Origin of the sequence: Halosolutus amylolyticus, assembly GCF_023566055.1 — an archaeon.
Taxonomy (GTDB): domain Archaea; phylum Halobacteriota; class Halobacteria; order Halobacteriales; family Natrialbaceae; genus Halosolutus; species Halosolutus amylolyticus.
In genome coordinates, this window is sequence record NZ_JALIQP010000002.1 from 166,863 (window position 1) to 279,572 (window position 112,710).

The window sequence follows — 112,710 nt, forward strand, 5'->3', positions numbered from 1 at the left end:
CAGTCCCGGCCCCAGCACGACGGGGTTGTCGTACTGCTTTGCCGTTTCGAGGAGGTCCTCGGCCCGATCGGAAGTGAGGATCTCCTCCTCGTAGGGCTGAACGATGAGGTCCTCGGCGTAGCCCTGGATCTCGGCGGCGACCGTCTTGGGTGCCGCGACGAAGGACAGTTCCGCACCGGCACGAAGCGCGGCCTGGGCGGCGAGTGCTGGTGCACCCGTGTAGGGACCGCCGCCGATGACGTACGGTCGTCCTTCGCGGTCGTCCGGCCGCGCGAGCGAGATATCCCCGGGGCCGACGAACCGTTCGGCCGCGGCGGGGATGCCGATGTCCGCGACGGTCACCTCGGCCGCGAGGTCCTCGAGTCCGGGCTTCGTGTCGTGGAAGGTGACCACGCGGTCGGCCTCGACCCGATTCTCGGCGTGGTCGCCACCGTCGGCGTCGAATCCGGAGGGAACGTCGACGGCGACGACCGTCGCGTCGGCACCGTCGATCGCCTCGGCCGCGGTCGCGACGGGTTCCCGGAGATCGCCGCTGATTCCCGTCCCGAGCATCGCGTCGACGACCACGTCCGCGTCGGGGAGGTCGAACTGGCTCGAGTCTTTGATCTCTCGCGTCTCATAGTCTGCCTGCTCGAGGGCGTCCCAGTTCTCCCGGGCGATCTCGGTGCCGATGTTCGTGGCGTGACCGAGCAGGAGGATGGTGACGTCGTATTCGTCCAGAAAGCGAGCGGCGACGAACGCGTCCCCGCCGTTGTTCCCGCGCCCGGCAACGATCGCCACGCTCGATCCCGGCTCGGTGACGTCCCGGACCGTGCGGGCGACTGCGTTCCCGCTCGACTCCATAAGCTGCTTGCGCGGCACGCCCAGCGCCGCGGCGTTCTCGTCGACGGCGGCCATTCGCCTGCCTGTGATCATACCGAGTCGTTCGACCGGCCAACCGTTCAAGATTGCGGACGACACGCTCATGCCCTGCGCCCGGCTATGGCTGACGTGAACGTCTTCTGGCTCGACGACGATTCTCGCCTCGCCGCTCACTATCACTGCGATCAGCACGTCAACAAGATGCTGCTCGAGGCCGCACAGGTGCTCTGTACGGCGGCCCGCGAGAACGGGTACGACGCCGAGTTTCTCTACGGCTCGACCCACGTCGGCCACCCGGTCACCCGCTGGGCAGCCGAATCGCGGGCCAACTGGCTGCGTCTGCGCGAGCACGCCGAGGCGCTCAACGCGGAGTTCGTCGAGCGCTACGACAAGGACGGCGACCACGCGAGTTGGCACGTAATCGAGCGGATCGAGTCCGACGAGATCACGTTCCCGACCGACGAACCGACGCCGCGGCCGCAGGCCATGCCCGACGAGTACAAGCGACCCGGCGATCCAGTCGCGGCCTACCGGGCCTACTACGCCGGCGAAAAGGCCGAATGGGCCGAGTGGAACTACATCGAGGAACCACCGTGGCTCGAGGACTATCGATCGAGATTTGACCCGGACGTGAAGACGACCTGAGCGCGGCTCGCTTGCGTGTCCGCGTCCGAAGTGTACTTTGCGATGCGTGCTCACTAGCCACACATGCGAGACGCTGTCATCGTCGACGCAGTTCGAACACCGTTCGGGGCGCGCGACGGGGCCTTCGCCGGGGTACACCCGCAGGACCTCGCCGCGGAGCCGTTGCTCGCGCTCGAGGAGCGACTGGGATTCGACCCGCAGCGGACGATCGAGGACGTCATCTACGGCTGCGTGAGCCCGATCGACGAACAGGGCGGTAACGTCGGGCGGCTCGCCCCGCTGGTCGCCGGCTGGGGCGACGACGTGCCGGGCGTTCAGTTGAACCGGATGTGTGGCTCCGGCCAGCAGGCGATCAACTTCGCCGCGGGCGCGATCGCGACGGGGGCACACGACGCGATCGTCGCCGGCGGCGTCGAACACATGACCCGCGTCCCGATGGGGAGCGACCTCGGCGGCGTGACGGAGACCTACTTCGAGCACTACGACGAACTCGTCCAGCAGGGCGAGAGCGCGGAACGGATCGCCGAGCAGTGGGGGTTCGATCGGCGCGAACTCGACGACCTCGCGGTCGACTCCCAGCGGCGCTGGAAGGCGGCCTGGGACGACGGCCGGTACGAGTCCCAGATCGCCCCCGTCCGCGTCGGGGCGGAGGGCGAGACGCGCGTCGTCGACACGGACGAACACCCGCGGCCGGAATCGACGGTCGAGGATCTCGGAAGTCTGCCGCTCGCGTTCCGTCAGGAGGGCGACGGCGTGATCCACGCCGGCAACTCCTCGGGGATCGTCGACGGCGCGAGCGCGGTCCTCGTCACCAGTCGCGAGGCGGCAGAGGAACACGGCTGGGAGCCGATGGCCCGGATCGTCCAGACCGAGGTGGTCGGCGTCGACCCGGTCACGATGCTCACCGGCCCCATCCCCGCGACCGACGGCGTCCTCGAGAAGACCGACGTCACGATCGACGACGTCGACCTATTCGAGGTCAACGAGGCGTTCGCCTCGGTCGTCGCGGCGTGGCTCGACGAGATGGACGCACCGCGGGAGGACCTCTGGGAGCGGACGAACGTCAACGGCGGTGCGATCGCCCACGGCCACCCGCTCGGCGCGACCGGTTCAGCCCTACTCACGAAACTCGTCCACGAACTGGAGCGGACCGGCGGGGACGTCGGCCTCTCGACGATGTGTATCGGCTTCGGGCAAGGGATCGCGACGATCGTCGAACGCATCTGAGGGGCCATCTATCGCGTTCCGAGACGACGTTTTCAGCACCGATCGCGAGTAGTTCGCAGGACCCGCAAACACCACGAAAGCCCCTGGCGGCTCCGGTCGATGGACTCGCTGTGCGCTTCGCTCACTTCGTTCGCTGTAGTGCTTGCGTCGTCCGTCTTCCCGGAGCCGCCAGCCCCTTTCATTCCCCCCCGTGACGGCTGGTCGGACAGGCCACCGCGGGTGGGAATGAAAGGGGCTGACCCGATCGATCCTTCCCAGGCGAAGTAAGCACCGAACGAAGTGAGGCGCGCAGCGAGCCTCGGGAGGTCGATCGGGTCAGGGGCTTTCGTGGTGTTCGTAAGCAATTCAAGACTGACCTGCCCTATCCGATCGCGAGTATCAGTTCACGCCGAGTTGATCGGCGATCGTGTTCAACTGGATCTCGTCGGTGCCCTCGACGATCCGGAGGATCCGGGCCATGAGCAGGTGGTCGACGTAGGGGTTCTCCTCCGCGAGGCCGCTGCTGCCGTGGACCTGGACGACGTCGTCGGCGACGTCCCAGCAGACGTTCGTCGCGAACCACTTGGCGATCGACGCCGCTTCGATCGCGGATCCGGTTCGCTCGAGGTCCCACGCGGCGCGCAGGCCCGCCGCGTCGGCCGCGTACGATCGCGCCCGGCCGCGGGCGAGTTTGTGCGAGATGCCCTGGAAGGAGCCGATCGAGCGGCCGAACGCCTCGCGCTGGTTGGCGTACTCGACCCCGCGATCGAGCAGGTGTTCGGCGAAGCCGACTGCCTCGGCTGCCAGTTCCAGCCGACCCAGCGAGAGGAACTCCATGGCGGTGTAGAAGGCGGCGTCGACCTCGCCGAGGACGCGATCGGCGGGGAGGCGCACGTCGTCGAAGACGAGTTCGGCCTGCATCCCCTCCATCCCAACCGCGTTGTTGATCGCGCCCAACTCGTACTCGTCGGCCTCGACGAGGAAGCAGGTGATGCCGCCGTACCGGCCCGCCTCGGACTGGGGCATCGTCCGGGCGAACACCTGCACGAAGTCCGCGTAGGGGGCGTTGGTGATCCACTGCTTGCGCCCGTTCAGGACCCACTCGTCGCCATCGCGTTCGGCCGACGTGTCCATATCCGGCGCGTCAGACCCCACGCCGGGTTCGGTCAGCGCGAACGCGGTCGACTTCTCGCCGGCGATCGCCGGTTCCAGGTAGCGATCGACCTGATCCCCCTCGGCGTCCGCGAGCAGGGGTTTCGGCCCCTCCGGGCCGGCGAGGACGAACTCGGTGAGTCCCGTGCCGTGGCTGGCGACGTGGCGCTTGGCGCGGTACCACGTCACGGTCGAGACGCCCTCGCCGCCGACCTCCTCGGGGAGGTTCATCGCGTAGAACCCCGCGTCGGCGCTCCGTCTACGGATCCGATCGATCGCGTCGACCACCTCCTCGACGTAGCGCCCGTCCGGCCGGTGGCGGAGCCGGGGGTTCGACCACGTCTCGCCCAGTTCCGACTCGATCGGGTCGACCTCCCGGGCGACGAACTCGTCGAGGCTGTCGAGTACGAGTCGCGTCTCCTCGTCGACGCCGAAGCTGACGCCGGACACCTGGTCCTGTGTCACCATACCACGGTGAACCCCCGGATCGCGCATCAATCCACCGGTCGGACGGGGCTCGGAAACGCGACCGGCTACCGAAACCGGTTCACTAACTGTTAACACACACCACCACGAACGTCATCGGGTATGGAGTTCGGACTCGACGGGAGAACCGCCCTCGTGACCGGGGGCGCGGGACGAATCGGGAGCGCTGACTGTCACGTACTCGCGGCGGAGGGAGCCAAAGTGGTCGTCCTCGACGTCGACGGGGACGGCGCGCAGGACGTCGCCGACGAGATCGAGGCCGACGGCGGGGACGCCATGGCCGTCGCATGCGACCTGACCGATCGCGACGAGGTCGCCGCGGCCGTCGATCGCGTCCGCGAGGAGACCGGCGGGGTCGACGTCCTCGTCAACAACGCGGGGATGGTCGACGCCGTCGGCCGGACTGGCGACCTCGATACCGACCTCTGGGATCGCGACCTCGAGATCAACCTCACTGGAACGTACAACATCACCGAACGGGTCTTCCCGGCGATGTGCGATCGCGGCTGGGGGCGCGTGATCTCGATGTCCTCCGTCGCCGGGACCCACGGCGGCTTCGGCCAACTGTCCTATTCGACGACGAAGTCGGGACTCGTCGGCTTCGGCAAGACGCTCGCGCTCGAGGGAGCCCCCGAGGGCGTCACGTCGAACGTCATCGCGCCCTCGATCGTCGTCGGCCAGCTCGCCGATATGGACCCCGAGGAGATCGAGAACGTCAACCCACACTGGGCGGACATCGCCCGCGCGACGCCGGCGGGCCACCTCGGTCGGGAGGAGGACGTCGCGAACCTCGTCGCCTACCTCGCCAGCGAACAGGCGAGTTTCGTCACGGGCCAGGTCGTCGGCGTCACTGGCGGCGTCGATCTGTTCACATACTGACGCGGGCGATCGGGTTTCTCGGCGGCGCGGGAGGCCCCTGTTTTCGGCAGCGAGATCGTGCCGGACGTGAGCGCGCCGATCAGTACCGGATTTCGAACCCGTCCTCTCCCTGCGGTTCCTCGTACTCGACCGTCACGTCGTCGACCTCGGCCGCGGGACTACCATCGTGGCAGAACTCGATCATCGACTCGACGGCGTCCTCGGGCCCCTCGAAGACGGCCTCGACGCGACCGTCGTCCAGGTTCTTCACCCAGCCGTCGACGCCGTGCTCGCGGGCCGTGTCGCGCGTCGTCGCCCGGTAGTAGACGCCCTGTACCGTCCCCGAGACGAAGACGTGAGCGCGGGTTCGATCGGTCATGTGCGGGCCATCGACCGCGATCGGCAAAAAGCATGGTCGTCGATCGCGATCGGCGTGTACCGACCGAACAGCGGTCGCCCCGTGTCACTCGAGTTGTTTCCACTCCATTCCGACCGGGTCTTCGGGCGGTTCGAGCGGACTCCCGCGCAGTTCCGTTCTGACGTCCGGTTCGTTGTACGATCGCGGCGCGACGTCGTTCGGGCCGTCGGGGTAAAACAGCGACGCGAGCAACTGGATGTGGCCGCGGCCGACGCAGAGTTCGAACTGGCCGCCGCCGTACATGCCGATCTCGCGGTCCTCGCAGTACTCGATCGTCTCGAACAGCGATCGGACGGTTCCGAACCGCGACGGTTTGACGGTACACCAGGCCGGTTCGAACGGGCGCTCGCGAAGGTCGACGACGCCGTGGATCGGTGCGTCCCACGAGAGACGATCCGCGTTCGCCGCGAGAAGGTCCCGGACGTCGTCGGTGACCGCCGGGTCCTCCACGACGGCGTCGGGAAACGAGTCGAAGACTCGCCGGTAGAGCGCGGGATCCGGCGGCTGGTCCGGCTCCGCACCCTCGTACTGCCCCTTGAGGTCGAGCACCCGGACCGCGTCGGTCGCGGCGAGCGTCGCGAACGTCCCCGCGGTCCACTCAGCGGACGGATCGAGTTTGAACTCGCAGTCGGGGTTGGCCGCGAGCGTCTCCTCGATGCGCGCGGGATCGCCGTCCGCCAGTCCGGCGCTGGCGACGAACCGGACCGGTGATCGGTCGCGATCGAGCAGCGACGCGAGCGTCTCGTCGTTCTGTTTGAGCGCCAGGTCGAGCGCGGCGCTCTCGATCGCCCAGCGCCGGTAGTTCCGCGACACCTCGCGCTCGGGTTCCTTCGTCGGGAAGAGGTCCACGTCGTCCAGCGATCGGGAGAACTCGTCGAACGTGTACTCGCCCGCGAAGTCGAACACCGGCGGCTCGGGCAACGCCTCGTGGTCGACGGCCTCGCGGGTGACGTCCTCGCCGGCGCCGAACTCGTCCCCCGAAAGCAGGACGAAGGTCGACGTGACGCGGGTGGATCCGTCCGAGATCTCCCGCCGACGGCTGGTCCGCTCCTCGGTCGCGACCGTCAGCGGCAGGTCCGCGACGCGATCGTACAGTGTCATTGCGTGTACCGTCGGACGAGGCAGCGGACAGTTGCCGGAACGGCTACGGCGCTGTCGGGACGATCGAACCCGGGCGAGAAGGGACGTGACGGGCGACGGGGCTGCAGGTGACGTTCCATCGGGCAATAGTATGGTGCGAACAGTACATAGCTATTGGGTTATTCGAATCCCTCTCCTCCCGTAGATGCCTAATCGGGCAGTACTCTCGCAGACAACCCCGTTGTGTGTTTGTATAGTAATGGGAATAATTCTCACAAACGATTGCCCGGTACGGCAAGCGGTTAGCACGGCGTCGATGCCGAATGCCACGGTCCGAAGGACGAAGGAAACGACAACCCGACGGTGTTCCAGCCCCTACCCCCTGCAGTGACCGTACGCCACCGGGACGGCATCCACTTCGAGTTCGCGGGCGGCGGCGAGGCGAGCGTCGTCGCGGATGCGCGAAGCGCCGTCGGCGAGATCAACGTCGTCAGCCACGCCCACGCCGATCACACGTTCCGATCGACACCAGACACCGTCGTCTGTTCGGCCGAGACGGCGGCGATCGCGACGGCCCGGACCGGCACCGAGTTCGACTTCGTCGAGGACGCGCCGGGGATCGATCTCGTCCCAGCGGGCCACGTCGTCGGCTCCCGTGCGGCCCTGCTTTCGGACGCGGACGGCCGTCGCTACTGCTACACCGGCGACGTCTCGACGCGGGATCGGTGCTACCTCGAGGGGTTCGATCCCGCGGCCGTCGACGCCGACGTGCTCGTGATCGAGACCACCTACGGCAGCCCCGCGTACCGGTTTCCCGCCCAGTCGGAACTCGAGGGGGCGATCGCGGACTGGCTCCAGGACACCGACGGTCGGCCGCTGTTCCTCTTCGGGTACTCGCTGGGACGCGCCCAGAAACTCCAGTGGATCGCGGGGAACGCGACCGACCGCGAGATCCTCGTCTCGGACGCGATCCACGACGTCACGCGCGCGATCGAGTCGGCGACCGACCTCGCGTTCGCCGGCCGACCGTACGACTCCCTGCGGGGACTCGCCGACGAGATCGTGATCCTGCCGTCGAACCAGGCCCGATCGGAGTGGGTCGAGCGGGCGGTCGATCGCGAGAACGGGCTGAAGGCCGGCTTTTCGGGCTGGGCGGTCGACGACTCCTTCCTGTATCGCGGCAACTACGACGTCACCTTCCCGCTGACCGACCACTGCGACTTCGACGAACTCGTCGCGACGGTTCGCGAGATCGACCCCGAGGTCGTCTACACGCACCACGGCTTCGACGAGGCGTTCGCGGACCACCTGGCGACGGAGTACGGCTATCGCGCACGACCGCTGAAACGCGATCAGCGAACGCTGGAGGAGTTTTCCTGATGGGGATCATCGATCGCCTCGAGGAGGAGTTCCTCGACGTCTCTGGCCGGCGTGCGACGCTCCGGGAACTGGTCGAGTTGCTGGTCGGGTCGATCGCGTTCCTGCTCGTCGCGGGCGGACTCGCGTACTACCTGCTCGGCGAATCGGTCGCGATCGGCGTCGCCGCCGTCCTCGCGGTCGTGTTCGCGGTGACGATCGCGTCACAGGCCTACTGGGCGGTGACCGGCCGCGAGGACTACGACGAGTAGCGTGAACCGGGCAGGCGATGCCGACCGATCGCAAGCGTGGTGAGAGAACAGCCGATGGTATCGACGCGGGGTCGTCGTCTCACCGGCCCGCGAGGCTCACTCACTCGCCGGTCCGGAGGTGATGAAAGACGTACGTCTGGGCGTAGCCCGCGTACTCGCCGCCCAGCCGATCGCGTATCGCTCGCGACGTCGCCGCGTACGAGCCCCGATCGCAGCCGGGGTAGTACTCCTCGATCGCCGACCTGATCCACGTGTCGAGTGGCACGGCCTCGTCGAAGCCGAGCGAGAACAGCAGGACGCAGTCGGCCACCTTGTCGCCGACGCCAACGAACTGCGTCAGGTACTCCCTGGCGGCCTCGTACTCGAGCGTCCTGGCCTCGGCGGGGTGGGCCTCGCCGTCGGCGACCATCTCGGCCGTCCGCACGACGTAGGGGGCGCGATAGCCGAGTCCGAGGTCCCGGAGCTCCGCCTCGGTCGCGGTCGCGAGCTGGTCCGGCGTCGGAAAGGCGTGGTACGTTTCGCCGTCGAACTCGATCGGGTCGCCGTACTCGCGGGCCAGCGTCGAGACCATCGAGTGAATGCGGCTCACGCGCATCTGGGCCGAACAGATAAAGGAGATCAGCGTCCCGAAGGGAGGATCCTCGACCAGTCGCATGCCCTGGTGGGCGTCGTAGGCCTCCCGGACGAGCGGATCGTCGGGCGCCGCCGCGGCGATCGCATCCAGGTCGTCGTCCAGCCGGAGGAGCCGGCCCAGGAGCGGTTCGGCGTCGATCGACGACTGCCACTCCAGCCTGCCGTCTCGCAGTCGGGCGCGGATGACGGCGCCGGAATCCGGTTCGACGTGCGAGCCACCGCTGGCTCGACTCGCGACGGCCCCATCGACGACGGTGTAGTACCACGCTCCGGGTGCCGGCTCTCCGGTGTACATCTCGCCGTCCGATCGACGCCAGAGGTAGCTCTGCCCGCTCTCGAGGGTTCGGTACAGGTCGAGCCCACCAGCGAGGTCGGCGACAGGGATCGCACCCGATTGCATTCGCCGGAGAGTTGGCGAGGGACGGCTTGGGCCTTTCGAAGCGGCACCCGGCCTGGTGGACGCGGACGCCCCCGTTTCGACCCGCTGGCTCTGCGGATTGCTGTACCGGTGTACCGGCGCAAGCGCAGCCGGGTCGCGGTTGCGCCGGAACTGACGTACAGCGGGCCGTATCGTCGTTGCCGCCTGATCCTCGGTCACACGAGGCGAACCTTCATACCGGATGCGATACAATATCCTGGTATGGACTGCAGGGTTGTCGTCGAAGCTGCCGTGCCGGTATTCGACGTTGAGACGGAGGACGAGGCGATTCGGATCGCCATCTCGAAGACGGGCGAGATGCTGAACCCTGACCTGAACTACGTCGAGATCAACATGGGCGAGCGGACCTCCCCATCGGGGGAGGAACTCCCGCCCGCGTTCATCGCCGCCGACGAGGCGCTCGTCGCCCTCGAACTCGAGATGACCGTCTTCAACGTCGAGCGCGAGGAACACGCCTCGCGCATCGCACGCAAGGAGATCGGTCAGCGACTCGAAAACATCCCGCTCGAGGTGACCCGCGTCGACGTCCTGGAGGACGAGGACGGCGAAGACGGAGAGACCGAGGAGACGTCGTCATCAGCCGACGCCGACTCGTCCGACACCACTGACACCGACTCCGAGAACGACGAGACGGCGTCGACCGACGAGGACGACGAAATCCTGCCCGAGTTCGAGGACCTCGTCGAGTAATCGCCCGGTTCCGTCGAAACGACCTCCCTCGAAACCCCGTTCGTGCGGGCCTGCAATGTCGTACTCGCGATCAGTATTCGATTCGTGTCGCTGGCAATCGCTCCAGTGACACCGCCGTGCTCGATGACGCCGCTGGTGCCGTCGCTGGAGCACGCCCGTCGACGGGCGACGGGTCGGTAATCGGTGGCAGGTCGAGAGCCGGTCGCTGGCAGGAGCAAGTCGGAGTGGAACGCGGAATCGAGAGCCGGCAGAAACAGAATCGAGAGTCAGCAGGGAGAGAGTCGATCGGCGACGGGATCGAGTTCGACCGAGAGAGACAGGTCTCGACGATCGGTGTCGGGTCGGAGGATACGACGGTAGACTCAGTCTGCGGTGGCGGCGACGGCTTCCTGTTCCCCCTCTCGCATGTTCGTCGTGATTCCCCCCGCGAGCGCAAAAACAGCAGCTTTGTGGTCGGTTTTCGATTTGTGGATCGATGTCGGTCGAATACCGCGCGACTCGTACTCTTCGAGGTCGATCTGACAGTCGTTCCACTCTGCGCACTGGTTCGATACCTCCGCGAGAAGGCCGTGAAGGTGAATGAGCTCCTGCTTCTTCATAACCATCCAATCCTACCCACTGCAGGGTTATATTATTATCTTGAGTCGCGTTAACACGCACCCGGTGTTCGTTTACTGGTGTGTCACTATTCGAGAGCGAGAGAAAGCACTCCCTACCCGGACCGATCGACCACCACATCGCGGCGATAGTCCAGTATTACTCAGGTAAGGGTGGATTACTCTGCAGTTTCTGACACTGGACGGTCGGAGAGTTAAACCGTCGCTACCGTGGGAACGACAGCGAAACGAGAGAGTCGTCGACTGCGGAGCTAGCCCAGCTGTTTCAGCGTCTGGAGATCGCGGTCCGTCCGCATGAACTCGGACGTCCGACGCGAAGCGTGACAGTTCGGACAGTGAAACATGTCCGCGGGAGTGGGGAGGTCGTCCGGAGAGGCCTGCCAGTCCTTCGTGCATTCTGGACACAAGAGTTGAATAGTCGTTTCGTCCATGGTAATTACGTGCACACGAGGCGGCAAAAACTTTGTCGCGCAGTCGCACGTGATGGGAGTCCCCCGATCGGCTGACAGTCGACCGCCTGCACCGGGCGACCCGGTTAGGCCGGAGCGGCGGTATCCGACGCCTCGAGCAGTTCCTTGTACCGGTTGCGGATGGTCACTTCGGAGATGCTCGCGACTTCGCTGACGTCGTTCTGGGTGACCTTCTCGTTCGTCAGGAGGGCCGCGGCGTAGACTGCCGCCGCGGCGAGGCCGACCGGCGACTTGCCGCTGTGGACGCCCTTCTGTCGGGCCGACTCGAGCAGTTCGCGGGCCATCCGCTCGGTCTCGTCCGAGAGATCGAGGTCGCTGACGAACCGGGGCACGTAGTGTTCCGGATCGGCCGGCTTGACCTCGAGGCCGAGTTCGCGGATGATGTACCGGTACGTGCGGGTCAGTTCCATCTTGTCGACCCGGCTCACCGCCGAAATCTCGTCGAGGCTTCGCGGCGTGCCGGCCTGGCGAGCGGCGGCGTACAGCGAGGCCGTCGCGACGCCCTCGATCGATCGGCCCGGGAGGAGGTCCTCCTCGAGCGCGCGGCGGTAGATGACGCTGGCGGTCTCGCGGACGTTCTCGGGGAGACCCAGGGCCGAGGCCATCCGGTCGATCTCACCGAGCGCCTGCTTGAGGTTGCGCTCCTTCGAGTCGCGCGTGCGGAACCGCTCGTTCCAGGTTCGGAGCCGCTGCATCTTCTGGCGCTGGCGGCTCGAGAGCGCGCGGCCGTAGGCGTCCTTGTCCTGCCAGCCGATGTTCGTCGAGAGCCCCTGGTCGTGCATCATGTTCGTCGTGGGGGCCCCCACGCGACTCTTCTCGTCTTTCTCCGCGGCGTCGAACGCGCGCCACTCCGGTCCGCGATCGATCTCGTCCTCCTCGACGACGAGGCCACAGTCCTCACAGACCGTCTCGGCGTGCTCCGAGTCCGAGATCAGTCGACCGCCACACTCCGGACACTGTTCGCGCTCGTCCGATCGCGTCGTGGTCTCTTCGGTTTCCTCCTCGTCCCGTTCGTCCGTATAGGTTCTGATGGTCGTATCTGTCATTGTGTATCGGGTGGGTTACTCGGGGCTCCCGGGTGGGATAACCAGAAGAAACCCGGTCGCCTCAGCTAACATATCGTAAGGCCGTAAACCATATAAAGGTTTCGCCTACTTTATAAGCTAATCGCCACAACTGGTATATATGTTTTGGTTATATTGGTATTAATCGTGTAGGATTGTGGGCCGGCGAGTCAGGTCGAGTCGTCCACCGTGAACAGGTGGCCCTCCGTCGGCACGTCGAACAGGCCGACGCGTGCGCCGGCGTCGAGCCAGGCGTGGCCGTAGGAGAACGACGCCAGCGCGTTGACGAGATCGCCGTTCTCCCGGAAGTGCGTTCCGTCGGACAGGTACGACTCGGCCATCTCCCGACAGTCGGCGGCCGCCGCCGCCATCGGCGTCCCCTCGGGCGGGGCGATCGACGCCTCCTCGAGCGCCTCCGCGAGCAGTCGGCCGTAGCGATCCGTCTTCTCCTCTATGTCCGCGGCCATGGTCGATACTCGTCGGTCGGGCCCGTAAGTGCGTCGTCGAGACCTGGGGAATCGTCACCCGTAATCGCTGGATCGGGTTTAGTCGCCGGATAGGTTTCACCCGTGTCGTCGAATCGATCGTGAATGCGATTGATCCAGGTACTCGTTCCGGACGCCAGACGGGACGATGCACTCCGGGCACTGGAGCGCGAAGACATCGACTACGTCCGGACGAACGAGCACAGCGACGACGTCGACGCCGAACTCGTCACGTTCCCGGTCCCGACGCAGGCGGTCGAACACGTCCTGACGTCGCTTCGCGAGGCCGGCATCGACGACGACTTCGTGATCGTCTCCTCGATCGAGACCGCTCGAACGCCGGGGATCGAGACGCTCGAAGAGCGGTACGTCAACGGGACGGAAGCGGACGACAGCATCGCGCCCGAGGAGATCCGCTCGCGCGCGATGAACATGACGCCCGGTCGAGCCACCTACTACGCGATGACGCTTCTGAGCGCGTTCGTCGCGACCGCCGGCCTGTTGCTCGACTCGCCCGCGGTCGTCGTGGGGTCGATGGTGATCGCCCCGCAGGTCAGCGCCGCACTGACCGGGACCGTCGGTCTCGTCCTGAACGATCGGCGGATGTTCCTCGACGGCCTCACCTCGCTGGTCGTCGGCCTCGTCGTCGCCGTCTGCGGGGCCTTCGCGTTCTCGTGGCTGATCCGCTCGGGCGGTATCGTCCCCGTGACGATCGACATCACGGCCATCACCCAGGTTCAACAGCGGATCTCGCCGGGGGTGCTCTCGCTGCTCGTCGGCGTTGCCGCCGGTGCCGCGGGTGCGTTCGGACTCGCGACGGCGATTCCCGTGTCGCTGGTCGGCGTGATGATCGCGGTCGCGCTGATCCCCGCCGCGGCCGCAGTCGGGATCGGACTGGCGTGGGGCGACGCCGGCGTGGCGATGGGGGCGTTCGTCCTGCTCGCGGTCAACGCGACGTCGATCCTCCTGTCGGGGCTCGCCGTCTTCTGGTATCTCGGCTACCGACCGAAGGGGTGGACCGGCGGCAACCTTCGGGCGAACCTCTCGCCCCAGCGGGTCGGGACGCTCGCGATCGTTCTCCTCGTCGGGGCCGTCGTTCTCCTCGGCGGTGGACTCGTCCTCGGACAGCACGTCGCCTTCGAGAACGCCGCCAACGACGAGGTCCGAACCGTCGTCGACGGGGACGAGTACAGCGACCTCGCACTCGTCGAACTCCGGACGGAGTTCCACGACGGCGGGGCGGTGAGCGACGAGACCGAGGTCACAGTCGTCGTTCGACGGCCCGCGGACGCACCGTACCCGTCGCTCCCGATGGACCTCGAACTGGCGCTCGAGGATCGAACCGGCCACCCCGTCACGATCGTCGTCGAGTACGTCGAGGGGACGACGGCTCCGGACGGGGATCCCGCCCCGTCGTAGCAATCGGGAGTCGTTGCTGAGAACGCAAGCGGTTTAGGCCCAGTTTCCCAATGCATGGGCATGAGCGACCAGCCCCGCGTAGAGATCTATACCAAGGACAACTGTCCCTATTGTGACAAGGCGAAGAACCTCTTCGACAGCAAGGGCGTAGAGTACGAGGAGTACAACGTCACCGGCGACGACGAACGCTTCGAGGAGATGGTCGAACGGGCTGATGGGCGAAAGACCGCCCCCGAAGTGTTCATCGACGACGAACTGATCGGCGGCTGGGACGACACCTGCGAACTCGAGGAACGCGGCGAACTCGACGAGAAACTGGGCATTACGGACGGGGACGACGACGCGATCGAACACCGCAAACTGATCATCGCCGGCACGGGCATCGCCGGCCTCACCGCCGCGATATACGCGGGCCGGGCGAACAACGAACCGCTGGTCATCGAAGGCGACGAACCCGGCGGCCAGCTCACCCTCACGACCGACGTCGCGAACTACCCGGGCTTTCCCGAGGGAATCAGCGGTCCCGACCTCGTGAACAACATGAAAGAGCAGGCCAGGCAGTTCGGCGCCGAACTCGAGAACGGCATCGTCGAGTCGGTCGACGACACGTGCCGGCCGTTCCGCGTCGAGTTGACCAACGGCGACGTCTACACCGCCGACGCCGTCATCGCCGCCTCGGGCGCGAGCGCACGGACGCTCGGCGTCCCCGGCGAGGACGAACTCATGGGCTACGGCCTCTCGACGTGTGCGACCTGTGACGGCGCGTTCTTCCGCGACGAGGACATGCTCGTCGTCGGCGGCGGCGACGCCGCCATGGAAGAGGCGACCTTCCTCACCAAGTTCGCCGACACCGTCTACATCGCCCACCGCCGCGAGGAGTTCCGCGCCGAGGACTACTGGGTCGATCGCGTCCAGGAGAAAGTCGAAGACGGCGAGATCGAGATCATGAAGAATACGGAACTGATCGAGATCCACGGCTCTCAAGAGGCGGGCGTCGACCACGTCACCCTCGTCGAGAACGAACAGGGCCACCCGACCGATCGCCTCGACGATCCCGAGACGAACGAGTTCGAGTTCGACGTCGGTGCCGTCTTCTACGCGATCGGCCACACGCCGAACACGGACTATCTCGAGGGGACCGGCGTCGAGACGGACGCTGAGGGCTACCTCCACACGCAGGGCGGCGACGGGGGCGGCCAGACCGAGACCGACGTGCCCGGCATCTTCGGGGCTGGCGACGTCGTCGACTACCACTACCAGCAGGCGGTGACCGCCGCGGGCATGGGGAGCAAGGCCGCACTCGACGCCGACGAGTACCTAGAGGACCTCGAACGGGCGAGTTCGAGCGGCGAGGCCGAACCCGCCGCCGCGGACGACTGATACGGATTGTTGTACCGAGTTACCGGCGCAACCGCGATCATCCTGCGGTCGCACCCGAGCTGACGGACAGGTGTCCGTACGAGGACTACTCCTCGCTCCAGCGATCGGCGAGCAGCGCCGCGATCACGACGCCGAAGGTCAGGGCGGACGACGCCCCGAGAAACAGGTCTTCGAACGCGAGCACGAACGCCACACCGATCAGCGCCCCGATCGGCAACCCGATCGCGAGCGCCTTGACGGTTCGCTCGGACGACTCGTTCATCGTTCCACCCCCTCGGTCCGTCCAGTCGCCAGCACGGACGTCCCTGCGACGGCCCGCGGCTTCAGTGTGCTGGTCGCGATTTGGATACTGGTACGCCCGGTGCGATCGGCCGCCCCTGCGTGGGACGGCCTATCGGCGTGCGATCGCGACGGCAGCCAGCAGCGCGACGAGGGCCGTAGCCGCGCCGAAGCCCGGCAATCCGTCGTCCTCGCCCTCGTCGGGTTCGTCGGCGTCCGCCTCGTCGTCGCCGTCGTCGTCGCTTTCCGTCGCCGCCATCGTCACGTCACCGTCGACCGTCTCGTTCTCGGCGACCTCGATCGTCGACTCGATCCCCTCGTGGTCGTCGGCCTCGACCGTCAGCGTGTACGACCCCTCGCGCAACTCGAGTTCGTACGTGCCGTCGGCTCCGGTCGTCGTCGACTCCACCGACCCCTCGACGGCAATCTCCGCGCCGTCGACCGGTTCACCGTCGTCGTTCGTCACGGTGCCTTCGACGACCCCCGTGGGCGGATCGGCGAGTTCGGTCGCCGCCGCGGTCAGGTTCTCCCGGATCGCCTCGACCCGATCGGCGTTCTGCCAGAGCGAGTCGGCCGCCGTCTGGGCGTCCTCATCGATGTGAACGTACGTGTCCTCGATGTTCTGGGCCTCCGTCCGCGCCTCTTCGGGCGTCGAGACGGAGTCGTCGGCGATGTCCCGACCGATCTTCTCCTGTGAGCGGTAGTTGATCTCGGCGACGACCTGGGTGAGGACGGCTTCCTCGAGCCGATCGGCCTCGTCCCACAGCCGTTCGGCTTCCGCCTCGGCCTCGGCGTCCGTCTCGGCCTCGACCGGATCGACGCCCTCGACCGCCGAGACGTTGCCCAGTCCCGCGTTGACTTCCTCGACCATCTCGTTGACCGTCGCGATCTCGTCGTCGTTGACCTCGTCGACGACGTCGTCGTCGATTTCCTCCGCCGTCGCGGAGCCGGAGAGTCCGGCGATCGCCAGCGACGCCACGAGAAGCAGTGTCAACAGAAACGTTCCAGCCTGCCGTTCATTCATGCTGTGTGACGTTTGGAACCGGTTCGCATATAGCTTACGCAGTCCGCAGAACTGGGACTGTGCCGGTCACACGCCTCCGTTCGCGGCTACAGCCTCGTCACCGATCGGGCCGTCGACGCAGGACCGCGATGGTGGCCGCGAGCAACGAACCGACGGCGACGGCAGGCCCGAAGCCGGACGTCGCGTCGTCGCCGCTTCCGTCCTCGCCGGATTCGACGGCGTCGTCGATCGCGTCGGACGCCGTCCCGTTCTCGTCGGCGTCGGTTCCACCGGTGTCATTATCGGTCTCGTCCGCCCCGTCGCCCCCACCGGTCCCGTCGTCGCTCCCGTCGGAGCCGCCGTCCTCGGTCGGTTCGTCGCCTTCCGCAGGTGCGGCCTCGACGACGTCACCCACGAGTGTCGCCTCGAGGTCCGTGTAGACGGCGTCCGTCGCGGTGAGTTCGTACTCGGCCCCGGGGGACTGGTCGCCGAGGTCGTACGTCGGTTCGACGTACCGGTAGCCGTCGTCCCGCGACTCGACCGTGGCGGCCGCCGTGTCGAACCCGTCGTGGGTCCGCAGCGACGTCTCGATCGTCGTCCCCGGTGCGACATTCGTCCAGGCGCGAGGACTCGCCCCGGCGGTGGTCCCGAGGGTTTCGGCCCCCTCACTCCACTCGAGATCCCGCTCGACGAACTCGAATTCGGCCGTCTGCTCGAGTTCGAGATCGGGATCGTCGATGTAGCTGCTCTCGGGGGTCACTTTGAACCGGACCTCGTAGGATTCGAACGGAGAGAGGTCGAGGTCGTCGTACTCGATCGCGCCGACGAGGTCGCCCCGGTAGTGCTCGACGTTCGCGGCACGGACCGCGAGGTCGTCGCTCGAGTTCCAGACGGTCGCCTCCTCGTTCGGCCCGGGTTCTAACTCGACGACTTCGAGATAGATTCCCTCACTCGCGATGAGGGGGCTGACGTCCGTCCCGTCGCTCTCGCCCCGTTCGCCGATCCCCTCGGCGAGCCTGCTGACCAGGTCGACGGCACCGCCGGCCCCAAAGTCATCGACCCGCACGAGGAGGTGATCGTGGCGGGCGATCCGCCCCTCGTCCGCGTCCGTGATCGTCGCCGCCTGGAGACTCTCGAGACCCACGACCTCGTCCTCGGCCGGCGCGGTGTACACCGAGAACGTCCCGGGCGGCGTTCGCCGATCGATCGACAGCGACGATCGATCCTCGACCGTCCCGATCCCCTCGCCCGCCCGGCGGTCGCCGAGCACCAGCGGGTAGTCGCCGGCCTCGATCGGCGTCTCGAAGGGGTCGTCGGGATAGACCGTCTCGGCGTCGATCTCGACGTCGCCCTCGACGACGCCCCAGCCGTCCTCGTCGTACTGGGCCTGCGGCTCGCTGCCGGCCACGTGGGTGTTCAACAGGAGCGTGATCTCGTCGCGATCGCCCTCGACGTCAAACTCGACGATCGACTCGAAGCCGACCGTTTCTCTGTCGCCCAGCCGGACCGCCCCCTCGTCGACGTACTCGAGTTCGATCGGCACCTCGACGATCGACCCGCGTTCGCCGGCGACCGGTGCGTCGGCGAACGCCCGCTCCGGGTCCTCGTCGACGACCTCGATCGTGGCCGTCGCCGTCGCGTTCGTATCGGTGACGGCGAACTCGAACGCGTACGTGCCGGGGTCGACGTCGGACGGGTCGAGCGCGAGCGTGTCGTCACCGCCCACCGACCCGAGCGTCAGGGATCCTTCCTCGTCGTCGGTCGCGGCGTGGCTCGAAAATACGTCCGCCAGGTCGCCAGCGGAGAGCCCGTCCGCCGTGACCTCGACGTTCTGCGCGTCGCGATCGGATTCGAACGTCAGCGCGACGGATTCCGCCTCCCGGGTCACGACGTCGGTCTCGAACGCGGCGTCGAGATCCTCGCGTTCGAACCGGAACGTCGCCTCCGCGGCGCCGGGCGCGCTCTCGTTCTGCGGGACGATCGTGTACGCCCGGCCCGTCTCCAGGTCGGCCGTCTCGAAGACGACGCCGTCCGGGGCGGCCTCGTGATCCCCCGCGAAAACGGTGGCGACGACCTCGCCGTCGTCGTCGAACCCCTCGTGAATCTGTGCGTCGCTCCCGTAGGTCTCGACGACGACCGTCTGGCCGAGCCAGATCGGGTCGGCCTCCGCGAGCGCCGCTCCGTCGTCGAACGATGCGTCTTCCGTCGCCGGGGACCCGTACTCCGCGCTCGCCGCGCCGGCGAACGCGACGCTCCCGGCGAGAACCGCCCCGAACACGATGAACGTCACGACGATCGGGCGGTGAGTGTCTGCGTCCAGTCGATTTCGAATCATGGTATGTGGCTGGTACTCGACGCCAGGTCGCACCGCGACCCGACCAGCCCATACGCTCCCCTCCCCGCGACGATCGCGAGGATCTATCAGAACAAATCTGTAACGATAAATAAACCTTCTGTTTATCGTGGTCGCGGTCGATCGATCGAGTGGGGCTTTCTGGTGGCGGCGGGTGCGAAAATTGCCTGCCAGCGTAGGAATCGTGACGTATGGCGATCAGTACCGACACAAAATCACTTCCGTGTCAGCGATTCGTCGGATGAAGACCGTCTACGGCCAGTAATCCGCAAGAACAGCGCGGAGAACAGTGCTATCGCTACGCGGTGTAGCGCTCAATAAAAAGAATGTGCCGCAAGAACCGGAGTGAATCCGGTAGTTAGGCTACGTTAGTTCTGGCGGCGGAGTGCCAGCATCGCGGCTGCGAGGAGTGCGACGGCGGCGACAGCGGCACCGAAGCCGGGCGTGTCGTCCGACTCGTCGCCGTTCTCGTCACCGTTCTCGTCGCCGTTCTTCTCTTCGTCGCCGTTCTCGTCGCCGTTCTCGTCGCCGTTCTTCTCGTCGCCGTTCTCGTCGCCGTTCTTCTCGTCGCCGTTCTCGCCCTCTTCTTCAACGGTCAGCGTGCCGGAGGCGTCATCGTCGTCGGTGGAGACCGACCAGCTGATGTCGCCTGCTTCGCTGGTGTCGAAGTCGTAGGACTTGTCGACGGAGTCGCCAGCGGCGAGCGTGAGTTCGTCACTGTCGACTTCCTCACCGTTGATCTCGACCGTGAAGTTGGTCGTCGCCTCTTCGTCACCGTCGTTCGTGACGGTCACGTCGAGCGAGGCGTCCGCATCGACCTTGACCGAGGAAGGTGCGTCAGCGCTGACGCTGACTCCACCATCGTCCGAGGGCTCGCCCTCGACGAGGACGGAGTCGACCGAGTCACTGGTGCCGTGCGGACCGGTGGCCGAGAGTTCGAACTCGGTGCCGGCACTGTATTCACTGAAGTCGAACTGGGCCGCGAAGTGGCGGTCGCCATCGACTTCAACGGTTGCGGGCATCACGAAGTTACCCGTCGAACGAGCGCGGGTGTCGATCTCCGAGCCGGGTGCGATGTTGGTCTCACCCGTCAGTTCGGATTCAGCCGTAGCCGGGGCTTCTGCAGCGCTGTCATCCCACTCGACGTACGGCTTTTCGAGATCGAATGCGGTCGTCGCAGTCTCGCCCTCTTCGTCGTCGGTGGCGAAGTCGTTAGTCGCGTCGACGTTGAAGCGGACGTCGTAGCTCTGACCCTCTTCGAGGCTGTCACCGAAGGAGTCGTAGTCAACCTTGAGGATGACCTGACCTTCGGACTGGTTAGCGTCAACGATCGAGACGTGAGCGCCGATGTCTTCGTCAGCAGTAGCACCAACGTCGGTGCTGTTGGTGGTCCACACCAGCGGGTCAGCGTTCAGCGAAGAGTCCTGCTCTTCGATCTCGAGATAGACATCCTCAAGCGAATCGAGGTCGGTCTCGCCGTCGAAGTATGCATGGAGACTCTCGGTGTCGACGGTGACGAGCAGTTCGTCATCGTTCGCGATCTGGTCCGTCTCGGTGACGGTGGTATCCTCGAAGTCTTCGAGGTCACTGACGCTATCAGGTGCCGTGTGCGTCGCAACGGCGTCCTCAGCGAGCGCTTCACGGGGGTTAAGCGTCAGGTATGCAGTGTCCCGCTCGTCGTTGAACTGGGCGTCGAGCGCGATCGACAGTTCGTAGTCACCGGCGGCAAGCGGGTTGTTGAGGTCGCCAGTCGTAACCGATTGGAGACTGACAGTGTCGTCGCCAGCAGCGGTAACTTCTTCATTATTGATGCTGGTGTCACCGGATGCGAGTTTGTGGACGTTCGTCGTGTCGACGTACAGGGTGACTTCGCCGTCTTCGTCGACGTCGGTCACACTCAGGTTAATTTCGTAGTTGGCTTCGACTTCGTCACCGATCTGGACGTACGCTTTGTCCGTGTTATCGAGTTCGACGGTGACTTCGGCGATGTTACTGCGCTGTTCGACGAACGTCGACTCGGCGAACTGAGCAGTAATCTCGTCGTCGATGACTTCGATCTCGGCGGTGTCTTCAGCGGTCGTGTCGCTGACGGACGCCGTGAAGTTGTACGTGCCCGCCTCGATGGTGCTGAAGTTCGCCTCGAAGCTCTGGCGACCCTCGAGGACGATTTCGTCGTTGTCCTCGTCAACGAACAGGATGCTGTGATCGTCCTGGAGCTCCGCGGCGGATAGTCCATCATCAGTGGTGTTACCGTCGGCGAAGATCTTCATGAGGTCGTCGGCATCGAGTCCGTCAGCGCTCACGTTTGTGTGGATGCCAGAGCGTTCGGAACTGATGTCGAACGAGGTTACGGACGAATCGGTGCCCACGATGTTGTTCACCGTTTCGTCAGCGAAGTCAGCTTCGACGCCGTGGGTACGGACATCGAAGGTGAATTTGCCACTGTCAGCGACCTCGGTGACGTTGTACGTGCCCGTCTCGAGTTCCGAGGTATCGATCGCGATGTACTGGTCTCCGTTGTCGTACTCTTTGACGTCAAGGTCACGGAGCCAGTTGCCGTCCTCGTCTTCGAGTTCGACGATATCGCCACTGACATCGACGGTAGCGCCCGTCGAAGTATTGTCAATAACACCGGTCTGTCCCTGGAAGATCCGGCCATCATCATTGATGACCTGCTCTCCATCGTTTACCTTCGATTGGTCACCGGCCGCGGCCGCCCCGCCCGCAAACGCTGCGGACATGGCGAACACGGACAGAACCATAAGTGCGGCCAGGAACACTGCACGTCCCTTTTCGCGATAATTTGTTTCGTTTGTCATGTATCGTGTGTATTGTCTGATTACTTGGCGCGCGATTCTCCTGGAGAGCGAGCCAACCACCGAGACTGCCGACGTGATGGTTAGCCCGCACCGGGTAGGGGTATCAGGAACATTATCCAAGCCCGTAATAAGCTTTCTGTTCACAGGTTGGATTCTCTATAGTACGCAATGCAGTATTACCGCACGACGGGAGCCCGATCGCCGACCAAATCGCAGTTTTTCACCACCTGTCGGACTTATATTCCATCGTGAGTGTATGCACACGCGCCCGATAGTAGTCTTACATGATCGTGAATATTGACACGCAGTAACCGCAAATTACCGATCGGCGCGGACCTGCCGCGATCGGACCGTCGACCGCGATCGGGTCTCCGTCTCGGCGATCTGGGACGACGAGACGGAGGTCGGTCCCCGATCGCGAACGGACCACGGAGGCGGTAGGCACCCGGCGAGTGCCATCGGTGCGGCGACGATCACGGAAACCGATACGACTATGCGCGTGACCTTTCAAACCTTGCGGACATGAAACTCGATCGGCGGAACCTCCTCGAACTCGCTGGCGCGAGTGCAGTGGCGACGATGGGCGGGATGGCCGGCTGTCTCGACACGGTCGGACTCGGTGACGACGACGGCTCCGGGACGCCGGCCTACGCCCAGTGGGTGTCGTGGGACGACGACGCCGACGGAACGTTCTACGCGTACGTGGACTGGAAGGCGCTCTCGGAGTTCGACGACCTCGAGTCCGAACCGGACCTGAACGAGTCCTTCGGCGACGAGGGGGACGGCGACGGAGACCTGGACGACTTCGGGTACGACGACCCGATGCTCGCACTGCCGTCCGTGAGCATCCTGCTCGTCGCCCTCGGGGGCGGCTTCGGGCTCATGGGCACCGGCCTGTCCGGAATCCTCACCCCGGCCGACGAGACCGACGACGAGGAGGAGACCGACGACGAAACCGAGTTCGGAACCGGCGAGACCGCCGACGCCTCCGACTTCGAAACGGACGTCGACGTCTTCCTCATGGTCAACGACGCGTTCGTCCTGGCCGGCGACGTCGACACCGACGAGATCGACGAGACGCTGACCGAACCGCCCGAGAGCGAGTGGGGATTCAAAACGGAGTACGAACAGACCGAGGAGATCAGCGGGTTCAGCGTCTACGAACCCGCCGGAGCCGACGAGGACGACACCTCGTTCGGCATGGAACAGGACGACGCGATCGCCGTCAGCGACGACGCGATCGTCTTTACCGCTGGCTCCGACGACGCCGAGGCGATCGAGAAGATCCGTGGCCCGATCGAGGCCGCTTCCGGAGACGGCACGCGGGCCGCCGACGAGAACGACGACTTCGCGTGGCTGCTCGAGACGGCCGGCCACGGTCACGTCGCGTTCGGCGGCTACGGCGATCTCGAGGACGACGAGGGCAACGAGACGCAAGACGAGATGGACGTCGATCCCGACGAGGCCGACGAACTCGAGGAACTCGACGACGCCGTCGGGGTCGTCGCGTCGCTCACGATCGAGGGCGAGTCGGAGTCGACCGGCCGTCTCGCGGCCGTCTTCGAGGAGCTGGACGACGACGCGGAAGCCACGATCGAGGACGAACTCGGTGCCTCCGCCGAGGAGGTCTCACACGACGTCGAGGGCGATCGGGTGACCGTCTCGGCGACCTGGACCGAAGACGTGCTCTCCGAAGAGCCGTAGCTGCCCCCTCTGGTTCTCGGGTGCGGACGCGATCGGCACGGGTAGATGACGCGAGCGGTGACAGTAGACGGCGCGACCTACCGGTAGACGGCGCGATCGGAGACGAGACCTTGTGGAGGGATTTTCGACGCGCCGATCAGAACGGGAACAGCGAGTCGGCGTCCGGATCGCGTTCGAGCAGTTCGATCTCGTGGCCGTCCTGGTCCGTCGTGAACGCGTACATGTTGTCGTTGCTCTCGGGATCGCGGTAGTCCGGGGCCTCGCGCTCGACGAGCTGGTCCCAGTCGTCTTCGAGGTCGTCGACGCGGACGCAGAGGTGGCCCCAGGCGTCGCCCGCGTCGTAGCTCCGGCCGTCGTAGTTGTAGGTGAGTTCGAGCGACATCTCCTCGGGCGCGGCGTCGCGGGGTTCGACGAAGTAGTTCGCGAAGGTGTCGGCCTCCCAGCGGCCGACCTCGTCGTACTCGAACTTCCGGGTCCAGAAGCCCAGCGCCTCGTCGGCGTCCTCGACCCGGATCATCGTGTGATCGAGCGACCAGAGCGCGCCCTCGTCGGGGTCGCGCTGGACGATCTCGATCTCGTGGCCGTCGGGATCCTTGACGAACGCGTAGCGGCCGCCGCAGGACTCGGGGTCGCGGTAGTCCTCGACGCCCTCGTCCATGAGCTGCTGGTAGTAGTCCTCGAGTTCCCCCTCGGGAACGCGGACCGCAACGTGCCCCCAGGCGTCGCCCACTTCGGGTTCCTCGCCCTCGTTGTGGGTGATCTCGAGCATCGCGCCGTCCTCGTGCATGTCCTCGGGGCCGAGGTAGACGATCGTAAAGCCGTCGCCCTCGTGGCGGTCTTTCTCCTCGTACTCGAGGTGAGTCCCGTACCAGTCGAGCGACTCCTCCAGATCCGCGACGCGGATCATCGTGTGATCGAGCGTTCCGTCCATACCCGGAACCTCTCCTGCGCGGGGCAAAAACGTGGCGGAGCCGGCGGTCTAGTCGACCTCTTCGGAGGGGGAGCCGGGCTCCGTTTCCGCCCCGCGGCCGGCGAACTCCGCCTCGATCGAAGAGGCCCTGGGGGAGACGCCCTTGCGGCGGGCGTCGAACTCCGAGAGGCCGTAGACGAGGCCGACGAGCAGGACGACGCCCAGCGGGAGGAAGACGACGGGCGGCACGGAGAGGAAGCCGTAGAGCGCGTAGCAGACGATCACGACGGACAGGACGGTGCCGGCGTAGTACAGCTGCGTGCGGATGTGATCGATGAGATCGGCCCCGGTGAACGTCGAGGAGAGCACGGAGGTGTCCGAGATCGGCGACGTGTGGTCGCCGAAGATCGCCCCCGAGAACACCGCACCGACCATCACCGGCATGAGGTCGAACGTCCCGGTCAGTTCGTAGGCGACGCGGATCGCGATCGGCGTCACGATCCCCATCGTCGCCCACGAGGAGCCCATGGTGAACGCGACGAACGCGGAGACGAGCAGGACGACGATCGGGAGGACGGCCGGCGAGACGACGCCCTCCGCCGCGCCGGCGACGTAGGCCCCCGTGCCGAGTTCCTCGGCGACCGCGCTGATCGACCAGGCCAGCACCAGGATCGTCACCGCGGTCAGCATGAGGCTGAACCCGTCGAGCACCGTCTCGACGCCGTCGCCGAGATCGAAGAGGCTGTAAGCCAGCCCGATCGCGATCAGCGTCGCGACCATCGCGAACGAGCCCCAGACGAGCGCGGCCGCGAAGTCGCCGGCGCCGACGACGTCCACCAGCACCTGCACGACGCCGTCCTCGCCCATGGCCGTCCCGATCGACGTCGTCGCTCCCGCGTCGGCCTGCTCGCCGAGCCACGACTCGTAGCCGGTCCAGAACGCGCCGGCCAGCGTGACCGCGATCAGGACGACGATCGGAACGAAGAACGTCCGGAGCATCGGCCGGTCCTCGATCGGCGCCCCCAGGTCCTTCTCGACCTCCTGGAGCGGCTGCGCGTCGTCGCGGGTCACGTTCCCCGTCTGCCACGCGCGGTGTTCGGCGTCCAGCATCTCGCCGAAGTCCCGCCGCGACAGGACGATGACCCCCACCATGACGATCGCGAGCAGCGAGTAGGTGTTGAACGGGATCGAGCCGACGAACGTCTCGAAGATCCCGGGCGTGTCGGCCGCGGCGACGTCGTAGTCCTCGCTCTCGACGAGCGCGGTGTATCCCTCGTCGATCATCGACAGCTGGAACGCGACCCAGCTCGAGAGGGCGATCGTCGCCACGGGCGCGGCCGTCGAGTCGACGATGTAGGAGAGTTTCTCCCGGGAGATGCGCATCTGGTCGGTAATCTCGCGCATCGTACTCCCGACGATGGCCGTGTTGGCGTAGTCGTCGAAAAACAGGAGGATGCCCAGGATCCACGTCGCCACGCCGGCGTTGCGCTGTGTCTCGAGTCGCGTCGTCGCCCAGTTGCGGACGGCGGCCGCCCCGCCGAGGCGCCAGATGAGCGCGACGCCCGATCCCAGCAGGAGCGTGAAGATGAGGATCTGGGCGTGGAACACGTCGGCCATCGATTCGGCGATCCAGTCGAACGTCTTCCCGATGCCGATACTGCCGGTCGCGATGACACCGCCCGACCAGATCCCGACGAACAGCGACAGGATCGGCCGGCGCGTCCAGATCGCGAGCGCGATCGCCAGCAGCGGCGGCACGAGCGAGAGAGCTCCGTACTCGGCCATACCGCACTACACACCGGACGGACAGATAATATTATTGTCCGTGATATTCACGTATCGTATCCACTGGTTTCGACGATTATTCGTCGGACCCGGAGGCCACGCGAGCGCGATCGACGGTCGACCTATCGCCGCAGGATCAGTTTGAGCACGTCCTCGTCCTCGAGGACGTGATCCTTGCCGACCTGTTGCTGGTCGTGGGTGGCGCTCGGTCCCGTGACCCGGGCGAACCGGAACCGTTCTTCCATCTCGCCGCCGAGTTTCTCGATCGCCTCGCCGACGGTGGTTCCCGCCTCGACGACGAGGGGTTCCTCCCAGTCGACGCCGCGGCCGGGTTTGTCCATGTAGACGCGGATGAGGCCGAGGTTCTCCCAGATCCGATCCTTGAGGACGTCGAGGCCCTTCTCCGCCTCCGCGCTGATGAAGGTCACCTCCTCGGGGTCGAGGTCCCGTTCTCGCAACTGCTCGTCGACCGTTTCCTTGTAGTCGGGATCGATCAGGTCGACCTTGTTCACGCAGGTGATCGAGGGGATGTACTCGCGGTTCTCCATCAGGCCGTCGACCAGCCGATCGATGGTCACGTTCTCCTGGAGGTTCAGATCGGCGTTGACGTAGCCCTGATCGCGGAGGACCTCCTTGATCGTGTCCTCGTCCAGGTCCTGGTCGGTGCTCGAGGTGACCTTGATGCCGTCTTTGATTTTCGGGCGAACGGTGACCCGCGGGGGCTCCTGGTCGACGCGGATGTTGATGTCGTACAGTTCCTCCTGCAGGCGATCGTACTGGTCGATCTCGAACACCGAGAGAACGAAGACGATCAGGTCGGCGTTCCGGACGACCGCCAGCACCTGCTGGCCGTCGCCCTTGCCCGAGGCCGCGCCCTCGATCAGCCCGGGAACGTCCAGCATCTGGATGTTGGCCCCGCGATGGTTCAACATCCCGGGGTTGACGTCGAGCGTCGTGAACTCGTAGGACCCCGTCTCGCTCTCGGCGTTCGTCAGCGAGTTGAGCAGCGACGACTTGCCGACGCTCGGGAACCCGACGAGCGCGACGGTCGCGTCGCCGTGTTTCTCCACGGAGTACCCGCCGCCACCGCCGGAGCCCGACTGCTGGGTTTCGAGCTTCTCTTTCTTCTCCGCGAGCTTCGACTTCAGCCGGCCGATGTGGGCCTCCGTCGACTTGTTGTAGGGCGTGTTGGCGATTTCGTCTTCGATCTCCTCGATCTCCTCCTCAAGCCCCATTTGACTGTATCCAACCGGTCGGGCCGAAAAACCCTTTCGAGAATCGCACGCCGACGTCCCGCCTCTGATCGGCGATCGCTTCGGGTGAAAACGGGCGGAACCGGTGGCGGTGACGGCTCCACCGACTGGACGATGGACGCGTCTCGAAACGATAGGTGACTGATTGCCGCTTTCGTCCAGCCTACTCCCGGTAGAGTGTTTCGAATGTCGTGACAGTCGGCCATTCGTGAGTGAAAATGAGGACGTATTCTAGGGATATTAGGGAGGTATTCAAATAGTCGACGTCCATCGCCGGGAGATATGCGACCAAGTGAACAGCGGTCCGAACCCGGCCTGTACGAGTGCTTCGAGTGCGGCAAACGGGTCCGGGAGGGCGAATCTCGTGTCTGCTCGTGTGGCGGGTCACTGCGGCACCGCCGGCCTGAAGAGCAGTAATCGGTGTCGATTTCGAGTCACCACGGTACTGCCACCGGACAGTACGGACACGATCGCGAGCAGGGACTCGCGGTACCCCGCGCCGGATCGAGACGCAGTCTTCCCGACCGGAAATCGACGGGCAGCCCTCTCGTGCACCCTCATCCGCGGTCGATCGCGGGGGTACGCGAACGACGACGACCGGGACGACGTCCTACCGTTCCGGATGCGTCGGCGCGTCGAACCCGCCGCGAACGAGGGGTTTCGCGATGTGTCGGCGCGCACACGGCGGGACCTCGTACCAGCCGCGCTCGAGGTCCCGATCGATCGCGACCGTCGCTTTCCCGGCGGCGCGGGTCCCGCAGTCCCGACACCGGTACCCCTGGTTCCGACCGGCGCTCTCCATCGTCCGATCGCACTCCGGGCAGGTCGGTGTCGCGCGCCCGGTCGTGACGAGGTCCCGAACCGCGAACTTCTCCAGTTTCAGCGTTCCCCGGGAGACCTCTCCGCAGACCGTGAGACGGTCGCCGACCCGGAGCGACCGGACCCGATCGCGGAAGCGCTTCGTCGGCTCGAACGCGGCGCACTTGAGGCGCGGGTCGGTCCCGCCATCGTCGTCGGTGGAACGCGCGTCGGGTCGTCCATCCGCCAGCTCGAAGAACACGTGCCCGCCGCGGCGCGTCTCGGGGTCGCTCGCGACGCGTCCGTCGACGCGATAGGCGTGGCCGTTTGCGACTACGTCGAGGGTCGCGTCCCGCAGGTGGGCGTCGGTCCCCTGGTTCGTGACGAAAAGCTGGCTCGCGCGGACGGGTTCGCCCTCGATCCGATCGGCGACGGCGCGCACGGTATCGGGGTCGTCGCCGCGAATCCCGTGGAGGATCGGCCCCGGCGTGTGTGGCACGCAGACCGTCTCGTCCTCGCCGCGATCGACGGTGTCCCAGACGTCGGGATAGCCCCACTCCGCCGCGGCGAAGGCGCTCTCGCGGTCGACCTCGCGCTCGGTACCCCACCGATCGGGCTCGCGGTAGGAGATGTACTCGTGGGTCCACTCGTCGAGGGCGGCCCAGCTTCCGACGGCCGCCAGCGCGCCGACGCGGCCGCGCCCGTTTCCGGCACCCCACGATCGATAGCCGTGGCGATCGATCAGGGCCGTCGCGTCCGGGATCGAAAGCTGGTCTCGGATCGCCCGCCACGTAAACTCGCGCACGTCGTCGGGCACCGCGTCGGGGCTCCCGTCGGCCACGACGAGGCCCGGGTTCGTCCGCCCGTCCGCCGTCTCCGCCAGCGCGGCGAGCCGATCGCGGGCGAGTTCGAACGCCCGATCGGGATCGCAGTCGGTGTGGACGGCGAGCGCGGCGTTGCCCCGCGTTTTGTACTCGACGGCGGGATTGAGTCGAACGAGGAGCAGTCGGGAGACCGCATCGCCGTCCGTGTTCCCTCCCTCGCGGCGCAGTCGCTCTGCGACCTGCGTCGCGACGTAGGTCGTACACATTCCCCGCTCACGGGAGTCCGTATCGTCGATCCCGACGACGGTCATCGGCGGTGGTTGGAACCCGGCGGAGTAACGCCTTTCGGGACGGTGTCTACGGATTGCTGTACCGATGTACCGGCGCAACCGCGATCCGGGCGGCGGTTGCGCCGGAAATGACGTACAGTAAACCGTATCGGCGGCGTGAAGAATCATGAACCGATATATAAGAATGGTGCCGGAACGATCGTGGAATCGCGTGCCAGCACCACGGTCTGAGCAGGGTAACCTTCTTATACGAGGAATAGCTTACATCCCCGTATGTCCCGCTCCGCACTGGTCGGCAACGTGACCGCGATGTTAGCAGACGCGGGATTCGTGGTCAGCGACCGGTGTGCGATCCGACCGAAGAGTTTCGACATCGCAGCACGGCGCGGTGAGGACCTGTTGCTGGTCAAGATCCTCGGCAACATCGACGCGTTCACCGAGGCGACCGGCCACGAGATGCGTCGACTGGGGAACTACCTCCACGCGACGCCGCTCGTGATCGGACTCCGGAGTCGCGACGAGGATCTCAAACCGGACGTCGTCTACTTCCGTCACGGCGTCCCGGTGTTCAGTCCCGACACCGCGTACAACCTGTTCATCGAGGACGTGCCGCCGCTGATCTACGCCGCACCCGGTGGCCTCTACGTCAACATCGACGGTGACCTGCTGGCCGACGAACGCGAGGACAGGGACTGGAGTCTCGGCCAACTCGCGAACGAACTCGGCGTCTCCAGACGAACCGTCTCCAAGTACGAGGACGGCATGAACGCCTCCGTCGAGGTCGCGATGGCCCTAGAAGAGATGTTCGACTCGGAACTGACGAGCCCCGTCGACGTCCTCGAGGGGGCCGACGACGTCCACGAACCCGAGTCGACGCCCGACGACCCACAGGCCGACCCCGACGACGAACAGGTCGTCGCCGTCCTCACGCGGGCCGGCTACCAGGTCCACCCAACGGTCCGATCGCCGTTCAAGGCCGTCAGCGAGGACGAGGACGACAGCGACGTCGTCCTCACCGGCCACTCGAAGTTCACGAAGGCCGCCGAGAAACGCGCCCGCATCATGAGTTCGATCGGTCGCGTCACCCGGACCCGATCGGTCTACGTGGTCGATCGGGCCAAACAGGAGTCAGTCGACGGCACGGCGCTCGTCGAACGCAACGAACTCGAGGACCTGCGCGACGCGGACGACCTCCGGGACGTCATCCGGGAGCGGTCCGAACGCGAAGAAGCGGCCTGATCGGCGACCCGACCGGTTTCTGGTGACGTGAGACGTTAGCGCCCCGTCTCTTCCGAGTCCGTTCTCATACGGTTTACTGTACGTCAGTTCCACCGCAACCGCGATCCGGGCGGCGGTTGGGCCGGTACGTCGGTACAGCAATCCGTATCAGGCGTAGGTCTCTTCCAGGTACTCGACGATGTCGTCGCTCTCGGCCATCCCCTCGACGCCGTTTGCCTCGTCGGTGATGACCGGGACGCCGGTCTGGCCGCTGACGGTTTCGACCTCGGTCCGTTCGGCGTGCGATCGCGGGACCTCGATCGTGTCGTACTCGAGGTCCAGTTCCTCGAGTTTGGTGCGGACTTTCGCGCAGAACGGGCACCCAGGCAGTTCGTAGAAGGTGATGTCGGCCATGATCGATCGTTGCCACGGAAGCCCTATGAGGCCACCGATCGGCCGTCCCGTTGCCGGTACCTGAGACGGGGACGGCGCGACTCGATCTAGAAGGCGAGCATGCCGGCCGTGGCCGCGAAGTAGGCCGCGAAGTAGACCACGAAGGCGATCGCCAGCACCCACTGGCCGAGCGAGACGTCCTTGGCTTCGCCCATCGACGCCTTGATCAGCGGATAGCTCATGATCCCGGCGGCGAGGCCGTTCGCGATCGAGGTGGTCAGGGGCATGACGGTGATCGTCAGGCCGCTGGAGATCGCCCACGCGGGGTCGCTCCAGTCGATGTCAGCGACGCCCTGGAGCATGATGATCCCGACGACGACGAGCGCGATGTAGGTCGCGTACTGCGGAATCGCGGCCATCAGCGGGACGATCAGCAACGACAGCGCGAACAGCACGCCGACGACGAGTGCGGTGAAGCCGGTGCGGCCGCCCTCCTCGACCCCGGTCGAGGATTCGATGTAGGTGGTGACCGTCGACGTCCCGATCATCGCGCCGACCGTGGTGCCGACCGCGTCGGCCATCAGCGGCCTCTCGATCTCGGGGAGGTCACCCTCCTCGTCGAGGAAGCCGGCGATCTGGGAGACGCCGATGAGCGTCCCCGCGGTGTCGAAGAAGTCCACGAAGAAGAACGTGAACACGACGAGCACGAAGACGAGCGGGTCCTCGGTGATCTGTCCGAGGCCGTCGATGAACCCGGCGATCAGCGGCGTAAAGTCGTACTGGACGCTCGCGATCATCCCGGTGAGTCCGTCCTGGGTGACCTGTTCGTAGCTGTTCCCCGGCGTGAGCACGCCCGGCGCGACCACGCCGGCAAGCGTCAGGATCCAGCCAGCGAGCGCGGTCGTGACGATCCCGATGACGATCGACCCGCGGACGCCGCGGGCCCAGAGCACCAGCGTCAGGGCGAGGCCGGCGAGCGACAGCGCGGCGATCGAACTGGTCGCCACGTTGCCGAGCGTCACCATCGTCGCCTCGTCGGTGACGACGACCTCCATCTCCTGGAGGCCGAGGAAGAGCAGGAAGACGCCGATACCGGCCCCGACGGCGAACTTGACCGGTTCGGGGAAGAGTTCGATGACGTACCGCCGGGCGCCGATCGCCGTCAGGAGGATGAAGATCACACCCTCGACGAAGACGGCCGCGAGCGCCACCTCCCAGGGGACGCCGAGACCGAGGACGACGGTGAACGCGAAGAAGGCGTTCAGCCCCATCCCCGGCGCGAGGCCGAACGGCCGGTTGGCCCAGAACGCCATCACCAGGATCGCCACGACCGACGAGAGGATCGTGGCCACGGCGATCATCTGGAACACCTCCTGGCCGGAGTAGCCCTCGATCTGGATCGCCTCGCTCAGGATCGCCGGGTTGACCACGATGACGTACGACATCGCGAGGAACGTCGTCAGGCCGGCGAGCAGTTCTGTCTCGAGATCGGTCCCGTACTCGTCGAATCCGAAGTACTCTGCGACCCCCATATTGGATGGTCAAGCATACCGATAGCGCTCAGTTAAGTGTTTTCCTCTCAATCCGAACCCGAGTATGCACGTGGGTGGATAGTGTGTGAGTATCACGCTGGGGTCCGAGGCCGAACGAACGTATTTGACCCCGGAGCGTGTACCACGATACCATGAGGTTTGTCATCGTGGGATACGGCCGGGTCGGCTCGCGAACGGCGCGCATTCTCACCGAGGAGGGCCACGACGTCGTCGTCGTCGACGACGACCCGGACCGGATCGAGCGGGCCAGCGAGGCGGGGTTCGACACGGTCCAGGGCGACGGTGCCGACGAGTCGGTCCTCGTCGACGCGGGGATCGAGGACGCGGACGCGATCGGTGCGTTCACGCCGGATCTCAACGCCAACTTCGCGGCCTGCATGGTCGGCACCCACCACGGCTGTCGAACCGTCCTCCGGATCGACGAGGACTACCGCGAGGACATCTACCAGAAGTACGCCGAGGACGTCGACGAGATCGTCTACCCGGAACGGCTCGGCGCGGCCGGTGCCAAGACCGCTATGCTCGGCGGCGACTTCAACGTCGTCGCCGACCTCGCGACGAACCTCCAGTTGACCGTCCTCGAGATCCGCGAGGGGTCGCCCGCCGTCGGCAAGCGGATCAGCGAACTCGACCTGCCCGAAGCCGCGCGGATCTACGCTCACGGGCGCGCACGCGAGTCACTGACGATCCCGCTCCCCGGAACGGAACTCGCGGCCGGCGACGAGGTCGCCATCATCGTCGAGACGGACGAAGCCGAGGCCGTCCGATCGGCACTGTTGCCGGCGAGCGCGTAACTATCGATCGACGTCGACGACCGGTGAGAGGTCCACTGTCCCGTTTCGGTCCGGGTGCCAGGGTCGCCCCGAACGGGGCGGCCCCGGGGACCGAAACGGGCGAGGAAGGGGATGGGAGCAGTTTGGGGGTAGGCGCGCGGACGGGGGGATGAGAGGGTCCGACAGCGCGCCTATCTTCCACTCGCTATGCCAGTAAGTTAAAACTGCGTCAGACGATCGGATGACAGAGGTCAGAGAACACACACGTCGAACGGTTCTCATACGAACTGCTGTAGTCAATTACCGCCGATCGCCGACCCCGTCCTGGTGATCGGCGGTAAATAGTTACAGCAATCCGTATCAGTCGCCGTCGTGGTCCTCGAGTCGGAACACCAGCACGTTCTGGTGGACCATCGAGGGGACGAACGAGAACGGGTAGCCGTAGACGTGGAGATCCTTGGTCGGGTCGTACCAGACGAGGTTCGCCGCGAGGGAAAGCGGCGCGGACGACTCGATCGCCCGTGCGAGGTCCGCCGAGAGGAACTCGTAGGACTGGTCGCGGTACATGTCGCCGATGAAGACCACGACGTGGCCGTCCGGGGCGACCGCGTCGGTGAACCGATCGAACTTGGCCGCCATGTCCGCGAGCCACTCGGCTTTCGTCGCCCCGGTCGACGCCTCGTCGGCCGCGTCGTGATCGAGGCCGGTACCGTCGCCGTCGCCGTCGTCGTCTCCGTCGAACGACCCGAGTTTGCTCTCGCGGGTCCGCCGTTCGTTCCGCGTCTGCTCGAGTTCGTCCATGTGCCAGTAGGGGACGTCCGTGAGCAGGAGGTCGATCGAGTCGTCGGGCACGTCCGCGATCAGGTCGGCACAGTCGCCGTGGCGCATGTCTTGCGGGGCGAGGGGTGACTCCCCGCGGGCGCGACGCTCCTCGTTCTCCCGCTCGACGACGTCCTCGTAGATCTCGACCCAGCGCTCCGTGCGCTCGAACCCGATCGCCTCCCGGAGTCCCGTCCCCTCGTGCTCGCAGAAACTCGCCCCCAGGAGGGTGCCGCCGACGCCCGCGAAGGGGTCGAGGACGGTGTCCCCGGCCTTGCTGAATCGGCCGATGAGGTCGGCACAGAGCCGCGGGGGCTTCTGGCCGCCGTGCTCGCTCCGGAGGTCGTGCTGGACGTCCGGCGGGTAGCCCTCGGCGATCACGGACTTCGTCGCGTACTTCCACTCTTTGCCCGTGAGGTCGTTGACCCGGTTGCGCTCGTCGTAGATGCCCCGGCCCTCGACGTACCGCTGGTGGTCCGCGAGGGCGTCGGTGTCGACGACCTCGCCGTCCTCGACCGGGAGCGACTCGTCTCGCGCCCGATCGGCGTCGAAGGTCCCGTCCTCGTCGGTGAACAGCCGACTCTGTCGATGGCGATCCCCGTCGTCTGCCATACCGGGAGTGGTTACCCCGACCCCGTAAAAACTGGCCGCTTTTCGCCGGTCGCCGGGTCGATCGGCGCGGGGATCCCCTCAGACGAACCAGCCGAGGTCGACCGTTCCCTCGTCGAGGACGTCCTTGCGATCGTCGGTCTGGCCGACGTCGGCGTAGGAGATCTCACTCTCGACCTGCTCGGCTTCCGGTCCGGGTTCGTTGCCGACGTAGACGACGTTCGGATTGGTGCCGATGTCCTCGAGCAGCCTGAACGTCGAATCGCCGGACCCGGCTTCGGCCTGGATGATTCCCCGAGCCTCGCGCTCGGTCATCCCGTCGCCGTCTTCGTCCTCGGCTGGTTCCGTTTCGCCCGTGACGACGTCGATCGCTTCCTGCACCTCCTCGTCGGGTGAGTTCATGGACTGCACGCGAGCCAGCGCGGGATCGTCGAGATACTGCCGCGGGTCGCTCTCGGGATCGTTCATGTCGCCGAACTGGATCGCTTCCGGGGGACAGGCGTCTTCGCAGGCGGTGCGTCCGATCAACTCCTCGCCTTTGCTTCCGTCCTGACGCGTGGCGCAGAACGTACACTTCTGCATGGCGCCCCGCGGGCCGCGACTGCCGACCCACCGATCGCGCGCGTCGAACATGTGATCTTCCTCGAGTTCCTCGGCCGGCACGTCCGGTTCGTCCCACTGGAAGTAATTGACCCCGTACGGACAGGCGACCTGACAGTACCGACAGCCGATGCAGACGTTGTAGTCGGTCAGGACGAGTCCGTCCGAATCCCGGGTGTGACGTGCGGTCGTCGGGCAAACCTTCTCGCACGGTGCGTCCGTACAGTGCTGACAGGGACGAATGAGGCGGTTTCGACCGCCGGGCGTGGTGTCCTCGTAGTCCAGCACGTACATCCAGTTCGCGCCCTGATCCCAGTTGTGTTCTTCCGCACACGAGACCACGCAGGCGAGACAGGCGTCACACTGTTCGAGATCGAGCGCCATGCCCCACTGGGTCCCCTCGCCGTCTCCGTACTCGACGCCTTCCTCTTCGTCCTCCTGGGTGGCCGCGACTGCGGATTCGCCGTCCGATTCCGCGGTTCCCCAGGCCCCCAGCCCGACCGCACCGGCGCCGGCTCCCATCTTCTTCATCACGTCGCGACGCGACTCTTCGTCGACTCCGATCCGCGAGAGCGCCTGCTCGACCCGTCCCTCGCCACCGGACTCGATCGGGCGCTCGTCTTCGCCGAATTCGGCCAGTACGTCCTCGTGATAGCGGTCGTGGAACTCCGCTTCCGACAGCTCACCCTTCGTGACCTTCATCGCGTCCTCGGCCATCTCCAGGCCGAGATCCGTGTCGTACTCGGTCTCCTCGAGGGACGCCTCGAGTTCGTCCTGCCACGCCTCCCCGAGCGGGTGGAACGACTCCCCCGAGTCGTCTTCGCTCGACGTCATGATACTTCCCCACTGTCGGTTGCGTCGAGTACGATCATTGATATCGTGTACCACAAAACTGACCAGCCCCGATCGAATAAACGACCGCCATGCACCTGCCGGGATCGGAAACCCCGGTCGATCGAAAAACGCCATTTCCGTCGTTCAGCTTACACACCCGGGATTTTTGGCGTGTTGGGTCGTACCATGGTGCATGAGTGACGACGACTCGCGGGAACCGCGTCGACGATTCCTTCGCATCGCCGGGACCAGCCCGGTACTCGTGCTCGCGGGTTGTCTCAGCGACGACGAGGGCGTCGAAACCGACGACGATCGACCGGACGACTATTGTTTCGACCAGCTGGAAGGTTCCGTCCCGGCGGTCGAACGGAACGCGGTGAGTATCGACGGCGTCGAGCGGAAAGACGAGAGCGAATTGCTGTCGAAAGAGGACGCCGCCTACCAGTGTGGCCCACAGGACGGGCAGCTGTGTGGCAACTGCACGTTCTACATCGACGACAAGGACGGCGACGGGATCGGCGCGTGTACCGAGGTCGAAGGGATGATTCGGTCGGTCGACTGGTGTGGCATCTGGGCGGCGAGAGAAAAGGCACCGCAGGAGTGAGCCGCCGACGTCGACCTCCTGTGGGAGCCGCAGGCTTTAGCCTCGTCCCATCGAACCGGCTGTCGCAGGAATGAGTTCGATCGTCGACGCCGCGTTCGTCCTGGGCGGGGTGCTCGCGCTGTGGCTCGGCGCCCGCTGGCTCGTAACGGCAGCGGCGACGCTCGCGCGCACGGCGGGCGTCTCCGCGCTCGTCGTCGGACTCACCGTCGTGGCGTTCGGAACGTCCGCGCCGGAACTCGTCGTCTCGATCGGCGCGGCACTCGAGGGGCGGGCGGACGTGGCGGCCGGAAACGTCGTCGGCTCGAACGTCTTCAACCTCGCGTTCACCCTCGGGGTCGTCGCGGTCGTGCGGCCGTTTCGCGTCACGGAGAAGCTGGTCCGACGAGACACCGTCGCGATGGCGGCCGCGACCGTCGTCGGGATCGCCGTCCTCGCGAACCTGACCGTCTCCAGCCGCGAGGGCGGCCTGTTGCTCGCGCTGTTCGCGGCGTATCTCGGCTGGATCTGGCACACTGCGACCCGATCGACCGAGTCGGACGATGGCGCTCCCGAGTCGAGTCGGTCGGACGGGCCGAATCCGTACGGCACCGACGGGGTGAAACTACTGCTCGGGCTCGTGCTGGTTCTCGTCGGCGGTCGACTGCTCGTCGACGGCGCGACCGGGATTGCCCTCTCGTTCGGCGTCTCGGAGTGGGCCGTCGGCGTCACCATCGTCGCCGGCGGGACGTCGCTGCCGGAACTGGTGACCTCGATCGTCGCGGCGCGCCACGAGAACCTCGGGATCGCGGCCGGAAACGTCGTCGGCTCGAACGTCTTCAACCTCCTCGTCGCCCTCGGAGCCGCCGCGCTCGTGCGGCCGCTGTCGGTCGACGCGGCCGTCCTGCCGGGGCTAGCGTGGCTCGCGGTCGTCACCGCAATCGCCGCGGTCGTCCTCGCGACCGGTCGGCGGCTGACCCGGCTCGAGGGGGTCGTCCTGCTCGCGGTCGGAGCGAGTTACTGGGCGTGGACGATCGTCTGATACGGTTTACTGTACGTCAGTTCCGGCGCAACCGCGATCCGGGCGGCGGTTGCGCCGGGAAATCGGTACAGCAATCCGTCTGACCCGATCGGCGGGACCGAACCGGGCGAGATACTCGTCTCGCGTCCGCGCGGAGAGCGGACGCCGAGAGCGTCGCGACTCGCGATCCGCCCGGTAACACCGATGTCCGCGAAACGATACCCGTATCCGAGACCTACCTGGGGACACCATGGCACCGACGACACCCGGTCTCCACCACGTGACGGCGATCGCCGGCGATCCACAGGCCAACGCGGAGTTCTACGTCGGGACGCTCGGCCTGCGGTTCGTCAAGAAAACCGTCAACCACGACGACACCGGTACGTACCACTTCTACTTCGGCGACGAGGAGGGGACGCCGGGGACGAACGTTACGTTCTTCCCGTGGTCCGACCGCGGCCATCCGGGCCAGTTCGGGGCCGGCCAGACCCGGGACACGGCCTACCTGATCCGCCCTGACTCCGTCGACTACTGGGCCGATCGACTCGCGTCCGCCGGGATCGAGGTCGATCGCGCCGAGCGATTCGGCGAGCCGGTGCTCGGGTTCGACGATCCGGACGGGATCGGGCTCGAACTGGTCGCCAGCGAGGACGCCGCGGCCGCCGACGCGAAACCGTGGGCCGATAGCCCGGTTCCCGCCGACCACCAGCTTCGCGGCTTTCACAGCGTGACCCTCGCGGTCGACGCGTTCGACCCGACCGCGGACGTGCTCACGGATCTCCTCGGCTACGAACTCGAGGACGAGGACGACGGTCGCCGCCGGTACCGGACGCCGGCGGGCGGCCCGGGATCGATCGTCGACCTCGTCGAGACCGACGCGGACCGCGGCCGGATGGGCGTTGGCACGGTCCACCACGTTGCGTTCGCGGCCGCGGACGTCGACGAGCAGGAGCGGTGGCGCGACGCGTTCCAGGAGTACGGGCTGAACGTGACGCAGGTCATCGATCGCACGTACTTCCGGTCGATCTACTCGCGGGAACCCGGCGGCGTGCTCTTCGAGGTCACGACGACCGGACCCGGCTTCACCGTCGACGAGGACGTCGACGAACTCGGCACCTCGCTCGCCCTCCCGGAGTGGCTCGAGGACGAACGCGAGCGCATCGAGGCCCAGTTGCCCGAATTCGACGGGCCGACCGTCGAGACCGGAGGCGAGTGAGATGGATCGAACGGGCGAGTTCCGGTTCGAGTACGATCCCGGCGTCCTGCGATTCGGGTCGGTCGCCGACCTCGGGGACGAACTCGAGCGGCAGGGGTTCGAGCGAGCGCTCGTCGTCTGTGGCTCGACGGTCGGCACCACCCCCGAGGTGATCGATCCGGTCACGGAGGGGTTGGGCGATCGGCTGGCGGGCGTCTTCGCGGAGACGACGCCCGCGAAACGGCTCGCGACGGCATTCGACGGCCTCGAGGCGATGCGCAAGCACGACGCGGACGTCCTCGTCGCCCTCGGCGGCGGGAGCAGCCTCGACGTCGCGAAAGTCATGGGCGTGCTCGCGGGAGCCGATCGCGACCCCGCGGCGATCGGACGAGAGTTCGAGGAACACGGAACGATCTCGGTCCCGGCGGGATCGATGCCGCCGATCGTGGCGGTGCCGACGACGCTCGCGGGGGCCGACCTCTCGACCGTGGCCGGCGTGACGGCTTCGCCGGAGTCGGGACTGGTCGACGCGCCGACGAGCGGCGGCGTCGGTGACCCGCGACTGATGCCCAGCGCGATCGTCTACGACCCCGCGCTCGTCGCGACCACCCCGAAATCGATCCTCGCAGCTTCCGCGATGAACGGGTTCGACAAGGGGATCGAGACGCTCTACGCCCGCAACGCCACGCCGGTGACGGACGCGACGGCGATGCGCGGCCTCGAACTCCTCCGGGACGGCCTCCGCCGACTCGGCGACGAGGGACCGACCGCGGACGTGCTCGACCCGGTTCTCGAGGGGACGATGCTCGTCCAGTACGGCATCGCCCGCCCCGGCGAGACCACGCTCTCGATAATTCACGCCTTCGGTCACGGCCTGACCCGATCGTACGACGTCCAGCAGGGGGCCGCCCACGGCGTCGTCGCGCCGCACGTCCTCCGGTACCTCTTCGCGGAAGTCGACGGCCGGCGCGATCTACTCGCGGACGCGCTGGGCGTCGGTGACGCGGACGATCGCGCCGCGGCGATCGTCGAGGCCGTCGCGGACGTCCGCGACGCGCTGGATCTGCCGACGCGGCTCCGGGACGTCGACGGCCCCGAACCGGCGGAGTTCCCGTCGGTTGCCGAGGCGATTCTGGCCGACTCGTTCGTGGCGAACGCGCCGACCGGGCTGGAGCCGACGCAGGACGCGATCGAGGGCGTCCTCGAAGACGCGTACTGACGGCGACGCCGGAAGCGCCAGAATCTCGGGTGCTCGCCCGGATCCGATCGGGACGAAACGAGGTCTCTACGAACCGGGTAATCTACAGTCCGACGTTCACCGCGTACGCCCACGGTTCGCCGAGCGCGAGGACGAGAAAGACGAGCGCACCGGCGAACAGTTCGACGTTCTTGATGAAGGCGGTCTGCTCGGACTGCCGCTGGTCCTCCGGCGCCGCCCAGAAGTCGTGCATGATCGGCGTGACGACGAGCAAGAATCCCGCGAGCAGGCCCGCTGCGATCGCCGGGAAGACGCCGAGCGCGATCCCCAGTCCGCCGGCGACGAGGACTGCACCCGAGCCGAGGACGCCAAGCCGTGGCGCGGGGAGCCCGTTCGCCTCCGCGTAGCCGGTCATCGCGTCGGCGCTCGTGAAGTGGTTGAACCCCTGAAAGGCGAGGAGTCCGCCGAAGAGTACCCTGGCGAGCAGGAACGCGATCGCGCCGACGCCGCCGTCGACGACCATCAGGACCACCCCGCCGTGCCGGCCGCGTCGTCCGTAGATCGGTGCGTGTTCGGTGTGTCGGTGTTCGGTATCACGACGTTACCTAGTTCGTTTTCGAACCTACATATACGTTATCTGATACCAGAGTTACCAGCTATCACGCGTGTTACCGACGGCGCGCGTGTCGTTCTCGGCAGGAGCCACGGGTCGCTCTCCCTGTCGACGCGGGCCGATAGCCACGGAGGGGCTCTCGACGGCGGTAACACGCGTGTTAGCGAGCGCATATTTTTCTCCAGTTCGTACCTGGGGGCATGAACATGCTCGTCGACGGCGAGTGGCGTACCGACGCGTACGAATCGACCAGCGACGATGGATCGTTCGAGCGCCAGGAGACGACGTTCCGAAACTGGATCCGCGACGACTCCGACGCGGAGTTCCAGCCCGAAGCGGACCGATACCACCTCTACGTCTCCCTTGCCTGCCCGTGGGCCCACCGGACCCTGATCACCCGCGCCCTGAAGGGTCTCGAAGACGCCATCTCCGTCTCGATCGTCGATCCCTATCGCGACGAGGACGGCTGGCAGTTCACCCCCGAGAAAGAGGGGTGTACCCGCGATCACGTCCACGACGCCGACTTCCTCCGGGAACGCTACGTTCGGGCCGATCCCGACGCCACCTGCCGGGTGACCGTACCCGTCCTCTGGGATACGGAGCGGGACACGATCGTCAACAACGAGTCGAAGGAGATCATGCGGATGCTGGATACCGAGTTCGACGCCCTCGCGACGCGGGACGTCGACCTCTATCCGGAGGGCTACCGGGACGAAATCGACCGGATCCTCGACGCCATCTACGAACCGATCAACAACGGCGTCTACCGGGCCGGCTTCGCGACCGAACAGGACCCCTACGACGAGGCGATCGACGACCTGTTCGCTGCGCTGGATCACTGGGACGACGTCCTTGTGGACCGCCGCTACCTGGCGGGCGATCGGCTCACGGAGGCCGACATCGCGATGTTCACGACGCTCGTCCGGTTCGACAGCGTCTATCACACCCACTTCATGTGTAACGTCCAGTATATTCGGGAGTACGACAACCTCTGGCCGTATCTCCGCGATCTCTATCAGACGCCCGGCATCGGCCGGACGGTGTCGATGGACCACATCAAGGACCACTACTACACGACGCACCCGGAGGTCAACCCGCACGGGATCGTCGCCCGGGGGCCCGACCTCGCGTTCGACGCGCCCCACGATCGGGACGAACTGTCGGGCAGTCCGCCGGCGGCGCTCGCGGCAGCGAGTGCCGACGACTGAGAGACGGACAGAAGACGAACGTCGGTCGAAACTCCCGTGTTACGATCCGCTCGGTGGCCGCTGGGCCCCTTTCCGCCACGACTCGAAGCTGTCCTCGTTCTCCTCGTCCGATCGGACCGCGCGCCAGACGAGCCACGCTACCACGAACACCGGGAGCAGCGGGAGCAACAGGATGGCGAGAAGCGCCGCCATGATGTAGCCGAAGGCGGACATCTGGAAGTTCTCGGTGTAGCCCGTCGACTCCGACACCTTGGTTGACATGTGAAAGGGTAGGACCGTTCCGATATTCCGTCTTTCGGTCTCGAAAACGGTGGCCGAAACCGATCGCGGCACCGACTGTCGGGGCCGATCGATTCCCGCCCCGACCGCCCGACGAACGCGTCTCCGAATTCCGTCACGTCGTCGACAATCCGTCCCGACCGTCGTCCGCGTCGTCGAGCACCGCTGCCGCGTCGTCCTGCGGGTGATAGTCGAATTCGAGCATCGTCTCCGTCAGCGAGAGGAACCGTTCGGAATTCCGGGAGATGCCGTGGGCGACCGTCGGCGTCTTCGACAGCGATCGGGTCGCGACCGCCCGCATCAGTCGCCGACAGTCGCCCGGACTGAGCCACATCGCGCGGGCGTAGCGCTCCCCGGCGGCGTCGCGGTCCGCGACCTCCTCGCGGAGTTCGTCCCGGGAGAGGAGCCAGCCGATTCGCAGGTTGACCACGTCCATGCCGGTCCGGTGCGCGTAGTACGATCCCATCGCCTCGCCGAAGACCTTCGTCACGCCGTAGTAGGTGTCCGGATCCGGCGGGTCGTCGGGTCGCACGACACCCGGCGACCCGATCGTCGACTCCGGACGGATCGAGGAGACCGCGTTCCCCATGTTGACCGCGTGGTTCGAACTCGCGAAGACGACGCGCTCGAGGCCGTGTTCCGCGGCCGCCTCGTAGGCGTTGTAGACGCCGTCGACGTTCGGCCCCGACACCGCGTCCCACTCGGCCCGCGGATCGGGAGTGGCCGCGAGGTGAATCAGGACGTCCTGGTCCCCCAGCGCGTCGACGAACGCGTCCCTGTCGGCGATTTCGATCGTCGTCGTCTCCAGGTCCTCGGTCTCGCTGTGCGAAAAGAGCGTCAGGGTCTCGTCCGACAGCGCCTCGATCGCTTCCCTCCCGACCCGGCCGGACGCGCCGGTGATCGCGATGTCGGTCATAGCGAGTCGACACCGACCCGACGGAAATAGGTCGGCCCAGCGCGTTCCGGCCGCTCGGTTACGGCGAGAGGGGATCGATCCGTCCGCCTCGATCGAGCGGTCGCGCCGCGATCACTCCTCCAGGTGCTCGACCCGGGCGTACCGTCCGGCTCGCCAGCCGGTGACCAGCGCGACCAGCGTCCCGACGCCGACGGCGAGGAGGAAGCCGACGGCGTAGACCTCGTGGGACGTCCGCAGGAGCCGGTCGAATCCCACGACCGAGGCCGCGAGCCGGTTCAGGCCGGCCGCGATCGGCGGTGTCGCCGCAATCCCGACGAGTCCGCCGAGCACGCCGACGAACAGGCCCTGGACGCCGATCGTGCCGGCCAGGAGCGGGCGAGAGAGCCCGATCGCCCGGAGCGCGGCGAGCTGTTCGCGTTGCTGGGCGGTCACGAGGACGAACAGGTTGGCCGTGAGCACGACCCCGCCGACGACCGCGAGGCCGACCAGCGTGAACCCGCTCGCGAGCACGATCGGCCGCTCCTCGATCATCGCCTCGATCTGTTCGTCGCTGGTCCGGACGTCGTAGGCCGGGTACGCCGCCGCGAGGTCGTCGCGGACGGCGTCCCGATCGGCGTCCTCGGCCACGTCGGCGGTGACGAACGTCGCGCGATCGGTTCCCGCCGTTCCGGTGACGACCTGCAGATCGACCAGCGGGATCGTCACCGAGGGCGTTCCCAGGTACTGCGAGTGGTGCCCGGAGATGCCGACGACCGTGAACTCCTTCGCTCCCTCCCCCTCGCGACTCGCGCCGACGTAGATCGTGTCGCCGACGCCGACGTCGTGTGCCTCGGCGATCCGCGGATCGATCACGATCTCGCCGGTCGGGGGTTCGTCGGGAGGTGCCCCCTCCTCGGCCACCACGTCCTCCCGGTCGAGGTTGAACCCGCCGCCAGCCTGGAAATCGAACCCGTCGTGGGTCTCGTGGATGCCGACCGCGGATCGCCGTTCCAGGTCCGAGGGCTCCGTCCCGACGTAGATAGCGTGCATCGCGATCGGGGTCGCGGACTGGACGTCGTCCCGGGCGCTGACCTCCCGTGTGACGCCGTGGGCGTCGGCGATCGGGTTCTCGGTCCCGCTGGCGGCCGGATCGACCGGTTCGCTCGCGATCCAGATGTCGCGATCCGCGCTGTCGAGTCCGTCCTCCCCCGTCTCGACGACGCCGATACCCAGCCCGGCGAGCAACGTCACCGAAAGCACCGCCAGCGTGACTGCCAGCACGGTGAGCGCGGTCCGGCCGGGTGCCCGCCGGAGCTGTGCGAACCCGATCCCCGCGACGGCGCACGTCCGTACGACCAGCCCGCTTATACTCATCGGCTCACCTCCTCGAGGACGGTCGTCCGGCCGGCGACCGCCAGCGGGTAGGGGACGGCTACCAGTCCGGACAGCAGTGCGACGGCGAGCGCGTACGGCACGAACAGCGGCGTGACGATCGCGACCGTGCCCGTGGCGAGGGTCGCACTCGCGATCGCGTTCACGGCAGCGATCCCGAGGACACCGAGACCGAGTCCCAGGACTGCACCACAGAGCGTCGTGAGTCCCGTCGTCAGCGCGACGACCGCGAGTCGGCTCCGGGTGGGAAAGCCGACCGCCTCGAGGACGGCGAGCGTCCGGCGATCCCGATCGACGGTCATCCCCATCGTCGTCGCGACGAACGCCGCACAGATCGACACGCCGACGACGAGCGCGAGCAGGCTCGTCGCGAGCGCCAGCCCGTCGCCCAGCAGCGTCGACGGATCGCCACCGTTCGTCGACTCGATCGTCGCGTGCGGATACGCCTCCTCGGCGGCCGACGCCGCCGCGTCGGACTCGCCCCACACCAGGAGCTGGGTGGCGAGCTGGCCCTCGTCGGCACCCGCGAACGTCTGCAGGTCCGACAGTCTGACGAGCGCGACGGGAACGTCCGTCTCCGCGTCCGCACTCGACTCCTCGACCGAACCGACGGTGAGCGACGGCGAGCTAGATCCCGCGTAGACGCTCGAGACGGCGACCTCGTCGCCCGCGGACGCATCGAGGCGGTCACTCGCCGCGTCCGAGAGGACGATCGCCGAATTCGGCGGTCGGCCGTCGGTCCCACCGTCGGATCCCGAATCCGCCGACGCGAGTTCGCTCGTCGAGAGTCCCGCGACGGTCCGCGGCTCGTCGTCGGGGGCGACGCCGACCAGGAGAATCGTCCGGGGCTCGCCGTCGGTCGACTCGAGCCGAACCGTCTCGAGCAGGACCGGAGACGCGTGGTCGACCCCCGACTGCGAGCGGATCTCGGTGGTCCGGTCGTTGGCCATCCCGAGTCGTGGCCCCTCCAGGCCGTCGACGGTCGAGAGCGTCCCGCCCTCTTCCGGCGTGATCCGGACGTCCGCGTCCGTCTCGGAGGCGACTCCTCCCTCGGCGAGCGCCAGCGCGACGCCCGTGATGACGAGCAGGAACGCGATCGTCAGCGCGACCGCGACGATCGTCGAGACGATCCGGCCCGTGACGGTTCGAGTCGCCCGCTTCCAGAGCCGGGTCGCCGTCAGCCCGACGAGCCCGGTCCACCGCGTCCGTCGCCGGCCGTCGATCGCGTCGCGATCCGGGTCGGCGGTGTCATCGGCCATCCTCGATCACCCTCCCGTCACGGAGCGTGACCACCCGATCGGCGACGGCCAGCGTCGAATTGTCGTGCGAGGCGACCACGACCGCCCGATCCCGGCCGATGTCGGTCAGCAACTCGAGCACGTCCGTTCCGGTTTCCGTGTCCAGTTCGCCGGTCGGCTCGTCCGCGACGAGGACGTCCGGATCCGTCGACAGCGCCCTGGCGATCGCGACGCGCTGGCGTTCGCCGCCGCTGAGTTCGCCGGGGAGGTGCGTGACCCGGTCCTCGAGTCCGACCCGCTCGAGTAGCGTCGTCGCCCGTTCTCGCCGGTGCGATCGGGGAACGCCCTCCTGGACGAGCGGCAGGGCGACGTTCGCCCGGGCCGAGAGCGACGGCAGGAGGTGAAAGCGCTGGAAGACGATTCCCACGTGCCGACGGCGCAACCGGGTCCGTTCGCCGCCCGAAACCGCCGCGAGATCGGTGCCACACAGTTCGACGCTGCCCTCGGTCGGCACCAGGAGGCCGGTGATCGCGTGCAGGATCGTCGACTTGCCGCTCCCGCTCGGTCCCCGGAGGCCGACGACTTCGCCCTCCCGGACGGTAACCGAGACGTCGCGGAGCGCGGTCACCGATCGATCCCGACGGGATCGAAGTCCCCGGCCAGTCGACCCGTACACGTGCGAGACGTTCTCGAGACGGACGATCGCCGACGCGTCGCGGTCGTCGACCAGTTCAGTCGCGTCCGTCCGTGCGTTCCGGTTGGATACTGTCACGGGGAGTCTCGTCTCGACGAACGTCCCGATGTGCTATTGTTTCGGTCCGGCTTCCCGCAAACAGGCGACTGTTTATCGACTGTACAGAATCACAAACTGAATTTTGCCGATCTTACACCCGATAAGACGAAGTGGCGAGACCGTGGCCGCTTACCGGTGGAGTCGTACACACGATGCTGTAGCCTCCCGTGAACCGTCTGGATCCAGAAGCGGCCGGTTCGACACGTCATAGACCGTGAAAGACAGCAGTCAGGAATAGTCACACTGACTGCAATCGGCCCCGATCGACGTGAGGATACACGAGAACCAGATTCGGAACCCTCGAGAACCGGAGTCGGCACCCGGTCACTCCGGCTGCGGCGTCGGTAACGCCCGATGTTGCCGCGGCGGGACCAGATAGTTCGCCCGCCTGGTGACCGAGATGTACTGGAGAATGCCGTTGTTGTTGACCGGACCGACCGCACCGTCCGTGAGGTCGCTCCCGGTCATCGCCTCCCGGGTTTTCACGAAGTCGGCGATCGATCGCTGGTGGGCGAGGAAGTGGAGGCCGGCCCGATCGTCGTCGGTCGAGTTGAAGTCCCGGCGGAGGATGATCGGGTCGCCGTCCTCGCGTGCCCGGCCCGCCTTCTGTGCGTGCCCGACGATACCCGTGGTCCGGGCGTCGTCCTCGGCGTCGTCGATACAGTCCTCGACCCCGCTTGCGGTGCCGAGGTTGTGGCCGGCACCCTCGACGCGGTCCTCGGACGCGTGGGCTGGACAGAACATCTTGGCGACGCGCTGGTCGCGACTGTCCTGTTCGTACCACTGCTGGAGTCGCAGTTCGATCTTCGAGAGGTGAGTCGTCGTGCCGCCCGCGAAGGGGCCCTCCGCGATCGTCACGCGGTCCTCGCTCGCCTGGTTGCGATCGAACCCGCTCTTGAATCCCATGAACATCGGGGAGTCTTCCGGGACGGGTTCGGTGTCCGGGATGCCGGTGACGCCCGCCTGCTTCTCGGCGGGCAGTCCCTCCCCGAAGAACCCGGGTCGGCGATCGGCCACCTCGAAGATCCCCTCGACCGTCGCCTCGACGTCGACGTCGTTGACCGCGTCGAGTTCGCCGGTGAGCGCTTCCTCGGCGCTCAGGACGACCTGCCCGTGATCGCTGGCGAGGTGAACGAGCGCGTCGAACGCGTCCAGTTCCGGGTCTTCGATCCGGGTCAGCGGTTCGGGTTCCGGGAGGTCGACCGACTCGGGGAGGTCCTCGTCGAACCGATCGAAGTAGGCGGGCCCGTAGCCGACCGTCAGCACGAGGCCGTCGTTGCCGTACCGGTAGGCGCGTTCGAGGCTCTCGAGGGCGTCGGCGAACTGGGCGCGCTCCTCGTCGGTCGGCCCGTCGCTCACGTACTCGAGGCCGAGCAGGAGGTGGTGTTCGGGCGGGCGGACGTTCCCATGGTCGTCGGTCGAGAGGAACTCGTTCCACGCGTGCTGGCGATCGGGGCGCTCCTCGGGGGCGAGATCGGCCTGTGGCACGTCGACCTCCTCGCGCCCGAGACACGCCGAGAGCGCGCTCGCACCGCCGATCGCCACGGCCGTCCGGACGAACGCCCGGCGGGAGAGACCCCGGGCTGGACCGGATCGGGGACCGGACCCTGTCATAGTCGCTCCTCGGGGGCGAGCGATAAAGGGGGTTTTGGTGCGATCGGGCGTGCCTCGACGTCGCCGGACCGGTCACGATCGACAGTGCCATATCCGTTGGTACTGTAGGGTGCTAGCATGAATCAGGTCGAGGTGTTCGAGGAGATCGACGCCCCACCAGACGTCGTCTGGGACGTGCTCCTCGATTTCGAGGCCTACCCCTCGTGGAACCCGTTCATCCGATCGATCGAGGGGGAGCCGGTGCCCGGCGAACAGCTCCGGGTCCGGATCGATCCGCCGGAGTCGCGGGCGTTCACGTTCAAACCCGAAGTGATCTTCGTCGAAGAGAACCGTCGACTCGTCTGGCTGGGCCGACTGGGGGTCCCGTTCGCCTTCGACGGCTACCACGAGTTTCACCTCGAACCGATCGGCGGCGGTGAGTCGAGCGGCGCGAGGCAAACGTCGGAAGACCGCGGGTCGTCCGGAAGCGAGTACTCGTGGTCGGAGCGGGACTCCGACGGGGCCACGAGAACGCGACTCCTCCAGCGCGAAACCGTTCGCGGCGCGCTCGTTCCGCTGCTGTTCGACAGGGACGAGATCGCACGCGGCTTCCGGGCGATGAACGAGGCGCTCAAAGAGCGCGCCGAAGCGCGGGTCGTGGCCTGATACGGATTGCTGTACCGATGTACCGGCGCAACTGCGATCCGGGCGGCGGTTGCGCCGGAAATGACGTACAGTAACCCGTATGAGGGCAGATCGATCGGCGGCAACCGGCCGGCGACTACGACGACGTGGCGAGGTCGGTGATCGCCTCCAGGGAGTCGATTTCGTGGTCGGGCTCGGCCGACGTCCACTCCTCGTACCCCCTCGCGTGATCGCGCCAGAGGTAGGCCGAATCGATGCCGGCCGCATCGGCGGCCGCGACGTCGACCCAGCTATCCCCCACGTACAGCGGGTTCGTCGCGTCCAGGTCCTCGAGCGCCAGTTCGAGGTAGTACGGCGTCGGCTTCTTGCGATCGATCCCCGACAGCGTCGGCTCGCGGCCGTACCAGACCTCGACCCCGAGGTCGAAGTGCTCGAGGATGTTCCCGATCGTCTCGTGCTGGTTGTTGCTGACGATCGCGTTCGTCGACGCGAGCGAGTCGACCGCGTCGACGTCGTCGTACAGGCGTTTCCGGCCGGCCCGGAGCTCCTCGAGTTGGGTCTCGATCGCTGCACGTTCGCGGGCGGTCCAGAGGTCGTGCGGATCGACGTCGTACTCGCCGGCCAGCCGACGGAGCGAGTCCACGTCCGGCCCCAGCAACGTCTCGACGTGCCCGTCCGACGGCTCGGCGACGCCGACCCGCTCGAAGGCGTCGTGGATCGCATCGACGAGCGCGTCGCGATCCGTCGGCGTCGTCAGCACGCCGTCGTTGTCGAAGACGATCGCGTCGTATCGCGTCTGCATACTCGGTGGTGAGCCTAGGAACTGGAGACGTATCGTCGTTGTGCTCGCCAGGAGGCCACACGTCGACCGGAGGTTCAAGTAGGGAACCGCGGCCAGTAGCCCCGATGCAGCGACTGCCCGCGCGAGTCGGTTCGGGACGCGATCGGGACGCGATCGGCAACCGGAGGGACGATGGGCCATAGAGCGCTCGTCGCCTACCGGCGACCCGACCACCTCTACGACCTGCGGTACAGCCACTGGGGCGGCGAGGACCTCTCGCTCGCCGGCGCGATCACCGCCGAGTCGCCGCTTGCCGACGGCGCGGTCGCGCCCGACCTGCTCGCGGACGGGATCGCCCGCGATCGGATCCTCGCCGCACACCTCGATCCCTGCGTCCACGAGGCGCTGTACGTCGTCGCGCCCGCGGCCGACTACGCGGTGACCCCCTACCGCGTCTGCTGGCTCGAGTGGGGCGACGGCCGCGACGGCGGCCGGGGCGCGATCGTCGACGTCGACCCGGGACCGGCCGATCGCGACCTCCGGACCTGGTTTCGCGCGACCAAGACCGTTCTCGGGGACGTCGTCGAGATGGGGGCGCTCTCGAGACGCGCCGCGCTGGCGTACCTCGAGGCCCGGATCTGCGAAGAACGGGGCGGGACGGTCTACAGCTACGGCGGGTCGATCGACGCGACCGAGACCGGCGGCGATTCCCGACCGGACCACTGGCCGGACGACGGGCGTCGGTGACGGGTCGCGATCGCACCGGTCGATCGGTCCAGCGGGCCGTCTCACTCGGTCCAGCGGGCGTCGGCCAGCGTCCGCTGGACGACGTCGTTGCCGACCGCCTCGGCCAGCGTCTCGAAGCCCGCGCGTTCGCCCCGATCGGCCGCGTTCGCGACCAGTCGCGAGACGATGAACTCCGGGGTCGACCGCCCGACGGTGTCGAACCGCGGCTGGTAGTCGACCAGCAGTTCGAGGTCCGGGTTCAGCCCCTCCGCGAAGATGCCGTCGACCCGCGCCTCGGGCGGGAGTGGCTCCAGATCGTCCGCGAGGTGCGTGACGAAGACGCCGAGCGCGTCTCGATCGACCGACAGCGTGACCAGTCCGTGGAGCAGATCCGCCGCGCTCCCGGGTTCCGTGATCGCCTCGAACTCGTCGACGAGCATCAGGGTGCGCCCGCCGGTCGAGAGCGGCGGGACGATCGACCGGAGCGTCGACTCGAGCACGCCCGCGTTGAAACTCGCGTGCCGACGGTGGAAGACCAGCGAGTCGACGGGGGTCACTTCGGCGCGGTCGGCCGGCACCGGCAGCCCCATCGTCGCGAGCAGGACGACCTGGCACAGCGTCTCGAGCAGGGTCGTCTTCCCGCCGCTGTTCGCACCCGTCAGGACCGCGACGCGCTCCTCGCCGGGGGGTGCCTCGATGCTCTCGGGAACCGACGAGACGCCGTGGTCGCCGAGGCCGTAGGTGACGGGCTGGACGGACTCCTCGTCGCGCGCGGCGAGTGTGAGATTGCGCGCGTTGACGACGGAGACGGCCGCTTCGTCCCCCTCGACGAAGGCGGGTCGCGTGCAGTCGTACTCGAGCGCGAACCGGGCGAGCGAGAGGTGGAGCGCGATGTCGTCGACGGCCTCGACCGCCCGATCGACGGCGTCGCGGGCCGCCTCGAGCGTCTCCTCGAACTCGCTCGCGACCGTCTCCTCGCGCTCGTCGATCGCCGCGGTGAGGTCCGAGCGGAGCGTCCGCAGGGTTCCGCCGACGAAGTCCGTCGCGTCGGCCGCGTCGGTCGGCATCGCCGCCCTGACCCGATCGATCGTCACGTCGGCCTCGCTCAGGAGGTGGTCCTCGAACGCCTCGCGGAACCCCTCGACGTCGCGGACTCCCTCCGATCGAAGGTCCTCGATGAGTTCGAGGGCGTTCGCGTCGATGTCCTCGACCGTGCCGAGCGCGTCGCGGAGTCGGTCGAGTTCGTCGTCCGCGCCCTCGCGCACCCGGCCGCGATCGGCGTCGAGTGCAGCGAGCGCGTCCGCGGCCTCGGCGAGGGTCTCCCGTTCCAGGTCGGCGATCGCCGAAAACGGACCGGAATCGACCCCGGCGTCGAGCAACGCGAGCGCGGCCTCGACGGCGGCGCGTTCGCTCCCGTCGCGCTCGTCGTAGCGGCCGTAGGCCGCGAGGACGGTCTCCCGGTCGGCGTCGTCGAGGGACGCCCACGCGTCGCGGGCGGCGAGGACGTCGTCGAGTCGCCGTTCCATCTCCTCGCGGCTGGTGAGCGGCGTGAGGACCCGGATCCGGTCGGCGGCCCGCTGGGTGACGGCGTGGTCGACCGCCAGGTCCAGCAGGTCCTTGTAGGCCGATCGGGCGTCGCTCGTCGCCAACACCTCCATCCCGTCGCCGCCGGTCGCGCGGCGGAGGATTCGCGTCGCCCGCCCGCGAGCGAGGCCGGCGTCCGAGAGGGTCCGGACGTCGCCGCTCTCGATGGCCTCGATCGCTCGTTCGCGGCCGAGTTCCTCGACCAGCCGTTCCCGCGTCTTCGGGCCGACCCCCCAGTACTCCTCGAGTCGCATACCCGGGAATTCGCGTCGATCGTCTTGAAACCGTGTCATCGCGCGGCCCGGGCCGTGGACGTGCTCGATCGTCACCGGGCTGGCGAGCCCGTCCGTATAAAGACACGGTGGAACTAGTCGATACGGTTTTTTCGACAGCCTGCCAAGAACGTGATATGAGCACAGATAGCACGCGATCGACGCTGGATCACGATCGCCGATCGTTCCGGTACTACCGCAACGCCGTCGAGCGCCACTGGGACCCGCACGAGATCGATCTCGAGCCCGACCGGGAGGCGATCGAGGACGTGCCCGAGGTGGGCTTCGACGGCCTCCGCGAGACGCTCGCACTGTTCGGGGCCGGCGAGGAAGCCGTCACGGAGGACCTCTCTCCGCTCGCGGTCGTCCTGGACGACGTCGCTGACCAGCTGTTCGTCACGACCCAGCTCTACGAGGAGGCCAAACACGCCGACTTCTTCGATCGGTACTGGCGGACCGTGATCAACCCAGAAGAGGAACGGCGCGGTCTCGAGCGATCGTCGCCGACCGAGGACCGGTGGTTCAGCGAGCCCTACGACGAACTGTTCGAGCGCAACGAGGCGGCGATGCACCGGTTGCTGGTCGAGGATACGCCGGAGAATCGCGCGCTCGCGTACTGTCACTACCACATGACGATCGAGGGAATCCTCGCCCAGACGGGCTACTACGGGGTGCAGGGGAACTTCAGCGGCGACTACGAGGAGCTTCCCCGGCTCCCCGGGCTCGTCGAGGGCTTCTCGAGCATTCGGAGCGACGAAGGTCGCCACGTCGGCTTCGGAATGTGGAAATTAAAGACCCTGGTCCAGGACGAGGAGGTCGATCCCGAACTCGTCACGAGCACCGTGGGCGAACTCGCCCAACTTACCCAGCAAATCGTGGGCAACACCACGGGCGACGACGACGTCGGCATCGAAGAGGCCGAACTCGTGAGCTACGCCGCCGAGAAGCACGGCCAGCGGATGGAACAGATCACCGACACCAGCGCGGCGATGCCCGAAGTCGACGAACTCGTCGAACTGGAACGGTAACGGCGATCGTCCTCACACGCCGCATCCGTCCTGCCCCGTCTCCCGCGCGGGCGAGTGCCACTCGCCGACGCCGCCACCCATATGCACAAACGTGGATATATTTCGGCACGAATCACTCCCGGGGAAGCACAAACACGGGGATTTTTATCCGCTCGGCGTCCTACGGACGACCATGACTGATGGGCGGGGCGAGACCCCCCGGCGAACAGGGATGACCGAAAAGTGCGGCGTCGTCGGCGTCTCACTGGCCGGTCGAGACGCGGCACGTCCGTTGTACTACGCGCTCTACGCGCTCCAGCACCGCGGCCAGGAATCCGCGGGCATCGTCACCCACGACGGCTTCCAGCAGCACAGTCACGTCGAGATGGGGCTCGTGGGCGACGTCTTCGACGAGGGCGACCTCGACGTCCTCAACGGGGCGACGGGGATCGGCCACGTCCGGTATCCGACGGCCGGCTCCGTCGACTCCTCCTGTGCCCAGCCGTTCTCCGTCTCCTTCAAGAGCGGCTCGCTCGGGCTCTCGCACAACGGGAACCTCGTCAACGCCGACGAGATCCGCGAGGAACTCGCCGCCGCGGGCCACGCCTTCACCAGCGACGGCGACACCGAGGTCATCGCCCACGACCTCGCGCGAAACCTCCTCGAAGAGGACCTCGTCCGGGCCGTCAAGCGCACGATGGGGCGCATTCACGGCTCCTACGCGCTGACGATCAGCCACGACGATACGGTCCTCGGCGTCCGCGACCCGCAGGGCAATCGCCCGCTCTGTATCGGGAAACTCGACGACGGCTACATCCTCGCCTCCGAATCGGCCGCGATCGACACCCTCGACGGGGAACTCGTCCGGGACGTTCGACCGGGCGAACTGGTCGTCCTGCAGGAGGACGGCCAGGGATTCGACTCCTACCAACTGGTCGAGAACGAGCACACGGCCCACTGCTTCTTCGAACACGTCTACTTCGCCCGCCCGGACAGCGTCATCGACGAGACGCTCGTCTACGAGGCGCGCCGAAACCTCGGGCGCAAGCTCTGGGAGGAAAGCGGCGTCGAGACCGACGTCGTGATGCCGGTCCCCGACTCCGGGCGCGCGTTCGCCTCGGGCTACGCCGACGCCGCCGGGGAGACGACCCCCGACGGCGAGCCGCGCGACCCGGACGACGACGGCGTCGAGTTCGCCGAGGGCCTGATGAAGAACCGCTACGTGGGCCGGACGTTCATCATGCCGACCCAGGACGAACGCGAGCGTGCGGTCCGGCTGAAGCTCAACCCGATCAAGTCCACCATCGAGGGCAAGACCGTCACCGTCATCGACGACTCGATCGTCCGCGGCACGACCTCCACGCAACTCGTGCAACTGCTCAAGGACTGCGGCGCCGAGGAGGTCCACGTCCGCATCGGCGCGCCGGCGATCGTCGCCCCCTGTTACATGGGGATCGATATGGCCACCCGCGAGGAACTCATCGCGTCCGACAAGTCGACCGCGGAGATCCGCGACGCGATCGACGCCGACAGCCTCGCCTACCTCTCGACCGATGCCGTGGCCGAGGTCCTCGGGAACGAACGGATCGATCTCTGTCTCGGCTGCGTGACCGGCGAGTATCCCTACGACATCGAGGGCGAGGAGACCGATCGGGACGTGACCCGTCCCGACATCGGCGGACAGCCGCTCCGGGCGGACGACTGATTCTTCCCTCGCGCCCGCGGGTGGTCGGACTCGTATCGAGCCACCCCGTCTCGCGTCGCTACCAGAGCCCCGGAACGAGACGGTACGGCGTTCGATTTTCGTACTCGTCGTATTCGTCGCCCAGCGTCTCACGAAGGGCGCGCTCCTCGACGCGAATCCGATACCCGTAACCGCTCAGGCCGGCGACGACGAGGACGAGCATGCTCAGCCAGTTGGCGATCGCGATACCCAGACCGACCATCGAGAGTAGCGCCCCCGTGTACGAGGGGTGTCGAACCCATCGGTAGGGGCCGCTATCGACCACCGCATCACTTTCGTCGACCGTCACCACCAGGGAAAACGAGTCGTCGAGGACCCAGACGGCGTACTGCCGGACGGCGACGCCGACGAGGATCACCGCGAGTCCGAGCCAGAACGCGACCGTCGGGGACGGGAGTCGCAGCGACGGCGCGAGCGTCGCGGCCAGCGCGCCGACGAGAACGCCCCCGACGACGGCCAGCCCGATCGCGCGCTTCGAGCCGCGGTCCTGGCTCGCATCAGCCGGATCCCGGTATCGGAAGGCGATCGACCAGTCCGAGACGATCCAGATCCCGACCGCGAGCAGAAAGGCGGCCATCGACGGTAGCTCCGGATCCGTCTGAAGAAGCATACTCGATCGTTCGGTCACAGTACTGTAAGTGTTGATAATTCGTCACCCCCGGCGAAGTCGAGTCGTTCGCGATCGTCGTCAGTACACGCCGTGTAACAGCAGGTAGACCACGATCCCCAGCGAGAACGAGATCAGCCACAGGCTCGCCGCGATTCGCCCGAGGCGCGCGTGGCCGGTCCGGGGCAGTTCTTCGATCGGATACGCGGCGGCGAGCAAGAGCGCGTAGTACACCAGGGGAATGCAGACGACCGCGAGGAGGATGTGGATCGCCAGCACCGGCAGGTAGACGAACTGGTAGACGGCGTCGGGGCCGGGAAACGGTTGCGGTCCGCCGGTCGCGACCAGTCGGTAGAGGTAGAAGGTCAGGAAGGCCACGAAGAGTCCGAACGAGGAAAGCATCGATTTCCGGTGTCGATCGACGTCGCCGCGACGGATCGCCCGCCAGCCGATCGCGATCGTGCCGATCGCCGTCACGCTGATGACGACGTTGACGTGCGGGATCAGGTCGAGCACCCACTCCGGCGCGGTCGGCACCGTCGAGGAGGGAATTCGGCCGCCGGCCGCCGCGAAGACCACCGCGAGCGAGACCACGCTCAGTATCGCGGCGAGGGGACGGACGCGTTCGCGCGGAACGTATTCCATATCTCGGAGTTCGACTGTGTGGGGAAAGTGGTTACTATCCCGGAAGTGCCGCCCTCGTCGCGGTGCCGTCGAACAGCGATCGACGGCCGATCGGCTCCCGAAGCAGTGCGAGGTGGACGGCCCGATCGCTGTCGGGTGTAGTTTCCGGAAGGAATTATGCGTGGGTGATGTCCACGAAGGGAGATCACCTGCATCGTCTCGCTCGGCGGCAAAGCCGCCTCACGGGCAAAGCCCGTTCGGCAATCCGCAGAACCCAAGGGTTCTGCGCCCGCCTCACGTTTCGCGGCCGTCGGCCGCGCATGCGATGCGTGGGACCGGATTCGAACTTCCGTCGTTCCGCTACGCTCCACGACGACATTCGCGATTGGCGTTGCCAATCGCTCATCGGCGGACCCCTACGGGACAGCACCCGGTCTACGAAGTCCCGCCGCTCTTCGGTAGTAGCGTCGGAAGGAATTATGCGTGGGTGATGTCCGCGAAGGGAGATCACCTGCATCGTGTGTCGGTGGACGTCGTCCACCTATGCGATGCGTGGGACCGGATTTGAACCGGCGGACCCCTACGGGACAGCGCCCTCAACGCTGCGCCGTTGGCCTGGCTTGGCTACCCACGCTCGCGTACTCTTTCTGTCTTACTGCACTCGAACGTATCCAGTGTGATTATAAAAGCCCTTTCCTTTGGGTCCGCGCCTGCGGCGGGGTCACACGGGACCGGCCCAAGCGGAGATTTGAAATGCGATAGTTGCCAAACACTAACATGGCCAAGTATTCGACCGGTTCGTCCGGCGGCGGCGGTGGGACGAACTGCGAACTCTGTGGTGCCGAGAGCGACTCGCTACGACGCGCACAGGTCGCCGGGGCCGAACTCGAAGTCTGTCCCGACTGTGCGCCCCACGACGACAGTGGGGACGGCGGCCGGGGCGGGCAGGAACGCCGGGGTCAGGGCGGCGGTTCCGGGAGTTCCGGCGGTTCCCGGGACGAGACGAGTCGAAAGAAGAAGGCGGCCCAGAACGTCGCGAAGGCGAACCCGGTCTGGGACGGCGACTCCAAACACTGGGAGAAAGAGGGGACGAACTACGACGACGACCCCCTGCCGTACCTCGTCCCCGACTACGGCGACCTCCTCGTCGAGGCCCGCCGGGAGGCCGGCCTCCAGCGCGAGGAACTCGCCGACGAACTCGACGCGCGCGAGAAAGACGTCCTCGCGATCGAACAGGGGCGGGCCACCCAGGCGGGCGTCGGCGGCGGGCTGATCGAGGCGCTCGAGGACCGACTCGACGTGGAACTCGCCGAGTAGTCCCGATCGGCGAGCAGACTTTTGGTGGCGGCCGACGGAGTACTCCCCGATGAGTGGCCAACGGGCAGCAGCGGAGCCGTACACCACGCGGTTCGAGACGGAAGTGACCGCCATCGACGGGCGGACGGTCTGGCTCGAGACGAGTTACTTCTACGGCGAGAGCGGCGGCCAGCCCGCCGATCGCGGGACGATCGGCGACGTCGCGGTCGAGGACGTCCAGCACGTCGACGGCGAACAGGTCCACGTCCTCGCCGAGGAACCGTCGTTCAGAACCGGCCAGCGCGTGCTGTGTTCGATCGACTGGTCGTTCCGAATGTACTGCATGCGGGCCCACACGGCCAGTCACGTCCTCTACGGAGCGGGCAGGCGGCTCCTCGACGACCTCGGCTACGGCGGGTTCGACATCAGCGACGAGAAGGTCCGGGTCGACCTGGAGACCAGTACCGAGATCGACGACGAGACGCTGATCGAACTGAACGAACTGGTCAACCGCGCCGTCTGGGAGTCCCGGCCCGTCTCGTGGGAGGACGTGCCAGTCGCGGAGGCCCGCGAACGCGACGAGATCGCGTTCAACGAGGCCACGGAAGAAGGCGCCTTCCAGAAGGGCCGGGTCCGGATCGTCACGATCGGAAGCGCGGACGACAACGGGAACGGCGGGCGGCCGAACGGGGCCACGAACGGCGACGCGGGCGAGCCGTGGGACGTCGCCGCCTGCGGCGGAACGCACGTCCGGAACACCCGCGAGGTCGGACCCGTAACGGTGCTCGATCGATCGAACCCCGGCGAGGGACTGACGCGCGTCGAACTCGCCGTCGGCCCCCGGGCGATCGATCGGCGCACGGCCGAGAAACGAACGGCGTACGGCGCGAAACGGGCCCTCGGCGTCGCCATCGAGGACGTATCCGACGAACTCGCTCGGCTCGCCGACGAACGCGACGACCTCGCCGCGGACCTCGCGGAGCGGGAGCGGGCGCTCGTCGCGGAGCGACTCGCGAACGCCGAACCGATCGATCGAGGCGGCGAGACGTGGCTCACCGCGCGCGTCGGTGACCTTCCGACGGACACGGTGAGCGACGTGGTCCGCGAACGGGCCGACGCGATCGCCGCGGACGGCGACGAGGCCGAGGCAGAGACGGAGGCCATCGTCGTCGCCGTCGGCGGAGGTGACGACGGGCCCCCGTTCGCCGTCGTCGGCGCGTCCGGGAAACGATCCGCGGCGGCTATCCTCGACGACCTCACCGACGAGTTCGGCGGCGGTGGCGGCGGATCGGAGACGATCGCGCAGGGTGGCGGATTCGACGCGACGGCCGAGGAACTGCTCGACGCACTCGAGTAGCCGACGCACTCGAGTAGCTGTCAGGCATCGCCCGGTACAACCTATTACTGCCGCGGGAGCGAGGGACGGTACATGGGAGTAGATTACTCACAGCTGCGCGACCCGAACGCGGAGTACACGATGCGGGATCTCTCTGCGGAGACGATGCAGGTAACCCGGGAGCGCGGCGGCGATCGGGACGTCGAGATCACGGACGTCCAGACGACGATGGTCGACGGTAATTTCCCCTGGACCCTCGTGCGCATTTATACGGACGCCGGCATCGTCGGCACCGGCGAGGCCTACTGGGGCGCGGGCGCACCCGAACTGATCGAGCGCATGACGCCGTTCCTCCAGGGAGAGAACCCCCTCGACATCGATCGCCTCACGGAACACCTCGTCCAGAAGATGTCCGGCGAGGGCTCGATCGGCGGCGTCACCGTCACCGCCATCTCGGGCATCGAGGTCGCCCTCCACGACCTCGCCGGCAAGATCCTCGACCTGCCGGCGTACCAGTTGATGGGCGGGAAGTACCGCGACGAGGTCCGCGTCTATTGCGACTGCCACACCGAGGAGGAGGCGGACCCGATCGCCTGCGCCGACGAGGCCGAACGCGTCGTCGAGGACCTCGGCTACGACGCCCTGAAGTTCGACCTCGACGTCCCCTCAGGCCACGAGAAGGATCGTGCGAATCGCCACCTGCGGGAGCCGGAAATCGCCCACAAGGTAAGCATCGTCGAGGCGGTCACCGAGGCCGTCGGCTCGCGGGCCGACGTCGCCTTCGACTGCCACTGGACGTTCTCCGGCGGCAGCGCCAAACGACTCGCAAGTGCGCTCGAACCCTACGACGTCTGGTGGCTCGAGGACCCCGTCCCGCCGGAGAACCACGACGTCCAGCGCGAGGTGACCCAGTCGTCGAGCACGCCGATCGCCGCAGGGGAGAACGTGTTCCGAAAGCACGGCCAGCGTCGACTGATCGAAGACCAGGCGGTGGACATCGTCGCGCCGGACATGCCAAAGGTCGGCGGCATGCGCGAGACGGCAAAGATCGCGGACAAGGCCGATATGTACTACATGCCAGTGGCGATGCACAACGTCTCCTCGCCGGTCGCCACCGTCGCGAGCGCCCACGTCGGCGCGGCGATCCCGAACGCGCTCGCGGTGGAGTACCACTCCTACGAACTCGGCTGGTGGGAGGACCTCGTCGAGGAGGACGTGATCGAGGACGGGTACATCGAGGTTCCCGAAGAACCCGGCCTCGGCGTCACGCTCGACATGGACGCTGTCGCGGAGCACATGGTCGAGGGCGAGGAGTTGTTCGACGAGGCGTAAGCCGCGTCGAGCCGGCAAATCTCCGATTTGCGCTGTTCGACGACGGATAGCGATCGGCGTCGATCGGTCCCGAGATTTCGTATCGAACCGCAGTCACCGTCGACGGCCGTCGTTCCGGTCGGGACGGGTCGACTGCCACCGGTCTAAAATATATGATGAAATTTTTCACAGATTATTTGTGCCCCTGGGGAAAACCACGGTGTACGACCGTTCACGAGACGCTACTCCCCGTGCAGGGGGACGCACACAGCGGGAACGACCCCGAGATACGACCGGAGAAAGCCAATGACAATCTGTCGAGAAGCAGTTCATCACAAGCCGAAGAGCAACTACGCCTACGCGTTCGACGAAACGACCGTCCACGTTCGACTACGGACGAAACACGGAGACGTCGATCGATGCCGACTCCTCCACGGTGACAAGTTCGAGTGGCCGGAGAGCACGGAACTGACCCCGATGGAACGCGTCCACAGCGACGCACACTACGACTACTGGCAGCTGGCGGTCGAACCGGACAACCGTCGGCTCTGTTACGCGTTCCTCCTCGAAACCGCGGACGAGGCCCTGTGGTACACCGAGTGGGGATTCGAGTCGAGAGCCGAGAACGAACTGCCGACGGCCGGGACGGACCGATCGCTCCACTACTTCGAGTATCCGTTTCTCAACCCCGCCGACGTCCACGAGCCGCCGGAGTGGGTGTCCGACGCGATCTTCTACCAGATCTTTCCGGAGCGGTTCGCCAACGGCGATCGCGAACTCGATCCCGAGTCGGTCGAAGCGTGGGGCGGCCGACCGACGAGGGAGAGCTTCTTCGGCGGCGACCTCCAGGGGATCATCGACAACCTGGACTACCTCGAGGACCTCGGGATCACCGCGCTCTACCTGAACCCGATCTTCGAATCCTCGTCGAACCACAAGTACAACACGGCCGATTACAGGCGGATCGATCCGCACTTCGGCGACGAGGAGACCCTGCGCGAACTCGTGGATGCCGCCCACGACCGCGACATTCGCGTGATGCTCGACGCCGTGTTCAACCACTGCGGACGCCAGTTCGCCCCGTTCCAGGACGTCGTCGAAAACGGCGCCGACTCGGCGTACGCGGACTGGTTCCACGTCCACGAGTTCCCGATCGAGTTCGAGCCCCGCCCGAACTACGACACCTTCGGCTTCGAAGCCTACATGCCGAAGCTGAACACCGGGAACCCCGAGGTCAAGGAGTACCTCTTCGACGTCGCCACGTACTGGATCGAGGAGGTCGGTATCGACGGCTGGCGTCTCGACGTGGCCGACGAAGTCGATCACCAGTTCTGGCGGGAACTCCGCCGGGAGGTCAAAGCGGTCAAGCCCGGCGCGTACATCCTCGGCGAAATCTGGCACGACTCGCGACCCTGGCTTCGCGGCGACCAGTTCGACGCGGTGATGAACTACCCGTTCACCTACGCGGTGTACGACTTCCTCACCAACGAATCGATCGACGGAACCGAGTTCGCCGACAAGATCAGCCGGTTCCTCGTGCGCTATCCCGAACAGGTCAATCAGGTCCTGTTCAACCTGCTCGACAGCCACGACACGCCGCGGCTCCTCCACCGGTGTGACGGCGACAAACGATCGCTTCGGCTGGCGCTGTTGCTGTTGTTCACGTACCGCGGCACGCCGTGTCTCTACTACGGTGACGAGGTCGGGATGACCGGTGGCGACGATCCGGACTGTCGGCAGCCGATGGTCTGGGACCGATCGGAACAGGACCGCGAGTTGCGTGCATTCGTCGCCGAGTTGATCGAGTTGCGATCGAGTCTCCCCGCGCTTCGAGGCGGCACGCTCCGGTTCGTCGACGAGGAGTGTCACGGCGATCGGGTGGTCTACCGTCGCATCGCGGACGACGGCGACGAGATCACGGTGGCCATCAACCGCGGCCCCGACCCGGTCGACGTCTCTCTCCCGACGGACGCCCGGGATCGCGAACTGCTCTTCCAGGTCGGCGACTCCGACCTCGTGCAGGGTGAGGACGGCCAGGTCACGCTCTCCCCGACGTCGGGCGCGGTCTGGCGATAACACGGCGTCGCAGTCTCGATCGACTCGTTTTGCCGGATGAGTGTTCTCGATCGAGTTCGAGCGCCGCCACGGCGGGAGACGTGCCCGCGATAGGAGACAACTCCCGAGGGAGGCGACGCAACGAGAGACGCGATCACCGGCACGGCGGTGATGGGGGCCGATCGTCGGCAAGCGTCGCTGTTCGGAACACGATCGAGAGCGCACGAAAATCGAAAGCGGAGGGAGAAACGGGTCAGCCTTCCATGCCGCCGAAGGAGAGCCCGCTCTCGACGTAGCGCTGGGCGAAGAAGTAGATGATCGCGACGGGCATCGCGAACAGGATCGCGAACGCCGCGAACTCGGTCCACGGCGTCTCGTACCGGCCGGCCGTCGCGAGCTGGTACAGCTCCACGGAGAGGGTGTAGTTCTCCGGGCGCAACAACGTCTGGGCGATGATGAACTCGTTCCAGCCGGCGAGCCAGGTGAAGATGAGCACGACCGCGAGTCCCGGTTTCGAGAGCGGGATGATGATCTCGCGGATCGTATCCCACAGTCCGGCGCCGTCGATCATGGCGGCTTCCTCGTAGGAGACGGGGATGTTGTCCATGTAGGTCTTCAGCAGCCAGATGTTGAACGGAAGCGCCGTGGCGGCGTAGAACACGCCGAGCACGACGAGATTGTTCGTGAGCCCGGCGTTCGAGAACAGCGCGTACAGCGCGATCAGCGCCGCGATCCCCAGTCCGGCGCCGACCTGCGTGAACAGGACGTAGCCGTAGAGGATCTTCTTGCGGCCGAGGAACTCCCGCCGAGAGAGCGCGTACGCGCTCGGAATGATCATCGCCATGCCGACGGTGATGGTGACGGTGACGACGAGGAGGCTGTTGAACAGCGCTCCCGGCTGGCTGAAGTCCCCGAACTCGCCCCGGAACAGGAGATTCGACTCGTAGATCGCCCATCGATACGCGCCGAGACCGAACTCGGCGAGGTCCGGGAAGATCCCGTCCGAGGACATGAGTTGCGCGTTCGCTGCCAGCGATGCCGCGACGATCCAGTAGATCGGGAACAGCAACAGCACGACCATGAGGGTCGCGCCGAGCGTCGCACCGACGCTTTTGGCGACGTCCGCGGCGGTCCGCTGTCCGGTTCGGACGTCGTAGATCGCCGTCTGCATCGTCCGATAGACACGTACCGGAGTCAGTGCTGCCGTCCGCAGGTCGGTCCGGACCTTGTCGGCGATCGCTCGTGGGAGACTCATTGGTCCTCTTGCACCCCCTCGGCGAGGTTACCGTACTTCACCGAGAGCCACATGAACATCCCGATGAAGGCGATCGCGGTGACCATGATCGCGGACGCGATGCCGTACTGCTGGAACGAGATCGCCTCGCGGTAGCCGTACACGAGGATGAGTTCGTTCTGCCGTGCCGGACCACCCTCGTTGAACACCCACGGGACCAGGAACTGCTGGAACGAGGTCGCCGCGGTCAGGATCGATGCGAACAGGACCGGCCGTTTGATCGCCGGCAGCGTCACGGTCAGGAAGCGGTGGAAGTACCCCGCGCCGTCGACTTTCGCCGCGTCGTGGAGCTCCGTCGGAACGTCCTGCAAGGCGCTCACGATGATGATCACCATGAACGGATACGCCAGCCACGCCTCGGTGACGACGTACGCGAAAAACGCCGTCCAGCGGCCACTCAGCCAGCCGATGGGGACGCTGACGAGCAGGAACTCCGGTGCCGAGATCGACGTCCAGACGACGATCGAGTCGACGACGCCAGCCACCGATCGGACGACGTCGTTGTAGTAGCTCGCGAAGACGTTGAACACGCCGAACCGGGCGCTAGAGAACATTCCTCGCCAGACCGTGATCGTAAAGATCGGCGGAAAGCCCAGCGGGACGATGACCGCAGCACGCATGTGGCGTTTCCCCATCACGCGTGCGTGGTTCAGTACGAGGGCGATCCCGGTCGCGAGGAACACCTTGATGACGAGCGCGACTGCGACGAACAGCCACGTGATGCCCATCGACGTCCAGAACTGCGAGTCGCCGAACAACTCGACGTAGTTGTCGAAGCCGATGAGTTCGGAGCCGCCGCCGATGATCGTCCCCGCGTGGGTCGCGTCCGTCAGCGAGATGTAGACGAGATAGAAGATGGGGTACAGCATGAACGCCGAGAACAGCAAAATCCCGGGGAGAACGAGCAGCAACGCCCAGTCCCGCCGCTCGAACGGCAACCCATCGATCGCGTACGGGAGGCGTTCGTCAGAGCGAAGAAACGACATTGTTATGACGTTATTCCCACGCGTCGCGGACTCGCTCGGCTGCCTGTTCCAGCGCCTCGTCTGGCTCCTGTTCGCCGTTGAACACGCGCTTCAGCGCGTCCTCCGTCGGTTCCCAGACGTCGTCCATCTTCGGGTGGGCCGGCATCGGCATCCCCATCTCGACGACTTCCGCGAACGTCTGGACCGCCGGATCGATGTCGTCGTTCTGTGCGTGTTCGGTGTGGACCGGGATCATCCCGTGCCGATCGGCGTTGTTGAGGATGACGTCCTCGGAGGTGGTGTACCACTCGATCCAGTCGACGATCGCGTCGAAGACCTCCTCGTCGGCGTCCGCGAGCGTCGCGCTGAAGTACCACATCTGGACCCCCGTGTACGGGGTGGGCTCGTTGCCGTCGACCGTGGGGAGCGTCGTGACGCCGACGTCGACGTTGTCCCGGAAGCCGCCGAGTTGCCACGGGCCGTTGACCGCGAACGGTGCGTTGCCGTCGTTGAACACCGCAGTCTGGGCCTCGTAGTTCGGGTCTTCCGCCATGTACGGGAAGATGTAGTCGTTCAGGAACTCGAGCCCCTGCACGATTTCGTCGCTTGCGACGCCGAGCTCGTCGGCTTCGGCGTCGTAGAGGGTACCGCCAAACGCCTGGAGGAAGGGGCTACAGAAGTACGCGTCGAGATTGTACGAAATCCCGTACGTCCCACTCCCGTCGGGGTCGTAGTACTCCTCCATGATCGCGTCCATGTCTTCGGCCGTCTCGGGCGGTTCGTCGACCATGTCCTTGTTGTAGTAGAGAGTGACCGTCTCGGACCCGAACGGAAGCCCGTAGACGCTGCCGTCCCAGGAGACCGCATCCTGGGCACTGGCGCTGAACGTGTCGAGATCGACGTCGATGTCGTCGCCACCGTCGTACAGGAACGGCGGGTCGTCCCGGCCGGCGTACCGACCGACCCAGTCGTGTGCCCACGCCCACGTGTCCGGTCCGTCACCGGCGGGCATGGTCGTCTCGAGCTGGTCGTCCATGTCGCTGACCGATTCCTGGTTGAGTTCGTGGTCCGTCTCTTCCTCGAACTGCCCGATAAACTGTTCCAGATCCTCTTCCTGCGGTTCGCTCATGTCCGACCAGAGACGCGGTCCGTCTTCACCGCCGCCCAGAAGGCTTCCGAGACAGCCTGCGAACGCACTGGTCGCTGCGATACCACCAACCCCTTTGAGTAGCCGTCGTCGATCCACTGTCATAGTGAATATGTGATGAATAATGACTTCAGGTATTTAGAAGTTCGGGTGTCGTTCGTTCGCAGGCGCGTTTCACGGCCACAGGGGGCGATATTTGGCCGATTTCCCCGTCCTCTGCCCGATTCGGCCGGTGGTGACGCCGAAACGGCCCACCCGGGTAATAATGTGTGACGAAATAATGCACCCTAAATTAGAATTCTTGGGAAAGAGTTATGTGTGAATTCCACCCAGGACTAGCAAATGGCAACCCTTCGAGTGGAAAACCTTCGGAAAGAGTACGACAGAGGGTCGATCGTGGCGGTCGACGGGGTCGATCTCGAGGTGAACGACGGCGAGTTCGTTACCGTCGTCGGCCCATCCGGCTGTGGAAAGACGACTACACTGCGAATGATCGCCGGACTGGAAGAACCGACCGGCGGAACGATTCACCTCGGTGGAACCGACGTCACCGACGAGAGCGCCAAGACCCGGGACATCGCGATGGTGTTCCAGAATTACGCGCTGTATCCACACAAGACGGTGTACGAGAACATGGAGTTCGGTCTCCGGATGAGCACCGATCTCTCGAAGCCCGAGCGCGAGGAGAAAGTCCAGTGGGCCGCCGAGATGATGGATATCAGTGAACTTCTGGAAAAGAAACCCGACGAACTCTCCGGCGGCCAGAAACAGCGCGTCGCGCTCGGGCGGGCGATCGTCCGGGAACCGGAAGTGTTCCTGTTCGACGAACCGCTCAGCAATCTCGACGCGAAGCTCCGGACCTCGATGCGCGCCGAGATCCAGCGTCTGCAGGACGAACTCGGGATCACGTCCGTCTACGTGACACACGATCAGGAGGAGGCGATGACGATGGGCGACAAGATCGTCATCCTCAACGGCGGGACTCTCCAGCAGGTCGGCGAGCCGAAAGCGGTCTACGACGAACCGGCGAACGAGTTCGTCGCCGGCTTCATCGGGTCGCCCTCGATGAACTTCGTCGACGTCACCGCCCGATCCTCGGGGGAGGGCCTCGTGCTGACGGATGGAGCGACGTTCCAGTACACCCTGTCGCCGGAGTACGCGTCCGGCGTCGCAATCGAGGACGGCGACTCCGCGACCCTCGGAATCCGGCCCGAGGACGTTCACCCGGCCGACGGCGGCGAATCGATCCGGACGACCGTCGAGGTCATCGAACCCATCGGCAGCGACAACTACCTCTATCTCGACGTCTCGGAGGACTTCATCGCCCGGGTGCGGGCGGACTACGAACCGAGCGTCGACCAGTCCATCGATATCACGTTCGACGAATCGAAGCTCAGGCTCTTCGACGCCGAAACCGGCGAGTCGCTGCTCCACTCGAGCAAGGCGATGCCGACGCCCGGGGCCTGAACGATCGACGATCGGGCGACGGTGTCGAAGTACTCGGTTCGAATACGCCCCGTCTGCGGCCGCTGTAAGCTGTTCTCACTCGAACGCGAAACGACGCAAAACGGTCGGGTCGATTTCCGGTCCTACTCGTGGCTGGCCGCGTACTCGCCGACGTCGCTCTCGACCTGCTTGGCCTGCTCGGTCGCCTCGAGCACGCTCGCCGTCGCGAGACGGATCGCGTGCGGCCAGCCCAGCGGCGTCGCACTGTCGGCCGTCCCGTCGTCGAACACCTGTTCGGGCAGATATTCGCCCGATCGGCGAAGCGTGCCGCCGGGAGCGACCAGTGAGAGCAACTCCCGGGCGCGAATTTCGAACGACTCCCGCTCGGGCCGATCGTTCGCGGCGAGCAACTGCCCGAGTTCCGCGGCCGCGTAGGCTCCCCAGGCGGTCGTCACCGTCCAGATCTTGGCCTCGTCCTGGGTCCGGACCCGCCAGGGGTCGCCTTCGAAGCGCGCGAGTCCCTCCACCGGGCCGTCCGGATCGCGGTAGAGTCCGTCGATCGTCGTCTCGACGTGGGAGACGAGCCGATCGAGTCGGGCGTCGTCGACGGCCGCGATCGCGTCGTACTCCCGGTGGGCCGAGGCGAGCGCGAGCGTGCTGCCGTCCAGCCGATCGTCGACCTCCTCGCCATCGAGGCGAAGCGCGTAGATTCCGCGATCGGGCAGCCAGAGGTCGTCGAGCGCCTCGTAGACCGTTCGCGCGTTCTCGCTGGCGCGCGCGGCAACGTCGTCCGGGACCGGCGCACGTGCGATCGCGGCGTAGGCCTCGAGGTAGGTCGCGGCCGTGTGCGTGAACCGACCGGTCATGTTCTCCCAGGCGTTCTGGACGCGGCCCGGGAGGCCGTCGGCCGAGAGCGTCGCGTCCATCCCGTCGAGCGCCGCCGTCAGCGTCTCCCGGACCCGATCGTCGCTCGGATCGATTCGGCGGAGGTAGGTCGCGAGGAACGCGGCGACGCTCGCGGTCTGGTCGGCCTGGTAATCCGCGGTGCTCCCGTCTTCGAGTCGGGCGTTCGCCCAGCCTGGGGCGAGTTCGCCGTTGTGCGGCCAGACGCGGTGTGGCCAGGTTCCGTCGGGAAGCTGGGTCTCGCAGTGGAACCGGGCGCTGGCCGCATGCCAGGGTTCGAGGTCCAGTCCCGCCGCGCGATCCGCCTCGAGCAGGAACGCGGCGATCTCCCCGTCGTCCCGGAACCAGGTGTAGCCGTAGCCGCCCGAATAGCGGTAGAACGGATCGAACTCGGGGCCGGCGATCCGCGCACCGGTCGGGGCGCGCAACAGACAGAGCGCGCGCAGGTCAGCGAATCCGTCCTCGACGCCGGACCCGGAATCGGGATCCGGAAGCGCGTCCCGGGCCTGTCGCCGGCCGGCCGCGAGTATGGCCTCTCGATCGTCGTACTCCGTGGCACCGCTCCGGACGCGATCGAGGGCGGCCGTCCGCTCGCCGCCGTCCGTGAGCAACGTCGCGACGGTCGCACTCGGCGACTCACCGGTCAGGGGGACGCTCACCCTGGTGATCGGGCTGAGCCTGTCCTCCTCGTAGCGGTCGTCGGCCTCCGATCGGGGAAACTCGATCGGGTCGGACGCGAGCAGTTCCTCGAACCGTTCGGGAACCTGTCCGGTCACGTCGAGGTCGGTCGAGGCGGCGAGGACGTCCCGCTCGCTGTCGTGGTACACCTCGACCGCGTCGTCGTGCTGGAGTTGCCCGATCCGGTTCGCTCGTCCGTCCGGGGCGAACCCGAAACATCCCACGAGCGTCGGGGGTGAGTCACCATCGACGGCCGACTCGAGTTCGACGTGCGTCAGGTGGAGCCGATCGATCGTGAGGTCGTACTGGCGACACGTCCGCCCGCCCAGGTCGTAGACGGTTTCGACGACTGCCGTCCCGTGGACGTACCGCTGGTCGCCGTCGTCGAACCAGTGGACCGAGCCGTCGCGCTCGAGGCCGAACCGCGATCGCTCGATCCCGGAGAGGCCGGAGAGCGGGTAGGAGTAGTCCCTGATCGAGCCGTCGGGGGCGACGTGCACGAGTCGGTCGTCGAGACCGGAGAACAGTCCCGTCGTCGATCGACGTTCGCCGGGGAACAGGTGTGGATCACCCCGAGAACGCTTGAAGTCGTTGAGAGCGCCGTGCAGTTCCATCGGTTCGATTGTTCGTCCCCGGCCCATTAAGCTTTGTTGAAAAATGTATTCCTACTTTTCTCCAACGGGACGGCAGGTCGTCACGTTCCGATTGGCGCCGATTCGGTTCAAAACGGGGGGCGTGACCCGGAATCTTTTACTCGCGCCGGAGCCTCTCGTGACGTAATACGAACACATGGACGACGACGATCTCGCCGAACTTCTCGAACGCTTCGGCCTCTCTGAAAAGGAAATCGACACGTATCTCGCAATTCTCGAACACGGCGAATCGAAAGCCAGTACGATCTCCGACGCGGCCGACGTCTCCAAGCGGTACGTCTACAGCATCAGCGAAGAACTCGAGAAGCGCGGGTTCGTCGAAGTCGACGACCACGCGGTGCCGACGGTGATCCGTCCCGTCGACCCGGACGAGGTGGTCGATCGGCTCACGAACAGCGTCGAACGGATCGAGCCGGGGATTCGATCGCGGTTCACGAGCACCGAGCGCACGGGCGAACAGTTCGAGGTGATCAAATCCCGCCAGACGGTGCTCAAGCGGATCGAGAGTCTGCTCGCGAACGCCGAGAACGAGGTAACGCTCTCGCTCCCCGCCGACGTCCTCCCCCAAGTTCGATCGACGCTCGAGGAGACGGTCGATCGGGGCGTCCTCGTGTTACTTCTGCTGGGTGCCACCGGTGACGAGGTCCAGGACATCGCCTCGCTCGCGGGAACGGCGAGCACGGTTCGGACGTGGGACGCGCTCGTCCCGACGATGCTGACGGTCGATCGCCAGCACGGCCTGCTCGCGCCGAGCCAGATGCTCACCAGTTCCCGGAGCGACACCAGGGCGATCGCCCTCTCGCAGGAACAGCTCGTGCCGGTGCTCGCCGGCTCCTTCCTCGCGAACTACTGGCCGACGGCCGAAGAGCGGTACGTCACCGCACCCGCCGAGTTGCCCCGGACCTACGAGGAGTTCCGGAACGCCGTCTTCCAGATCGCGCTGCATCGCGCCGCAGAGACGCGAATCGAGGCGACCGTCAGCGGAACGTGGGTCGGTGACGGCGACGACCCCGTCGAACTGACCGGCGAAATCGTCGACGTCCGCCAGAGCCTGGTCCGACCCGTCACCTCGACGGTCCCGATCGAGAACTCGTTCACGATCGCCGTCGACGGCGACCGGGTTTCGATCGGGGGAAGCGGCGCGTTCCTCGAGGACGTCGAGGCGGAATCGGTCACCATCCGGCCCCTCGAGTCCTGAGTCGGTCACGAGAACGAGACCGACACCGTCACTGATACTATTTCGCCCGTGAGTGAATTTATTTGAGTCGGGGATGAACGACCCGATACGATGACCCGCGACACGACCCGACAGACAGTTCCGCTCGCCGTCGATCGATCAGCCAGCGACGGAGGTCTCGCCGATGACTGACAAAGCGGCGATCAAGGCGCGACTCGTCGAGAACGGCGTCATCGCCGTCATGCGCGGCATCGACTCGGACGACGTCGCCCCGGTCGCGCGAGCGGTACACGAGGCGGGCGTCGGCGGACTCGAGATCACCGCCGACGAACCACACGCGAGCGACAAGATCGCCGCGATCGATCGCGAACTCGCCGGGACGGACGCGATCGTCGGCGCGGGGACCGTCCTCGACGCCGCGAGCGCCCAGTCGGTGATCGACGCCGGCGCCGAGTTCGTCGTCTCGCCACACACCAGTCCCGAGGTGGTCGGGACCTGCAACCGCCACGGCGTCCTCGCCGCACCGGGCGTCATGACGCCCACCGAAGCCGTCACTGCGATGGAAGCCGGCGCGGACGTCCTGAAGATGTTCCCGGCCTCGACCGTCGGCCCGGGCCACATCGGGGCGCTCACCGGGCCGCTCGGCGACGTCGACGTCATCCCGACCGGCGGCGTCTCGCCGGACAACGTCGCCGACTTCTTCGACGCCGGTGCGGTCGCCGTCGGGGCCGGTGGCGCGATCCTGGACGACGAAGCGATCGCGAACGGCGACATGGACGGGGTCCGAGAGACGGCAGCCGAGTTCGTTGCGGCCGTCGAGGACGCGCGAGGGGACTGAAGCCCACGACGTCCGTCGGGAGAGCATACGGCGGGACGGCGCTTCTGGCGGGACGATCGGGACCCCGTTCGGAAACCGATTACTCGTCTCCGGCCCCCTGTTCGGGTGGTTCTTCGGGCGGCTCGGCAGGTGTATCGTCAGGTGGCTCTTCTGGCGGCTCACCAGGTGTATCCTCGGGCGGTTCTTCGGGCGGCTCAGCAGGTGGATCGGCTGGCGGCTCGGGTTCCGGTTCGTCCGGCGGCTCGGGTTCCGGTTCGTCCGGCGGCTCGGGCTCTGGCTCCTCCGGCGGCTCTGGTTCCGGTTCGTCCGGTTCGGAACCGGTCACCGTAACCGTCACCGAGTCCGAATCGTCGGCCGTCCGGACGGTGATGGTCAGGTCGCCGACGTCAGCGTCGGCGGTCGGATACGTGAACGAGACCGACTCGGACTCGCCGCCCGCGAGCGACGAAATCGATCGGCTGTCGACGCCCTGCTGAGCGCCGACGTCCAGTTCGACGGTCGCGTCCCCGGACTCGTCACCCTCGTTTTCGATCGTCGCGGTGATCGGAAGCGTCTCGCCGGCTTCCACCTGGGCTGGCACGTCGACGCTCGGCACCGCGAACGACGCCGGTTCGTCCGGTTCCTCGAGGAGGACGTCGACAGACGCCTCGTCGTCCTCGCTCCGGACGGTGACCTGGACCTCGCCCGCGTCGTCGGGGTCGGTCTCGTGCGACAGGGTGACGGTACCACTCTCTCCGCCCGGGACTTCGATCGATTCCGCGGCGACGGCCTGCTGCGCCCCGACGTCGAGTGCAATCTCTTGCGTCGCCGTCTCCTCTCCCACGTTCTCGAGTTCGGCCGTCGCCTCGAGCGTCTCACCCGCGACGATCGCGTCCGGCGCGTCGAGACCCGTGATCTGCACTTCCGCCGCTTCGAGATCGAGGGTGTACTCGATCGTCTCGGCGGCGAGTTTGTCGTCGGTTTCCGCATCGCGAACGCGAACCGTTACGGTGGCGTCGTCCTCGAGCACCGGGTCGAGTTCGAGTTCGTGGGCTTCGATCGTCGTCTCCGCGTCGAAGTCCTCGCTCTCGCTCGTCTCACCGACGTACTGCGTTTCGAGGAAGAACTCGACGTTCGCCGTCACCCCGTCGACGAGCAGGGTTTCGCCGTCTCCTTCCTGGTCGCTGACGGCCAGTTCCGCGGCTGGACGGGGTGCGTACTCGCTCGCGCGATCGGTCTCCGCCCGCAGCGTTTCATCGTAGAGGTAGTGTTCGAGATCGACTTCCCAGACCAGGCGCTCGTCGTCCGATTCGGGCGTCCACTCGACCGTGAACGAGTGGGTTCCGGGCTCGAGTGCCGGCGGTTCCTCGTCGGTCGTCCCCGCGACGAACGCACCGCCGTGTAGTTCGAGGTCGTTCGGGTTCTCGTACGCGAAGGTGACGTCGTGACTGTCCCGGCCGCCGCTCACGTCGTCGACCGCGATCGTCGGCTGCTCGGGTCGGCGCTCGTCGACGCAGTCGTGGGGGTTGGGCTCGCGGGTCTCGTCCTCCCTGAACCAGTTGTAGATGACCGATCCGATCGTCGTCCCGAACCCGTCGTCGGCCAGTTCGACGACGGCTTCCGATCCGGACGCGTCGACGATCCGGTTCTCCTCGCCGACCTCGAAGCGGATCGTCCCGGAAAACGGATCGATCTGGTCGCCGATCGTGAGCCCCGGATGGTCGTTTCCGACCCCCGCGGTGTCGACGAACAGCGTCTCGACGGTGAGGTCGTCGCCCGCCTCGAACGTGCCGACGGCCTCGGCCCGCGTGCAGTCGGGGAAGCCGATCGCGACCTCGTCGTCCTCGGTCCCGATCACTGTGACCGTCCGCTGGGCCCTGTCGCCGTCGCTCTCGACGTAGACGGGAAACTCCTGCGTTCTCGGGACGATCGCCGTCTCGAACCCGAGGTCGATCGTCTCGCGCTCGCCGCCCGCGAGTTCGACGTCCGTGACGTCGACGAGGTCGGGATCGTGACCGACGATGAACTCGATGCGATCCGCGACCGTCGTTTCGCCGGGATTCTCGACCGCGGCGGTGACTTCGAGCACGTCGCCCGTGGCGACCGGATCGTTCGTGTCGAGGATGGAAACCAGCAGCGGGGGCTCGTCGACGTAGACGAAGACGGATCGCTCGTCCGCGTCGGCCTGGCTCTCGACACGGGCCGGGAATCGCTGCGACCGCTCGACGATCGCCGTCTCGTACCCCATCGTCAGGACCCGGGACTCGCCCGGCGGGAGGGTCACCAGTTCCGCGTCGACCACGTCCGGATCGTGGCCGACGACGAGTTGCACCTCCCGTCCCAGGGTGGAGTCGTGCTCGTTCGTGACCTCGACGACCACGTCGAGGGGGTCGCCCGTCTCGACAGGGGAATTGGTTTCGAGGATCTCGACGCCCAGTCCGATGTCCGCCGTGCCGATCACTTCGACCGTGACCTCGTCGGACGCGTCCTCGGTCTCGACGCGGGCCGGGAACGTCTGCGTTCGCCTGACGAGCGCGGTCTCGAACTCGAGATCGACCGTCGCGGTCTCGCCGCCGTCGACCGTCACCGACTCGCTGTCGACCAGTTCGGGATCGTGGCCGACGATCAGGTCGATCTCGCGCGTGAGTTCGGTCGCGCCGCGGTTTTCGAGTTCGGCCGTCACGTCGAGCGTTTCGCCCGTGTCGACGGGATCGTTCGTCTCCAGGATCGTCAGGTCGAAGTCCGGGTCGGGATCGTCGACGATCTCGTCGATCATCCAGGGACGCTCCGACGTCCTGGTTCCGTCGGTACCGAGCACCCACGTGACGATCGGACAGCCGTAACAGGGTCGCTCGAGTTCCAGCGACGCCGTGTCCTCGCTCCCGCTGACGTCGCTCTCGCCGAGGATGACGTCCGCGTGGCCGAGCCACCAGACGACCCGATCGAGTTCCCCGTCCGGAAAGGCCACGTCCAGCGAGAGGTCGATCGACTCGCCGCGGACGAATTCGATCGATTCGTCGGCCGGATCGGTCTCCTCGATGACGGGTGCCCCGATCCCGTCGTCCGTGACGGTTGTCGTCCACGAGGCCCGGCGAACGTCGTCCTCGCCGACGACGGCCGCGGCGACCTCGCGGGTACCGGGCGACTCGAACGTCGTCTGCCAGTGGTCCGCGCCCCGGTGGCCGTAATACGCGGCGTCCCAGGGCCCCATCGATTGGCCCGCGAACTCCCCGTCGACGAACCACCGCGTTCGCCCGCCGTACTCCCCCAGCAGGTCGGACTCGACCTCGAAATGGACCGTGGTCCCGGGCTGTACCGCGAACTCCGGGTCGGGCGCCGTCTGCGCCGGATCCAGCGCCTCGATCGCAAGCACGTCGACGCGCTCCTCGACCGCGTCGGATTCGGTCTCGAACCGCACCGTGATGGTCCCGTCCGATTCGACGGGAGCGGTTCGATAGCTGAAGAGATCGAGCGTCTTCGTCTCTCCGGGCTCGACGGTCGTCCTGACGGTCACGTACCGATCGCCGTCGAAGTAGCTCTCGATGTCGGGTCTCACCGACCTGTCGCCGGTGTTCGCTACCTCGAGGGCTACCTCGAGTAGCGACCCCCCTTCGACGGGTGCGTTCGTCTCCGCGATCCGCAACTCCACGTCTTCGACGGCGACGAGTGCACCGTACGCCCGGTCTCTGACACGGTTTCTGATCGCCGATACGCCCCCGGTGATCGTTGCCGGCAGTGCCCCCCAGCCGGCGAGGAACCGCCGCCTCCGCATGAGATACTGTACCACGACGAGTCCATAATACCGTTGTCACGATTGCGGTGACTGTCGAATTCGTCGACAAGTCGACGGATTCGGCCGCGACGCGTGGGGTCGAGATTTTTACCGCCGGTCGACGACCGATATTCAAGAATTTTACTACACTCGGTAAAAATCGTTTGCATGAACTGGCAGGCCGTCGAGACGACGGCGGTCGAGGCCGATCCGATCGAGACGCCCACTTCAGGTTCGCCGTTCACCCGAAGAGAAGCGCGAATCACGATCGCGCTTCCGATCGGTCCTCTCACCGACCAGTACGGGCGTATCGGGTGCGTACTCGGTACAGTTCTCCGGGGGACCGGGCAGGCACGGCCGCGGATCGTGGGCCCGATCGGGCCAGGTCGAATAGTTATCGACGGTGTCCCTCCGCTGTTCAAATATTTACTACGGATAGGGTAAATCTTTTAGCCCGTGCCCCCGTTGGTCGGGACATGAAAGCGATCGCAGTCGAGCCCGGGGCCGGCGAACCCGCCATCGTCGAGCGGCCCCGACCCGAACCCGCGGCCGGCGAGGCCCTCGTCCGGACCCTTCGCGTCGGCGTCGACGGGACGGACCACGAGGTCATCGCGGGCCACCACGGCGAAGTTCCCGCGGGTGACGATCGGCTGGTCCTCGGCCACGAGGCCGTCGGCGTCGTCGAAGACGCGAACGGCACCGACCTCGAGGAAGGCCAGTACGTCGTCCCCACGGTCCGTCGCCGACCAGAGGGCACGAACGAGTACTTCGACCGCGGCGAACCCGACATGGCCCCCGAGGGGAAGTACGTCGAGCGCGGCATCGTCGGCGCGCACGGTTTCATGGCGGAGTACTTCACCAGCCCCGCCGAGTACCTCGTCCCGATCCCCGAGGACCTCGCCCCGCTCGGGTTCCTCGTCGAACCGATCAGCATCAGCGAGAAGGCGATCGAACACGCCGTCGCCTCCCGTTCGGCCTTCGACTGGGAACCCGAATCCGCCATCGTGCTCGGGAACGGCTCGCTCGGTCTCGTCACGCTCGCCATGTTCGAGGAGGTGCTCGACATCGACCGGACCTACTGCCTGGGCCGGCGCGATCGGCCCGACCCGTCGATCGACGTCATCGAGGACCTCGGCGCGACGTACGTCGACTCGCGGGAGACGCCGGTGCCCGAGATTCCCGACGAGTACGAGGCCGTCGACCTCGTCTACGAGGCGACCGGCTACGCGAAACACGCCGTGGAGACTGTCGACGCGCTCGCACCGAACGGCGTCGGCGTCCTGCTGGGCGTCCCCGAACCCTGGGAGTTCGATATCGACGGCGGGAAGTTCCACCGGGAACTGGTACTGCACAACAAGGCCCTCCTGGGGACGGTGAACTCCCACCGCGGCCACTTCGAGTCCGCCGTCGACACCCTCGCACAGTTGCCCGAGCGGTTCACGGACGACCTCGTCACCGGCGTCTACGGCCTCGACGAGTTCCACCGCGCCTTCACGGAGGACGACGACGTCATCAAGACCGCCGTCGAGTTCGCCGCGATCTAATCGCTCGAACCGCCGTCGCCGACTCGGCCCGCGGCCCGTGACACGCTGACGAGATAGAAACTATTACTTTCTCCCGAGTGAATATCTATGACATGGGAGTCGATTACACACGGTTACACGATCCGAACGCCGAGTACACGATGCGGGACCTCTCGGCGGAGACGATGCAGGTGACCCGGGAACGCGGCGGCGATCGGGACGTCGAGATCACGGACGTCCAGACGACGATGGTCGACGGTAACTTCCCCTGGACCCTCGTACGCATTTATACGGACGCCGGCATCGTCGGCACCGGCGAGGCCTACTGGGGCGCGGGCGCGCCCGAACTGATCGAGCGTATGACGCCCTTCCTGCAGGGCGAGAACCCCCTCGACATCGACCGGCTAACCGAGCACCTCGTCCAGAAGATGTCCGGTGAGGGCTCGATCGGCGGCGTCACCGTCACTGCGATCTCCGGCATCGAGGTCGCCCTCCACGACCTCGCCGGCAAGATCCTCGAGGTTCCCGCCTACCAGTTGCTCGGGGGCAAGTACCGCGACGAGGTCCGCGTCTACTGTGACTGCCACACCGAGGAAGAGGCGGATCCGATCGCCTGCGCCGACGAGGCCGAACGCGTCGTCGAGGACCTCGGCTACGACGCCCTGAAGTTCGACCTCGACGTCCCCTCGGGTCACGAGAAGGATCGCGCCAACCGCCACCTGCGCGACCCCGAGATCGAACACAAGGCCTCGATCGTCGAGGCGGTTACCGAGCGCGTCGGCTCGCGGGCCGACGTTGCCTTCGACTGCCACTGGACGTTCTCGGGCGGTAGCGCGAAGCGACTCGCCGAGCGCCTCGAAGCGTACGACGTCTGGTGGCTCGAGGACCCCGTTCCGCCGGAGAACCACGACGTCCAGCGCGAGGTAACCCAGTCGACGACGACCCCGATCACCGTCGGCGAGAACGTCTACCGCAAGCACGGTCAGCGCCGCCTGCTCGAGGAACAGGCCGTCGACATCATCGCGCCGGACATGCCGAAGGTCGGCGGGATGCGCGAGACGCGGAAGATCGCCGACCTCGCGGACATGTACTACGTTCCGGTCGCGATGCACAACGTCGCCTCGCCCGTCGCGACGATGGGCAGCGTCCACGTCGGCGCGGCGATTCCCAACTCGCTCGCGGTGGAGTACCACTCCTACGAACTCGGCTGGTGGGAGGACCTCGTCGAGGAGGATGTCATCGAAAACGGATACATCGAGGTGCCCGAAAAGCCCGGCCTCGGCGTCACGCTCGACATGGACGCCGTCGCGGAGCACATGGTCGACGGGGAAGACCTCTTCGACGAGGCGTAGAACGCCGGTCTACGGCGGCTACGGTCACCGCCGCATCCCGTCTACTTCGGGAAACCACCGAACCGGAACTCCGTTTCGTCGGGGTCGGGACGGACGTCGGCGGCGAACGGCGTGTCGGTGAATGTTTTATCCCGCTCGTCGGGGTTGAATCCCGCGTGACGCCAGACAGACTCACTCGACGGGGCGTGCTGACCGCGGCGGGCGCGGCGTTCACGGCGACGGTCGTCGGTGGCTCCGCAACCGCCGATGCCGATCGCGGCGGACGTCTCGGGGCCGCTGCAAGAGCGTTTCAGGAGGACGATACCGACGACTACGCGAGCGTCTATCGAGAGACGATCGACGACGTCGTGCTCGTCAACGTGTTCGGCGAGGGGCCGGAGGGGCCCGGCGGACTCGGGTCCGGGTTCGTCACCGACGACGGGTACGTCGTGACCAACGACCACGTCGTCGCCGGTGCGAGCGAGGTCGAACTCCAGTTCCGCGACGAGCAGTGGCGAACGGCGTCGGTAGTCGGGACGGACGTCCACAGCGACCTCGCCGTCCTGGCGGTCGACGACCTCCCGGACGGACCCGACGGGCTCTCGTTTACCGACGCAGACCCGGTGATCGGGCAGGAGGTGCTCGCGCTCGGCAACCCGCTCGGATTCGACGCGTCGATCTCGCAGGGGATCGTCAGCGGGATCGATCGATCGCTCCCGAGTCCGACCGGGTTCGCGATCCCGGCGGCCATCCAGACCGACGCGCCGGTCAACCCCGGCAACAGCGGCGGCCCGCTCGTGACCCTCGACGGGGACGTCCTCGGGGTCGTCTTCGCGGGCGCGGGCCAGACGATCGGCTTCGCGATCTCGGCCGCGCTTGCCGATCGGGTCGTCCCGGCGCTCGTCGACGACGGCGAGTACGAACACGCCTACATGGGCGTCGGGGTGCTCCCGGTCGGGCCGCTGATCGCCGAGGCGAACGACCTCGACGAGCCGCAGGGAGTCCTCGTCATCGAAACGGATCCTGACGGGCCGGCGGACGGCGTCCTCGAACCCGCCGACGAGACGGCGGAGGTCGATGGTACCCCGGTTCCCGTCGGCGGCGACGTGATCGTCGCGATCGGCGGCGAGGAGATTCCGAACCAGGATCGGCTGTCCTCGGTGCTCGCGCTGGAGACGTCGCCGGGCGACGCGATCGACGTCGACGTCGTCAGGGACGGGGAGCGCCAATCGGTCGAGTTGACGCTCGCCCCGCGGCCGGACGAAGAGTCCCCCTGACGAACGCGAGGGGAGACGAATCACACCGACCCGCGACACGGATCGATCTCACACCCGCCACTGAACCGCACGACCCGCACGACCGCGTCGCGTTCGACGAGGAATCCGTGGTGCCGGCGATCGGCGGCGGGCTACTCCGGTCGTTCGAGGTCCTCCTCGGCGTCCTCCAGATCCTCGATCTCCTCGTCCTCGCGCGGGGCGTTCTGCGTTCCGAGATCGTCGTCGCCGTCGTCGACCTGGTCGGGATCCTGGTCGACGCGTTCGAGTTCCTCCTCGATCTCGGCGTCTCGTTCCGCCTCGTACTCGTCAGCCCTGTCGGTATCGTCTTCTGCCATGACGTCTGGGGTTCGGGATCGATCGGTTTGGACGCCGGGCCGTCGAGTGCAACGTCGGCCGCCCACGCGGGTGCGATCGGGGTTCCCGATCGATCGACTGCGAGTGACCGTCCGGAAGACACGAAAGACAGATAAAAGACGCCCCGCTGTGAATAGACAGATATGGACGTTCCGTACGACCTCACCTCGTACGTTCGGGTGTTGAAAATGGCGACGACACCCACGACCGAGGAGTTCCTTCAGGTATCGAAAATCGCCGGTGCAGGGATCGTCCTCGTCGGCCTCATCGGCTTCCTCATCGGTGCCGTCATGCTGTATCTCCCCGGTGGTGGCGTGTAATGGGCATCTTCGCTGTGAAGACGACGGCGAGTCAGGAGCGGACCGTCGCCGACATGATCATCAACCGCGAGGAGAGCGAGATCCACGCCGCGCTCGCGCCGGACTCGCTGACCTCGTACGTGATGGTCGAGGCCGACGGCGACGCGGTCTTAGAGCGCGTGCTGGAGGACATCCCCCACGCCCGGAGCATCGTCCCCGGAAAGTCGGACATCTCGGAGGTCGAGCACTTCCTCTCACCGAAACCGGACGTCGAGGGGATCGCCGAGGGCGACATCGTCGAACTCATCGCCGGCCCGTTCAAGGGTGAGAAGGCACAGGTCCAGCGCATCGACGAGGGCAAAGACCAGGTGACGGTCGAACTGTACGAGGCGACGGTCCCGATCCCCGTGACGGTTCGCGGTGACCAGATTCGCGTGCTGGACAGTGACGAGCGCTAACGCGCTCGTCAAGCAGTCAGCGCGGCACAGTCGCGCTGAATATAGCGACGAGCGATAAAACCTGATGGCGGCGGCGTCGTCCCCTGACGTCGTTGCTCACAACGTAGTCGATCCCGTCGTCGTCGAGAATCCGGAGTGCGTCGGACCGGCAACCGACTGGAATCAGAACCTCGACGTAACGCACGGATGGGAGTAAACCGCACGCTCACAGACCACTCGTTACGCGGTTACTGAACTTCTTCGACCATTACTTATCTCCCGACAAACAGGTCTGTCGCGACGGGGTGCCCGTAGCGATTCCGGTCCTGATCCGTCACCGCTTCAACTCCTTCGCGATCGTCTCCATGTCGGCAGCCTCCGTAATCTCGTCGAGGAGGTCCTCGCGCTTGCGGACCGCTTCGGAGCTGGCACCGTAGGCGCGGACGTACTCGGCGCGGCTGTGTTCGGTAAAGGCGTGACGGATCGCGAGATAGCCGTCCGGGACGACGGTGCCACAGACTTTGCACTCGCGGCGCTCGTGCTCGGTCGCCTGATGGACCACCGCTGACTCGACGTCGTCGAACACCCTTCCACAGCCGTCGATGCCGCATTGCCAGGCCATCCTCTCGAAAAATCGATCGGCCGACCTAAAGGTCTTTTCGCAGCAGCCGCCGATCGGGACGACCGGTACTCGATCGGCACAGTGCCGGCCGAACCGTCGACCCGCCGCCGAATCAGAACCCATAACTCGTCACTCTCGAAAGCACACGATACTCGTGAGCGATGGAGCGGAGTTCCGAGTCGACTGTCACGTGAAGGTGCTCGACGATCGCGTCGTCGAACGGGCCAGGCGGGCGGGCCTCGACGCGATCGTCTACGCCCCGCACTTCACCCGGTTGCCAGAGGTTCGCCGGAAGGCGGCCGAGTACTCGAGCGACGACCTGCTGGTCGTCCCCGCTCGGGAGGTGTTCACCGGATCGTGGAAGAACCGCAAGCACGTCCTTGCACTCGGACTCGAGGAACCGGTGCCCGATTTCATCTCGCTCGAGGCGGCGATGGACGAGTTCGAACGCCAGGATGCGACGATCCTCGCACCACACCCCGATTTCGCGAACGTGAGCCTTACCGAGGCCGACGTCCACGAGTACGCGGACGTCATCGACGCCGTCGAGATATTCAATCCGAAACACCTCCCGACGCACAACCGCAACGCGCGCGCCCTCACCGAAACGCTCTCGCTCCCGCCGTTTTCCTCGTCGTACGCACACCTCCCCAGTTCCGTGGGGGTTTCCTACACCGCGTTCGAGGACACGTTCGAGACCGAAACCGAACTGATCGACGCGCTCGCCGACGGCGTCGCCCGGCGAGTCGTCTACAAGAACGGCCTGCGCCGGCTTCGCACGACCGCCGGCGAACTCGCTCACCTCGGCTACGAGAACACCTGGAAGAAGGCCGATCGGCTCTTCCTCTCGGGGATCGAGCCCACACACCCGCGACACATCGCGTACGACGGCCGGTTCGACGACGTGGCGGTCTACTGATCGGCCGCTCGCCGCGATCGCACCGCCGTCGATCGCTCCGTTGCGGCGTCAGTCTTCCTCCTCCAGCGCGTCCGCGATCCGTTCGAGTTGCAATCCGACGTAACACAGCGCCTGCGTTTGCATGATCGCGGGATCGTCGCTCCACTCGTTGGTGATGTACGCGGCCTGTTTGCCAGCCATATCGAGGCGATCGGTATCCTCCGGCATGTGTCGACCGTCGTCGGCCACCGAAAAGACGTTCGGGGACCGATCACAGTATCGGAGAGACGCGATCCCTACCCCGCTCGGCTCCCATCCCCGTTCTCGATTCGCGCCAGCGTCTGCGCCACCCGATCCCAGTGGCTCCCCCGCCAGAAGTACTGGCCGCAGGCCGTACACCTCCAGATGTCGGTCGATCCGGGGTCAGGCGCGTACTCCGGCGTCGAGTCGGTTGCCGGAACCGGTTCGAGCGGGCCGTTACACCGGCCGCAGAACTCGGGATCGGACGTGAGCGAGAGATCCAGTCCCGCGTCGACGAGTTCCGTGAGTTGCGCCTCGACCTCGCGGGATTCGAGCAGGATCGACTCGTCGGTGCGGGCCGCGAGGTCGACGTCGCGCGTGATCAGCGTGCGGTCCGCCTCGCGGGCGAGTGCGAGCACCTCGTCGTCGTCCTCGAGACCGTGATCACCGGCGTAAACGGTATCGTACCCGCACATTCGAAGGTACGAGACGATCCCGCCGCACATGACGTCGAGGAGCAGTTGCATGGGCAGTCGATCCGGAGTGGGGTCAGTGCAGGAATTCGCGCAGGTCCGCGAGTTCCCAGGTGTTGATCACGTCCGCGGGTTCGGCCCAGCCGCGACGCGCGGTGTGAACGCCCCAGCGCATGAACTCGAGCGTCGACGGCCGGTGGGCGTCCGTGTTGATCGCGATCGACGCCCCGGCATCGATCGCGGCCTGGACGGCGCTCCCCCAGAGGTCGAGTCGGCGCGGATTGCTGTTGATCTCGAGTGCGGTGTCGGAGGCGGCCGCGGCCTCGCCGAGCGCAGTCGCGTCGAACGTGAGTCCCGACCGCTCGTTGAGCAGGCGGCCGCTCGGGTGGCCGAGCACGTCGATCGCGGGGTTCTCGATCGCGCGGACGAGTCGCTCCGTGGCCGTCCCGGCGTCCTGGTCGAGCGCGCTGTGGGGCGAGGCGACGATCACGTCCAGTTCCGCGATCACCTCCTCGCCGAGGTCGATCTCTCCGTTCGCGTCGACGTTCGCCTCGATTCCGGCGAAGACCTCGATGTCCGCCGCGGCGTCGACCTCGCGGATGGACTCGACCTGTTCGATGATCTGGGTATCCGAGAGCCCCATGTCGCCGACGACCCCCGGCCCTTCGGCGTGGTCCGCGATCCCGAAGTAGTCGTACCCGCGCGCTTCGGCGGCCTCGACCATCTCCGAGATGGTGTTGTTGCCGTCCGACCAGCCGGTGTGGGTGTGCAGATCGCCCCGAACGTCGTCTCGGGTGAGCAGATCCGGTAACTCGCCGACCGCCGCGGCGTCGATCTCGCCACGGTCCTCGCGCAGTTCCGGCGGCATCCACTCGAGTCCCAGCGCCTCGTACATCCCCGCCTCGGTCTCGCCGGCGACGCGCTCGCCCGCGCGCTGTCCGGAATCCGGATCTTCCACCTCGCTGACGTCGAAGGCACCGTACTCGTTCAGCTTCATCCCCCGATCGATCGCGTAGTTGCGCAGGGCGACGTTGTGGTCCTTGCTGCCGGTGAAGTACTGCAGGGCGGAGCCGAACTCCCCGGGGACGACCACGCGCAGGTCGACCCGGATCTCGCCGACGCGGACGCTCGCCTTCTCCGGACCGGACTCGATCTCGCTGTCAACCGAGTCCCAGTTCACGAACTGCTCGATCACGTCGTCGGCCGACTCGGTCCCGACGAGGACGTCGACGTCGCCGATCGTCGCGCGCCAGCGGCGGATCGATCCCGCGACCTCGCACCGATCGACCGCGTCGATCGACTCGAGGAAGGCGAGCACGTCGTCGGCGAGCGGCCGCGCCTCGCCGAGCAACTGGCGCTGGCCGATCGTCCGGGCGAACTCGAGGTTGTCGCGGATGTTCTGCTCGGTCTTGGGACCGAAGCCCGAGACCTCCTGGATCTCGCCGGCCTCGGCGGCCGCCTCGAGGCCGTCGAGCGTTTCGATCCCGAGTTCGCGGTAGAGTTTGCCCGCCGTTTTCGGGCCGACGCCCTCGATCCGGGTGATGTCGGCGATGTCGATCGGGAGGTCCGCGCGCAGTTCCTCGAGTTCCTCGATTTCGCCAGTCTCGACGTACTCGACGATCTTCGACGCGATCGCGTCCCCGACGCCGTCGATGTCCTCGATCGTGTCGCGATCGCCCGCCGCGACGTAGTCGGCGATCGGCGTCGGGTGCGCGCGGATGTTGTCCGCCGCGCGGCGGTAGGCGCGGGGCTTGTACTCGACGTCGTCGGCCTCGAGCAGGTCGGCGAACTCCTCGAAGCGGCCCGCGATCTCGGCGTTCGTCGCCATCAGCGCCCCCTCCGTTTCGCGCCCGACTCCTCCTGCCCGAGGGCCTTCTTGAGGAACGACATCCAGCGCTTCCGGTCGGCGGCCTGCTGAGCCTGCTGTTCGCGCTCGAGGTCCGTCGGGCCGAGACTCTCCAGGGCGTTCAGCGCGCGATCGATCCCGATGACGCTCCTGGCGAGTTCCTCGCCCTCCTCGCGGCTGATGTCGGCCTCCTCGATGCGCTCGAGTCGCTCGATGCGCTCGCGGCGCAGGTTCCGTTTGGCCTGCTCGACGCGGTCGCGGTCGCCGGACGGGACCGTCTCGCGGCGCTTGATCTCGAAGACGAACTGCTGGAGGTCGATCGCCTCCCCCTGGACCGTGATCGTCTCCGGGATGTCCGCGCCGACGGTCGCGCCCTCGCGCTCGACGCGTTCGAGCAGTTGCTTGCGCTCGTACGGTTGCACGGACGGAACTGCGGGCCGCGGCGTAAAAAAACGTCCGTCGGATCGATCGCGTCACCGTCGACGCACCGGTATCCACCGGGGGAAACCCCAAATCCCTTAGCTATGCCACGCATACCCCACCGCAATGGCAAAGTGCGACGTGTGTGGGAAAGACGAAAGCATGCCGTACAACTGCCGGCATTGCGGGGGCACCTACTGCTCGGAGCACCGGTTGCCGGAGAACCACGACTGCACCAGTCTGAACACCTGGAACGATCCGCAGGGCGTCTTCGACAGCGGGTTCGACGACAGCGTCGACTCGGGGAGCAAATCCCGATCGGCCAGCCTGACCGACAAACTCCCGATCGACACCGGGCCGGGCGGCCCGCTCGGCTACTTCCGCGGGAACATGACCTACACGTTCCTCGCGATCATGTGGGTGACGTTCCTCTTCCAGTGGGTCGCGATACTGATCGGCGGCATGTCCCTCCACAACGCGCTGTTCGCGCTCTCGTCGTGGAACATCGAGTACGTCTGGACGTGGATCACGTCGATCTTCGCCCACAGTCCAGTCAACATCTTCCACATCGTATTCAACAGCATCGTGATATTCTTCTTCGGGCCCCTCGTCGAGCGCTACGTCGGTTCGAAGCAGTTCGCGATCCTGTTCATCGTCAGCGGCGTCCTCGCCGGTCTCGGTCAGGTCGGGCTGGCGATCGTCCAGGGCGTTCCCTCGAGCGTGCTCGGGGCTAGCGGTGCCGCGCTCGCGATCATGGGCGTGCTGACGATCCTGAACCCGGGTCTCAAAGTGTACCTCTACTTCATCCTGCCCGTGCCGATCTGGCTGTTGACCGCAGGCACGGCAGTCATCAGCGTCTTCTTCATCAGCACCGGCGGCGGCGGGACCGTCGCACACATGGCCCACCTCGTCGGCCTCGTGATCGGCCTGGGCTACGGCGAGTACGTCAAGCGCACCCAGAACGTCCGCGCCCCGAGCCAGTTCCAGCTCGGCGGTGGCCCCGGCGGTCCGGGCGGCCCCGGTGGGCCGGGCGGTCCCGGTGGTCCCGGCCGCGGCCGGTTCTGATCCGTTCGATCGGTCCGCTTCTCATACACAACATTACGAAAGGTCCTGCCGCACTCGGCTCCCAGGACACGGTATCGTTCGAGAGAGTTCCCCAGCCGTTCGCGCTCAACGCGCCTCCTCCCTTCCTTCCCACCCGTATCGGCTGGTGAGGCTGCCACCGCGGGTGGGAATGAAAGGGGCAGGGGCTTTCGTGGTGTTTTCGTCACCAGAAGCTGGCCGACAGCAATCGGTGAACCCGTACACCGATCGGGAGAACCCCGACACTGATTTTCCCGCGGCCGCTACGGGGTCCCATCGATGGAACCCGTTCGCCCGGACCTCGTCCCCGACGCCGAACTCTCGCGCGACGAGATGGAGGCCCTCCAGCACGAGATCGCCGACGCCGCCGTCTTCGTCGACGACGTGGCGATCGATCCCGATCGGCTGTCGAACCCGCTCGCGTCGGCGGCGAGCGAGGGGGAACCGCCGATCGTCGCCGGCGTAGACCAGTCCTTCCTCCAGGACGGGGACGGGACCGAGGATCGCGCCCTGAGCGCCGTCGTCGCGATGCAGGGCGGCGAGGTGATCGAGCGCGTCTACGCAGTGACGCCCCTCGAGATCCCGTACATCCCGGGGCTGCTCGCCTTTCGCGAGGGCGGACCGATCCTCGCCGCGCTCGAGGCGCTGTCGGTCGAGCCCGATCTGCTCCTGTTCGATGGGAGCGGCCGCATCCACTTCCAGCAGGCCGGCATCGCGACGCACATGGGCGTCGTGCTGGACGCGCCCTGTATCGGCGTCGCCAAGAGCCTCCTCTGTGGCCGGCCGCGATCGGACGTCGAGAACCTGCCCGAAGGAGCGCGGGTCGCGATCGAGGCGAACGACAGGGTCGACGCGCCCGCGGGCACACTGATCGGCTACGCCGTCCAGACTCGACAGTACGACTCGCCCGATCGGTACATCAACCCGCTCTACGTGAGCCCCGGCCACCGCGTCGGCCCGGAGACCGCCGCCGACGTCGTCCTCGCGCTCGCTTCGTCGTACAAACTGCCGGAGCCGGTTCGGCTGGCGGACGGCTACGCCGACGAGGCGAAGCGCGCCGTCCGCGACTGATCGGACCTGGGGGCGAGGCGGCAACGACCCACCCGGCTGGCCGCCGACGATTCGCCGATCGTGACAGTCCGGTGAGCGCGACAAACCGTCGCTACTTAGGTATCGCCGCACGAACCACTCGCGCATGGCCATCGCTGAGGACGCCGAGGAAGCGGAGACCGACGACGGGGGCCACGCCGTCGACGATCGCGATCGAGAGCCGGCGCGGACGACCGACGACGATCGCGGCCGCGAGACGAGCAGGGCTGAGGACGATCGCTACACGCGCAAGCAGTGCGTCCTGATCACCGGCTGTTCGTCCGGGATCGGCCGAGCGACCGCCGAGGCCTTCCTGGCGGAGGACTGGCAGGTGATCGCGACCGCGCGGAACGCGGACGACATCGCCGACCTGGCCGACGCGGGCTGTCGGACCCTCGAACTCGACGTCACCGATCCGGAGCAGGTCGCGAGCGTCGTCGAGGAGGCCGTCGACTACGGCGGCGCGATCGACTGTCTCGTCAACAACGCCGGCTACGCCCAGATGGGACCGATCGAGGACGTCTCGACGATCGACCTCCACCGCCAGTTCGACGTCAACGTCTACGGGCCCCACCGCCTCGTTCGCGCCGCCCTGCCGCACATGCGCGCCCAGGGCGAGGGCCGGATCATCAACGTCTCGAGCGCGATCGGACGGGTCTCGGTTCCCGGCGCGGGTGCCTACGCCGGCTCGAAACACGCCCTCGAAGCGATGAGCGACGCGTTGCGCGGCGAAGTCGAGGAGTTCGGGATCGACGTCGTCCTGATCGAACCCGGACCGGTCGAGACGAACTTCGACGAGCGAGCCGACGACGAACTCCCCGAGTCCGATCGGACGCCCGCCTACGAAACACTGTACGAGATCTACGACGACGCACAGCTGATCGGCGGCGGGAAGGGCGGCCCGTTCGCGTCCGAACCGGAGGACGTCGCGGCGGCGATCCTCGAGGCCGGAACCTGTCCGGAGCCGCCGGCGCGGTACCCGGTCGGGCCGCTCGCCCAGTTCGGCGTCTACGCCCGGTTCCTGCCCGCTCGGCTCCGCGACGCGGGCTACGGCCTGCTCCGTCGGCTGGTCTAAGATACAGCATGTTTCGCAACCGCGATCGATCCGCAGAGACGCCCGCCCACGAAACCGCCCTCGCGTGTCTCGAGGCCGGCATCGCGGCGACCCTGCCGGAGCGAGTCGTCGCCGACCGAATCGCTCTCGACGAGGAGACGATCGCGGTCGGCGGCGCGACCTACTCTCTCGACACGTTCGACCGACTCGTCGTCCTCGGCGGCGGCAAGGCGGCCGGCGGACTCGCCGCGGCGCTCGCCGATCGGCTCGGGTCCCGCCTCGACGACGGCTGCGTCGTCACGACGGACGTCGAATCGGGATCGGTCGGGCCGATCGAGGTCCGCGAAGGCGATCACCCGACGCCGACGGAGCGAAACGTCGAAGCGACGCGGACGATTCTCGACCGCGCCGAGGCCGCCACGGCGGAGACGCTCGTCCTGGCGCTCGTCACCGGCGGCGCGAGCGCCTTGCTGTGTGCACCCGCGGCGGGCCTCGCGCTCTCCGATCTGCAGGCCACGACGGACGCGCTGCTCGCGTCCGGCGCGTCGATCGACGAGATCAACGCCGTCCGCAAGCACTGTTCGGCGATCAAGGGCGGCCAGCTCGCACGCGCGGCCGCTCCGGCACCCGTCGTCACGCTCGCGATCAGCGACGTCGTCGGCGACGACCCCGCGGTGATCGGGAGCGGACCCACGGTCCCGGACGGAAGCACGTTCGGCGACGCGCTCGCCGTGCTCGACCGGTACGACCTCCGGGAGACGATCCCGGATCCCGTCGTCGATCGGCTCGAACGGGGCGTCGACGGCGAACTCGAGGAGACGCCCGACGCGGGCGCGAGGGCCGTCGCCGCGGCCGCGGACGACTGGCACTCCCTCGCGAACGGCCGCACGGCGATCGACGCCGCGCGCGGCGTCGCCCGTGAGCGCGGCTACGAGCCACTCGTGCTCTCGAGCCGATTCGCCGGTGAGGCCGGCGAGGTCGGCCGCGTCCACGCGAGCGTCGCCGCGGAGATCGTTGCCGCGGGTGAGCCCGTCGAACCGCCGGCGGTCGTCCTCTCGGGCGGCGAGGTGACCGTCACCGTCGACGGCGACGGCACGGGCGGGCCGAACCAGGAATTCGCCCTGGCGGCCGCGATCGAACTCGCCGAGTCCGGGGCCGACGCCGTCCTCGCGAGCGTCGACACCGACGGCATCGATGGCCCGACGGACGCCGCGGGGGCGATCGTCGATCGGGGGACGGTCCCGCGCGACGAGGTCGACCCTGCGCGACGCGCGCTCGCCGCAAACGACGTCTACGACGACCTCGACGATCGATCGGCGCTCCTCCGTACCGGGTACACGGGCACGAACGTGAACGATCTTCGCGTCCTCGTCGTTCCGGCGGCCGACTGAGTCCTGGCGAGTCGATTCCTGTTCTGGCGGTCGTCCACCGGAGATCGAGGTGTGATAGCCGTCACGAGACAGGTACGGCGCTCGAACGGCCGACTCGCCCCGAGTTCGACGATCGTTGTAACAAGGATTTATTATCGTCGATGGTAGAGTCGGGATCGATGACAGTCACCACGGACGACCTGGAACGGACCGATGCCGAGGTCCGCGTTCCACCAGCGATCGATGCCCCGCGAGCGAAACTCGTCTACCTCTGTCTCGACCTGCTCGGCGCGCAGACGGTCGACGATCTCCAGCGCGTCACGAACGTCCCGAAACTGAGCCTCTACAGCATCCTTCGACTGCTCGAGCGGGAGGACGTGGTTCGAACGGACGGCGACGAGTACCGGATCGCGGACGCGTGAGGACCGGCGGCCTCGCGATCGGCCGCCGTGACGATCGACGATCGGGACACACAGTGACGAAGTGACGACCCGTTTTCGGCGAAACTCAGTCGCAAGAATCAGATCGATACGGCCCCGCGTCGATCCGCTCGGGAACCGGCCGGTATCCGCCGCGCTCAATCGGCTGCCGTTCGGTCGGTGCGGACGCCCTCGGAGAGTGTATACGCCCCGCCGGTACACTGTCGGATCTCGCCGCTCCGCTGGAGTCGCTCACAGTGCCGTTCGACCGTCATCGGATGCGCGTCGAGCGAGGCCGCCAGGTCCGGAACCGTCGCCGGCTGCGACTCGTCGAGGACGGCGAGGAGCAGTTCCCGATCGATCGTGTCGGAGTCTCCCATAGTGGTCTCGTTCGAGAGTTCTCGAAGACGATCATCAACCGTTCGCCGCATTCCCAGTTGTCGAGAACGGTCCCGGCGTCCCGTCGACGATGGAGGGCGGCGATGGCGATAGCCGGTTCCGTCGACGATGGAGGGCGGCGATGGCGATAGCCGGTTCCGTCGACGATAGAGGGCGGCGATGGTGACGTTCGATACCGCCTGCGACGACGGGGATGCCGACTACCGATCCCCGTCCGCTACCGGAGACAGGCCGCGACGACTTCGAGCATCCCTTCGCCGCGAACCTCGTCCGCGAACAGCGGGACGCGCCGCACGTCGGTTCCACGGAAGAGGTCCTGCGCTTCGGCGAGCGCGCTCTGCTGGACGTCCCAGCGTCGCTGGCAGAACTCGCAGTCGTCGAGGTTCGGTTGGAGAAACTCACCCTCGACGTCGTCGGCGACGTTCGAGAGCGGTTCCATAACCCGGTTGACGACGACGGTGCCGACCGGGATGTCGAACTCCCCGAGTTGCTGGCGCAGGCGCTTGGACTCCACCACGCTCATCTCTTCGGGCACCATGACGATCCGGAAATCGGTTCGAGTCGGATCGCTCAGTGCGGCCCGCAGTCGCTCGATCCGCTCGCGTAACTCCTGGAGGTCCTCGAGGTCCGCCTCCTCCTCGGGCGGTTCTTGCCCGCCGAACATCCCCTTCATCCCCTCGATCATCCCGCCGATCCGCTGGCGAAACTGGAGGATCCGGCCCATCATCGAATCCATCAGCTCGGGCAACTGGAGCAGTCGAAGCGTGTGGCCCGTCGGCGCCGTGTCGACGACGACCCGATCGAACCGATCGTCGTCCAGGTACTCGAGTAAGAGTTGCATCGCGGCGGCCTCGTCCGCGCCGGGCATCGCGCCGCCGAACACCGCGTCCATCGGCGATTCGTCGCCGAACATCTCGCCGAGTCCGCCGAGGGGTCCCGCATTGCCTTCGGCTCCGGGACCCGCGCCGGCGAAGGCCGCGTTCCCCTGCTCCATCGCGTGCTCGGGATCGATCTCGGCCCCGTAGAGCGGGATGTCCTCGCGAATCCGACCCGGTTCGGCGGGAACGTTGGTCTCGAACGTATCCGACAGCGAGTGCGCGGGATCGGTCGAGACGACGAGCGTGCGGGTCCCCCCGCGAGCGCTGGCAAGCGCCGTCGCGGCCGCCATCGTGGTCTTTCCGACGCCGCCCTTCCCGCCGTAGAGCACGTACTCCGGGCCGTCGATCGGCTCGTCGGATGGTTCGACGTCGATTCGTTCGCGGTCACCGGTCTCCTCGACGGAGTCCGTCGGCGTCACTTCGATCGTGTGTGCGCCCTCGTCCGCGTCCGCCTCGCCGCCGCTCGACCCGTCCGCATCCTCCTCGTCGGCCGCCGCGACGTCGATTCCACTCATGCGGCTCGATTCCCGGTCCGGACAGGAGTATTCGTCGGTCCGATCCGATCGGTTCGCGGCGCTCGTCCACGACCTAGTATGTGATTATATATTCTGCTGAACTAGGATCGTACCTTACCCATTGCTGAATTTAAGAACTATCCTTATATACGAGGACGGTGTCGATTCGGATGACTACCGATGGCCGCGAGCCGGCCGATATGCACCCACAGCACCCATGACACCCCAGCTCACACGGCGACCTGCGGACGAACCGGCGAACCGAACGGCGACCGATCCCTTCCCCTACGGGTCCGATCGGACCGGGTTCCTCCTGACGGCGACGGCCCGCGGTGTGCTTCGATCGCGAGAGCCGGCCGGCCCGATCGGCGCTGCCGGCTCGACGGACTGTCCGAACTGTAGCGGCGAGACGATCGACGGTGCGGGACTGTTCGCCTGCACGGACTGCGAGTGGACCGGGACGCTCCGCTAGCGCGCGAACGGCAGGCTCACGTCGACGTCCGGGCCAAGGGTCGTGGGTCGATGACGGGGGTACCAGTGGGCCTGTGGAAAACGACCACAGCGTTATCCCGATCATTCCCGTGTAGACAGTATGGGAGACACCAGAAAGGGGCGAGACAAGCAGGCCCGCGACGCGGAGAACCGCCAGCGAGAGCGGGAACTCGAAGAGGCGCGTGAGCGGGCCGACGAAGCCGAACCGCGTGACGAAGCGGAAGAGGCGGACGACGATCCGAACGCTTCTCGCGAGTGTCACCGACGCGGCTGCACCGAGCCGGCGACGTTCCGCGTCCTCGAACGGTACCAGGAAGAGACCGGACAGGGGGCCGTCGAGGCGGAGGCCGCCCTGTGTCGTGACCACACCGCCGAAGAGAGTCCAACGAACCTCGATGGCGTCTACGCCGACTACGTATTTCGGGTCGTCCCCATTCTGGGGACGGGAACCACCGACGTCGCCTGAGGTTCCGGTTTGCGGGAGGTGGGATTGATATGCTCGGCGGGTGTATATGTACCGTGACCCGGACTGCGTTGCTGGTGCCGATCCGCTATCCGCCGAACACGGCCAGCGTGGAGACGGTAACCCACGCGATCGACCTCGCCGAGGGGTTCGACGATGTCCACCTGTTCATCCTGCACGTGAACGTCCTCCACCGGGGCGAGGACGTCGATCGAACCGAACTCCGTCAGGCGGTCGAAGACGAGATCGACCCGCTCGCAAACGCGACCTGTCACGTCCGGGATGCGTACCTGATCGAGAACGCGATTCTCGACGAGGCAGCCCAGCAGGACGTCGATTACGTCGTCATCGGGGAATCGATGCGGGCGCGCTGGCGCCAGCTGCTGGCCGACCGCCTCGGCGTCGGCATCGACCTCGAAGCCGCCCTCCACGGCCGGCTGAACGCCGAACTCGTCGTCAGTTGACGCCCGGGCGAATCGACGCCGCTACTCGAAGTACGACGCGAGCCGATCGGCCGCCTCCTCGACGCGCGGCGTGACGAGCGCGAACCGGAGCCAGTCGCGCCGCGAGTCGCCGAACGCCTCGCCGGGCATCCCGGCCACGCCGGCCTCGTCGACCAGTTTCTCGACGTTCTCGAGGGTTCCGGGATAGCCGTCGAACCGCGCCATCACGTAGAACGCGCCCTGCGGCGTGGTGTACTCCGCGCCCGCTGCGTCGAGCGCGTCGGTGAACGTTTCGACCCGATCGGCGAGCAGGGCCCGATTGCGCTCGTAGTAGTCGGGGCCGGTCTCGCGCAACGCCCGAAGGACGGCGTACTGGGCCGGTCGACTCCCGGCGACGTTGACCAGCATGTGGCGGCTCCTGGCGTTCTCGACGAGGTGTGGCGGGAAGACCGCGTAACCGACACGGAAGCCGGTGATCGCCAGCGACTTCGAGAACGCGTTGGTGACGATCCGGTGGTCCGAGTCGAACCGGAGCGCGCTCGTGAACCGGCCCGAGAGGTCGTAGTGGTCGTACACCTCGTCGCTGACCAGAATCGCGTCGTACTCCTCGGCGATCGCCACGAGTTCCCGGATCGTCTCCTCGGGGTAGACCGCTCCCGTCGGGTTGTTCGGCGAGTTGGCCACGATCGCGGCCGTCTCCTCGCTCGCGGCCGCCCGGACGTCGGCCGGATCGAGCTGTCCCTCCTCGTCGGCCGCCACGTACGACTGCGTCCCCCCGAGCATCGTCGTCTTGCCAGGATAGTAGGAGTAGACCGGGTCCGTGAGCAGGATCTCGCGGCCCCGATCGCGCTCGAGTGCGCGCGCCATCGCGAGGTAGTTCGCCTCGCCGGCCCCGTTCGTGATCACGACCTGCTCGACGTCCACCCCGCGCCGTGCGGCGATCTCCTCGCGCAATTCACGGAGCCCCGCGCTCGGCGGGTACTGGAACCGATCGGGATCGAAGTCGGCGTACTCGCGCAGTCCATCCCGGAGCGCCTCCGGGGGCTCCCAGTCGGGGTTGCCACTCACCATGTCGACGACGTCGCGGTCCGCCTGGGCCGCGTACTCCATCACGTGGAAGAACAGCGGCGTCTCGTACTCCATACGCAGTAGTGGGCGGGCCGGAACCGTCGTTCTTTCGTCACGCGCCGACCCGTCAGTACCACCCCCCGCGCTTACATCGACGGCGCGTCGAGGGGACGTATGAACGACGACATCGATCGCGACCAGCCGATGGACGTCGCCGACGCGCTCAGAGGACGCGAGGAGACGCTGGCCGTCGCGGAGTCCTGCACCGGCGGGCTGATCGGCGCGGCGATCACCGCCGTACCGGGCGCGAGCGACTACTTCGATTCGGGACTGACGACCTACTCGTACGACGCCAAGCGCCACCACCTCGGCGTCAGTCGCGAGGCGCTCGACGAACACGGGGCCGTCTCCGAACCCGTCGCGCGGGAGATGGCCCGCGGCGTCCGAGACGTGGCGGACGTCACGTGGGGGGTCGCGACCACCGGCATCGCGGGGCCGACCGGCGGCACCGACGAGAACCCCGTGGGCACCGTCTACATCGGCGTCGCCTACGCCGGGCCGTGGGGGACGGAGACCTCCACCTGCACCGTCTCTCGCTACGTGTTCGACGGCGATCGGGCCGCGGTCCGGGCGAAAACGGTCGATCGGGCGCTCGCAGATCTGCTCGATGCGATCGAATCCGTCGATCGATCGGCGGACTGAGGAGCGCGTCCCTATCAGTTCGACCGAGAGACAGGACGGAGAGAAACTTATTCGGCAGTCGACTGTCCAGTAGTCGAACGTGAACAAGAAAGGACACGTTCTCAATGCCGTACTGCTGAGTATCGGCCTGGGGTATCTGCTCGAACCGGCCGGCGATCTGGCGACGTTCGAGACGATCGTCGCGATCGGCGTCCCGGTCACGCTCGGCGCGCTCTTTCCCGACGTCGACACGGCGTTCGGGAAACACCGGAAGACGCTGCACAACCTGCCGATCCTCGTCGGTTTCGTCGCCTTTCCCTACGTCTTCGGTAATCTCGAGTACGTCTGGATCGGAATTTTGACCCACTACGTGCTGGACGTCGCCGGCAGCAAACGGGGAATCGCGCTGTTTTACCCGGTCTGGAAGAAGGAGTTCGGGCTTCCGGTCGGGGTGACCGTCAGCAGCAAACACGCGAATCTCATGACCGTCGCCGTCACGTTCGGTGAACTGCTGCTCGTCGCCGCGATCGTCGTCCAGCTTCCGCGGTGGGGCTTCGAACTGGGCCGCCTGACGATCGGCGCGTAGGTCATACGGTTTCCTGTACGTCAGTTCCGGCGCAACCGCGACCCGGGCGGCGGTTGCGCCGGTACATCGGTACAGCAATCCGTATCAGATCTCGTAGGCCATCATCACCTCGTCGACGTGCTCGCCGTCGATCGTGTAGTGGTTCCGGCGGATGGCCTCCGTGTCCCAGCCGTGCATCGTCAGGAACTCGAGCGCGCCGTCGTTGACGACCGGAATGCTGTTGTAGACTTTCCGGTAGCCGTTGGCCTCGGCCCACTCGATCCCGCGGGCGAGCAGTTTGCCCCCGATCCCGTGGCCCCGATGAGTCTCCTTCACGCCGACGGTTTGCTGGGCGGTTCCCCGGACTTGCTCGACCTGTGGCAGATCGAGGTGGGTCCACCCGACGACGTCGCCGGCGACGGTCGCCACGAAGAACATCCGCGATTTGACGGTGTTGTGCCTGTTCACCGCGTTCTCGTAGAGAAGTTCCTCGGCGATCGTCTCGGCGACGACGTACGTCTCCTCCGCCGTCACGTCCCGGATCGTCTCGACGAGTCCCTCGAAGTCCCGCTGGCGCGCCGGCCGGATCGTGAACTCGAAGCCGTTCTCCTCGTACGTCTCGATGGCACCGAACTCGAGAGCGAGCTGTAGCGTCCCGTCGTCCTCCCTGAGATAGCCGTCGGCCGTCAGCGCGTCGAGGTGCGTTTCGAATTCCGACGTCGGCAATTCGACGATCTCCCGGAGTTTGTGCCGTTTCACGGTCCCGTGCCGTTCCACGTACTCGTAGATGCGTTTGCGGTCCTCCGACGAGAACGCCGGTCGCTCAATCGCGCCCATAGACGGCGTACGACGACGAGTCGCTTAGAGTTTGTCTATTGGTACCCACCAGCACAGTACAGCGACGCCGGTCACAGCGGCTGGCGACGTCGAGCGGGAACGAAACGGAGACCGTCGATCGATCGGTGCGAGAACTCTCGGGCGAGGACGACTGGCCGAGCCCGAATCAGCGGCGGTTCGGCGTCCACTCCTCGCACGCGTCCATGTCGTCCATCGCGGACTCGTGACGGGCACAGTAGGGGACCATTCCCGACGAGGACCGGACGTACTCGAAGTGACTGCAGTTGCCACAGTAGCGATCGGCCGGCTCGCTCGCCGACTCCGGCGGGTCGACGATTTCCGCGTCCCGGCCGTCGCCGTCGCGATCGATCGGCGACGAAATGTCCGCCGTCGTGGAACCGCCGTCGCTGGTCGCCGCGCCGGCGACGGCCGCGGCGTTCGATCGGCGGCCCGAGGACGCGTTCGTCTGCGTCTCCACGTCGCCGTCGGGCGTTCCGCCGAGGAATCCCACGCCGCCGACGCCGGTCGCGTCGTCGCTCTCGTCGACCTCGACGACCGTCTGGTTGCGTCGGGTCACGTTCATCTCGAGCATGCCGCCGGGGTCGTTCCGGGTCTTGAAGTTGACGACGGCGGTGAACAGACACCAGACAGCGGTCACGAGCCCGAGCAGGTAGATGGCGGAGACTTCCAGGGTGAGTTCCTGACCGAATCCGCGCCAGTGGTGCGGATAGGCGTGCCAGAAGAGGGCGACGCCGAGCAGGCAGAGGCTCGCGCTGATCGCGGCGGCCGCGAGCACGCGCCGACCCGCCGGCAACACGACGAAGACGCCGACGAGCGCGACCGGGACGCCGAGACCGGCGAGGACGCCGGCGACGCGCACGGCAGCGTAGTGGTCGGCCATCTCCCACGCGGTGAGTTCGACCACGTACCCCCCGAACGGGTCGGTCGTCGCCACGAGCACGGCCACGACAGCGAGTATCGCACCGAGGCAGACGAGGGCCGTCCCCGCGTACAGCCGCCGGAGGCTCGCTCCCTCCCGTGCGGCCCCGTCGTAAACCTCCGTCAGGCTAGTCATGCGATCGTATTCACGCTCGGCCCACAAAACGGTATGTCAGACATATTTCGTCAAAGAGAGAGGATCGGTCCGATCGATCCCCGGAAACGAAAGCTTGAATCGCCACGCTCGAGAACCACTGCCTATGAGCGACGAGGACGACGAGTCGGAGCCCGCCGTATCGCTCGGAGACCACACTCCCGTCGAGGGAGCACCCCTCGCCCGCGTGACATCACGGCTGACCTGGCCCAAAGAGAAGAGCGAGGTCGATCGACTCGAGGGCGACAGCGTGATTCGAACCCCCGACGGGCCCCGGGAACTCTCCTCGGTACTCGAGGCGGTCGACGAGACGTACTTCCAGCGCCACCAGGAGTTCGAGCGACACGTCCGCGGGGTCGTCGGCACCGGGCCGGTCCCGACCGCAGACGAGTGACGATCCGTGGCCACTGAAGAGGATCGAGCACCGGGAGAGTGGGCGCGTGCCCAGTTCGATCGGCTTACCTGGTTTCAGAAGTCGTTGCTAACCGGCGCCGTCCTGACCGTCGTGTGGATGCAGGTCGTCCCCGGCGACCTCGGCCGCCGAACGTTCGTCGACGCGGTCCTGCTCATCGGCGGCCCGCTCGCGCTCGGCTTCTCCCACGGCAAGCACATCGGCTGGACCGTCGATCGCGCCGCCGTTCGAAACGCGATCTTGCTCGCGATGTTCGTCCTGCCGTTCTACCTCGTCGGGTCGACGCTACCGACCATCCGGACGTTCTATCCGATGTGGGAGACCTCGTCCGCGCCGGGCGAGTTTCTCCCCCACGCGGTGAAACTCTTCACGCTCGCGCTGGCCGCGGAGACCTACTACCGCGGCCTGCTCTGTGTCGGCGTCAGGGAGATCGGGTTCAAGGCCGTACTCATCAGCCCCGTCGTCTACATGATCCACCACTCGACGAAACCCCCGATCGAATTCCTGCTGTCGGGGCCGACCGACGTTCTCTTCGGCGCGGTCGACTACCAGTCGAACTCCATCCTCCCGTCGGTGATCGCCCACGGCGCCGGCCTCGTCCTGCTGGACTGGCTCGTGTTGCACGACCCACTGTTCGATCCACTGCCGTACCTGCAGTATCTCGAGTGGCTGCCGCTCCCGCTGTGACCGTCGGCTGCCGTCCGGATCCCGATCGGCGGTCCGGCGAATCCGACCCGGCGGCGGCTTCCCTCGACTCGTCCGATCACGTGTCGCGAACGGTGATCGCGAACTCCTCCGAGATCGAGTCCGCGGCCTCGCGGTCCGATCGGTTCCAGACCGTCACGCCGTAGCGGACGGTCCCCGGTTCTGCGTCGGCCGCGACGGAGACGGGGACCACGACCTCGACGGTCTGTCTCGGCCGCCACCAGTTCCAGTACGGCGGGTAGGAGTCCTCCTGCGAGGTCGGAGACGGCGACACGCTGGCGTCGTTCACGTCGATCCGGACGCGTTCCCGAGAGTGCGGGAGAGAGAGGATGAGAGACCCGACGTTGTGCGCCGTAACCGTGATGGTCGTTTCCTCGCCGGGAGCGAGTTCCGGCTCGGCTCCGTCGACGCCCGGTGAACCCACGAATCCCCGGAGCAGCGACGTACTGACCGCGGCGAGACCGGCGAAACCGCCGACGAGGAGCGCGCGTCTGGAGGGCATATTCCGATGGACGATGACAACTACCAAGAGTGTATCGCGATTCCGAGGCGAACGTCACCAACCACTGTTATGCACCCCCCGTCCGATGTATCGCATATGAGCCTTCCCATCGACCCTGCCGCGATCGATCCCGACGAGTACGGCGAGAAACAGGCGGTCCTCGAGATGGACCACGAGGAGGCGATCGAACACGTCCGCGAGGTCTGCCTCGACGTCGGCTTCGGCATCCCCGTCGAGTTCTCGCCCTCGGACCTGCTGAACGAGAAGGTCGACGCCGATCGGGACCCCTACTACGTGCTCGGGGCCTGCAACCCCGAAATCGCCGATCGAGCCCTCGACGAGACGATCCGCATGGGCGGACTCTTCCCGTGTAACATGATCGTCTGGGAGGAGGAACCGGGGCGACAGCGCGTCTACCACGTCTCGATCATGAAGATCGCCCGCCTGCTCGGCATCGCGCCGGACAACGAGGCGTGGGCCGACATCGTCGACACGACCGGCGACTTCGTCGCGGAGACGTTCGACAAACTCGATTCGGTCGAGAGCGAGGTTACGGACTGAGACCAGGACGATCGGCCGACGTCCCTCGATCGACGTTCCCACCGGTTGCCACCGCTACCCCGCCTTTTAGAACGTGCGACGGCGTACCGGGAGTCAGTGACACCGCACGCGGACTTTCACGTCCACTCGAACTACTCCGACGGCCGGCCCCTCCCCGAGATGGTCGCAGCGGCCGAACGCGCGGGTCTCGAGGCCGTCGGGATCACCGATCACTGCAACGTCTCGAACCGATCGGTGCCGATGCGGGCCAAGCGCGAGCACGGGTTCAACCTCGATCTGACCTACGAGCGACGCCGGGAAGCCCTGGAGAGCCTGCGAGCCGCGACCGACCTCGCGATCTACGACGGCGTCGAACTCGACTACGACCCCCGCGACGAACCCGAACTCGAGTCGTTCCTCGAGCAGGCCGGGTTCGACTACGCGATCGGCAGCGTCCACGAACTCGACGGCGCGTGTATCTTCGACCGATCGGCCTTCGCCGACCGGTCCGAATCCGAACGCCGGGACCTCGTCGACGACTACTACCGCAAGATCGTCTCCCTGCTCGAGTTCGACGCGTTCGACGTCCTCGGTCACGTCGACGCGATCGAACGGACGCCGGAACTGCGCGGCTACGCGACGACCGAGCACTACCACCGGGTCGCCGACGCGCTCGTCGAGTCCTCGTCCGTCCTGGAGATCAACGCCGGGCGAGTCGGCCGGGAATACGGATCGTTCCACCCCGAACCGTCGTTTCTCGAGATCCTCCGCGATCGCAACGTCCGCTTCGTCCCCGGGTCCGACGCTCACCGGCCGGCCGAACTCGTCGATCGGGTCCCGCTGTTCGCCGACCGATTCGTCGAAGCGGGTCTCGAATCGACCTCGCCGATCGGCTGATCACGGGTTGGGTACCCCGGTAATGGGTCTCCTGCAAGGGGTGTCGAAGCGGCCACGGTCGACCTGTCCACTGGTTGGCACGCGGAGATGTCAATATTTACGTACGTGAAGGGCAACCACGAACTATGGACGTCCGGACCACGTTTTTTGCCCTCCTGCTCGTCGCCCTGGGGACCATCGCGACCCTGATGATCGCCCCGCTGTTGCAGTACGTGATGGCCGCCGCGCTCCTCGCGTTCGTGCTCTACCCCGCCCACGAGCGACTCGAGGAGCGGATCGGGGCGCGCCCGTCCGCGTTCGTCATCACGGGTCTCGCGATCGTCGCGACGGTGGTCCCGACGCTCTACGTCTCGATCGTCCTGCTCCAGACGACGATCACGTATCTCGACGGGTTCGACGAATCGGTCGTCGTCGACTCGATCAGGGACGTGGCGTTCCAGATCGGCGTCGACGAGGCGGCGTTCGCGATGGCACGGGAGCAAGTCATCGCGGAGGTCGAGGGATCGATCGCGAGCGCCGTCGAACTGTTCCTCCGGGAGACGATCGGCCTCCTGAACGCCAGCATTCGGATGAGCGTCGGCCTGCTCGTCCTCGTGTTCGTCCTCTACTACCTGCTTCTCGACGGACCGGCGTTCGTCGCCTGGCTCGCCGACGTCATCCCGCTCGAGGACGGCGTTCGCGACGAGTTGTTCGACGAGGTCGAGACCGTGACGCGGGCCGTGATCCAGAGCCACGTCCTCGTCGCGCTGGCCGAGGGCCTGCTCGGCGGTCTCGGATTCTACCTGCTCGGCGTCCCCAACGTCGCGCTGTGGACGGTCGTGATGATCGTCGTCTCGTTCCTGCCGGCGATCGGGATCTGGCTCGTCTGGGGCCCCGCCGTCGGCTATCTCGTGGCCGCGGACGAGTTGGTCGCCGGACTGGTGTTGCTCGTCTACGGACTGACCGTCCTGTCGATCGTCGACAATTACCTGCGGGCGGTCTTCGTCGATCACGGTTCGGGTCTCCACCGTGCCGCCGTCCTCGTCGGCGTCATCGGCGGGATCTACCTCCTCGGGATCATGGGACTGTTCCTCGGCCCGGTACTCCTCGCGGTGTTCAAGGCCGGTCTCAACGTCTTCAGCAAGACCGCACTGGCGAGCGGCGACCCACAGGTGGCTCCGACCGCTCGGCCGGTCTCCAGCGGCGAGAACGCAACGGCCGCCTCGAAGGGAGAAAACGCGCCGACGGTCGATACGGATTGCTGTAACGATTTCCCGGCGCAACCGCCGCCCGGATCGCGGTTGCGCCGGAAATGACGTACAGTAAACCGTAGAGTGAGCGCCCGCGATCGACTCGCGATCGGACGGGACGAGCCAAGTGCGAGCGAGGAGACTCTTCGTGCCGACGCAACGAGAACAGACCGACGAGCGGGGACGAGACCGACGAACGGAGGGTGCTGAATTATCGATCGTCGTCGCACTGGCCCGTAGACGGGTCACTCGTACCGTCTTCGTGAGACCCGTCTTCACCGCCGGTTCGCTCCGCGACCCGGCGATCGATGTCGGACTGGAGGGCCCCGGAGGCGATCATGATGACGGCGATGACGACGATCGGGACGCCGACGAGGAGGGCGAGCACCGCGATCACCGCGAGCAATTCGGCGCTGACCAGCGCGAGCCACATACGTCCGGACACGCGCTCGAACGGCTTAGGCACCGGGGATCGAGGACGCCGGGGACTGCGGTCCCACCGTCGCGGACTTCGTCGACCGCCGGTGACGCCGGCGGTCGATCAGGGCTCGCGGCGATCGGCCTCGAGGTGCTCGACGCGCCGTTCGAGGGCCGCCACGCGCTGCTCGAGCGCGGCGACGTCTCCATCGGTCGGCGCAGTCGCTCCAGTGCTGTCGTCGCCGTCGCGGGTCAGGATCCAGACCACGAGTCCGATCGCGACGATCGGAACGAGAACGAAAAACATCATGAACAGCACGATCAGGAGCTCTGGGCCGCCGGGTGCGCCCGGGACGAAGAGGGGAACGGGGATCATACGGACACGTCAGACCGAATCGACAAAAGTGTTCGCGTACTGCAACGACGCCGATCGGTGGCATCCGTCGGCCCGACCGTACCGACCTATCGGTCCGTCGAGAACGCACTAAGGTTCGACTGGACCGCCGCCGCGAGTTCGGACTTCCGCCGGAGTCGTGCGTAGGAGACCGGCAACTGGGTCGCGATCTCCGCGATCGCGCCGTGGAACGTCTCGGCCTCGCCGTACTCCCCCTCGAAGGCGTTGCGGACGCTCTCGCGGACCTGCCAGACGCCGACCGGGGCCCAGTAGTCGTCGCTGACCTCCCGCAGGACCAGACACTTCGCCTGCCGGCCGATCGACTCGAGGTGCTCGAGCACGCCGAGGCGGGCGGCGTAGTACGCGCCGGCGGTCTCCTCGACGTAGCTCGATCGGCCCTCGAACCCCTCGTACGCGCTCTGGAGCCAGACGTCGTCCTCGGGGTTGGGGTTCCAGATACTGCCGGGGGCTTTCATCTCGACGAGTTCGAACTCCCAGTTGCCGGGCGCGAGGATCACCCAGTAGCGATTGCCCATGTACTCGTTGGCCCAGACCTGGACCTCGTCGATGCTCGGGGCCGACCGGATGCGCCCGCGCAGGAACTGGCCGACGGTGTCGTCGACGGCGGTGATCGACCACCGCGTCGGCACGAGGCGGCGCTGGTCGGTCTCGCCGAGCGCGCCCGCAGAGAGGATCGAGTTGATCTCGTAGACGTCGAACCCGCGGCGGTAGAGGTAGGTCATCGCACCCTGGGCCTGCCAGTCGTCGTCCTCCAGGGTCTTCTTGACCGGTCTGGGGACGTGGGGGTTCTCCTGCAAGTCGGCGTTCCGGGCGGTCGCTCGCGGGCCGCGGGGCGTCGCGACGTCCGTCCCCGCGTCGAGGCCGAGATCCGGCGTGTCGTCGAGGCCGATCTCGAGGTCGACCGGCCGATCGGCGATCGCGACCTCGCGCTGGACGCCGACGAAGCCGTTCCAGGCGTCGTGGACGTTCGGCGTCAGCCTGCTCGCGATGCTCGGCGAGTCGACGTTCGCGCGCTTGTTCGAGTTCAACAGTCCAGTTCTGCGTTGCAGGACGTCGTCGATCGCGTACCCCTGCCGGTACCACTCCCCGTCGGTGACGTACTCCTCCGCCGCCCCCTCGTCGCCGACCGGCGAGAGCAGGCCCACGGGGATGTCGGGGTAGTTCGATCGCCCGACGAAGATCGAGGGGGCGGTCGACCCGACGAGCGTATCGCCGGTCAGGGCGTCGTCGAACCGCCGTTCGAAGTCCTCGAGGTGGTCCGTGATCGCGTAGGACTTCTCCTTCGCGAGGCGCCGTCGCTCGGCCTCCTCGTCGGGTTCCAGGTCCTCGATGTAGTCGTCGAGGCGCATTCACCGGCTGTAGGGACGCAGTGGGTTTGAATGTTGAGTTCGCAGCCTGCGGCAAAGGAGGAGCGTTATCAAACCCAATCGCATAGCTCCAGTCACCGTGTCGCTGCTCCCCGTCGTCGTCGGCATTCTCACGCTCGGCGTGGGCACACAGTTACTCGCAAAGCGGATGCAGGTTCCGAGCGTCCTCTTTCTCATCGCCATCGGCGTCGTCGTCGGTCCCGAGGGGTTAGGATTCGTGACGCTCGACACCTTCGGCGAGGGGCTGTCGACCATCGTCGGGGTGAGCGTCGCCATCATCATCTTCGACGGCGCGTTTCACCTCCACCGAGAGAAACTCGAGCAGGCGCCCAAAGCAGTCCGTAGATTGACGACGGTCGGTGCGGCGCTCGCGTTCGTCGGGACGGGTGTCGCGGTTCGAGTCTTCCTCGGAACAGAGTGGGACGTCGCGTTCCTGATTGGTGCCCTGCTCATCGCGACCGGTCCGACCGTGATCACGCCGGTGCTCGAGGTCGTCACGGTGCGAGACCACGTCGAAACCGCGCTCGAGGCCGAGGGGATCGTCAACGACGTCACCGCCGCTGTGCTCGCGATCGTCATCTTTGAGGCGGTCGTCGTCGGGAATTCTCCGGAGGCCGTTCCGGTCGAGTTCCTCCAGCGTCTGGCGGTCGGGATCGGTATCGGGGTCGTCGTCGCGGGCGTCGTCTGGTATCTGCTGGTCGAAGTCAGGGCTCCGGCGGGCGACGCCCCGCAGATGGCACGGCTGGTGACGCTTACGGGGGCGCTCCTCTCGTTCGGGCTCGCGGAGTCGGTCTTCCCGGAAACCGGCGTCGCAGCGGCCGCGGTCACCGGACTCGTCCTCGGCAACGTCGATCTACCCCACCGCGAGGAGATCCTCGCCTTCAACCGGGATCTGACGCTCGTCGTCCTCTCGTTCGTGTTCATCTCGCTCGCCGCACTGATCGACTTCGACTCCCTGATCGGCCTCGGGACCGGCGGGATCGCCGTCGTGGTGGCAGTTACACTCTTCGTCCGGCCGGTTCTCGTCATCCTCTCGGCGACCGACCGCCAGTTCAGTCGTTCGGAACGGCTCTTCCTCTCGTTCGTCGGTCCGCGAGGGATCATCCCAGCGTCGGTGGCGACGCTGTTCGCGATCGAACTCGAGGCCGCGGGCCAGTTCGAGGCCGCGCAGACGCTCGCCGGGACCGTCTTTCTCGTCATCTTCATCACTGTCGTGATACAGGCGGGGTTCGCCCGCCAGATCGCGGAGTACCTCGATGTCATTCCAATGCCTACGATCATCGTCGGCGGCGGCCGGGTCGGCCGGGCGCTCGCCACACGACTGGAGAACCGAGGCGAAAACATCGTCATCGTCGACGAGGACGAGGAGACGATCGAACAACTTCGCCGGGACGGCTACACCGTCTGCAACGGGAACGGGACGAGTGCGGAGACGCTCCGCGAGGCCGGAATCGAACGCGCAGGGATCGTTGCAGCGACGACCGCGGACGACAATACCAACCTGCTGGTCGCCCAGCTCGCCCGGACCAAATTCGGCGTCGAAACGGTCGTCGCGAGGGTGAACGAACCCGGAAACGTCGACGCCTTCGAAGCGCTCGACGTCCGCGCGATCGACGTCGCGAACGCAACCGCGTGGTCGCTGGACAACGAGATCGAACGCCCGGCGCTCTCCCACTGGATGACCGAACTCGGTGAGGGCCACGACGCTCAGGAGATCACCGTCACTGCCTCGGATCTCGGCGGAGCGACGATCGCGGAGTTGGACGCCGACATCCCGGACGGCGTCATCATCGCGGTCATCGCCCGCGACGGCGAGACGTACGTCCCGGAGGCGGACACCGTTCTCGAGGAGGGTGACAAAGTGACCTTCCTCGGGCGTGAGGAAGCCGTTCGAGCGGCGGTGCGTCGGTTCCATCCGCACGGGTAGCTGCGCACGAAACCGGGCGGACAGAGCCAGCACAAGTAGTCAGAGGCAGAGGTTCGGTCGGCCTGACACCACCGAACCTCGAGTCTCCCTTTCACGCGGGATGTCATATACACCGAAGCGCGTTTTCTGGGTCAGAAAACACCGCCGAGACCGCATCATCGCCGGTAATACACTGACGGACTGTCGTCCGCCAGTCCTCGAGTCGTACCCGGGGTGACTCGACAATCGGGACTCGACAGCAGTACGACCGTCCCCTCTCGAGTACCGGGTACTGACGCGGTCTTGGACGCGGTTCCATCGACTCCACTCGAGACTGGACGACTGAAAGACAACGGTTAAAAACGACGGGCGGGAAGGGAGGTGTATGAGTACGACCGACGACCGCGAGACGCGCTCTTGTGTCTCCTGCGGAATCAACATCGCGGGGACGAACGCCGCCGCGTTCAAGTGTCCCGAGTGCGGCCAGCAGATCTACCGCTGTGCCAAGTGTCGCAAACAGAGCAACCTCTACGAGTGCCCCGACTGCGGGTTCCTGGGTCCATAAGGTGAGTTAGAATGGGAAAAGTCGCAGCCAAGGTCAAGGTCATGCCGGACAGCCCCGAAATCGACCTGGACGCGCTCCAGGAGCGCCTCGAGAGCGCCCTCCCCGAGGGTGCCAAAATCAACGGCGTCGAACGTGAAGAGGTCGCGTTCGGCCTCGTCGCGCTCTACCCGACCGTGATCGTCCCCGACGGCGCGGGCGGTACGGAGACCGTCGAGGAGAACTTCACGGACGTCGAGGGCGTCGAGAGCGTCGGCGTCGAGAACGTCGGCCGGATCTAACGGAAGCCCCTTTTTCGCCGCCGTCGAGCAGTTCCGCGAGCGGCGGCGCTCGCGTCTGATCGCGTCACACCGGGACGGACGGTTAGTCGATCGTTCGCTTCGTTTCAGGGTCGACGGTCGCGAGGTACTGCTCCAGCAGGTTGGGAAACTCCCGGCCGCGGATGAAGCGCAGGCCGAAGTCCTCGGTCCAGTCGATGATGCCCCTGTCCTCGGTGACGACGCCCGCGTCGAGTTCGCGGGCGAGGATCAAGAGGTCGAAGTCCTCGCGTGAGTCGAGCACGCCGGTGCGCATCGCGCCGCGGTACTTGTCCCGCAGGTCCGAGATCACGGCGTCGACCTCCGTCTTGTACTCGTGTTCGTCGAGGGGTTCGTCGGCGCTTCGCTCGGCCCGACGGACCGCCTCCTCGGAGACCCGCAGTCCGCGGTTGACCCGATCGCTCATCTCGTCGACGAACGTGTAGACGACGTTCGCCGGGATCGAAATCTCGTACCGATCGGGGTGTTTGCGGATGACCCACGTGTTGAGCATCGCGACCGTCTCCTCGCTCACCCCTCGATCGGCGAGCATCGTCGTCAACTCGTCGTGGATCGTCGGCGGCACGTAACAGGAGATGCCGAGGTTGAGGCGGGCGTTCGCGATCAACTCGAGCAGTCGACACACGGCGTCCTCGACCGACTCGTCGTCTCGCCGGATCTCCTCGGTGATGAACAGGGACGTATCGAGAACGAACCGCTGTTTGAACGCCTCGCTGGACATGGTCGAGGATAGGGGCCGAACCGGGAAATAAGTAGGTCTCGGGGCGGATCGGGGACGGACGAACGCGGAATCGGCGGGGCGAACCGTCAGTTGTCGTCCGTCTGGGGCCCCTTCGCGCCGAGGTCCGCCTCCGAGATCATCTCGGCCCCGGTCGGCGAGAGGTCGACGGTCACGTCGCTGGGAACGGCCTTGCTGATCTCGTCGACGTTGCCGGCGAGCACCGTCAGGATGTCCTGGGGATCGACGTAGATGAGCATGTTGCCGTCCTGGCCTTCCGTCACGAGCTGGAGATCGTTCAGGACGACCTGGTTGTCCTGTATCGACGCCGCGACGACGGGTAGCGAGGCCGGTTTCCCGGGCTCGTCCTCCCGGACTCTGCGGATGTGGACCGCATCGAGGTCGATGACGTCTTTGTACTCCTTGATCCGCTCGGCGCAGTCGACCATGTCGTTGATCACCTGCGTCCGCTTCTCGTTGCCGTGATCGCCCTCGAGACAGTGCTGGCAGACGCGGAGTTCGATCTGCATACGAGCGCGTACTCGCTGGACGCCGATGAGAATTCCGTTTCGCCGATCAATAGTAGCCACTGAAAGTCAATGCACACCTGATCGCAGGACAGCTTTGCGATCAGTGTGTAAATCGTTTCAGTGGCTACTAGAGACGCCACCGTCGCGGGCCCGACTGCGGATCCGATCGGGGGGCGTGATTCTTCCGTCGGCGCGACGTAGCCCGACACGATGAGTGATACCGAGTACCACCGGACGCTCGGGATCGGAAAAGCCGCGTTCGACTCGCTCACGGAACACATGGAAGACCGGAGCTACGACGGACTCGAGTACCGGCACGTGCCGGACTACCGTCGCGGCGTCGAGCGCGGTACCGCCCTGATCGCGGGCGAGGTCGTCCGTGGGTTCCCCAAGATCCCGCGGACGCTCGTCCTCGAGACGGGGATCCCGAACTGGTTCGACGACGTGGTCGTCGTCGAGGAGAAACTGAACGGCTACAACGTCCGGTTCGCCCGGATCGACGGCGACGTCCTCGCGTTCTCCCGAAGTGGCATGGTCTGCCCGTTCACGACCCGATTCATCGATCGCCTCGTCGATCTCGACCCGCTCTTCGACGCCCATCCCGAGGCGATGGTCTGTGGCGAAATGATCGGTCCCGAGAACCCCTACACCGCCCACGACTACCCCGACGTCGACTCGCTGGCCTTCCGGGCGTTCGACTGGCGCGATCGGCAATCCGGCGACCCGCTCCCGGTCGACGAACGCCGGGCGCGGTACGATCGGTTCGATATTCCGCAGACGCAGTACTTCGGCAGCTACGACGTCGACGACGCGGCCGGCGAGGTCGATCGGATCGTCCGCGACCTCGAGGCCGAGGACCGGGAGGGCGTCGTGATGAAATCGCCCGACGGAACCGAACTACTGAAGTACACGACGTCGGCGGCGAACCAGGGGGATCTCGCGTACGCCTTCTCGCTCCCGTTCGATTACGGGCAGGCGTTCATGTTCCGCCGACTCATCCGCGAGGCGTTCCAGACGATCGAGCGCGGCGAATCCGACGAGCGAGCGAGCGAGCGCGCACACGAACTGGGGGAGGCGATCCTCCTCTCGATGCGCGACAGCATCCAGACCGTCGAAGAGGGTGGATCCGTCGGCGAACGACACACCGTCCGGGCCAGCACGGAGACGATCGACGTCCTCTTCGACCACCTCCGGGGCCAGGGCCTCCAGATCGAGGTCGAGGACGACCGGCGCGAGGACGGCGATCGAGTCGTCACGTTCTGCAAGCGGACCCAGGCGACGAACGACAAGATCGAGAACTATCTCGAGGGCCACATCGTCAAGGAGTGACCGCAGACGGTCGAACGCCGTCAGTTCCGATACTGGTCGTAAATCTCCGCGATCCGATCGCTCCCGGCGTCGACGTAGCCGCCGTGAAAGCACAGGGTGTGTTCGACGTCCCGCTCGGCGAGTCGACCGACGGAGTCCGTGGCGCGGTCCGTGTCCGGCGTGAACTCGGGTTTCGGCCCCTCGAGCGGAGCGTCCCCGTCGGCGACGAGCGCGTCGCCGGCGAGCAGGAGTCCGTCCTCGGGGAACAGCAACGAGATATGTCCCGGCGTGTGGCCGGGGGTCGCGACGACCTCCATCGGCCCTGCGAGCGTCGGAATCCGAACGCCGTCCGCGAGTTCGAGGTCCACCGCGACCGGCGCGTACCGATTGCCGCCGCCCTTGATCGGGTCGCGATCCCCCCTGACGTACGGTGCCTCGTCGCGATGGGTCGCGACGACGGCGTCGACGCGATCGAGCACGGCCGACAGCCCGCCGACGTGGTCGCCGTCGTGGTGGGTACAGACGATCAGCCAGACGTCCGTGATCGCATAGCCGAGGTTCTGCAGGTGCGCCTCGAGCGAATCCACCGCACCCTGCGGCCCGACGTCGATCAGGACCAGTCCGCGATCGGTCTCGACGACCGACGGCGTGATCGTCAGTTCGCGGCCGCCGTACTCGACGTCGATCGGAAGCGCGTGAACACCGGCTTCGTCGTGGTCGTTCATAGGACGCCGTTCGTCGGGGACCGAGAAAGGTGTGTGTCATTTCCCGGCCCGATCGGGTTCGTGGACGACCCGTGACGGCGAGGAGCCGATATCGGCTCGGATCGACGTGACGCGTGTGATCGATCGAGGCCCCGACTCGAATACTCATTCGTCCAATTCAAACGGGTTACAACGCCACTACTGTGTACGATCGTCAACTATCTGGGGAAAATTGAATATCTCCCACCCACAACCACGAGACATCGTACCATGAGTCAGCACGTCACAGCGGAACCGGTCGACGACGTCCCGGCCGACTCCACCGTCTGCCACTACGACGAACTGGGCGAAGCGGCGAAAGAACTGTTCCCCGACCTCGTCGGCGAGAGCGGTCCTGACGACGATTTCGACGCCGTCGACGAAGACGCCGCCGACGGGTTGCAACGATGCGATTTCGTCAAGTACACCGACTACTACGGAATCTCGGTCAACTGACCACGATCGATCGCCTTCCGTATCCAGTCTCGCGATTTCTGGCCCGTCCGCACCGAACCTGCGGGTTCGTCCCACCGCTACCGTCGTCGAACCCGCCACCGACTATTTTATCATCTTATATCAATAGATTTAATAATATATTAGAGTAAAATCATTCGTGGCGAGTAATCACCTCCAGTCCGAAACCACTGGACGAGACTCGATCGTCGCGGCCGTTCGTCGGCAGGAACTCCCCGAATCGATCGTCCCACTGCTCGATGCGTACGACGACGCGATCGGAAACCGGGATCCGTACCTCTGGCGCTGGCTCACGCACCTCTTTCCGAAGTTTACGCTCTCCTGCGTGGACGACGACCACGCCGGGCGCGCTCAGGAGGCGAAACTCCTCTCGTCGCTGTTCGTCACCGTCGTCGACGACGTCGCCGAGAAACGCGGCGATCGGGCCACGTTCGAGGAGGCGAGCAAAGTTCCGTTCGACTACTGTCAGGCGGATCCCGATCGCCGCGGGGTCGACGACGAGACGATCCGATTCCTCCAGCGCGTCTGGGCGACGTTTTCGGCGACGATCGAGGACAGTCCCCGTCTCGGAGCGTTCCGCGACGTCCTGAGGTTCGACCTGCAACAGGTCGTGCAGGCGATCGAGTACGCGAGGGTCGCCGACGCACACCCCGCGCTCGTCTCCGAACGCGATCTGTGGCGGTACGACGTTCACAACATGATGATCTTCGTCTACGCGGATCTCGACCTCGTGAATGCGCCGTCGTTCGACGCCGGCGAACTCGGGGCGCTCCGGCAACTGGTCCGGCGAACCCAGCGGATGGCCCGGATCTGCAACTGGCTCGTGACCTGGAAGCGCGAACTCCACGAGGGCGATCTCGTCTCCGGGATCGTCGTCCGCGCGCTCGAGTCCGGCGTCGTCTCGCGAGATCGACTCGAGGCCGTTCGGGCGTCTCCGACGCCGGAGACCGTCGATCCGGTGATCGAGGCGATCGAGGGGAGCGACCTCGAGGCCCAGTTCCTCGCGGACTGGCAGGCGGAGTACGACGCCGCAGGTACCCTCGTCGGCGACCTCGACTCGGTCGACGGGAAGGCCTATCTCGAGGCCTTCGAGCGGATCCTGGTTTACCACGTCGAGAGCAGGGGCCTGCTGTGAGACGGTCTGCTGTCACTGTGTCCCCGTGTTCCTGCACGGCGGGTCGTAGGTACGCCGGAACCGACTGACGGGAGTCCGTACGGTCCGGGGATCCCGACGTCACGTCCCGAGCGCGCGATCGATCGCGGCGTCGAGATCGGCGATCAGGTCGTCGACGTGTTCGATGCCGACGCTCACCCGGATGAGACTGTCCGTCAGACCGGCCTCGATGCGTTCCTCGCGCGGGATCGCGGCGTGAGTCATCGGGGCGGGCTGTTCGATCAGGCTCTCGACGCCGCCGAGGCTCTCCGCCAGCGTGAAGACCTCGGTGTTCGAGACGACCTCGCTAGCCTCCTCGAGAGTCGCGTCGAGTTCGAAACTCAGCATGCCGCCGAAGTCGTCCATCTGTTCGCGAGCGATCTCGTGGCCCGGGTGGGACTCGAGCCCCGGATAGTAGACCCGATCGACGTCGGGGTGGTCGTCCAGCCAGTCGGCGATCGCGCGCGCGTTCTCGCAGTGACGCTCCATACGGACGGGCAGGGTCTTGGTCCCCCGGAGGACGAGGAAGCAGTCGAACGGACCGGGCGTCGCGCCGACGGAGTTCTGGTAGAAGCCGAACTGTTCGTCTAACTCCTCGTCGTTCGTGAGCAGGGCGCCGCCGACGACGTCGGAGTGGCCGCCGAGGTACTTGGTCAGCGAGTGGGAGACGACGTCCGCGCCGAGGTCGAGGGGCCGCTGGAGGTACGGCGTCGCGAACGTGTTGTCGATCGCACAGAGCGCATCGTTCGCGTGGGCGATCTCGGCCGCGCCCTCGACGTCGACCACCGACATGAGCGGGTTGGTGGGGGTCTCGAGCCAGAGCAGTTCGGTCTCCGGCCGGAACGCGGCCTCGATCTCGTCGAGATCGGTCATATCCACGAAGGAGAACTCGACGTCGTAGTCCTCGTACACCTGGGTGAAGATGCGGTGGGTGCCGCCGTAGACGTCGTTGCCCGTCACCACGTGATCGCCCGCCTCGAGCAGGTTGAGCACGGTGTTGATCGAGCCCATACCGCTCGAGAAACAGCGGCCGTAGTCGGCATTCTCGAGGCTCGCGAGGTTCTCCTCGAGGTCGGTCCGGGTCGGGTTCCCGGTCCGGGAGTACTCGTAGCCGCGGTGGTCGCCCGGGGCGTCCTGCTCGTAGGTCGAGTTG

Annotated in this window: 112 protein-coding genes and 1 tRNA gene (2 of these 113 running past the window's edge); 56 read left to right on the plus strand and 57 right to left on the minus strand. The window is 66.5% G+C overall.

Annotated elements, in window-relative coordinates; translation table 11 throughout:
* Positions 1–915, minus strand: partial view of an NAD(P)H-hydrate dehydratase gene (locus MUN73_RS07220; RefSeq protein ID WP_250139782.1) — the 5' portion only. Its footprint begins 513 nt before the window's first position; only the first 915 of its 1,428 coding nucleotides appear in the window; the start codon lies at positions 913–915; its stop codon lies off the left edge, out of view.
* Between the two features lie 75 nt (positions 916–990).
* Between MUN73_RS07220 and MUN73_RS07225 the strand changes: the two genes are divergently transcribed.
* Positions 991–1,506 (plus strand): hypothetical protein, encoded by a 516-nt coding sequence (locus MUN73_RS07225; RefSeq protein WP_250140812.1) that lies wholly within the window; start codon positions 991–993, stop codon positions 1,504–1,506.
* Between the two features lie 63 nt (positions 1,507–1,569).
* On the plus strand, positions 1,570–2,733 hold the full coding sequence (locus MUN73_RS07230) for a thiolase family protein (RefSeq protein ID WP_250139783.1): 1,164 nt from the start codon (positions 1,570–1,572) through the stop codon (positions 2,731–2,733).
* A 378-nt stretch (positions 2,734–3,111) separates the two neighbouring features.
* Here the strand turns inward: MUN73_RS07230 and MUN73_RS07235 are convergent, their stop codons facing one another.
* Entirely contained in the window at positions 3,112–4,332 is a 1,221-nt protein-coding gene (locus MUN73_RS07235) for an acyl-CoA dehydrogenase family protein (protein WP_250139784.1), read from the minus strand.
* 120 nt (positions 4,333–4,452) lie between these two features.
* Between MUN73_RS07235 and MUN73_RS07240 the strand changes: the two genes are divergently transcribed.
* Entirely contained in the window at positions 4,453–5,229 is a 777-nt protein-coding gene (locus MUN73_RS07240; protein ID WP_250139785.1) for an SDR family NAD(P)-dependent oxidoreductase, read from the plus strand.
* Positions 5,230–5,308: 79 nt separating this feature from the next.
* On the opposite strand, the gene MUN73_RS07245 is transcribed toward MUN73_RS07240, so the two are convergent.
* The gene (locus tag MUN73_RS07245; RefSeq protein WP_250139786.1) at positions 5,309–5,587 is read right to left on the minus strand and encodes an acylphosphatase; all 279 of its coding nucleotides are present in this window, start codon (positions 5,585–5,587) and stop codon (positions 5,309–5,311) included.
* Positions 5,588–5,671: 84 nt separating this feature from the next.
* Complete coding sequence (locus MUN73_RS07250; RefSeq protein WP_250139787.1) at positions 5,672–6,727, minus strand: enolase-like domain-containing protein; 1,056 nt, start codon at positions 6,725–6,727, stop codon at positions 5,672–5,674.
* Between the two features lie 366 nt (positions 6,728–7,093).
* On the opposite strand from MUN73_RS07250, the gene MUN73_RS07255 reads away from it, so the two are divergent.
* Positions 7,094–8,086 (plus strand): MBL fold metallo-hydrolase, encoded by a 993-nt coding sequence (locus MUN73_RS07255; protein WP_250139788.1) that lies wholly within the window; start codon positions 7,094–7,096, stop codon positions 8,084–8,086.
* On the plus strand, positions 8,086–8,334 hold the full coding sequence (locus MUN73_RS07260; protein WP_250139789.1) for a hypothetical protein: 249 nt from the start codon (positions 8,086–8,088) through the stop codon (positions 8,332–8,334). The genes MUN73_RS07255 and MUN73_RS07260 overlap by 1 nt, the downstream gene beginning before the upstream one ends.
* Positions 8,335–8,434: 100 nt before the next feature.
* Here the strand turns inward: MUN73_RS07260 and MUN73_RS07265 are convergent, their stop codons facing one another.
* Positions 8,435–9,367, minus strand: a complete 933-nt coding sequence (locus MUN73_RS07265; RefSeq protein WP_250139790.1) for a DNA-3-methyladenine glycosylase 2 — start codon at positions 9,365–9,367, stop codon at positions 8,435–8,437.
* A 240-nt stretch (positions 9,368–9,607) separates the two neighbouring features.
* Here MUN73_RS07265 and MUN73_RS07270 point away from each other — a divergent pair, with 240 nt between their 5' ends.
* Complete coding sequence (locus MUN73_RS07270; protein WP_250139791.1) at positions 9,608–10,096, plus strand: DUF555 domain-containing protein; 489 nt, start codon at positions 9,608–9,610, stop codon at positions 10,094–10,096.
* Positions 10,097–10,458: 362 nt separating this feature from the next.
* Here MUN73_RS07270 and MUN73_RS07275 read toward each other — a convergent pair whose 3' ends face one another.
* The 4 genes from MUN73_RS07275 to MUN73_RS07290 all read right to left on the minus strand — a co-directional run bounded on the left by MUN73_RS07275 (position 10,459) and on the right by MUN73_RS07290 (position 12,714).
* Positions 10,459–10,695, minus strand: a complete 237-nt coding sequence (locus MUN73_RS07275; RefSeq protein WP_250139792.1) for a UPF0058 family protein — start codon at positions 10,693–10,695, stop codon at positions 10,459–10,461.
* 269 nt (positions 10,696–10,964) lie between these two features.
* Positions 10,965–11,144 carry an IS66 family transposase gene (locus tag MUN73_RS07280; protein ID WP_250139793.1) on the minus strand — a complete coding sequence of 60 codons (180 nt, stop codon included), beginning with the start codon at positions 11,142–11,144 and terminating at the stop codon, positions 10,965–10,967.
* Between the two features lie 104 nt (positions 11,145–11,248).
* Positions 11,249–12,229, minus strand: a complete 981-nt coding sequence (locus tag MUN73_RS07285; RefSeq protein ID WP_250139794.1) for a transcription initiation factor IIB — start codon at positions 12,227–12,229, stop codon at positions 11,249–11,251.
* A 188-nt stretch (positions 12,230–12,417) separates the two neighbouring features.
* Positions 12,418–12,714, minus strand: coding sequence for a DUF357 domain-containing protein (locus MUN73_RS07290; protein ID WP_250139795.1), 297 nt, complete (start codon positions 12,712–12,714; stop codon positions 12,418–12,420).
* A gap of 123 nt (positions 12,715–12,837) precedes the next feature.
* Between MUN73_RS07290 and MUN73_RS07295 the strand changes: the two genes are divergently transcribed.
* Together MUN73_RS07295 and grxC are read left to right on the plus strand one after the other, a co-directional pair.
* Entirely contained in the window at positions 12,838–14,151 is a 1,314-nt protein-coding gene (locus MUN73_RS07295) for a TIGR00341 family protein (protein ID WP_250139796.1), read from the plus strand.
* A 60-nt stretch (positions 14,152–14,211) separates the two neighbouring features.
* Entirely contained in the window at positions 14,212–15,531 is a 1,320-nt protein-coding gene (gene grxC, locus MUN73_RS07300) for a glutaredoxin 3 (protein WP_250139797.1), read from the plus strand.
* Positions 15,532–15,616: 85 nt separating this feature from the next.
* On the opposite strand, the gene MUN73_RS07305 is transcribed toward grxC, so the two are convergent.
* The 4 genes from MUN73_RS07305 to MUN73_RS07320 all read right to left on the minus strand — a co-directional run bounded on the left by MUN73_RS07305 (position 15,617) and on the right by MUN73_RS07320 (position 21,985).
* Positions 15,617–15,793, minus strand: coding sequence for a hypothetical protein (locus MUN73_RS07305; protein ID WP_250139798.1), 177 nt, complete (start codon positions 15,791–15,793; stop codon positions 15,617–15,619).
* A gap of 129 nt (positions 15,794–15,922) precedes the next feature.
* A complete protein-coding gene (locus MUN73_RS07310; RefSeq protein ID WP_250139799.1) occupies positions 15,923–16,834 on the minus strand; it encodes a carboxypeptidase-like regulatory domain-containing protein in 912 nt (303 codons plus the stop codon).
* 97 nt (positions 16,835–16,931) lie between these two features.
* The gene (locus MUN73_RS07315; protein WP_250139800.1) at positions 16,932–19,148 is read right to left on the minus strand and encodes a DUF7827 domain-containing protein; all 2,217 of its coding nucleotides are present in this window, start codon (positions 19,146–19,148) and stop codon (positions 16,932–16,934) included.
* A 386-nt stretch (positions 19,149–19,534) separates the two neighbouring features.
* Positions 19,535–21,985, minus strand: coding sequence for a BGTF surface domain-containing protein (locus MUN73_RS07320; protein WP_265339160.1), 2,451 nt, complete (start codon positions 21,983–21,985; stop codon positions 19,535–19,537).
* Positions 21,986–22,507: 522 nt separating this feature from the next.
* Here MUN73_RS07320 and MUN73_RS07325 point away from each other — a divergent pair.
* On the plus strand, positions 22,508–23,689 hold the full coding sequence (locus MUN73_RS07325; protein WP_250139802.1) for a hypothetical protein: 1,182 nt from the start codon (positions 22,508–22,510) through the stop codon (positions 23,687–23,689).
* 136 nt (positions 23,690–23,825) lie between these two features.
* Here MUN73_RS07325 and MUN73_RS07330 read toward each other — a convergent pair whose 3' ends face one another.
* From MUN73_RS07330 to MUN73_RS07340, 3 genes are all read right to left on the minus strand, one after another.
* The gene (locus tag MUN73_RS07330) at positions 23,826–24,620 is read right to left on the minus strand and encodes a VOC family protein (RefSeq protein WP_250139803.1); all 795 of its coding nucleotides are present in this window, start codon (positions 24,618–24,620) and stop codon (positions 23,826–23,828) included.
* A gap of 48 nt (positions 24,621–24,668) precedes the next feature.
* Positions 24,669–26,384 carry a Na+/H+ antiporter NhaC family protein gene (locus MUN73_RS07335; RefSeq protein ID WP_250139804.1) on the minus strand — a complete coding sequence of 572 codons (1,716 nt, stop codon included), beginning with the start codon at positions 26,382–26,384 and terminating at the stop codon, positions 24,669–24,671.
* A gap of 122 nt (positions 26,385–26,506) precedes the next feature.
* Positions 26,507–27,619, minus strand: coding sequence for an OBG GTPase family GTP-binding protein (locus MUN73_RS07340; protein ID WP_250139805.1), 1,113 nt, complete (start codon positions 27,617–27,619; stop codon positions 26,507–26,509).
* Positions 27,620–27,919: 300 nt separating this feature from the next.
* On the opposite strand from MUN73_RS07340, the gene MUN73_RS22770 reads away from it, so the two are divergent.
* Positions 27,920–28,054 (plus strand): rubrerythrin-like domain-containing protein, encoded by a 135-nt coding sequence (locus tag MUN73_RS22770; RefSeq protein ID WP_382182381.1) that lies wholly within the window; start codon positions 27,920–27,922, stop codon positions 28,052–28,054.
* Between the two features lie 193 nt (positions 28,055–28,247).
* Here MUN73_RS22770 and MUN73_RS07345 read toward each other — a convergent pair whose 3' ends face one another.
* A complete protein-coding gene (locus MUN73_RS07345; protein ID WP_250139806.1) occupies positions 28,248–29,570 on the minus strand; it encodes a tRNA(Ile)(2)-agmatinylcytidine synthase in 1,323 nt (440 codons plus the stop codon).
* Positions 29,571–29,822: 252 nt separating this feature from the next.
* On the opposite strand from MUN73_RS07345, the gene MUN73_RS07350 reads away from it, so the two are divergent.
* Entirely contained in the window at positions 29,823–30,788 is a 966-nt protein-coding gene (locus tag MUN73_RS07350; protein ID WP_250139807.1) for a transcriptional regulator, read from the plus strand.
* 147 nt (positions 30,789–30,935) lie between these two features.
* On the opposite strand, the gene MUN73_RS07355 is transcribed toward MUN73_RS07350, so the two are convergent.
* The gene (locus MUN73_RS07355; protein ID WP_250139808.1) at positions 30,936–31,181 is read right to left on the minus strand and encodes a glutathione S-transferase N-terminal domain-containing protein; all 246 of its coding nucleotides are present in this window, start codon (positions 31,179–31,181) and stop codon (positions 30,936–30,938) included.
* Between the two features lie 86 nt (positions 31,182–31,267).
* A complete protein-coding gene (locus MUN73_RS07360) occupies positions 31,268–32,692 on the minus strand; it encodes an NCS2 family permease (RefSeq protein ID WP_250139809.1) in 1,425 nt (474 codons plus the stop codon).
* 152 nt (positions 32,693–32,844) lie between these two features.
* Between MUN73_RS07360 and MUN73_RS07365 the strand changes: the two genes are divergently transcribed.
* Complete coding sequence (locus MUN73_RS07365; protein WP_250139810.1) at positions 32,845–33,507, plus strand: potassium channel family protein; 663 nt, start codon at positions 32,845–32,847, stop codon at positions 33,505–33,507.
* A 339-nt stretch (positions 33,508–33,846) separates the two neighbouring features.
* Here MUN73_RS07365 and MUN73_RS07370 read toward each other — a convergent pair whose 3' ends face one another.
* Entirely contained in the window at positions 33,847–34,917 is a 1,071-nt protein-coding gene (locus MUN73_RS07370) for a DNA methyltransferase (RefSeq protein ID WP_250139811.1), read from the minus strand.
* 78 nt (positions 34,918–34,995) lie between these two features.
* Positions 34,996–36,348, minus strand: coding sequence for a 4Fe-4S ferredoxin N-terminal domain-containing protein (locus MUN73_RS07375; protein WP_250139812.1), 1,353 nt, complete (start codon positions 36,346–36,348; stop codon positions 34,996–34,998).
* A 193-nt stretch (positions 36,349–36,541) separates the two neighbouring features.
* On the opposite strand from MUN73_RS07375, the gene MUN73_RS07380 reads away from it, so the two are divergent.
* From MUN73_RS07380 to MUN73_RS07395, 4 genes are all read left to right on the plus strand, one after another.
* A complete protein-coding gene (locus MUN73_RS07380) occupies positions 36,542–36,952 on the plus strand; it encodes a high-potential iron-sulfur protein (RefSeq protein WP_250139813.1) in 411 nt (136 codons plus the stop codon).
* A 70-nt stretch (positions 36,953–37,022) separates the two neighbouring features.
* Positions 37,023–37,970 carry a calcium/sodium antiporter gene (locus MUN73_RS07385; protein ID WP_250139814.1) on the plus strand — a complete coding sequence of 316 codons (948 nt, stop codon included), beginning with the start codon at positions 37,023–37,025 and terminating at the stop codon, positions 37,968–37,970.
* Between the two features lie 229 nt (positions 37,971–38,199).
* Positions 38,200–39,165 carry a ring-cleaving dioxygenase gene (locus tag MUN73_RS07390; protein ID WP_250139815.1) on the plus strand — a complete coding sequence of 322 codons (966 nt, stop codon included), beginning with the start codon at positions 38,200–38,202 and terminating at the stop codon, positions 39,163–39,165.
* 1 nt (position 39,166) lies between these two features.
* Positions 39,167–40,363, plus strand: coding sequence for an iron-containing alcohol dehydrogenase family protein (locus MUN73_RS07395; protein WP_250139816.1), 1,197 nt, complete (start codon positions 39,167–39,169; stop codon positions 40,361–40,363).
* Between the two features lie 82 nt (positions 40,364–40,445).
* On the opposite strand, the gene MUN73_RS07400 is transcribed toward MUN73_RS07395, so the two are convergent.
* A complete protein-coding gene (locus MUN73_RS07400; RefSeq protein ID WP_250139817.1) occupies positions 40,446–40,865 on the minus strand; it encodes a DoxX family protein in 420 nt (139 codons plus the stop codon).
* A 290-nt stretch (positions 40,866–41,155) separates the two neighbouring features.
* Between MUN73_RS07400 and MUN73_RS07405 the strand changes: the two genes are divergently transcribed.
* Positions 41,156–42,163, plus strand: a complete 1,008-nt coding sequence (locus MUN73_RS07405; protein ID WP_250139818.1) for a glutathione S-transferase family protein — start codon at positions 41,156–41,158, stop codon at positions 42,161–42,163.
* 39 nt (positions 42,164–42,202) lie between these two features.
* Here the strand turns inward: MUN73_RS07405 and MUN73_RS07410 are convergent, their stop codons facing one another.
* The 6 genes from MUN73_RS07410 to MUN73_RS07435 form a co-directional block, all read right to left on the minus strand.
* Positions 42,203–42,424, minus strand: coding sequence for a DUF7535 family protein (locus MUN73_RS07410; RefSeq protein ID WP_250139819.1), 222 nt, complete (start codon positions 42,422–42,424; stop codon positions 42,203–42,205).
* 133 nt (positions 42,425–42,557) lie between these two features.
* Entirely contained in the window at positions 42,558–43,358 is an 801-nt protein-coding gene (locus tag MUN73_RS07415) for an NAD-dependent epimerase/dehydratase family protein (RefSeq protein ID WP_250139820.1), read from the minus strand.
* A 111-nt stretch (positions 43,359–43,469) separates the two neighbouring features.
* Positions 43,470–44,711 carry an ABC transporter permease gene (locus tag MUN73_RS07420; protein WP_250139821.1) on the minus strand — a complete coding sequence of 414 codons (1,242 nt, stop codon included), beginning with the start codon at positions 44,709–44,711 and terminating at the stop codon, positions 43,470–43,472.
* On the minus strand, positions 44,708–45,988 hold the full coding sequence (locus MUN73_RS07425; RefSeq protein WP_250139822.1) for an FtsX-like permease family protein: 1,281 nt from the start codon (positions 45,986–45,988) through the stop codon (positions 44,708–44,710). The genes MUN73_RS07420 and MUN73_RS07425 overlap by 4 nt, the downstream gene beginning before the upstream one ends.
* Entirely contained in the window at positions 45,978–46,697 is a 720-nt protein-coding gene (locus MUN73_RS07430) for an ABC transporter ATP-binding protein (protein ID WP_265339182.1), read from the minus strand. Before MUN73_RS07430 ends, MUN73_RS07425 begins: the two co-directional genes overlap by 11 nt.
* A gap of 387 nt (positions 46,698–47,084) precedes the next feature.
* Positions 47,085–48,374, minus strand: a complete 1,290-nt coding sequence (locus MUN73_RS07435) for a DUF7405 family protein (protein ID WP_250139824.1) — start codon at positions 48,372–48,374, stop codon at positions 47,085–47,087.
* A 117-nt stretch (positions 48,375–48,491) separates the two neighbouring features.
* Between MUN73_RS07435 and MUN73_RS07440 the strand changes: the two genes are divergently transcribed.
* The gene (locus MUN73_RS07440) at positions 48,492–49,019 is read left to right on the plus strand and encodes an SRPBCC domain-containing protein (protein WP_250139825.1); all 528 of its coding nucleotides are present in this window, start codon (positions 48,492–48,494) and stop codon (positions 49,017–49,019) included.
* 115 nt (positions 49,020–49,134) lie between these two features.
* Here MUN73_RS07440 and MUN73_RS07445 read toward each other — a convergent pair whose 3' ends face one another.
* Entirely contained in the window at positions 49,135–49,800 is a 666-nt protein-coding gene (locus MUN73_RS07445; protein ID WP_250139826.1) for an HAD family hydrolase, read from the minus strand.
* Between the two features lie 171 nt (positions 49,801–49,971).
* Between MUN73_RS07445 and MUN73_RS07450 the strand changes: the two genes are divergently transcribed.
* Positions 49,972–50,526: a DUF6735 family protein gene (locus tag MUN73_RS07450; protein ID WP_250139827.1), complete on the plus strand. Its 555-nt coding sequence runs from the start codon at positions 49,972–49,974 to the stop codon at positions 50,524–50,526.
* Between the two features lie 41 nt (positions 50,527–50,567).
* On the opposite strand, the gene MUN73_RS07455 is transcribed toward MUN73_RS07450, so the two are convergent.
* On the minus strand, positions 50,568–52,343 hold the full coding sequence (locus MUN73_RS07455; protein ID WP_250139828.1) for a MutS-related protein: 1,776 nt from the start codon (positions 52,341–52,343) through the stop codon (positions 50,568–50,570).
* A gap of 155 nt (positions 52,344–52,498) precedes the next feature.
* Here MUN73_RS07455 and MUN73_RS07460 point away from each other — a divergent pair, with 155 nt between their 5' ends.
* Both MUN73_RS07460 and purF read left to right on the plus strand, forming a co-directional pair.
* Positions 52,499–53,389, plus strand: coding sequence for a ribonucleotide-diphosphate reductase subunit beta (locus tag MUN73_RS07460; protein WP_250139829.1), 891 nt, complete (start codon positions 52,499–52,501; stop codon positions 53,387–53,389).
* Between the two features lie 211 nt (positions 53,390–53,600).
* Positions 53,601–55,073 (plus strand): amidophosphoribosyltransferase, encoded by a 1,473-nt coding sequence (gene purF, locus MUN73_RS07465; protein ID WP_250140813.1) that lies wholly within the window; start codon positions 53,601–53,603, stop codon positions 55,071–55,073.
* Positions 55,074–55,131: 58 nt separating this feature from the next.
* Here the strand turns inward: purF and MUN73_RS07470 are convergent, their stop codons facing one another.
* From MUN73_RS07470 to MUN73_RS07480, 3 genes are all read right to left on the minus strand, one after another.
* Entirely contained in the window at positions 55,132–55,722 is a 591-nt protein-coding gene (locus MUN73_RS07470) for a methyltransferase family protein (protein ID WP_250139830.1), read from the minus strand.
* A 78-nt stretch (positions 55,723–55,800) separates the two neighbouring features.
* Positions 55,801–56,364, minus strand: coding sequence for a DUF420 domain-containing protein (locus MUN73_RS07475; RefSeq protein WP_250139831.1), 564 nt, complete (start codon positions 56,362–56,364; stop codon positions 55,801–55,803).
* A gap of 528 nt (positions 56,365–56,892) precedes the next feature.
* Positions 56,893–56,977 (minus strand) — tRNA-Leu (locus MUN73_RS07480).
* A 143-nt stretch (positions 56,978–57,120) separates the two neighbouring features.
* Here MUN73_RS07480 and MUN73_RS07485 point away from each other — a divergent pair.
* From MUN73_RS07485 to MUN73_RS07500, 4 genes are all read left to right on the plus strand, one after another.
* Positions 57,121–57,660, plus strand: a complete 540-nt coding sequence (locus MUN73_RS07485) for a helix-turn-helix domain-containing protein (RefSeq protein WP_250139832.1) — start codon at positions 57,121–57,123, stop codon at positions 57,658–57,660.
* A gap of 49 nt (positions 57,661–57,709) precedes the next feature.
* The gene (locus tag MUN73_RS07490; RefSeq protein WP_250139833.1) at positions 57,710–58,996 is read left to right on the plus strand and encodes an alanyl-tRNA editing protein; all 1,287 of its coding nucleotides are present in this window, start codon (positions 57,710–57,712) and stop codon (positions 58,994–58,996) included.
* A gap of 72 nt (positions 58,997–59,068) precedes the next feature.
* Complete coding sequence (locus MUN73_RS07495) at positions 59,069–60,307, plus strand: mandelate racemase/muconate lactonizing enzyme family protein (RefSeq protein ID WP_250139834.1); 1,239 nt, start codon at positions 59,069–59,071, stop codon at positions 60,305–60,307.
* A gap of 285 nt (positions 60,308–60,592) precedes the next feature.
* Positions 60,593–62,362: a glycoside hydrolase family 13 protein gene (locus tag MUN73_RS07500; RefSeq protein ID WP_250139835.1), complete on the plus strand. Its 1,770-nt coding sequence runs from the start codon at positions 60,593–60,595 to the stop codon at positions 62,360–62,362.
* A 232-nt stretch (positions 62,363–62,594) separates the two neighbouring features.
* On the opposite strand, the gene MUN73_RS07505 is transcribed toward MUN73_RS07500, so the two are convergent.
* From MUN73_RS07505 to MUN73_RS07515, 3 genes are read right to left on the minus strand one after another with little or no spacing between them, the layout of a single operon-like run.
* A complete protein-coding gene (locus tag MUN73_RS07505) occupies positions 62,595–63,596 on the minus strand; it encodes a sugar ABC transporter permease (RefSeq protein ID WP_382182371.1) in 1,002 nt (333 codons plus the stop codon).
* Entirely contained in the window at positions 63,593–64,621 is a 1,029-nt protein-coding gene (locus tag MUN73_RS07510) for a carbohydrate ABC transporter permease (RefSeq protein ID WP_250139836.1), read from the minus strand. Before MUN73_RS07510 ends, MUN73_RS07505 begins: the two co-directional genes overlap by 4 nt.
* A gap of 10 nt (positions 64,622–64,631) precedes the next feature.
* On the minus strand, positions 64,632–65,729 hold the full coding sequence (locus MUN73_RS07515; RefSeq protein WP_250139837.1) for an extracellular solute-binding protein: 1,098 nt from the start codon (positions 65,727–65,729) through the stop codon (positions 64,632–64,634).
* A gap of 360 nt (positions 65,730–66,089) precedes the next feature.
* On the opposite strand from MUN73_RS07515, the gene MUN73_RS07520 reads away from it, so the two are divergent.
* Positions 66,090–67,214 (plus strand): ABC transporter ATP-binding protein, encoded by a 1,125-nt coding sequence (locus MUN73_RS07520; RefSeq protein ID WP_250139838.1) that lies wholly within the window; start codon positions 66,090–66,092, stop codon positions 67,212–67,214.
* A gap of 122 nt (positions 67,215–67,336) precedes the next feature.
* Here MUN73_RS07520 and MUN73_RS07525 read toward each other — a convergent pair whose 3' ends face one another.
* Positions 67,337–69,388 (minus strand): DUF7997 domain-containing protein, encoded by a 2,052-nt coding sequence (locus MUN73_RS07525; RefSeq protein WP_250139839.1) that lies wholly within the window; start codon positions 69,386–69,388, stop codon positions 67,337–67,339.
* Between the two features lie 175 nt (positions 69,389–69,563).
* On the opposite strand from MUN73_RS07525, the gene MUN73_RS07530 reads away from it, so the two are divergent.
* Both MUN73_RS07530 and MUN73_RS07535 read left to right on the plus strand, forming a co-directional pair.
* Positions 69,564–70,625, plus strand: coding sequence for a TrmB family transcriptional regulator (locus tag MUN73_RS07530; protein ID WP_250139840.1), 1,062 nt, complete (start codon positions 69,564–69,566; stop codon positions 70,623–70,625).
* Positions 70,626–70,788: 163 nt separating this feature from the next.
* The gene (locus tag MUN73_RS07535) at positions 70,789–71,442 is read left to right on the plus strand and encodes a bifunctional 4-hydroxy-2-oxoglutarate aldolase/2-dehydro-3-deoxy-phosphogluconate aldolase (protein ID WP_250139841.1); all 654 of its coding nucleotides are present in this window, start codon (positions 70,789–70,791) and stop codon (positions 71,440–71,442) included.
* Between the two features lie 79 nt (positions 71,443–71,521).
* On the opposite strand, the gene MUN73_RS07540 is transcribed toward MUN73_RS07535, so the two are convergent.
* Complete coding sequence (locus MUN73_RS07540) at positions 71,522–75,193, minus strand: CARDB domain-containing protein (protein ID WP_250139842.1); 3,672 nt, start codon at positions 75,191–75,193, stop codon at positions 71,522–71,524.
* Between the two features lie 168 nt (positions 75,194–75,361).
* Here MUN73_RS07540 and MUN73_RS07545 point away from each other — a divergent pair, with 168 nt between their 5' ends.
* The 4 genes from MUN73_RS07545 to MUN73_RS07560 all read left to right on the plus strand — a co-directional run bounded on the left by MUN73_RS07545 (position 75,362) and on the right by MUN73_RS07560 (position 79,324).
* Positions 75,362–75,637: a hypothetical protein gene (locus tag MUN73_RS07545; RefSeq protein ID WP_250139843.1), complete on the plus strand. Its 276-nt coding sequence runs from the start codon at positions 75,362–75,364 to the stop codon at positions 75,635–75,637.
* A gap of 32 nt (positions 75,638–75,669) precedes the next feature.
* Complete coding sequence (locus MUN73_RS07550) at positions 75,670–76,737, plus strand: glucose 1-dehydrogenase (protein WP_250139844.1); 1,068 nt, start codon at positions 75,670–75,672, stop codon at positions 76,735–76,737.
* A 92-nt stretch (positions 76,738–76,829) separates the two neighbouring features.
* Complete coding sequence (locus tag MUN73_RS07555; RefSeq protein ID WP_250139845.1) at positions 76,830–78,068, plus strand: mandelate racemase/muconate lactonizing enzyme family protein; 1,239 nt, start codon at positions 76,830–76,832, stop codon at positions 78,066–78,068.
* Positions 78,069–78,223: 155 nt separating this feature from the next.
* Entirely contained in the window at positions 78,224–79,324 is a 1,101-nt protein-coding gene (locus MUN73_RS07560) for a S1C family serine protease (protein WP_250139846.1), read from the plus strand.
* A gap of 131 nt (positions 79,325–79,455) precedes the next feature.
* Here the strand turns inward: MUN73_RS07560 and MUN73_RS07565 are convergent, their stop codons facing one another.
* A complete protein-coding gene (locus MUN73_RS07565; protein WP_250139847.1) occupies positions 79,456–79,659 on the minus strand; it encodes a hypothetical protein in 204 nt (67 codons plus the stop codon).
* 162 nt (positions 79,660–79,821) lie between these two features.
* Here MUN73_RS07565 and MUN73_RS07570 point away from each other — a divergent pair, with 162 nt between their 5' ends.
* Together MUN73_RS07570 and MUN73_RS07575 are read left to right on the plus strand one after the other, a co-directional pair.
* Entirely contained in the window at positions 79,822–79,998 is a 177-nt protein-coding gene (locus MUN73_RS07570) for a protein translocase SEC61 complex subunit gamma (RefSeq protein ID WP_250139848.1), read from the plus strand.
* Positions 79,998–80,435, plus strand: coding sequence for a transcription elongation factor Spt5 (locus tag MUN73_RS07575; protein ID WP_250139849.1), 438 nt, complete (start codon positions 79,998–80,000; stop codon positions 80,433–80,435). The genes MUN73_RS07570 and MUN73_RS07575 overlap by 1 nt, the downstream gene beginning before the upstream one ends.
* A 313-nt stretch (positions 80,436–80,748) precedes the next feature.
* Here the strand turns inward: MUN73_RS07575 and MUN73_RS07580 are convergent, their stop codons facing one another.
* On the minus strand, positions 80,749–81,036 hold the full coding sequence (locus tag MUN73_RS07580; RefSeq protein ID WP_250139850.1) for a DUF7565 family protein: 288 nt from the start codon (positions 81,034–81,036) through the stop codon (positions 80,749–80,751).
* Between the two features lie 154 nt (positions 81,037–81,190).
* On the opposite strand from MUN73_RS07580, the gene MUN73_RS07585 reads away from it, so the two are divergent.
* Positions 81,191–81,955 carry a PHP domain-containing protein gene (locus tag MUN73_RS07585; protein ID WP_250139851.1) on the plus strand — a complete coding sequence of 255 codons (765 nt, stop codon included), beginning with the start codon at positions 81,191–81,193 and terminating at the stop codon, positions 81,953–81,955.
* Positions 81,956–82,003: 48 nt separating this feature from the next.
* On the opposite strand, the gene MUN73_RS07590 is transcribed toward MUN73_RS07585, so the two are convergent.
* The 4 genes from MUN73_RS07590 to MUN73_RS07605 form a co-directional block, all read right to left on the minus strand.
* On the minus strand, positions 82,004–82,162 hold the full coding sequence (locus tag MUN73_RS07590) for a hypothetical protein (protein ID WP_250139852.1): 159 nt from the start codon (positions 82,160–82,162) through the stop codon (positions 82,004–82,006).
* A gap of 68 nt (positions 82,163–82,230) precedes the next feature.
* Positions 82,231–82,701 (minus strand): DUF5615 family PIN-like protein, encoded by a 471-nt coding sequence (locus MUN73_RS07595; RefSeq protein WP_250139853.1) that lies wholly within the window; start codon positions 82,699–82,701, stop codon positions 82,231–82,233.
* A gap of 22 nt (positions 82,702–82,723) precedes the next feature.
* Positions 82,724–84,475 (minus strand): DNA polymerase/3'-5' exonuclease PolX, encoded by a 1,752-nt coding sequence (gene polX, locus MUN73_RS07600; RefSeq protein WP_250139854.1) that lies wholly within the window; start codon positions 84,473–84,475, stop codon positions 82,724–82,726.
* Positions 84,475–84,915 (minus strand): DUF5788 family protein, encoded by a 441-nt coding sequence (locus tag MUN73_RS07605; protein ID WP_250139855.1) that lies wholly within the window; start codon positions 84,913–84,915, stop codon positions 84,475–84,477. Before MUN73_RS07605 ends, polX begins: the two co-directional genes overlap by 1 nt.
* 124 nt (positions 84,916–85,039) lie before the next feature.
* Here MUN73_RS07605 and MUN73_RS07610 point away from each other — a divergent pair, with 124 nt between their 5' ends.
* From MUN73_RS07610 to MUN73_RS07630, 5 genes are all read left to right on the plus strand, one after another.
* Complete coding sequence (locus MUN73_RS07610) at positions 85,040–85,978, plus strand: rhomboid family intramembrane serine protease (RefSeq protein WP_250139856.1); 939 nt, start codon at positions 85,040–85,042, stop codon at positions 85,976–85,978.
* Positions 85,979–86,275: 297 nt separating this feature from the next.
* Complete coding sequence (locus MUN73_RS07615) at positions 86,276–87,067, plus strand: endonuclease V (protein WP_250139857.1); 792 nt, start codon at positions 86,276–86,278, stop codon at positions 87,065–87,067.
* 124 nt (positions 87,068–87,191) lie between these two features.
* The gene (locus MUN73_RS07620; RefSeq protein ID WP_250139858.1) at positions 87,192–88,160 is read left to right on the plus strand and encodes an SDR family oxidoreductase; all 969 of its coding nucleotides are present in this window, start codon (positions 87,192–87,194) and stop codon (positions 88,158–88,160) included.
* An 8-nt stretch (positions 88,161–88,168) separates the two neighbouring features.
* Positions 88,169–89,530, plus strand: a complete 1,362-nt coding sequence (locus MUN73_RS07625) for a glycerate kinase type-2 family protein (protein WP_250139859.1) — start codon at positions 88,169–88,171, stop codon at positions 89,528–89,530.
* A 158-nt stretch (positions 89,531–89,688) separates the two neighbouring features.
* Positions 89,689–89,931, plus strand: a complete 243-nt coding sequence (locus MUN73_RS07630) for a helix-turn-helix domain-containing protein (RefSeq protein WP_250139860.1) — start codon at positions 89,689–89,691, stop codon at positions 89,929–89,931.
* Between the two features lie 155 nt (positions 89,932–90,086).
* On the opposite strand, the gene MUN73_RS07635 is transcribed toward MUN73_RS07630, so the two are convergent.
* Together MUN73_RS07635 and MUN73_RS07640 are read right to left on the minus strand one after the other, a co-directional pair.
* Positions 90,087–90,308, minus strand: a complete 222-nt coding sequence (locus tag MUN73_RS07635; protein ID WP_250139861.1) for a helix-turn-helix domain-containing protein — start codon at positions 90,306–90,308, stop codon at positions 90,087–90,089.
* A 236-nt stretch (positions 90,309–90,544) separates the two neighbouring features.
* A complete protein-coding gene (locus tag MUN73_RS07640) occupies positions 90,545–91,720 on the minus strand; it encodes an ArsA family ATPase (protein ID WP_250139862.1) in 1,176 nt (391 codons plus the stop codon).
* A 217-nt stretch (positions 91,721–91,937) separates the two neighbouring features.
* Between MUN73_RS07640 and MUN73_RS07645 the strand changes: the two genes are divergently transcribed.
* The 3 genes from MUN73_RS07645 (at position 91,938) to MUN73_RS07655 (ending at position 93,139) form a co-directional block, all read left to right on the plus strand.
* Positions 91,938–92,192 carry a hypothetical protein gene (locus tag MUN73_RS07645; protein ID WP_250139863.1) on the plus strand — a complete coding sequence of 85 codons (255 nt, stop codon included), beginning with the start codon at positions 91,938–91,940 and terminating at the stop codon, positions 92,190–92,192.
* A 120-nt stretch (positions 92,193–92,312) separates the two neighbouring features.
* On the plus strand, positions 92,313–92,678 hold the full coding sequence (locus MUN73_RS07650) for a hypothetical protein (protein WP_250139864.1): 366 nt from the start codon (positions 92,313–92,315) through the stop codon (positions 92,676–92,678).
* A 53-nt stretch (positions 92,679–92,731) separates the two neighbouring features.
* Positions 92,732–93,139, plus strand: coding sequence for a universal stress family protein (locus tag MUN73_RS07655; protein ID WP_250139865.1), 408 nt, complete (start codon positions 92,732–92,734; stop codon positions 93,137–93,139).
* Between the two features lie 21 nt (positions 93,140–93,160).
* Here MUN73_RS07655 and MUN73_RS07660 read toward each other — a convergent pair whose 3' ends face one another.
* A complete protein-coding gene (locus MUN73_RS07660; RefSeq protein WP_250139866.1) occupies positions 93,161–94,261 on the minus strand; it encodes a pyridoxal phosphate-dependent aminotransferase in 1,101 nt (366 codons plus the stop codon).
* A gap of 99 nt (positions 94,262–94,360) precedes the next feature.
* On the opposite strand from MUN73_RS07660, the gene MUN73_RS07665 reads away from it, so the two are divergent.
* Complete coding sequence (locus tag MUN73_RS07665; RefSeq protein ID WP_250139867.1) at positions 94,361–94,888, plus strand: CinA family protein; 528 nt, start codon at positions 94,361–94,363, stop codon at positions 94,886–94,888.
* A 79-nt stretch (positions 94,889–94,967) separates the two neighbouring features.
* On the plus strand, positions 94,968–95,453 hold the full coding sequence (locus tag MUN73_RS07670) for a metal-dependent hydrolase (protein WP_250139868.1): 486 nt from the start codon (positions 94,968–94,970) through the stop codon (positions 95,451–95,453).
* An 84-nt stretch (positions 95,454–95,537) separates the two neighbouring features.
* Here the strand turns inward: MUN73_RS07670 and MUN73_RS07675 are convergent, their stop codons facing one another.
* Positions 95,538–96,269, minus strand: a complete 732-nt coding sequence (locus MUN73_RS07675) for a GNAT family N-acetyltransferase (RefSeq protein WP_250139869.1) — start codon at positions 96,267–96,269, stop codon at positions 95,538–95,540.
* 166 nt (positions 96,270–96,435) lie between these two features.
* Positions 96,436–97,344: a cell division protein CdpA domain-containing protein gene (locus MUN73_RS07680; RefSeq protein ID WP_250139870.1), complete on the minus strand. Its 909-nt coding sequence runs from the start codon at positions 97,342–97,344 to the stop codon at positions 96,436–96,438.
* A 124-nt stretch (positions 97,345–97,468) separates the two neighbouring features.
* Between MUN73_RS07680 and MUN73_RS07685 the strand changes: the two genes are divergently transcribed.
* On the plus strand, positions 97,469–97,756 hold the full coding sequence (locus tag MUN73_RS07685; protein WP_250139871.1) for a DUF5789 family protein: 288 nt from the start codon (positions 97,469–97,471) through the stop codon (positions 97,754–97,756).
* 6 nt (positions 97,757–97,762) lie between these two features.
* Complete coding sequence (locus tag MUN73_RS07690; protein ID WP_250139872.1) at positions 97,763–98,461, plus strand: CPBP family glutamic-type intramembrane protease; 699 nt, start codon at positions 97,763–97,765, stop codon at positions 98,459–98,461.
* A 76-nt stretch (positions 98,462–98,537) separates the two neighbouring features.
* Here the strand turns inward: MUN73_RS07690 and MUN73_RS07695 are convergent, their stop codons facing one another.
* Positions 98,538–98,981, minus strand: coding sequence for a hypothetical protein (locus tag MUN73_RS07695; protein WP_250139873.1), 444 nt, complete (start codon positions 98,979–98,981; stop codon positions 98,538–98,540).
* A gap of 96 nt (positions 98,982–99,077) precedes the next feature.
* Here MUN73_RS07695 and MUN73_RS07700 point away from each other — a divergent pair, with 96 nt between their 5' ends.
* From MUN73_RS07700 to MUN73_RS07710, 3 genes are all read left to right on the plus strand, one after another.
* Positions 99,078–99,542, plus strand: a complete 465-nt coding sequence (locus tag MUN73_RS07700; protein WP_250139874.1) for a DUF302 domain-containing protein — start codon at positions 99,078–99,080, stop codon at positions 99,540–99,542.
* Positions 99,543–99,638: 96 nt separating this feature from the next.
* A complete protein-coding gene (locus tag MUN73_RS07705; protein WP_250139875.1) occupies positions 99,639–100,418 on the plus strand; it encodes a PHP domain-containing protein in 780 nt (259 codons plus the stop codon).
* A 125-nt stretch (positions 100,419–100,543) separates the two neighbouring features.
* Positions 100,544–101,713 (plus strand): AI-2E family transporter, encoded by a 1,170-nt coding sequence (locus MUN73_RS07710; protein WP_250139876.1) that lies wholly within the window; start codon positions 100,544–100,546, stop codon positions 101,711–101,713.
* Between the two features lie 145 nt (positions 101,714–101,858).
* Here MUN73_RS07710 and MUN73_RS07715 read toward each other — a convergent pair whose 3' ends face one another.
* The 3 genes from MUN73_RS07715 to nreA form a co-directional block, all read right to left on the minus strand.
* Positions 101,859–102,080: a hypothetical protein gene (locus MUN73_RS07715; RefSeq protein ID WP_250139877.1), complete on the minus strand. Its 222-nt coding sequence runs from the start codon at positions 102,078–102,080 to the stop codon at positions 101,859–101,861.
* A 108-nt stretch (positions 102,081–102,188) separates the two neighbouring features.
* Positions 102,189–102,440 carry a hypothetical protein gene (locus MUN73_RS07720; RefSeq protein WP_250139878.1) on the minus strand — a complete coding sequence of 84 codons (252 nt, stop codon included), beginning with the start codon at positions 102,438–102,440 and terminating at the stop codon, positions 102,189–102,191.
* A gap of 86 nt (positions 102,441–102,526) precedes the next feature.
* On the minus strand, positions 102,527–103,828 hold the full coding sequence (nreA, locus tag MUN73_RS07725; RefSeq protein ID WP_250139879.1) for a DNA repair protein NreA: 1,302 nt from the start codon (positions 103,826–103,828) through the stop codon (positions 102,527–102,529).
* A gap of 97 nt (positions 103,829–103,925) precedes the next feature.
* Between nreA and MUN73_RS07730 the strand changes: the two genes are divergently transcribed.
* The 3 genes from MUN73_RS07730 to MUN73_RS07740 all read left to right on the plus strand — a co-directional run bounded on the left by MUN73_RS07730 (position 103,926) and on the right by MUN73_RS07740 (position 106,595).
* Positions 103,926–105,773 carry a cation:proton antiporter domain-containing protein gene (locus MUN73_RS07730; protein WP_250139880.1) on the plus strand — a complete coding sequence of 616 codons (1,848 nt, stop codon included), beginning with the start codon at positions 103,926–103,928 and terminating at the stop codon, positions 105,771–105,773.
* A 364-nt stretch (positions 105,774–106,137) separates the two neighbouring features.
* Positions 106,138–106,317 (plus strand): HVO_2753 family zinc finger protein, encoded by a 180-nt coding sequence (locus tag MUN73_RS07735; RefSeq protein ID WP_250139881.1) that lies wholly within the window; start codon positions 106,138–106,140, stop codon positions 106,315–106,317.
* Between the two features lie 11 nt (positions 106,318–106,328).
* Positions 106,329–106,595, plus strand: a complete 267-nt coding sequence (locus MUN73_RS07740) for an elongation factor 1-beta (RefSeq protein ID WP_250139882.1) — start codon at positions 106,329–106,331, stop codon at positions 106,593–106,595.
* A gap of 82 nt (positions 106,596–106,677) precedes the next feature.
* Here MUN73_RS07740 and MUN73_RS07745 read toward each other — a convergent pair whose 3' ends face one another.
* Positions 106,678–107,352 (minus strand): RNA ligase partner protein, encoded by a 675-nt coding sequence (locus MUN73_RS07745; RefSeq protein ID WP_250139883.1) that lies wholly within the window; start codon positions 107,350–107,352, stop codon positions 106,678–106,680.
* A gap of 86 nt (positions 107,353–107,438) precedes the next feature.
* A complete protein-coding gene (locus tag MUN73_RS07750; RefSeq protein WP_250139884.1) occupies positions 107,439–107,879 on the minus strand; it encodes a hypothetical protein in 441 nt (146 codons plus the stop codon).
* Between the two features lie 210 nt (positions 107,880–108,089).
* Between MUN73_RS07750 and MUN73_RS07755 the strand changes: the two genes are divergently transcribed.
* Positions 108,090–109,208 carry an RNA ligase gene (locus tag MUN73_RS07755; protein WP_250139885.1) on the plus strand — a complete coding sequence of 373 codons (1,119 nt, stop codon included), beginning with the start codon at positions 108,090–108,092 and terminating at the stop codon, positions 109,206–109,208.
* A 20-nt stretch (positions 109,209–109,228) separates the two neighbouring features.
* On the opposite strand, the gene MUN73_RS07760 is transcribed toward MUN73_RS07755, so the two are convergent.
* Positions 109,229–109,912: an MBL fold metallo-hydrolase gene (locus MUN73_RS07760; RefSeq protein ID WP_250139886.1), complete on the minus strand. Its 684-nt coding sequence runs from the start codon at positions 109,910–109,912 to the stop codon at positions 109,229–109,231.
* A 249-nt stretch (positions 109,913–110,161) separates the two neighbouring features.
* Between MUN73_RS07760 and MUN73_RS07765 the strand changes: the two genes are divergently transcribed.
* Both MUN73_RS07765 and MUN73_RS07770 read left to right on the plus strand, forming a co-directional pair.
* Positions 110,162–110,386 carry a DUF7979 domain-containing protein gene (locus MUN73_RS07765; RefSeq protein ID WP_250139887.1) on the plus strand — a complete coding sequence of 75 codons (225 nt, stop codon included), beginning with the start codon at positions 110,162–110,164 and terminating at the stop codon, positions 110,384–110,386.
* A 157-nt stretch (positions 110,387–110,543) separates the two neighbouring features.
* A complete protein-coding gene (locus MUN73_RS07770; RefSeq protein WP_250139888.1) occupies positions 110,544–111,539 on the plus strand; it encodes a hypothetical protein in 996 nt (331 codons plus the stop codon).
* Positions 111,540–111,638: 99 nt separating this feature from the next.
* Here the strand turns inward: MUN73_RS07770 and MUN73_RS07775 are convergent, their stop codons facing one another.
* Positions 111,639–112,710, minus strand: partial view of a cystathionine gamma-synthase gene (locus MUN73_RS07775; protein WP_250139889.1) — the 3' portion only. The gene runs 95 nt beyond the window's last position; only the last 1,072 of its 1,167 coding nucleotides appear in the window; its start codon lies beyond the right edge, outside the window; the stop codon is at positions 111,639–111,641.

Coding starts and splice junctions, on each gene's coding strand:
- MUN73_RS07555 (WP_250139845.1), top strand. CDS start 76,830: ATGGGAGTCGATTACACACGGTTACACGATCCGAACGCCGAGTACACG.
- MUN73_RS07330 (WP_250139803.1), bottom strand. CDS start 24,620: ATGGACGGAACGCTCGATCACACGATGATCCGCGTCGCGGATCTGGAG.
- MUN73_RS07320 (WP_265339160.1), bottom strand. CDS start 21,985: ATGACAAACGAAACAAATTATCGCGAAAAGGGACGTGCAGTGTTCCTG.
- MUN73_RS07350 (WP_250139807.1), top strand. CDS start 29,823: ATGTCCCGCTCCGCACTGGTCGGCAACGTGACCGCGATGTTAGCAGAC.
- MUN73_RS07345 (WP_250139806.1), bottom strand. CDS start 29,570: ATGACCGTCGTCGGGATCGACGATACGGACTCCCGTGAGCGGGGAATG.
- MUN73_RS07370 (WP_250139811.1), bottom strand. CDS start 34,917: ATGGCAGACGACGGGGATCGCCATCGACAGAGTCGGCTGTTCACCGAC.
- MUN73_RS07325 (WP_250139802.1), top strand. CDS start 22,508: ATGAAACTCGATCGGCGGAACCTCCTCGAACTCGCTGGCGCGAGTGCA.
- MUN73_RS07700 (WP_250139874.1), top strand. CDS start 99,078: ATGAGCCTTCCCATCGACCCTGCCGCGATCGATCCCGACGAGTACGGC.
- MUN73_RS07540 (WP_250139842.1), bottom strand. CDS start 75,193: ATGCGGAGGCGGCGGTTCCTCGCCGGCTGGGGGGCACTGCCGGCAACG.
- MUN73_RS07525 (WP_250139839.1), bottom strand. CDS start 69,388: ATGGAACTGCACGGCGCTCTCAACGACTTCAAGCGTTCTCGGGGTGAT.
- MUN73_RS07360 (WP_250139809.1), bottom strand. CDS start 32,692: ATGGGGGTCGCAGAGTACTTCGGATTCGACGAGTACGGGACCGATCTC.
- MUN73_RS07545 (WP_250139843.1), top strand. CDS start 75,362: ATGAACTGGCAGGCCGTCGAGACGACGGCGGTCGAGGCCGATCCGATC.
- MUN73_RS07750 (WP_250139884.1), bottom strand. CDS start 107,879: ATGCAGATCGAACTCCGCGTCTGCCAGCACTGTCTCGAGGGCGATCAC.
- MUN73_RS07630 (WP_250139860.1), top strand. CDS start 89,689: ATGACAGTCACCACGGACGACCTGGAACGGACCGATGCCGAGGTCCGC.
- MUN73_RS07355 (WP_250139808.1), bottom strand. CDS start 31,181: ATGGCCGACATCACCTTCTACGAACTGCCTGGGTGCCCGTTCTGCGCG.
- MUN73_RS07290 (WP_250139795.1), bottom strand. CDS start 12,714: ATGGCCGCGGACATAGAGGAGAAGACGGATCGCTACGGCCGACTGCTC.
- MUN73_RS07645 (WP_250139863.1), top strand. CDS start 91,938: ATGACACCCCAGCTCACACGGCGACCTGCGGACGAACCGGCGAACCGA.
- MUN73_RS07505 (WP_382182371.1), bottom strand. CDS start 63,596: ATGAGTCTCCCACGAGCGATCGCCGACAAGGTCCGGACCGACCTGCGG.
- MUN73_RS07755 (WP_250139885.1), top strand. CDS start 108,090: ATGAGTGATACCGAGTACCACCGGACGCTCGGGATCGGAAAAGCCGCG.
- polX (WP_250139854.1), bottom strand. CDS start 84,475: ATGGCGACGAACGCCGAGATCGCGGGCCGCTTCGAGGAGTTCGCCGAC.
- MUN73_RS07510 (WP_250139836.1), bottom strand. CDS start 64,621: ATGTCGTTTCTTCGCTCTGACGAACGCCTCCCGTACGCGATCGATGGG.
- MUN73_RS07420 (WP_250139821.1), bottom strand. CDS start 44,711: ATGAGTATAAGCGGGCTGGTCGTACGGACGTGCGCCGTCGCGGGGATC.
- MUN73_RS07375 (WP_250139812.1), bottom strand. CDS start 36,348: ATGACGTCGAGCGAAGACGACTCGGGGGAGTCGTTCCACCCGCTCGGG.
- MUN73_RS07580 (WP_250139850.1), bottom strand. CDS start 81,036: ATGGCCTGGCAATGCGGCATCGACGGCTGTGGAAGGGTGTTCGACGAC.
- MUN73_RS07530 (WP_250139840.1), top strand. CDS start 69,564: ATGGACGACGACGATCTCGCCGAACTTCTCGAACGCTTCGGCCTCTCT.
- MUN73_RS07390 (WP_250139815.1), top strand. CDS start 38,200: ATGGCACCGACGACACCCGGTCTCCACCACGTGACGGCGATCGCCGGC.
- MUN73_RS07285 (WP_250139794.1), bottom strand. CDS start 12,229: ATGACAGATACGACCATCAGAACCTATACGGACGAACGGGACGAGGAG.
- MUN73_RS07675 (WP_250139869.1), bottom strand. CDS start 96,269: ATGGGCGCGATTGAGCGACCGGCGTTCTCGTCGGAGGACCGCAAACGC.
- MUN73_RS07380 (WP_250139813.1), top strand. CDS start 36,542: ATGAGTGACGACGACTCGCGGGAACCGCGTCGACGATTCCTTCGCATC.
- MUN73_RS07295 (WP_250139796.1), top strand. CDS start 12,838: ATGCGATTGATCCAGGTACTCGTTCCGGACGCCAGACGGGACGATGCA.
- purF (WP_250140813.1), top strand. CDS start 53,601: ATGACCGAAAAGTGCGGCGTCGTCGGCGTCTCACTGGCCGGTCGAGAC.
- MUN73_RS07365 (WP_250139810.1), top strand. CDS start 32,845: ATGAGGTTTGTCATCGTGGGATACGGCCGGGTCGGCTCGCGAACGGCG.
- MUN73_RS07565 (WP_250139847.1), bottom strand. CDS start 79,659: ATGGCAGAAGACGATACCGACAGGGCTGACGAGTACGAGGCGGAACGA.
- MUN73_RS07485 (WP_250139832.1), top strand. CDS start 57,121: ATGGCCAAGTATTCGACCGGTTCGTCCGGCGGCGGCGGTGGGACGAAC.
- MUN73_RS07625 (WP_250139859.1), top strand. CDS start 88,169: ATGTTTCGCAACCGCGATCGATCCGCAGAGACGCCCGCCCACGAAACC.
- MUN73_RS07455 (WP_250139828.1), bottom strand. CDS start 52,343: ATGCGACTCGAGGAGTACTGGGGGGTCGGCCCGAAGACGCGGGAACGG.
- MUN73_RS07740 (WP_250139882.1), top strand. CDS start 106,329: ATGGGAAAAGTCGCAGCCAAGGTCAAGGTCATGCCGGACAGCCCCGAA.
- MUN73_RS07235 (WP_250139784.1), bottom strand. CDS start 4,332: ATGGTGACACAGGACCAGGTGTCCGGCGTCAGCTTCGGCGTCGACGAG.
- MUN73_RS07715 (WP_250139877.1), bottom strand. CDS start 102,080: ATGTGGCTCGCGCTGGTCAGCGCCGAATTGCTCGCGGTGATCGCGGTG.
- MUN73_RS07620 (WP_250139858.1), top strand. CDS start 87,192: ATGGCCATCGCTGAGGACGCCGAGGAAGCGGAGACCGACGACGGGGGC.
- MUN73_RS07640 (WP_250139862.1), bottom strand. CDS start 91,720: ATGAGTGGAATCGACGTCGCGGCGGCCGACGAGGAGGATGCGGACGGG.
- MUN73_RS07470 (WP_250139830.1), bottom strand. CDS start 55,722: ATGCTTCTTCAGACGGATCCGGAGCTACCGTCGATGGCCGCCTTTCTG.
- MUN73_RS07395 (WP_250139816.1), top strand. CDS start 39,167: ATGGATCGAACGGGCGAGTTCCGGTTCGAGTACGATCCCGGCGTCCTG.
- MUN73_RS07310 (WP_250139799.1), bottom strand. CDS start 16,834: ATGAATGAACGGCAGGCTGGAACGTTTCTGTTGACACTGCTTCTCGTG.
- MUN73_RS07335 (WP_250139804.1), bottom strand. CDS start 26,384: ATGGCCGAGTACGGAGCTCTCTCGCTCGTGCCGCCGCTGCTGGCGATC.
- MUN73_RS07635 (WP_250139861.1), bottom strand. CDS start 90,308: ATGGGAGACTCCGACACGATCGATCGGGAACTGCTCCTCGCCGTCCTC.
- MUN73_RS07665 (WP_250139867.1), top strand. CDS start 94,361: ATGAACGACGACATCGATCGCGACCAGCCGATGGACGTCGCCGACGCG.
- MUN73_RS07240 (WP_250139785.1), top strand. CDS start 4,453: ATGGAGTTCGGACTCGACGGGAGAACCGCCCTCGTGACCGGGGGCGCG.
- MUN73_RS07400 (WP_250139817.1), bottom strand. CDS start 40,865: ATGGTCGTCGACGGCGGCGTCGGCGCGATCGCGTTCCTGCTCGCCAGG.
- MUN73_RS07410 (WP_250139819.1), bottom strand. CDS start 42,424: ATGTCAACCAAGGTGTCGGAGTCGACGGGCTACACCGAGAACTTCCAG.
- MUN73_RS07435 (WP_250139824.1), bottom strand. CDS start 48,374: ATGACAGGGTCCGGTCCCCGATCCGGTCCAGCCCGGGGTCTCTCCCGC.
- MUN73_RS07735 (WP_250139881.1), top strand. CDS start 106,138: ATGAGTACGACCGACGACCGCGAGACGCGCTCTTGTGTCTCCTGCGGA.
- MUN73_RS07275 (WP_250139792.1), bottom strand. CDS start 10,695: ATGAAGAAGCAGGAGCTCATTCACCTTCACGGCCTTCTCGCGGAGGTA.
- MUN73_RS07650 (WP_250139864.1), top strand. CDS start 92,313: ATGGGAGACACCAGAAAGGGGCGAGACAAGCAGGCCCGCGACGCGGAG.
- MUN73_RS07515 (WP_250139837.1), bottom strand. CDS start 65,729: ATGAGCGAACCGCAGGAAGAGGATCTGGAACAGTTTATCGGGCAGTTC.
- MUN73_RS07520 (WP_250139838.1), top strand. CDS start 66,090: ATGGCAACCCTTCGAGTGGAAAACCTTCGGAAAGAGTACGACAGAGGG.
- MUN73_RS07230 (WP_250139783.1), top strand. CDS start 1,570: ATGCGAGACGCTGTCATCGTCGACGCAGTTCGAACACCGTTCGGGGCG.
- MUN73_RS07260 (WP_250139789.1), top strand. CDS start 8,086: ATGGGGATCATCGATCGCCTCGAGGAGGAGTTCCTCGACGTCTCTGGC.
- MUN73_RS22770 (WP_382182381.1), top strand. CDS start 27,920: ATGCGACCAAGTGAACAGCGGTCCGAACCCGGCCTGTACGAGTGCTTC.
- MUN73_RS07475 (WP_250139831.1), bottom strand. CDS start 56,364: ATGGAATACGTTCCGCGCGAACGCGTCCGTCCCCTCGCCGCGATACTG.
- MUN73_RS07615 (WP_250139857.1), top strand. CDS start 86,276: ATGGAACCCGTTCGCCCGGACCTCGTCCCCGACGCCGAACTCTCGCGC.
- MUN73_RS07405 (WP_250139818.1), top strand. CDS start 41,156: ATGAACATGCTCGTCGACGGCGAGTGGCGTACCGACGCGTACGAATCG.
- MUN73_RS07415 (WP_250139820.1), bottom strand. CDS start 43,358: ATGACCGACATCGCGATCACCGGCGCGTCCGGCCGGGTCGGGAGGGAA.
- MUN73_RS07680 (WP_250139870.1), bottom strand. CDS start 97,344: ATGACTAGCCTGACGGAGGTTTACGACGGGGCCGCACGGGAGGGAGCG.
- grxC (WP_250139797.1), top strand. CDS start 14,212: ATGAGCGACCAGCCCCGCGTAGAGATCTATACCAAGGACAACTGTCCC.
- MUN73_RS07425 (WP_250139822.1), bottom strand. CDS start 45,988: ATGGCCGATGACACCGCCGACCCGGATCGCGACGCGATCGACGGCCGG.
- MUN73_RS07660 (WP_250139866.1), bottom strand. CDS start 94,261: ATGGAGTACGAGACGCCGCTGTTCTTCCACGTGATGGAGTACGCGGCC.
- MUN73_RS07695 (WP_250139873.1), bottom strand. CDS start 98,981: ATGCCCTCCAGACGCGCGCTCCTCGTCGGCGGTTTCGCCGGTCTCGCC.
- MUN73_RS07720 (WP_250139878.1), bottom strand. CDS start 102,440: ATGATCCCCGTTCCCCTCTTCGTCCCGGGCGCACCCGGCGGCCCAGAG.
- MUN73_RS07315 (WP_250139800.1), bottom strand. CDS start 19,148: ATGATTCGAAATCGACTGGACGCAGACACTCACCGCCCGATCGTCGTG.
- MUN73_RS07490 (WP_250139833.1), top strand. CDS start 57,710: ATGAGTGGCCAACGGGCAGCAGCGGAGCCGTACACCACGCGGTTCGAG.
- MUN73_RS07450 (WP_250139827.1), top strand. CDS start 49,972: ATGGGCCATAGAGCGCTCGTCGCCTACCGGCGACCCGACCACCTCTAC.
- MUN73_RS07440 (WP_250139825.1), top strand. CDS start 48,492: ATGAATCAGGTCGAGGTGTTCGAGGAGATCGACGCCCCACCAGACGTC.
- MUN73_RS07570 (WP_250139848.1), top strand. CDS start 79,822: ATGGACGTTCCGTACGACCTCACCTCGTACGTTCGGGTGTTGAAAATG.
- MUN73_RS07460 (WP_250139829.1), top strand. CDS start 52,499: ATGAGCACAGATAGCACGCGATCGACGCTGGATCACGATCGCCGATCG.
- MUN73_RS07280 (WP_250139793.1), bottom strand. CDS start 11,144: ATGGACGAAACGACTATTCAACTCTTGTGTCCAGAATGCACGAAGGAC.
- MUN73_RS07495 (WP_250139834.1), top strand. CDS start 59,069: ATGGGAGTAGATTACTCACAGCTGCGCGACCCGAACGCGGAGTACACG.
- MUN73_RS07270 (WP_250139791.1), top strand. CDS start 9,608: ATGGACTGCAGGGTTGTCGTCGAAGCTGCCGTGCCGGTATTCGACGTT.
- MUN73_RS07685 (WP_250139871.1), top strand. CDS start 97,469: ATGAGCGACGAGGACGACGAGTCGGAGCCCGCCGTATCGCTCGGAGAC.
- MUN73_RS07760 (WP_250139886.1), bottom strand. CDS start 109,912: ATGAACGACCACGACGAAGCCGGTGTTCACGCGCTTCCGATCGACGTC.
- MUN73_RS07765 (WP_250139887.1), top strand. CDS start 110,162: ATGAGTCAGCACGTCACAGCGGAACCGGTCGACGACGTCCCGGCCGAC.
- MUN73_RS07550 (WP_250139844.1), top strand. CDS start 75,670: ATGAAAGCGATCGCAGTCGAGCCCGGGGCCGGCGAACCCGCCATCGTC.
- MUN73_RS07535 (WP_250139841.1), top strand. CDS start 70,789: ATGACTGACAAAGCGGCGATCAAGGCGCGACTCGTCGAGAACGGCGTC.
- MUN73_RS07595 (WP_250139853.1), bottom strand. CDS start 82,701: ATGCAACTGCTCCTCGACGTCATGTGCGGCGGGATCGTCTCGTACCTT.
- MUN73_RS07500 (WP_250139835.1), top strand. CDS start 60,593: ATGACAATCTGTCGAGAAGCAGTTCATCACAAGCCGAAGAGCAACTAC.
- MUN73_RS07385 (WP_250139814.1), top strand. CDS start 37,023: ATGAGTTCGATCGTCGACGCCGCGTTCGTCCTGGGCGGGGTGCTCGCG.
- MUN73_RS07575 (WP_250139849.1), top strand. CDS start 79,998: ATGGGCATCTTCGCTGTGAAGACGACGGCGAGTCAGGAGCGGACCGTC.
- MUN73_RS07745 (WP_250139883.1), bottom strand. CDS start 107,352: ATGTCCAGCGAGGCGTTCAAACAGCGGTTCGTTCTCGATACGTCCCTG.
- nreA (WP_250139879.1), bottom strand. CDS start 103,828: ATGCGCCTCGACGACTACATCGAGGACCTGGAACCCGACGAGGAGGCC.
- MUN73_RS07245 (WP_250139786.1), bottom strand. CDS start 5,587: ATGACCGATCGAACCCGCGCTCACGTCTTCGTCTCGGGGACGGTACAG.
- MUN73_RS07265 (WP_250139790.1), bottom strand. CDS start 9,367: ATGCAATCGGGTGCGATCCCTGTCGCCGACCTCGCTGGTGGGCTCGAC.
- MUN73_RS07610 (WP_250139856.1), top strand. CDS start 85,040: ATGGCAAAGTGCGACGTGTGTGGGAAAGACGAAAGCATGCCGTACAAC.
- MUN73_RS07340 (WP_250139805.1), bottom strand. CDS start 27,619: ATGGGGCTTGAGGAGGAGATCGAGGAGATCGAAGACGAAATCGCCAAC.
- MUN73_RS07250 (WP_250139787.1), bottom strand. CDS start 6,727: ATGACACTGTACGATCGCGTCGCGGACCTGCCGCTGACGGTCGCGACC.
- MUN73_RS07445 (WP_250139826.1), bottom strand. CDS start 49,800: ATGCAGACGCGATACGACGCGATCGTCTTCGACAACGACGGCGTGCTG.
- MUN73_RS07305 (WP_250139798.1), bottom strand. CDS start 15,793: ATGAACGAGTCGTCCGAGCGAACCGTCAAGGCGCTCGCGATCGGGTTG.
- MUN73_RS07710 (WP_250139876.1), top strand. CDS start 100,544: ATGGACGTCCGGACCACGTTTTTTGCCCTCCTGCTCGTCGCCCTGGGG.
- MUN73_RS07590 (WP_250139852.1), bottom strand. CDS start 82,162: ATGCCGGAGGATACCGATCGCCTCGATATGGCTGGCAAACAGGCCGCG.